This is a genomic window from Bacillus sp. 22-7, from assembly GCF_010628845.1.
GTDB lineage: Bacteria > Bacillota > Bacilli > Bacillales > Cytobacillaceae > Cytobacillus > Cytobacillus firmus_B.
Genome location: NZ_NJQY01000006.1, coordinates 115,344 through 230,686, shown reverse-complemented (window position 1 = coordinate 230,686; position 115,343 = coordinate 115,344). Strand labels below are relative to the sequence as shown.

Here is a 115,343-nt window from a genome sequence, read left to right as displayed (position 1 = left end):
GCCTGATCCCTATATGCTCACCATTGCCCTTATCATCAATGAACAAAGCTATTTAGAACAAAGGGTGATTCAAAATCCGCAATATAAGCTCGAGGTTTTTCAAAAGCTTGAATTTAAGCTTCAGGATCTGCTGTCCTTGAATCACATCCTCTTTCCTTATGAAAAGAAGGGTGTTCTTCATCTGAAAGGCCAGACATTGAATCATTTTGAATCGCTGCACGAGCGGATCACTCTAGGAAAAAGGCTGTACGATGTTCTGTTTAAGGACAAAGAGGTGCTTGCCTTAACAGAACACTGGGCAAATGCACACCCACATACCGGCTCAAGAAAGGATTATTGGCCGCATATTTTCAATGATGTTCACGAAGGGGTGCCAGGCGAGCAATATCAATTTCAGCTAAAGTCGTGCAAGCTCCGGCCGGGCGGTAGAAGAATTTATAGCCCAAGCCTTGAAAACGCCTGGGAAAATGTAAGCCAGCCTGAAGCGGAATTAGGAGATTGGTATAAAAGTGATCACGTATTGGAGTATTTTTCGGAGTCAGACGATATGATTAATGGAGAGATCAGGCATGCATACTGTCAAACACTTGAAAGGCTCGAGCTCGCAGCCCTTGCCAAAAAGGCCGTTTGGAATTAAAGGCTATACGCCGGCCATGCTGCTGGCATCGCTGTTAGGAACATATTTAGATTTGTATTTTACCGGGAAAGGGATGTACGATTTCCCAATGCGCCCATTCTCAGACATCTTTACGATCAATATTTTATTCACCCTGGCCGTCCTTCCGGTTTTAATGATTTCTTTATTAAAAATAATGGAAAGCTTAAGGGGCCGGTTCCGGTGGATGTTTGTATTGGCCATCAGTATAGCGATGGCAGCTGCAGAAAAAATGGCAGAGAGTATCGGAATATTTGTTCATGCCGAAAACTGGCATCATCTTTATACCTTCATAGGCTACTGCTTATTTATTGGATTGATCGCTGCCTTTCATGGATGGATGAATGGAAATCGCTAAAAAAAGCCTATTTCAATAGTGTAAAGGCTTCCGTTTTCGGTTGATTTATTGAAAACTGGGATAAAGAATGACGTGTGATTGGCACACGTCATTTTCTTTAAAAAAAACAAAAAAACTCGTCACGTAATGACCGGCGAGTTTTAAATGCATGCAGGAAATAATATATATCATTATTCAACAAAAGCATCTGATGTTGGAATTACGCCTGCTCTACATATTTTTGCTTTCCTGAAGAAGTTTGGATTTTCCTGTACGTTCCCATTCTTCTACTGTTTCATATGCTTTTTCAGGGGAATACCCCTTCCCTACAAGAACTCCCATTAGAATAAACTCTTGAAGAATGTGTGTCATATTAATTCCTCTTTTAACGTCCTCCAAGCCTTCTTTTACCAAAAACTCCGTATGTCTTACCCATTCATCTGGAGTCTTTCCGAAAGTTGCTGTTTTCCCATTTCCATTAGCCAAACCTTCTTCCATTGCCATTGCATCAGCCTTCGTGTTATGAACGGTACCAAATGGATGGTTTGGCGGGGCATATATGGAGTATAGTTTCAACGGAACATTTCCTGTGTTTGTGACATTGTGCCACATTCCAGCCGGAATCATAATAGCAGAGTCGTCAAAGATTCTCCATTGGAAACTTAAATTATCTTTGCTTTTGCCCATTTGAACAATCCCCTGGCCTTGTTCAATACGTAAGAATTGATCCACATCAGGGTGAATTTCCAATCCGATATCTTCACCAGCATTAAGACTCATTAATGTAACCTGCAAATGATTTCCTGTCCATAGTGCAGTACGATACGTGCTGTTTTGTTTGGCGGCCTCATTAATATTTATAACAAATGGGTTAGAACCATAATCTTTTAAGATTTCTCTGCTATCACCATAAAATGAACGATAAGAATTGAATACCAAATCATTAGGATAAGCCCAATAACCAGCAGCACTTCCGTAAGTATGCGCTGGTACATTTGCATAATAAGGATTTTGATGCGTATAGGGCGTATAATACATTTTCTTCAATCCCTTCATTAATTATTATCAATAAATTATCTTATGTACATATAAGAGGAAGGTACTTATTAATTTTGTATGACCAATTTTGCTGTTGGGAAATTCATTTCCTGTTTTGCAGTTATAAAACAAACATGTCCTTTATTAAAGAAAGTTAACACTCTATTTACAAATCGGTAAAGCTCCAATTGTTCGACATTTTTTTAATAATCACTTGATATAATGACATTATTTTAAGAGGAAGGGAGATGAATACAGGTCAGACCTTAGCAGCGAGTATAAACACATCTAAAAAATAAAACAAAATCATTGGGGGAGGAATCATGACGGAGGTTTTGCTTTATGTCGGTACATATATTTCTCTTACTTTTGCCCTTGGCTGGCTGATTACGGTTGCTTTTAATCTATTTTTAAAATGAAAACCTTTGTAAAAAAGCTATTAAAGTCCTTTTCCTCTACATGCACTCAGGACGCTGCGGCTCGTGCTCATCTTTAAGGGATCTTATATCCAGGGAGGAATTAGATATGTGGATTTTAACACTATTTTTACAGGACAGGATCCAAATGTTTGAGTATGAGAACAGGGAAGAAGCAAGAATTGAGCTAAAGAAAGCAAAAGGATGCAAAATTCTATCTGAGATCATTCACTTTAGGGATTTTGAAAATAAATAAAATTCTCTTGGACAGCCGGAATACTAATCTGGGAAAAGACCTTCTTCCATTGAAGGTCTTTATTTTTTTAGTAGATAAACAGCTGCCTATTTTGTTTAGAAATAAGAAAACAAATATAAAATTCGTTTAAGAATCATTGACTAATATCAAAGATTTGTTTAATATGTTTATTATAAAACAAACAAATTTTGATTTTGTTTACCAAGAATAGGGTGTGTTTAACCGATGGAATTTTCAAATCAATTCTGGGACGCTTCTTTAGAGGAGCTTAAACAGGGTTACATGGAAGAAAAAGAGACATACACTTGCCTGTTATGCGGGGAAAAGACGGAAAAAGGGATTGTCTACCCATATAAAGATCGATTTTACGAAGCGGAACGGTATATGCGCATTCATATTGAAACGGAGCATATCTCGGTTTTTAACTATTTGCTTTCGATGGATAAGAAGCTGACAGGGCTTACGGATCATCAGAAAAGTCTTCTGCAGCTTTTTTATCAGGGGAAAAGCGATAAGGATATTCAGAAGGAGCTGGACATGGGGAGTACCTCGACCATTCGCCATCACCGTTTTGCCTTAAAAGAAAAGGAACGTCAGGCGAAGACCTTTCTGGCGATCATGGAATTGCTGAAGGAAAAGGATGAGCACGCACCAGCATTCCTGCCTGTCCATAAAACAGCCACGATGGTGGATGACCGCTACAACATTACAGAGGGGGAACAGGAGAAAATCCTAAAGAAATACTTTCCCGAGGGTGCCGATAAACCCCTTGCAAAGTTTCCGCCTAGAGAGAAGCAAAGGCTGATTGTGCTGCGGGAGATTGCCGGTGGGCTGAAGGCCGAACACAAATACGGCGAGAAAGAGTTAAACGACACACTAAAGGCCATTTATGAGGATTATGCGTTGATCAGAAGGTATTTAATCGATTATGGATTCCTGGACAGAAAGCCCGATGGCAGCGAGTATTGGCTTAAAAAATAGAAAAACGGGGGATTAACATGGAACGAAAAAGAGAATTAAAGCAGCAGTTTAAAGAAACGCCCATTGAAGCTGGGGTTTATCAAATTAAAAATACAGTGAACAATAAAATCTTCATTGGCAGCACAAATAATTTAAAAAGCCTGAACGGAGTCAGATTTTCACTCGAAACAAACGGCTACATGCCTAATCGGGGGCTGCAGGAGGAATGGAATCAGTTTGGGAAAGAGGCTTTTGAAATCAGCGTTTTGGAGAAGCTGAAGAAGAAGGATGATCCGTATTTCAACGAGAAGGAAGCCCTGGGGAAGCTGGAGGAAAAGTGGCTGGAGGAGCTGCAGCCATTTGGCGATAAAGGTTATAACTAGGAATAATAACAACAATAAGAAACAGTTTAAGTCTGGTTCCCTTGAATCGGACTTTTTTTGTGATGCATTCTACTTTTGAAAGAATAGTAGAAATCTGTGTCAATCTGGGATTTTTATGAAAATTGCTGGATATCTTTGTTAAAATAAGGATGGGCAAATTAACTTAATTTAAGATATTTTATGAAAGGAATTTATTAACGAATGAAAAAGCCAAAAAAGGTTCTTTATTTTTATGCAATAGTAATGGTGATGGCAGGAATGCTTGCGGGTTGCGGAGGCAAAACAAATGAGGGGGCCAATGATGACGATTTGAAAAACAATTCATCGTTAGAATCTGCTGCTGAAGAGACAGCAGGTGAGTCAGAGGCTAATGATGGAAAAGACTCTTCAACAGAAGGATCTGCTCATAGTGAACCAGATAGTACGGCTTCGGAAAATAGTGCAGGGGATAAGGAAGACAATAAAACATTATCCCAGTATTCCAGTCAGCAAATCGAATACGCAAGAGTTTGGCTGCAGCTTGGACCGAATCAGGATCTCGATGAATTGTATGTTCAGTACATCCCTGCCGGTACACCACTTAATCCGGAAGATGAGACAAGTGCAGGCTATCCGGAAGATGTAATCCAGTTAGCAGGTTCCCGCCTTGCAGATGGTTCCGTTACTTATAGTGGAAATGGGGATGGTACGGTCAATGTTTACAATGTTCCTTTGCGCTGGGATGGCCAGTACCCAGCAGGAGAAAAATTTTACAGTGATATAATTGAAAATACAAAGCAAGTGTCCATTGAACCAGGCGAGGATGAAAAGGTTATTGAATTAATAGAAAAGCAAATCGAAGAATAAATAGTATCGATGGAAAAAGAGCTGGACTGACAAAGTCAATTCCAGCTCTTTACACATGGTCTTATTTTAAAGCAAATGATTCCTTCAGCCAATTCTTCCCTTCAACAATCCGGCTGACCATCATGGCCGATACCGTGTTGCCGGCTGAATTCAGGAGGGTAGCCGGTGCATCAATGACCGTAGATATAACAGCGATAACCGGCAGCACCTCAGGTGGGAAGCCGAATACACTCAGGATCAGCATTTCGCCTATCATCCCGCCGCCAGGAATGGCACCCATCACGGCTCCAACCAGGAACGAAATAACAAGGATAGTAAGGATGCTTGTCATGCTCGACATGTCTTTTCCAAACAAGCTGAACAGGAAGACGATCTTAAATACTCCGCCAATAACAGAACCATCTTTATGCGTGTTCGCGCCAAGCGGTATCATCGTCTCCGCAATGTCCTGGGGAACACCCATTTTTCGGACAGCGGCCAGGTTAATTGGGATACATGCTGCACTCGAGCATGTAGCAATCGCACTGACAGAAGGAGTGATCGCATTTTTCCAGAACACCCTGACGCCATCTTTACCGCCAGCCGCAAAGGCATACAGCGTAAAGAAACCAAAGAAGTAAATAAGAGTCAATATCAGATAAAGTACAAACACACGGACATATCCGCCCAGAATCTGCGGGCCAAGCTCACCAATGATTGTCGCGAAATAACAGCCAAGACCGATTGGCGCATAGTACATGACAAATCCAACAAACTTCATCATCACGACTGAACCGGATGAAAGGAGATTGGCAATCGGTTTGCCTTTTTCACCTGACATCGCTGTTGCCAGTCCGAACAAAATCGAGAACACAATCAGCTGCAGCATGTTGCTCTTTGAGAACAGCATCTGGAAATCAGGAACCGTGAATGCCTGAACCAGCTGGCCCAGGAATGTGATTTCTTCCGCTTCTGGATCGATAGAAGGTTCCGTCATAATGCTCTTAATTGCAGAGACATCTGTATTCTTCAGCGGATCCACAATGGAAATCCCGATGAAGCCCAGGATGGCAGAAATGACAGCCGTAATAAAAAACACGGTGAAAATCCCGGCCATAATCTTCCCAAGTCTTTTCATTCCGCCCATATTCGCAAGACTTGAAGCGATGCTAAAAAAGACGAGCGGCACAATGATCATAAATAATAAATTCAAGAATAAATCCCCAAATGGCTTCACAACCGCAGTCTTCGGGCCAAAAACCACTCCGGCAACTCCGCCGATGAGGATGGAGAGGAGCAGGAAGATGGTTAATTTGTAATTGGCAAAAACCTTTTTCATGATGTCTCAACCTTTCTGTGTAATTCAACACTCTATTATATAATTAAATCGTGGCTTAAAAGAAGGCTGATGGAATAATTCTTTATATTCTGTCTGATTTGCCTCTATTGGCCAAGCACCATTTGACATCAACCAGTAAATATCTTACAGTGATATTATCCAAAAGTCGAAAGGGTGAAGAAAAGCACATGATCTTTTAATTCTGCCTTGAGAGAAAATCGATATTGCAGCCTCAGGTTCAGTTCCAAAACCGTGTTGGAATGGGCTTTTTTATCGATTATTTTTCTGAGACAGGATTAATATGTGTGCTTTTTGACTTGAAAACAGGATGTAAATAGCCTATTTAAGTCTTTATTTGTGCCGCACTGCCTCTTGTCTCGGAAAAAACGAGATAGGAGGCTTTTTGTTTTGGAAAAAAATTTGGTGTTCGGAGGGAGCAGAATGGAATTTAAATTACAGGAAATAAATCTTGCAGTTAGCGATACAGGCCCATACGGAATTGCTGTTTCAGATAAGGGGGAGGTCTGGTTTACACAGCATAAAGCCAATATGATCAGCTGCATCGGATTGAATGGGGAAATGACAGAATACCCGCTGCCGACACCGGATGCAAAAGTCATGTGTGTAATGGTGTCATCAAAAGGTGAGGTCTGGTTTACCGAGAATGGGGCAAACAACATCGGGAGAATAACGAAAGAAGGCACTATTCAAGAATATCCCTTGCCCAATCCAGATTCAGCACCCTATGGGATTACAGAAGGGCCGAGCGGAGATATCTGGTTTACCGAAATGAATGGAAATAGTATTGGGCGGATTAGGAGTGATGGTTCTATCCATGAATATGCTCTTCCGGTTCAAGGTTCGTACCCGGCATTTATCACGCTGGGGTCTGATGGTGCTCTATGGTTCACAGAAAACCAAAATAATGCCATCGGAAGAATTACGGAAAATGGAGAAGTGACAGAGTTTAAAGTTCCTACACCTGCTTCTGGGCCGGTTGGAATTACGAAAGGAAACGATGGTGCCCTTTGGTTTGTGGAGATTATCGGCAATAAAATAGGACGTATCAGCACTTCTGGAGATATCACAGAATTTGAAATTCCAACTGCAAACGCCCGCCCGCATGCCATCACAGCAGGGGCAGGCAATGATTTATGGTTCACGGAGTGGGGAGCAAATAGGATTGGAAGAATTACAGACAACGGGATGATTGAGGAGTATCCGCTTGAACCCCCAAATGCTGAACCGCATGGCATTTCAAGCAGCGATGGGAAGACCATCTGGTTTGCATTGGAGTGTGATAGGATTGGGAAAATCATTAAAATCGATTAATAGGCAATTTTGATGAGAGCTTAATAGATTATTTAGCCCCGCCGTTAAGTCTGGACGGGGTTATTTTAATTCAGTTCTAATGGAATTATATATTTGCATGTAAATTTATAAAATTATTATTGTAATTTTAAGAATATTATTTATAATAAAGTTGAGAGGTGATTCAGGTGTCAGTTAAAAACTTTAGCGAGGAAAAAGCACTAACGCCAAGAGGGATTGAAACGCGTGAAAAATTATTAAAAGCTGCTGAAGAGGTCTTTGGGCAGAAGGGATATTTTGAAACTTCCATCGTCAATATTTCGCAGGAAGCCAAAGTCGCCCAGGGAACCTTTTATAATTACTTTCCTTCAAAGAAAGATATTTATGATGAGCTGATCCGCAGCTACAGCCGGGATCTGCGCATTGCGATTAAAGAAGGAATGGCAGGAAGCTCATCATTTGAGGAAGCACAGAGAAATGGCTTCTTCGCTTTCTTCAGCTGGGTCAAAAATCATCCGAATTTATACAGCATTGTCCAGCAGGCTGTTGTGGTGGATCAGGAGCTGTTCCGCTGGTATTACGGGAAGCTGGCAAACGGATTTTTAAAGAGTCTTGCTCAAGGGGTTGAAGCGGGAGAGTTTAAGGACCTGGACCAGGAGACAGTTGCATATTGTTTAATGTCGATTGGACAGTTCCTCGGCATGAGATGGGTGTATTGGGAAAAGAAAGAAGTTCCTGAAGAAGCATTTGATGCGGCGATGACACTTATATTCCAGGGGTTAAAAAAGTAAAGAGGGGGAGTTCGATGAAAGGGATTGCCTATTGGATCCAAAAATGGGCATTTACACATCCAGATCGAACAGCAGTCATAACAGATAACGAAAAGGTGTCCTACAGGAAGCTGGATAAAATGATCGATTCAGCTGCTGTGAAAATTTATGAAAAGCTGCAGGGAAAAAAAGGAGAACGCATCGCCATTCTGTCGCACAATCGGATTGAATACATAGTCCTTCTATTTGCCATTGCAAAGGCAGAATGTGTGGCCGTCCCGCTCAATATTCGGCTAAGTGCAAAGGAACTGGTTTTCCAGCTCAACGACAGCGGCTCAAAGCTGATTTTTGCCGAAAAAGAAAATGCAGAGTTTGCGTCTTCTCTTGTTGAACAAAGCGAACTTCAAAGCTTCGAGTTTATGGAGGATTTATGCGAGGGTACTCAAACGAGCTTTGCTAATGAGAATCCAATTGACGAGGAAGCTCCATACATTATCTGCTACACCTCCGGTACCACTGGCAAACCGAAAGGGGCCGTGCTGACACAGAGCAATATGTTCTGGAATGCGGTGAATAATAAGCTTGCGATCGATTTAACATCAGAGGATCGCTGTATCGTGCTTCTTCCGCTGTTTCATATAGGGGGAATCGGGCTCTTTGCATTTCCGTCCTTGTTTTCAGGCGGAACCATTGTCATCCCTGGCAAGTTTGATCCTGAAAAAACGCTCACGATGATTGAAAAGCATAAGGTGACCATTGTGATGGGAGTTCCGACCATTCATCAGGCGCTGCTGACAAGCCCTTCATTCAAAGAGGCTGATTTGAGCACAGTAAGGTGGTTCTATAATGGAGGAGCCCCATGTCCGCGTGAATTAATAGATGCCTATTTTGATAGAGGATTCCTCTTCGGACAGGGCTTTGGAATGACGGAGACGTCTCCTACTCTATTTATGCTCACAAAAGAAGACGCACCGAGGAAGAGAGGATCCATCGGCAAGCCGGTGTTATTTTCTGAATATAAGCTGATCGATTCAAAGGGCAAAGCTGCTGACAAAGGTGAAGTTGGCGAGCTTGCAGTGAGAGGGCCAAATATCATGAAGGAATATTGGAACAGGCCAGATGCCACTAAGGATGCACTGAAAGATGGATGGCTCCTGACGGGGGATTTAGCCAAAACAGATGAAGAAGGGTTCCTGTTCATAGTAGGACGGAAGAAAGAAATGATTATTTCCGGCGGGGAAAATATCTATCCGCTTGAAGTGGAGCAAGTGATCAGTCAATTAAGAGATGTAGCCGAGGTCGCGGTGGTTGGCAATGCTGATCCACTTTGGGGTGAAGTGCCTGAAGCGTTCATTGTAAAAGAAAATGGAAGCGCTTTAACTGAAGGTGATGTTGTCCAACACTGTCACGGGAATCTTGCAAAATATAAGATTCCAAAGAAAGTAACATTTTTAAACGAGCTCCCGAAAAATGCCACGGGAAAAATACAGAAAACACAACTTTTAGTTAGAGGGTGAAAAGGTGATCAGTTATAGTGTCGGCCAGCAGGCCTCCTGCAGCAAAACCATTACAGAAACAGATTTTGTGATGTTTGCAGGGTTGAGCGGCGATTTCAACCCGGTCCACATAGACGGGGAATACGCCAAAAAAACGAGATTTAAAAAGCGCATAGCCCATGGCCTCTTAACATCCAGTCTATTATCTCAGCTATTGGGTGTGCATTTGCCCGGAAAAGGATCCATTTATATTGAACAGACTATCCGGTTTAAGGCACCCGTTTTCATAGGCGATACGATTACCGCACAAGGAACGGTTCAGGAGATTGACAGCGAAAGGCGAATACTGACACTGCTGACAGAGTGCTTCAATCAGGATGGAACAAAAGTTTTGACAGGCACAGCCAAGATGATGGTGCCTGAAGATGGAGGGGTAATCTGATGGGAATTGGAATTCATGCAACAGGAGTATTTTTCCCCCCTGGAATCGAAACGGCAGCCGACCTGGCTGTGAAGACGGGAATACCCGAACAAGTGATTATTGAAAAGTTCGGTTTGGTCCAAAAGCATGTTGCAGATGATAGTCTCCATGCCTCCGACTTGGCCATTGCAGCGGGAAGGAAGGCGATCGAAGGGATTGACCCGTTGTCCATCGATGTTGTGATTTATTTTGGCAGTCCTCATAAGGACTATTACGTCTGGTCAAGCGCTCCGAAAATACAGCATGAATTAGGGGCGAAAAATGCCTATGCGTTTGAAATAATGAATGTCAGCTCCTGCTTTCCGATTGCATTGAAGGTAGCAAAAGACATGATTGCTTCAGACCATTCGATCCAAAACATCCTGCTGGTTGGGGGATGTAAAGAATCGCAGATCGTAGATTATGAGAATCCCCGGTCACGATTCATGTTCAACTTTGCCGATGGAGGTACTGCTGCACTGGTCACCAGAGATTCCTCGCAGAGTGAAATACTGGGGAGTGCCATCCTGACAGACGGCTCCTTCCATGATGATGTCCGAACGCCTGCAGGAGGATCCAGACATTTTGCCAGCCGAGAAACAGTTGAAAAAAACCTTCATTATATTGATGTGAAGGATCCGCAATCCATGAAAGAAAGACTTGATCCTGTATCGATTGCAAATTTTGATCATGTAGTTCGCGAAGCACTCCATAGAAGCGGTTATTCTCCTCAAGATATGAAACTCCTATTGCCATTGCACACCAAACGTTCCATGTTCAAAGAACTCTTACAATCACTCGAACTTCCAGAAGAAAAAGCAATTTACTTAAGTCACCATGGCCACATGTCTTCACTTGACCCATGCATTGGGCTGCATTTTGCCAAGGAACGCAGACTTTTGAATCCAGGGGACATTGCGGTTGCCGTCAGTGCGGGAACTGGGTATACGTGGGCTGCGACTGTAGTTCATTGGAAAGGAGAGAAGAGATGAAAAGGATAAAGGGAATAGTCCTGTTCCTTCTTCTTTTTTCCCTTTGGAGCACTGGTGGCGGGAATGCAGAAGCGTCCTATGACTTTCAGTATGCCTGGGGAAATGAGGCCGATCCCGCCAACAAGTTCCGGACGCCGGTAGCCCTGGCCAAAGATAGCTCCGGAAATCTTTACATGGCAGATATGGGAAACCACCGGATTGTGAAAATGGATTCTTCCGGAAAAATACTAGGGACATTTGGGTCACTCGGTCATTCACCAGGACAATTTAACATGCCTTTTGGCATTGCCATTGATCGAGAAGGGAACATTCTGGTGGCGGATACAGGCAACTACCGAATTCAGAAGTTCGATTCCCAATTCAAATTTATAAAAAGCTGGGGAACTAAAGGGGAAGGGAATAATCAATTTGGCTTTCCTAGAGAAATTGCGATAGATCAGCAGAACAACTATTACATTACAGATGAATTTAACCACCGGATTCAAAAGTATAATTCCGAAGGGCAGTATCTCTTAACAATTGGTTCGTATGGAAAAGCCAATGGCCAGATGGCTCTGCCGCAAGGCATTGCCATTAACAATAGTGGTGAAGTTTATGTAGCGGATACGTACAACAATCGAATACAGGTATTTGATCAGAATGGAAGCTTCAAGCGAAAAATAGGTGGGCTTGAACCTGGATTAGGATCTTATCAGTTTTACCATCCAAGGGGAATTAACTTTGAGCCTAGCTCTGGGGCATTGTATGTAGCAGACACTTATAACAACCGAATCATGAAATTCGACTCTTCTGACCGGTTTCTCTATACAACAGGAATTTTCCCTAATTTAGTGTATCCGAACCAGGTGCTTCCGGATGGAGATGGAGATTTATTTATTACCGATACAGGTAATAACCGAATTGAAGTCTACAAAGAAATAGGATTGAGCATCTCGTATAAGATGACAATCGGATTAGGCCGGTATGGTGACAAACAATATGCAGGGCCTTACGATGTTCAAAGCGATTCAAAGGGAAATGTGTTTGTTTCTGATTCCTTTAATCATAGAATCCTGAAGTATAATGCAAGCGGAAGTCTGGTTAGCAAATGGGGAAGCATGTACGGGACAGGCGGACCTTTTGGATACGGCAGTTATGCAGGTCAATTTTTTGTGCCGAGACAAATATCAGTTGACCGGTATGACAATGTATATGTGGCAGACTCAGTGAATCACCGCATTCAAAAGTTCTCTAATTCTGGAACCTTTCTCACAGCCTATGGATCTTTAGGAACATTAAGCGGCTTTTTCCAATTCCCAAGCGGTGTGGCAGTTGACAGCAAAGGCAATATCTTTGTGTCAGACTCTGAAAACAATCGGATCCAAAAGTTTAATTCCTTTTTCGTGTATATGAAGGAATGGGGCAGAAAAGGAACTGGCAATGGTGAATTCTTTCAGCCGATGCAGCTGGCGATCGATTCTAAAGACAATGTGTACGCAGTTGACCGAATCAACAATCGTGTTCAGAAATTTGATAACAATGGCCAGTTTATTACGAAATGGGGAACAAACGGAGGAGCCGGCCACCTGGATCCATTAGAGAATTGGGGCGAAGAACCGGGTGATTTGTTTCTGCCCACAGGCATTGCCATTGATGAACAGGATCGTGTATATGTTACAGATACTTCCAACAACCGCATGAATGTCTATGATGAAAATGGCAGATTCATAGAGCAGTTTGGATCTTTCAGCGGCGAAGACGGACATTTCTTTTCACCTCAGGGTCTTGATATAGACAGCAGCGGGAATATCATTGTTGAGACGGGCTGCTTCATAAAATTCAGTTCTTTAGAAAAGAAAATTAAAAAAGGGGGAATGGGAAGTGAAGTGTAAGGTGAAAGGCATTAAGTCTGTTTTTACTCTCTTAATCGTACTCACTCTTTTATTCATTACTGGATGTTCCGGAGACACAGCAAGTTCAGAAGAAGAAACGGTTAAAATTGGTGTTCTAGCCTCCTTAACCGGTCCACTCGAGACGTACGGAAAGCAGACGGTTGCCGGATTTGAACTGGGGCTCGATTATGCAACCGAGGGATCCAATGAAGTAGCGGGCAAAAAGGTCGAGTTCATTGTGGAAGATACGGAAACAAAGCCTGATGTGGCCGTAAGAAAAGCAACCAAGCTTCTGGAAGAGGATGAAGTGGATTTTTTAGTGGGTTCATCAAGCTCAGGTGACACACTGGCCGTTTTGCCGCTCGCTGAAGAATACGAAAAAATCATGGTGGTGGAGCCTGCGGTTGCTGATAGCATCACCGGCCAGAACTGGAACAAGTATATCTTCAGGACTGGAAGAAATTCGTCTCAGGATGCCGTTGCCGGTGCAGCTGCAATCGCTGAAAAAGATGTCAAAATCGCGACCTTCGCACAGGATAATGCTTATGGACGGGAAGGAATCGCTGCTTTTAAAGAAGGAGCGGAGAAGCTTGGTGCCACCATTGTGAATGAACAGTATGCAGACCCGAATTCCACTGATTTCACAGCGAATATTCAAAGCATCATAAATGAAAAGCCTGATTACCTTTATATCGTCTGGGCAGGATCCAATGCCCCATGGAAACAGTTAAAGGATATGCAGCTGGAGGAGCAGGGAATTAAAATTTCCACTGCGGCGCAGGATATTGCTTCCTTAAAGACGATGGATTCTCTAATTGGCATGAGCGGCTTTTCCATTTACTATCACACCCTGCCGGATAATGAAGTGAACGACTGGCTGGTGGAAGAGCATAAGAAAAAATTTGACGGTGAGATTCCTGACCTGTTTACAGCCGGCGGAATGACAGCTGCCATCTCCATTGTGGAGGCCCTGAAGGAAACAGAAGGTGATAAAGATGTGGACGGCCTGATCACCACAATGGAAAACATGGAGTTTGAGACACCGAAAGGAACGATGAAGTTCCGGGCTGAGGATCATCAGGCATTGCAGTCCCTGTACGCTGTAACCCTGGAGGAACAGGATGGTGTGGATCATCCGGTGCCGGTCCTGATCAGGGAATTGAATATGGAAGAAACCGAGCCGCCAATCCGAAATGACAAATAAAAATTCAGAATAGTTAGATATATAGGAGGTGAGCCAAGTTGGAAAATATTCTGGAAACCAAAAGCCTATCTGTTTCCTTTGGCGAGCATGATGTCATAAAAGATGTGAACATGGAAATAGAGCGAGGGAAGCTGACTTCGATTATCGGTCCAAATGGGGCCGGCAAGACCACTCTCTTTAACCTGCTGAGCGGCCAGATTGCTCCAACAAAGGGAGAGATTTATTTTAAGAAAGACAATATAACTAAGCTCTCTGTACCCTTACGGGCGAGAAGAGGCATTGGACGTTCCTTCCAGCTCACCAATATTTTTCCGGAACTGACGGTGCTCGAAAATATCAGACTGGCCATCCAATCATCAAGTAAAGATTACTACTCAATCTTTCCAAGGCTTTCGTACATGAACCGCCAGCAGGATGAAGCAAAAGCGGCAATGGAGAGGTGCATGCTAAGCGGCAAAGAAGATGTGCTGGCACAGGATCTGGCACACGGGGAAAAAAGAAAACTGGAGCTGGCCATGCTGCTGGCTCTAAAAACAGAACTGCTTCTTCTCGATGAACCGACAGCAGGCATATCTATTGAAGAGATCCCTGCCATTCTGGAAGTGATTGAGAACATTAAGAAGGAAGGCATGTACACGATTGTCTTAATCGAACACAAAATGGAAATGGTCATGCATCTGTCCGATACCCTTGTGGTGCTATTCAATGGAGAGCTCCTGGCGAGCGGCAACCCGAAGGAAATTATTAAGGATCAAAGAGTTCAGACGGCATATTTAGGAGGCTTGCACCGTGAGTCTATTAAAATTGGATAATCTGGAGACCTATTTGGGTCAATATCACATTCTTCAGGGTGTGTCCATGTCTGTGGAAGAGGGAAGCATCACCGTTCTCTTCGGGAGAAATGGTGCAGGCAAAACGACAACACTGCGCACCGTCATGGGCTTTAACCCATCCACCACGGGTTCCGTGCATTATCACGATCAGAAGATCAGCGGAATCCCTACCCACCTGATCTCCAGAAAAGGAATCGGCTATGTGCCGGAAAATCAGGGGATGTTCAGTGCGCTGACAGTAGAAGAAACCCTGAATCTGGCCAAGGCAAAGAGCACAGGTGAGACAGAGGAAAAAATGGAGTGGATGCTGGAGCTCTTCCCGGATTTGAAAAAATTTTGGCGGAAGAAAAGCGGATTGCTATCCGGCGGTCAAAAGCAGATGCTGGCTATTGCCAGGGCGTATATCAATGGAGATGGACTGCTTCTGATTGATGAGCCAAGTAAAGGACTGTCACCCATTATGGTTGAAAAACTCATGGAATCAATTTTGAAAATGAAAGAAAAAACGACGATTCTGCTTGTGGAGCAGAACTTCTTGATGGCAAGCGAGATTGGCGATTACTTTTACATTATGGACGACGGAAAAATAGTCCATGATGGCTGGATGCAGGATCTGAAGGAAGACAAGGATACCTGCCAGAAATACTTAGGCATCGCGTAAGCAGTGAAGGGGGGCTGGAAATGGAAGTCTTTATTAATTTATTGGTCAATGGGGTTTCAACAGGGCTTTTGATATTCCTTCTGGCTGCTGGACTTACCTTAATCTTTGGACTGATGAGTGTATTGAACTTCGCCCATGGCGGGTTATTCGTCTGGGGCGCTTTTTCAGGAGCGTGGATCTTTAAAGAAACAAACAGTTTTCTAATAGCGATAGCGGGTGCAGTTGCTGTTGGAATGGTCTTGGGCTGGGTTTTGGAGAGATTCCTGATCCGACCTGTCTATGGGAATCATGTCCGGCAGCTGCTGATTACATTAGGCGGGATGCTGGTATTATCGGAAAGCATCAAAATCTTCTGGGGGCCAAACCCGATAAGGGTAAACCTGCCAGCGTGGCTTGAAGGGAGCTATCAGTTTGATGGAATCATCATCATTAAATACCGTGTATTTGTAATCGTTGTTGGACTGCTGCTGTATCTGGCATTATGGCTTTTGCTCAGCCGTACGCAGATTGGACTTATGATCAGGGCTGGAGTGCTGGATAAGGAAATGGTTCAGGCGCTCGGAATCAATGTAAAGGGACTTTTTACATTCGTTTTCCTGCTCGGTGCTGGATTGGCTGCTTTAGGCGGAGCGCTATTGGCTCCTTATTCTGGTGTGGTTTTTGCGGAAATGGGCATGCAGTACGCCATACTTGCTTTCATTGTGGTCATCATTGGCGGGATGGGCAGCCTGCAGGGATCGGCACTGGCTTCCCTGATCGTAGGAGTAGCGGGTGCGTTTATGGCTTATTATATTCCTGATTTGTCATTGGCATTGAATATGCTCCTATTGGCCATCGTTTTATTAGTAAAACCAACAGGGCTGCTGGGAGAAAAGGGGAGTGCCGTATGAGAGGGGTATTTCATAAAGTGCCGCTGTATTGGGGGCTAGCGATTCTGCTGTTCATGCTTCTGTTTCCCTTTGTAAACGACTCTCGGAGCACTCTGATTTTACTGACGCAAATCTTCATTTTTGCTATTTTTGCGATGAGCTTCGATATTCTATTAGGTTATACCGGCATTGTTTCCTTTGGTCATTGTATGTTCTTTGGGATTGGCGCTTACAGCACGGCCCTTATTTTTAATAAGCTGGATGCAACTCTGCCAAACTTTTTAATAGGATTAGTTATCGGCATCCTCCTGTCCGCTTTGGTTAGCTATATCATTGGTTTACTATCACTAAGGCTCAAAAGCCACTTTTATGCCATGCTGACACTGGCTGTATCACAGCTGTTTCTTGTACTGGCAGAGAAGTGGAGGGGGCTGACGCATGGTGGAGACGGTTTTACCTTCAGTGTGCCTGACGTATTCAAAGACCGTACTTCTTTCTATTACATTACACTTATTAGTGTAGCCATTGTTTTTATTTTGCTGAAGCTTTTTACAGAATCGTCCACTGGCAAAGTGTTAAAAGCCATTTCCCAGAATGAAGATCGGGCAGAAGCACTGGGGTATCAAATACTTCATTATAAACTGATTGCCAGCGTAACGGCCGGAGTGGCAGCTTCCTTAAGCGGCGCACTTTATGCAGTGTCACTACGGTTCATTAATACCAATGTCTTTTCTATTGAAGTTACCCTTGATGCTCTCTTAATGACGATGATCGGGGGAATGGGAACCCTGGCTGGTGCCATAGCAGGAGCAGGGATCATCGAGTTTTTAAGACATTATCTTTCTGAGCTTGCGATGACTTTCCCCATCTTTGAACGATGGACGATTATCCTCGGATTCTTATATATAGTGGTGCTCCTTGGGTTCCCTTCCGGCTTGGCAGGAGTTATTAAAAAGTTCACGTTGAAAAAGGGGAGGAGGGAGAAGAAGAAAAGGGAAATAGAGAGGGCTGCATAGTGTGGGATAAGAAGATTCTGGAAACCTTGCCATCATGGGTAAGGTTTTTTATTAATTGCAAAAACACCTATTTTTTTCGGGATATTGACGGGGGGTTAATATCAAACCATGATCTTTAATGTTGTGAAAAAACGTTCTTAAGCTGGTGTGAGAGCTGATAAATCCAATGCGGATCAGGCTATGGAAGCGGTCATAGTTATCAATAGAACATAGAAAAAGAATAAACCTCTCCATCAAAATCAAGGAATTTCAGGAGAGGCTGGTACTATAGGCTGTTCTTGGAAAAGTATTTCCGGGTTTCTTCACGTGTTTGATTTGGCAAGACACGATCCAGCTCTTCATTTAACCATGAAAGTGTTTTACTGCGCAGGAAATCACGCATTTTTTCTTCGGCTGAGAGCATAACTAAATTGATGGTACAGGAGGAGGTACCTGAAGAGCAGATATTTTCTCTATACAAATAACCATTATCTTTAATGTTTTTACATTGAAAAATTGGCTTGGGACCTTCAACTGCTTCAATTACATCCCAAAAAGATATTTCTTCTGGAGATTTAGCGAGTTTATAACCACCCTTAACTCCAGGAACTGAACTAACAATTTCGTTCTTAGATAATTTACTGAATATCTTTAGTTTGAGAAGTGTGCTTACATACTAATAAGTGTGGTGCTGAGTTATAGTGAATGTTAACTTCAGTCAATAAATAGATGGATGCTCTTTAAATGGACACATATAAGAGACATGGCAAGGAGCTTGAATAGAATGGAGACATCTATAGAAAGACTATTATGGAGTATTGCACTTCCTGGTTTTGGGCAATTTTTAAATGGAAAATTGATAAAGGGAATGGTTATTGTATTTTTAGAGTTCCTTATAAATGTACAAGCGAATTTCAACGGGGTCATTATTTCTAGTTTTCATGGAGATATTGAGAAGGCAATAGCAGAAACTGATTATTTGTGGCTCATGTTTTACCCTTGTTTGTATTTCTTTGCGATGTGGGATTCTTTTAAAGATGCAGGAGGAGGGAAAAACAGTTATTCTTTTCTACCGTTTGTGTCTTCAGCTTACTTTGTTACAGTGGGGTGTATGTATTCCTCTACCTTTAAGCTTTTTGGAGTACTATTAGGACCTATTTGGCTTCCGATATTGTGCGTTATACCAGGTGTCAGTGTGGGCGTTATTTTAATGAAGATAATAAGAAAAAAACACTTCGAACCATTTTAACCAGGGCAGCCATCTTATTGTTAAGCACTTTAAGTAAGCTGTTTAGTCACTGTATAATGAATAATTACCATGTTCAATTACAAACTAAGAAAAGAAATAATTTTCAATATACAGACTTAACCGTCCCAAATACTCGATAAGTTAATTCAAATTGATATTTCTATTTTAAATTTGCTGGAGCAAAAAAGTTTACTGCAAAACAGGTTTTTTTATACAAAAATGCTGAAGACAGAGAGAGCAAGTTATTCAAAGTGGCATCAACCCAGCAGAGGCCGCTTAATGCTGTTGAATTAGAAAGTATGTTTGGTTCCTTTCAATGTAATAATGTTGGTTTAGCTTTATGTACTGCTTTTTCGGATGTCGCAATGGATGAAGATACAAAGAGTTTTTTAGAGGATGGAACCAAATTGTCATACCATCAAGTTGATGTTTTATCAAAAATATACAGAGAAAACGGAGTGCCGACAACCACTGGACTGGAGGCTCACGTATATAAGGTGAATAAATCCCCATTTTCAGATAAACTAATGGCTAACTTAATCATGTTTTTGAACCCTATCGGAATAGGCAATCTGCAAACTGCTGTGGTTTCAAGTTATAAAAAAAGTCATGTGAAAAGTCTAAAGGAATTAATTGATCAGGTAGAAAGCTATTCAGAGCAAGGGTTTAAGTTATTGGTGCGGAAAAACTGGCTTAATGAACCGCCGGTAGCCAATAGGTCAATTGATAGTTAATCATTTGAGTCAAACAGCCTGAAACATTCCCGAAAAATTGTGAGAGTGAACAAAAAGCCGATTTCATGATTATAGGAAAATCGGCTTCTTGACATTCATCATTTTGTTGATGGGAATTACAAGTTCTTATTGAATGAATTCAGTTAACTTTCTATAAGAAAGAACATTGCCATTTGTCATTTGATGAAAGGTCTGGTTGTTTACAATCTCTTCACCGATAGACCGTAAATAGGTTAAGGTCGCTCTAAATGGTCCGGATCCACAGCTTAGCCTTTCGATTCCGATCTCAGATAGCTCTGATAAAGAAGGCATCTCTGGGTCAACCAATAAGTTGATAGGACAAGAAATTTCCTCTCTTATTTTTTTAATACTCTTCCTATCAGCTAAGCCAGGAATGAAAATGCAATCTGCCCCTGCATCCTGATAGGCTTTTGCCCGTTTTACAGCTTCTTGTAAACGCGTTGAAGAATCCCCAATTTTTAACCAAAATAGATCTGTTCGTGCATTAATAAATAACCGCATATTGCTGGATTCCGAAAGTTCTTTGATAGCTGCTATTTTTTCCTCTTGAGATGAAATATCAAATATTGGACTGTTAGGATCACCTGTACCGTCCTCCAGATTTATCCCGATAGCTCCAGCAGCAGCTACTGCTTTTACGGTCTCTAAAACTTCTTCAACAGTCACTCCATAACCTGCCTCAATGTCTGCGCTTACAGGAACATTTACTGATTTGGCGATATTTTCAATCGTTTCAACCATTTTGTTAAGAGGCATACTTTGCCCATCCAAGTACCCCAAAGAAGCAGCAATACCGGCACTTGTTGTTCCAATCGCTTTAAAGCCGCATTCTTCAAACATCTTTGCACTGATTACATCCCATGCGTTTGGCAAAACAAGGGTGGATGATTGCTGATGTAAGCGGTGAAAAGTATTTGCCTTTAATGATTGTTCTTTGCTACTCATAGAATTAAGCTCCTTTTCCTATTTTGGTTAAAGTATCTTATTGCTTCATTTTCTATTGTAAAGGCTAAATAATTCATTATAGAAATATGGAGTGCATATTGATTTCTCAACTGAAGCCGCTGTGGATGCCCTCTTAAGTAGATGTTCGGAGGGCTTGAAAACTCTGGATGATCCCTAAGATCTCACTTTGAAAAAAGGGAAGTGGAGAGCGCTGCTTAGATAGCCATTTATCCAGAAACCAAGAAAAACGCTCGGCAATCTCGAGCGTATTACTGCGGCGGATTTGTAACGCCTAAATTAACCCAATCCTCTTTTGACGGACCATAAACCCCAAAAGGCTTTAATCCTGCCTGGCGGATGAGAATGGTTAATTGGCCGCGATGATGCACAATGTGTTTAATTAAGCCCATCAAAATTTGAGCATTGGTTTCCTCTCTTCCAAATGCCTTCTGTGTCTGGCTCAATGAGTCATCTGACCATTGCTGTTCGATCGCCAGTGCCGCTTCCTCACTCAGCTTTTTAAATGTATCCGCAATTTCTTTGGCAGAAGAGGGGCTATTTTCTTCATTTTCAGCTCTCTGCATTTTTACTCCGAAATGAGATAAATAATCAGGAATATTCGTGGTGAAATGCCAGGCAATTCGCCCTAAGGTGCGTCCTTCAGGATAGACCTGCTGCTTTAAAGAGTTATCTGTTAAACTGTCCAGTACTTTTTGCGTCAGCATTGCTTCTCTATTCCATTCTTTAATAAAATCTGTGACTGTAACGTACATAGAGTATCCCTCCGTTCATGGGATAAATTATAAAACGTTTGTTCGTATTTTTCAAGGGTCCATCTTATGATTATGGTTATAAATGTTACATAATTTTCACAATTCATTCGACAATCTTCGCGCGAAACTGGCCGCTGATTTCTATATAGTGAAAAGTGTCAGGTTTTAAAGAATGGGGTGTAAAGATGAGAACTTTAAAGATAAAAGACTTAACCCTGGACGCGCTGGAAGAGCTGGAACATGATCTTCATGAAAATGGGGAAAAAAGCGATTACGGCTATTACATGCAGCTGGTGACCCTCTATGAAACGATGTATAAAAAGCTTACAAATCTCGCCAGAAATAATGGCCCCTATTATGACAACGCCCTTCAGCAAACGAAAAAACTGCTGCTATCCCATCTTATTAAATATGGAACCTACTTAAAAATGAATCACTTCAGAGATGACGGGGATGCGGTAGAGTCACTCCTCAAGGCAATTCGAGTGGAACAAAAGCTTCCAATAGCGTATTACCGTCTTGGCTGCCTCGCCTATAAACATGGCAAATACGGTTCAGCTGTCCGCTATTTTCAGCAGTCCCTAAGTCAGCAGCTCTCAGGTGATCCAAGCTACAGCCTCAATCAGCAGCAGGAGCTCCACGCCCATATGTATTTGGCCAACAGCGGGCTGCATATTGCGGGCGAGACCTATGAAACGATGGGAAAACTCCCATATCCGGATCAGCTCCCGAACGCAGAGCTGTCCCCATTATTTGAAGCATTATCAGCCAATGAAACCTACCTGCATAACCACGCCTTCTACAAAATGACCAAAAATAAAACGGAAACCTGTTCAAAGGATGCTTGCGAACACCTCTTTGAAAACAATGAAGCAGGTGAGCTGGTCCTGTACTTTAACGACCGTGAAAATATACTATTATTTAATGGTCAGGATGCCATCATCACTCCAACCGATGCCAATATGATCAGACATTTCATGCTGTGCTCAAGCAAAGAAAAACCAAGTACGAGAATCACCATGCGCGACTTCTTCGGAAGAACGGGGCGTGAAGGGGAGGTAAAAAAGAGCACCTTTATCAAATCCATAGAAAGACTCAGGGTAAAATTACGGGATATGCCTGAGATGATTGATGTAACGGAACACAGGGGAGAGACTGCTTATTATTTTAATGACACCCATCCATATACCGTCCTATTCAGGGTGGATGATGCTTTTGCGAATGAGTATGTGAACTGAAAATACATGAATGAGGAGCCTAATGAGCGGTAATTTAATACTGCTCATTAGGCTTTTTTTAAGGACTGTCACATCTCGGTGTTAAGATGATGTGTCCTTCTAAGTGCCTGTTTTAGTCTTGGAACAAGGAAAAAGGACAAAGCTGTTACAGCAAGGTCGAGAGGAAAATAGGCAAGCATCCAGCCCCAGGCCATACCGTAGCTAAATCCTGCCGGTGCATCTGCCCAAAGCAGAAGAGCAAAATACATCCAGTTGGTTCCAATTATGTAGTTGCAAAAAAGGCTTAAAGTTCCTGCCATAAAATATTGCTTTGGATTAATCAGTTGAGAATCCCCAACCCATTTTCCAGCAACATAAGCAACAGCCACAAAAGACAGCACAAAGCCAAAGGTCGGGCTTAATAACTGGGCAGGCCCTCCTTTAAACTGTGCAAAAACAGGTGCACCTATTAAACCGACAAACACATAGACCAGCATAGCAATGGATCCTTTTCTGCTTCCTAACACTGCCCCGGCTAAAATAGCAATGAGAAGCTGCAAAGTAATAGGAACACTCCCGATCATGAGAAATGGGGATAGATTTGCGCCCACGCCCATCAAAGCCGCAAAAAGACCGCAAAGAACCAAATCTTGAGTCTTTAAATCTTTCATATGAACCTCCTCTTGCGTTAACCAAAAATATTTTAGGTTAACAATAAGTTGAATATAATATTCTCATATGTTAACTTATTTGTAAATATGGTTAACATATAAAAGGAGGAATAGTTATTAGAAGTCTCTTTATTACAGGCACAGATACTGATGCAGGAAAAACGACAGCTGCCGCTCTTCTTTTAGCGTATTTAAAAAAGAAAGGCATCCAGACGGCTGCATATAAGCCTGTGCAAAGTGGTGCTGAAATCATTGATGGCGTGCTTTGCGCACCTGATGTCGAGTTTTATAAATTGGCCAATCCGGAATTAGCTGCTTCCACTACATATCTTTTAAAAAAACCATGTTCCCCGCATCTGGCCGCAAGGGAAGAGGAAATAGAAATCGAGATTGATAAGATCATTGAGCATTATCAGCGGCTGTCAAGGGAGAATGAATTTGTATTAATAGAAGGTGCTGGCGGAGTCTTCGTTCCTTTAAGGGACGATGGATACAGCATGGTTGATTTAATGAGAGAACTGTCCGCCCCAGTTGTGATGGTGGCAAGGACCGGGGTAGGCACAATCAACCACACCGTTCTGACCGCTGAAAGGTTAAAACAAGAAGGAATAAATGTGATCGGCGTTATCATGAATCAGATGACAAAAGAGGATACAAAGGTTGAGCAGGACAACATACGAATGATTGAGCTTATGACCAGGGTTCCTGTTTTAGGGATGATCCCCTATTTAGAAAATCCATTATCCGCCTTTGGTGATTCAGACATGCTTGACCATCTATTTTCAAAGCTGATGGAGGTGGACAGTAATGAGTGAGCAGGCAAATCTGTTAGAAAGCAGCAGGAAGCATTTATGGCTTCCGTTTACACAAATGACAGACTATGAGAGAGATCCGCTGATCATTGAGAGCGGAGAAGGGATCATTCTGAAGGATATGAATGGGAAGGAATATCTGGATGGATACTCCTCACTTTGGCTAAATGTGCACGGCCACCGGAAAAAGGAATTGAATGAGGCGATAATGGAGCAGCTTGATTTAATCGCACATTCCACACTTTTAGGAGCAGCGAATGTACCTGCTATCCGGCTTGCTGAGAAGCTTATCGAGATTACACCGGAAAATCTGCAGCGGGTATTCTATTCTGATTCCGGGGCAACATCCGTAGAAATCGCCATCAAAATGGCCTATCAATATTGGCAAAATAAAGGAAAACATAAGAAAAAGAAATTCGTCACGCTCACGAACAATTATCATGGAGATACAATTGGAGCCATTAGTATCGGGAATGTTGATTTATTCCACCGCGTGTATGGATCCTTAATGTTTCAAACCTTAAAAGCTCCTTTTCCTCTCCAATACCGGAGTCCCTATTCAGGTGAAGCAGAGGTTAAAGAAAGGGCATTAACAGAGCTGAAAGCCATTTTCCGGGAATATCATGAAGAAATTGCAGCCATAACACTCGAACCGCTTATCCAGGGAGCAGGCGGCATGAATGTCATGCCTGCTGGCTATCTTAAAGGGGTGGAAGAGCTTTGCCGTGAATTTAACATCCTTCTAATTGCGGATGAGGTAGCGACAGGCTTTGGCCGAACAGGAAAGATGTTTGCAGTCGAGCATGAAGGCGTTCAGCCGGATATCATGACCGTTGCGAAAGGGATCACAGGCGGTTATCTTCCGCTTGCTGCCACACTTACGACAGAGGAAATTTATCAGGAGTTTTATGGGGAATATGAAGAAATGAAAACCTTCTTCCATGGGCATTCCTACACAGGCAATCAGCTCGGATGTGCAGTCGCCTTGGCTAACTTGAAAATCTATGAAAAAGAAAACCTTGTCGAACAGGCAGCCAAAAAAGCAGAAGTCATTCAATCTGAATTAGCTGCATTAGAAAGCCTCAAACATATAGGAGACATCCGCCAAGTGGGACTGATGTGCGGCATTGAGCTGGTTCAGGATAAAGAAACAGGGAAGCCTTTCCCATGGGAAAGCCGAATGGGGTACCATTCAACACTGGAAATGAGAAAAAAGGGCATGCTGACTAGACCGCTTGGGGATGTAATTGTCTTTTTGCCGCCTCTGGCAAGTACTGATGATCAGATCAGGAAAATGATTCAAATCATGAAAGATTCAATTGTAGCTGTGACTGAAAAAGAAAATTCGTTTGTTTGATTAGAAACAGCCCCCTTATTCATTTAATATAGGGGGCTGTAAGTGTTGAGGGTTATTTAGTAAATCCTCCAGTGCCAGATCCAGGGTGGAATGATTCTCAGATTCCAGCCAGTTTTCTGGAATGAGGAGATAAGAGCAGCTGCCGCTGTGTAAATAACGGTAAATAATATGTGCTGCATCGATTTCATGTTTGCTAATGTCTCCGGCCGCATTTGCTTCTTCATTTTTAAAATAAGCTAAAATGTCCGCTTTTATTTTTTCCTCCATGCTGTGTGCTGCTGCAAAACTGTAGCTGAACAGAATCTCCGTCCTTTTTATAAGGAAAAGTTTAATCGCTAAATCTGCTAATCTTTCGATAGCAACGATATTATGATTTCCTTCAGTGAATTCAATCACTTTTTCTTTTCTTAACAGGGAGCTTACTGCCTGTATATGATCCCGGTAGGCGGAGGCCGATTCAAAATCAAATGCTTCAGAGGCGTTCAGCATCATCTGATTAAGATCCTCCAGAATACTCATGTCAGTGCCTTTCAGAAAACCGATAAACCTGTCCAGGATGTCATTGTACTTTTGTTCCGCAGGCCCGCCAAGACACCGGCCAAGGCATGAGCCTAAGGAATAATTCAGGCAGGCGGAGTTCGTTCCATTGGTATTGCTGCAGTTCAGCTTAAAGCAGTCCTTTAACCCCCGAAGAGCTCTTTCTACATTTCTTCGGCTGGTAAAAGGGCCAAAATAAACCTTGCCGTCATTTTCAATAGGATTAAAGGCAATATCAATTTTACGGTGATTGCCGGTAAGGCTGATCGAAATATAAATGAATGACTGCGGACTCTTCATCATTCGATTATAGAGCGGCTTAATGCTTTTTATTAATTGGCATTCAAGCATAAAAGCCTCGAATTCAGTATCTTTCAGGATATAGTCAAAATCTCTTAAGTGTTTGACCAGCTTTTTAATCTTTGGTGAATGATTTGTGGAGTCTCGAAAATAAGACTGAACCCGATTCTTTAGATTTTTCGCCTTCCCCACATACAGAATTTGACCCAGCGAATCCTTCATCAGATATACGCCGGGAGTTAAGGGCAGGTTTTTCACCTTGTCAGGGAGATTAATAGGGATTCATTCCTTTACTGGGATATTTATTTAGTATTTTATCATGGAATGGGATTTGGGGGCGCTATTTCTCTGATTTGGGTGTTGGCATGGATATGTACTGCTTGTGAAGGCATGAATTTGAAACTTAGTTAGTCAATTGCAACCGGCGGCCGTCAGGCAGGAGAATGGCATACCGGAAAGCGGTATGGCCGAAACATCAATGGTGACTTGAACAATCATCTTGAAGCATGGATTGACTGGAATCTCGTGCTGAATGAAGAAGGCGGACCGAACCATGTGTGGAATTATTGTGATGCGCCAGTGATTGTGGATACGAAGAAGGATGAGGTTCACTATAACAGCTCCTACTATTATATTGGGCATTTCAGCAAGTTCATTAAGCCTGGAGCCAGGCGAATTGGCAGCCAGACATTGAGTAACCGCATATTTGCCACCGCCTTTGAGAATATCAATGGTGAAACGGTGGCGGTTTTGATGAATGGGAATGACAGAGAAGAAGAAGTATCTATATCCCTTGGGGGTAAAAGTATGATGCTGGTGCTTCCGCAGCATTCTATTGCGACGGTTATTATTCATTGATTGAATGGAAGGGCATGACCCCGGCTATTTAAATAAGTTGCAGGTTGGATTTCTATTTTTTCGGGGACCCTTAAGACAATAAACGTTAAAAGCACCCTTTTGCAGGGTGTCAGACTGTCGACAAACTCGGTGAAAATCGTGCTTGTCTGCAGTCTTTTTTGTTTTAAAATAGAAGTAATACAATGCTTGAGGTGATTTAAATGCTTTCAAAACATAATCCAATTCAACGGGATCAAATTGAAATGGTTGCTTTAGACGAACTTGTACCAGCGGACCATTTGGTTCGCAAAATTGAAGCAGCGATTAATTTCTCATTCATCTATGACTTGGTAAAAGATAAGTATTCAGAAAAAGGGCGCCCAAGTATTGACCCTGTAATATTAATTAAACTCACATTCATTCAGTATACCTTCGGTATTCGCTCCATGCGTCAAACAATTGAAGAATTGAAAACGAATATGGCTTATCGATGGTTTTTAGGTTATGGCTTTCACGATAAAGTTCCTCACTTCTCAACTTTCGGTAAAAATTATGAGCGTCGATTTAAAGACACCGATCTCTTTGAACAAATATTTTATCGAATCTTAAAAACCGCAGCTGAAAAGAATTTAATTAGTGTCGAACACGTTTTTGTAGATTCTACGCATGTAAAAGCGAGTGCAAATAAACGCAAATTTGAAAAGAAAGTGGTTCGAAAAGAAACCCGTGCCTATCAAGAACGCCTTCAAGAGGAGATTAACCAAGACCGTGAGGATCATGGAAAAAAGCCGTTTCCACCAGATAAGTTTGATAAGGAAGAATACAAAGAAATCAAGGAAAGTACAACGGACCCAGAGAGTGGTTACTATGTAAAAGATGAGCGTACCAAACAGTTCGCCTATTCTTTCCATGCGGCCGCAGACCGCAACGGCTTTGTTCTTGGGACAATTGTAACTCCTGGTAACACGCATGATAGTCATATTCTAGAGCCATTAGTAGAACAGGTCATTGATAAAGTTAGTAAACCAAAAGCTGTTGCGGCAGATGCAGCCTATAAAACACCTGCCATCACGAGCTACTTATTGAAAAACGACATCACTCCTGCCTTACCTTACACACGACCTCGCACAAAAGAGGGTTTCTTCAGAAAACATGAGTATGTTTATGATGAGCATTTTGACTGTTACATTTGCCCGGATGGTGAGATATTAAAATATACAACAACTACAAAGGAAGGGTATCGCCAATATAAATCAGATCCTCGAATTTGTGCTGGATGCTCTTTCTTGTCTCAATGCACACAGAGTCAAGCACATCAAAAACTGATTCAACGTCATGTGTGGGAGGAGCATGTGGAAGAAGCAGATCATCTTCGCCATCATCGAGACGTCAAATCGATCTATGAAAAACGCAAAGAAACAATTGAACGAGTATTCGCAGATGCAAAAGAAAAGCATGGCATGCGTTGGACAACCCTCAGGGGACTTAAAAAATTGTCGATGCAGGCGATGCTTACTTTCGCTGCCATGAATTTGAAGAAAATGGCCAACTGGACTTGGCAAGGTCCAGAAATGGCCTAAATGATAACCTCGGAGAGGTCTGTAATTGCTTAAAAAACCATAAAAAATCAAAAAAGGGTCCGGAATGAGACTAATCCGAACCCTTTTTGTCTACAAACTGGCACCCTTTTGCAGGGTGTTTTTAATTATGGGTTATTCCTAAGAGTAAGGGCCTGATCTCGGCTGTTTAAAAGCAGACAGGCCCCCCTTTTCTTTATAGCAAAAAAATAAATTCCTTTTTAGTAGATCTGGTAATTCACACTTTAAACAGCTAGTAAAGTAGGGGTGCTAGTGAATACAAGTTGAGTAAGCTAAAAAAGCAAAAGATAGTTTGGTAAAAAATGTGCCTTCAGCTAGGAAAATGACTTAAACAAAACATAGATATTTATATAACAAAAATTAAATTGTTATGTTTTCAGTTCACCTATACTTGTTTAATTATATTTGGTTTTCCCCCATAATACTAGGTGGTCTCCCATATCTGCAAATTGAATAAACATTATTGTTATTTTGGTAAATGATGTCTTTTGTTGTATAAAAAGGATTGATGTATACAGGTGATCATCCTGTTCATTTATCCTTTTTCTTTTACACCTATAAAATGCGTGACTTTCTAATCAAGTATTTAGTTCTAAGGTATCCTAGAGATTTAATATAAGCAGATGATTTAGCTGCCTATTTTGTAGGCCATTGAACGACCATTTGCCAACAAAATTCTATACAGTATAATATGAGGATAGAAAAATACAGCAAAAGGAAGAACTCTTGATTATTTTTAAACAAAAGTCACCAGTCTCTTTTATAGTTGAAAAAGATTAAGTTAAATAGTAAGTCGAACTTCTTAACAGGAGGGAAAGATGAAAATTTATGTGGATGCAGATGCTTGTCCGGTGAAAGATATTATTATTGCAGAAGCAAGGGATTTTGAAATTCCGGTTATTCTTGTTACAAGCTTTTCTCATTTTTCTAATGCAGAACAGCCATCAGGAGTGAAAACCATTTATGTTGATTCTGGAGCAGATGCTGCAGATTATCGGATTGTGAAGTTAGTGGAAAAAGGAGATATTATCGTGACGCAAGATTATGGTCTTGCGTCACTAGGTTTAGCAAAAGGAATTATCGTCCTCCACCATAAAGGATTTAGATATACAAATGAAAATATTGACCAATTATTACAAACACGTTATTTAAGTGCAATGGCTAGAAAAAGCGGACAGCGAACAAAGGGACCAAAGCCTTTTACAGCAGAAGACCGGGAGCAATTTAGGGATCTTTTTAAAAAGGTTATTTCACGTAAAATTTAAGCTAAACTTAGAGATTCAGAAAGGAGCTAAATATTTTGAAGTATTTAAAATCGCAAATGCAACAACTAATTAAGGAAAATAAAGAACTCCATACACGCTTTAAAGAACTGAAGGCTGAGCATGGTCTTGAGAAAAACAATGCCCTCAAGGCCTTGTACCATTCAGAAGTTGCGGATGGAGGAAAGTATCAGGTAGCTTACCAAGCACTTGATCAGCCCAAAAAGTAGACTCTTATATCTAATTATACTTACTAAAAATTCTGTTATAAATGCTAGATGGTTATAAGTGGATTAAGTTAGTGACCAAATTATGAAGTGGGTTGCTACGCAGTACAACGATACTGCGTATTCGAACGACATATATTTGTTCTCTTTGTAGAAGAATGTACTTATTAACGAGGGCTTGAGTTTAATAAATAGTAATCTTGAATCACAGAGGGACGGTATTATTCGAAGTACATAGCGGCGATGGAAGAGGAAGGGGTGCTCATCTGGGGAATCACCATTTAGAACGAACCGGAAGCAAAGCAGGTCTGGGACTCCTGCCTCTATACAGGTGAAGAAGAGCGGGATTTCATCAAAAACCATCTTGGTCCATCCCTTGAGAAAAATGGCCATGGTGATGTGAAGATTATCATCTGGGATCATAACCGCGATGTCATTGTCGAGAGAGCCCAAGCCGTTCTGTCCGAACCAGAAGCAGCTAAATATGTGTGGGGAACTGGAGTCCATTGGTATGTATCTGAGGAATTTGAGAATCTTTCCAGGGTTCACGATGCCTTCCCTGACAAGCACTTAATTTTCACAGAAGGGTGCATAGAAGGCGGCCCTCAAGTAGACAAATGGCATACTGGAGAGCGGTATGGCCGAAACATCATCGGCGACTTGAACAATCATCTTGAAGCATGGATTGACTGGAATCTCGTGCTGAATGAAGAAGGCGGACCGAACCATGTGGGCAACTATTGCGATGCGCCAGTGATAGTGGATACGAAGAAGGATGAGGTGCACTATAACAGCTCCTACTATTATATTGGGCATTTCAGCAAGTTCATTAAGCCTGGAGCGAGGAGAATTGGCAGCCAGGCATCGAATAATCGCCTATTGGCCACCGCCTTTGAGAATATCAATGGTGAAACGGTGGCGGTTTTGATGAATGAGAATGACAGTAAAGAAGAAGTATCTTTATCCTTTGGAGGAAAAAGCATGATGCTTGTTCTTCCGGAGCATTCTATAGCGACGATTATTATTCATTGATAAGAGGACAGCCCTAATTGGGGCTGTTTTTTTATATGGAAATATGTCTTTGGTTCTAAAATACCAGAATATATTGGTATGAACAAAATTTTATGTTACTGCTGTAGTTGAAGAACACAATAAAACTTCTGGAATTTCATACACTGAAATAAGATAAAGCTCATGGGACCGCTAGTAGTAACTAACGGTTATTTTGAATTGTAGAATGATATAATTTAAGAAAAGAATCTACTTTTTGGAGGTAAACTATGAATGATATTGTTAATTCTCAAAAAGAAAAATATAAAGTTTGGGTCACTGAAAATCTGGGTGAAAAAACTGGAATATGGTATTCACCCTATCTTGAACAACTTGGTTATCTTCTAGATAAGTTCGAGCTTGGTACTGGATATAAGCAAAATTTCTTTGATTACAAGTTGTATTCAGAATTTAAAAATGTATATCAACAGATGACAAAACAAAGTGATGAAGATATAGAAAAATTAGTGATTGGTAAGGGAATACCTCGATATCCAGAAGAATTTGGAACTAGAAGAATACAATTCAGACAGAAATATGCCGAGGACGAATTTAATCGTGGCGTAAGAAGTAAGCCTGACAATTTAGGTGGGATACCCGACTGGGGTGTTTTACTTAGATCCTACCTAATATTTTTATACTATAATGAAAATCCTGCTTTAATTTACCCTAAAAAGGAAAAGAAAATTGCAAATCAAGAAGGTGAAATTGATAATAGCGTAAACTATTGGGTTATTTCGCCTGGAGAACATTCAAGATTATGGGATAATTTTCATTCTGAAAGTGTGATTGGGCTTGGTTGGGATTATCTAGGTGATTTAAATAACTACGATTCTAAGGAAGCGGTTGAACGAGAAATATCAGAGCAGAGAGCTGATGGAAAGCGTCCCATCAACGATACAAAAGCTGTGTGGGATTTTTATAATGAAATGCAGATAGGCGACGTTATTTACGCTAAAGAGGGAATTAAAAAAATCATCGCTCGTGGAGTCGTTTCTGGAGATTATTACTTCGATAGTGGAACAACTGAGTACAAACATAGAAGAAAAGTGGAGTGGTTGCAAGTTGGTAAGTGGGAACTGCGTCAGACTTTTGCGCAAAAGACTATGACATATCTGACTCCTTACCCAGATCTGATTCAAGAAATTGAGCAGGTGATAAATGACGACATAATTGATCTAACAATTGCGGAAGTAAATGAATTTCGTACTTGGTTATCAAATCAAGTCACAGACAATGGAACCAGTTTGACCGATAAAACGGTTACTCAAAAGGTGAACGCATTAAAGGATATAGAGAGCTACTTTGGTACTTCAATATTTGGAGAAACAGATACTGAGCAATTAAAGCAATTGAAAGATGTAGTTGTATCAGATGAATCCTACAGAAAATATAAAGGAGTATCTGGGAGTTCTATTGAATATTACATTCGTTTTATTGAATCAAAACCTACTGTTCAAGAAAATGAACCTTTTTCTACTAATGACTTTCTTTCCGATGTTTTTATCGAAAAAAAGGAGCTGATCCGGCTAATTTCTGTACTTGAAAATAAGAAGAATCTCATCATGAAAGGTGCCCCAGGAGTAGGAAAAACGTATATTGCAAAACGTCTGGCTTATGTGATGATGGAAGAAAAGGATGAGACTCGTATCCAAATGGTTCAGTTCCACCAAAGTTACAGTTATGAAGATTTTATTGAAGGTTACCGTCCGAAAGCTGAAGGTGATGGTTTTGAACTTAAGCAAGGTCCATTTGTGAAGTTTGCAAGAAAAGCAGCACGCGATCCTGAGCGTGATTATTTCTTCATTATTGATGAAATTAATCGAGGAAATATGAGTAAAATATTTGGTGAATTGATGATGCTTATTGAAACAGATAAGCGAGGAGAACAAATCAATCTCCTATACTCTAACGATAAATTTTCAGTTCCATCCAACTTATATATCATAGGCATGATGAATACAGCCGATAGAAGTTTAGCGCTGTTAGACTATGCTCTTAGAAGAAGGTTCTCATTCGTCGAAATTAAACCGGCATTTGAAAATGATACCTTTAAGTCGTATGTTGATAAATTAAATAATCCAGAAGTTTTGCTTCGTGTAATCGATGAGGTCAAGAATTTAAATAACCAAATTGTTGAAGAACTCGGTACGGGCTTTCAAATTGGTCATAGTTATTTTGTAGGGAGTGCTTATAAAGTTGATTCTGTAAGTCGGGTAGAAGAAGTTGTTGAATTTGAAATTATTCCTCAACTATTCGAGTATTGGTTTGATGATGAACAGAAGGCTAAGAATTGGGCAGAACGACTAAGGGGTTGTTGTGATGGAGAGAAATAGCAATATTCCAATTCGTAATATCTATTATATGCTTTCATATGCATATCAAACCTTGAATCTTTCAGAATATAAACATATTGGAACGGAAAAGTTTGAAAACGTAAAAGACCTTTATGCAGAAATTTTATCTATTGGAATACCTGTATTAATTCGTGGGGGATTAATTAAGGATTACGTATGTATTGAGGAGAGTTCAACTGTTATAAAAGGAAAAATTGATATAAATTCTTCAATAAAGAAAAATGCGTTGGTAGATAAGAAGCTCGTGATCATATACGATGAGTTTTCTGAAGATATATTGTTGAATCAAATTATTAAAGCTACTCTTGTTTTCTTATCTCATTCAACAAAAATAAAACAAAAAACTCGAAGATTATTTTATGGTTTTCTCCCTTATTTTGCTGAGGTATCAGACATAGAGATGAACCTGAAGCTTTGGAAAAAAGTCAAGTATAATCGTCAAAGTATTCGCTATCAATTTATAATTGATATATGCAGATATCTTTTTGAAGAGCTACTACTTGATGAAAATTCTAAATATCAAGTTATAAAGCAAGTACAGGATGAACAAAGGCTTTCAGCTTTATACGAAAAATTCATCTATTCATTTTTCAAACGTGAAACGGATTATTTTGTATCACGTCCTCAAATTCAGTGGAACGTTGATGATGGATTTATCGAAGCATTGCCAATCATGCAAACTGATATAGTGCTTCAAAAAGGTAATAAAACACTGATCGTGGACACGAAGTTCTATTCAGAGAATATGGTCGCAAGATTTGAAGGAGGGGCGTCAAAACAAAAATCAGGTAATCTCTATCAAATTTTTACTTATATTAATAATTGGAAGAATAAATCTACTGAAATAGTAGGTGGTATGTTACTTTATGCTACAACAACAGCATTAAACCAACCAAACCATACGTACAACATTAAGGGAAATAAAATTTCTGTATTATCTCTCGATTTGAATCAAGACTTTCATGGTATTAAAGCAGATTTATTTGCATATGCTATCCAATTCTTCAAATAATACTATAAGAGGATAGGTATATTATATGCATATTGGGGTAGGTTAATTTTAAATTTAGCAATATGGAAGAAGAGGAATAATTGATAGGGAGGTACTTGTAAGGGAATTAGAATGGTTATTATCAGAAAATGGTAGTCTGGTGAAAATTTTACTAATTCCACCCATTACTAGATAATTGTATTTAAGAAAAAATAAAAGTTCTGTTGGAGGTATTTAAATGAGCCAGAATATAGAGGGTTCCCAAGAAAAGGAATTATCCTTGATAGAAGAAGCAATCGAATTATTGCAAGATGCAGATATTGAAGTTTCACTGGATGATGTAAAAAACCTTTTGCAATTCTCCCCTCATGTCAAGGAGTTATTTGTAAAGGCAACAGAATTATCGCATGATTCTGGACAAAATGTATTTGGCGTTATAAAAAAAGCTATATCCATTTATGAAGAAGAGTTAAAGAGAGATGACCTTACGTTTGAACAAAGGACAGCCATTTATGACCGTGTGGATAAACATGCTATGAATGCAATGCAACAAGACGATAGTAATAAAAAGTTTATTGGAGGAGCAATTGGTGTTGTAATTGCAGCATTAGTGGGCGGTGCAGTAAAATTTGGACCTAATATAGTTAAAGCTATGGTCAAAAAGTAATACATGGGATAATATATGTGCTATTAAATTCTAACGGTTATCAAGTTGAAGACTTCTATGACAAAAATACAAAGATACTTCGGCTGAAATAAACTTATCAGTTTACTAGAAGGATTGTTTGCTATTACTATTTTAAAAGTCCATTAAAAAGGCCATGAGAAAGGCTATGTCTTTGATTTTCTACAATAATATATTTAATCAAGTCTCACATATATAGAAATGAAAAAAGAAAGGTCGTGTTTTTCTTGTTATTTGAATTAGATGTCATTGATGCCGTATGTGAAGATTTAGAAGAAAGGGGTTATGTGATCATACAACGAAAGGCTGAAATGAAGCATTCAGGAAAGGATGTTATAGCAAAGAAAACTAACTCTAACAAGGACATAAGACTTTTTATAGAGGCTATAGGAGAAACCAGTGCCGATTCTTCTTCAAATAGATATGGTAAACCATTTGATAAAAGTCAAATAAAGGTTCATATATCAGAACTCCTTTTTGTCACAGCCGAAACACTCTCTATGACCAAGTTAGATGAATACATATATAAGACTGCCATTGCAATTCCAGATAATAAAGATCATAGAGAATTTCTAAACAAAATTAAACCTTTTCTTGGTTCTATAGACATTGCAGTATTTTTTGTAAAAGGAAGTAAGGTATCTGAAATTATTAGTAATTGGGAAGTGTAATTTCAACACTCAAGTATAATTTTATTACAGCTAAACATCCATAAGCTATACTTAATAAACTATAAACAACTCACCCTGCATGAAAAGTAGTGTGAGTTAATTTTTATTTTACTCGTATTTAATTAACAACCATACTCCGCAAATAACTAAGATTGATGCAAGTGTTTGGCACCAACATCTTTTATATATTATAAACCACATTATCAATTTCGATTTTAATTATGCTTACATATTCTAAAAAGTTTTTATCGTCTATTTCTCCTCTTACTCCCCTAGTTCCTTAATCACGGGAAATAGTGTTTGTAAAGCCGTTTCGATATTGCTATGTCCGAAACGCTCACTAAAGTAATTAATGTCAACTCCCCTATGGAATAGAACACTTGCATTAGTGTGTCTTAAGCAATGTATCGTAATTGGATTGATACCAAGTTCTTGTAAGGTTTCATGTAAAGTGTTTGTTGGCATTGGTGTTGCTAATTACTTCTTTATTTGGACTCTTGTCTTTAAAAGACTAATCTATAAAGTAAGAAGAAATAAGATTGTCCTTATAAGCTAATGTATTTAATATATTTATTCCGATAGTCAGTATAATGAATAGAATTGACAGAGTAGTAGGCTATGATGAATTTGAGTACTTAGTTAATCAATTGTTATAAGGTACTAGTTGGTCAATTAAATGGTCGTAGATATTTGGAGGATGCCACAATTTAGTGGACCTATAGGGGACTTTTAGCAGTGCTGATGATGTAAGAGTTTTAAAGGGAGCTATGGAGTTACTTTCTGATCCTGTTATATTTACGGTTGCACTTATCTAATTATTTTGGAAGTAATTTGTTTGAACGTATCAATCTCCATAATTATAAGGTTAATAGAATGGAATAGGCTAGTCGAATTCGGCTTCGGTACATATTGAAAGAGAATAATAAGTCATACACCTTACATATAATGCTATTTAAAGTTTATATGTTATAATTCTTAAAATAATGTAATAGGGAGTGTGAACTTTGGAACAGTATATTGAACAATTAAGATCTACAAATATAGGAATTAGAAAAAAAGCTGTTGAAAGTATTATTGAAGAAAAAGTAGTGAGTTTGGTACCAGATCTTTATAATATTTCTAAAAATGGCCCTACTTATGCAAAAGTTGATGCATTAAATGCCTTAGGAAATATTTTATCAGAAGATGAAGTTAATATGCTTGATGAATTTCTTAAAGACAAAGACTGGCATATGAGGTTGCAAGCAATAACTTGTATATATAATTTATTGGGAAAAAAATCATATGAAATTCTTACACCGTTTCTTAAAGATAAAGCATATGGTGTAAGAAGTGAAGTAGAAAAACTATTGCATGTAAATCAAGAGTAGTATTTCACATTTTGAAATATCTAAGAAAGATTTTGTCAACTAATCATTTCTGAAGAAATAGAACATAAGGGCTTGTAGAAAAATAACAATTTAAAAAAGTATACTTAACAAACGATTATTCTTCAATAAATGTGGGGGCATCCAAAAAGTGTAATGAAAACCGATGGTCATATTACGTGACCATCGGTTTATTTAATTCTACCTCATTATTAATAGAATTTTCACTACCTACTTTTATAAAACTGACATTATTAGTTTATTTAAATATGGCTTACGTTTAACACGTATTATTTTTTTAGGGGTAGCAAGTAACAACTGCCCACAAGTTTTTGTCAAACAACTAATGTTATTAATAACTGGCTTCGATATACAGGAGTATTAAACAAATTCACAGAAATAGCTTTGCTGTATTAGGTATTCCAAATTGGTGAAAAAGAAGATTTTATTCTAAATATGACTTCTATTGTGATTATTAAGCGATAATCGGAAAAAGTAAGATGGTTAACGTCAATTGGATATTTGTCAAAACAACAGATGAGGTTTATTTCAAAAACAATTGTAAGGGTTACCAGAATAGTATGAAGTCTCAAGCGATAATCGAATGAAATTATGAATAATCGAGCATAATTTACCGGGCTTGATAGAATGGATTAATATAATAAGGTAACACTTACATAATTTATTACATAAATAGATTATTTTGGATGTTGTAGTGAGAATACCAATAGGGTCTTTAACTAAAGTTCTTCGGGACTGCTCTGTCATTAGAGCTGCCATTCTGTTATTCTGGAAACAAAAAGGGATCAGTTTGATTTTTTATCAATAACTATTTTTAAAATAATATCCAAAATATGCTAATATAATGAGAAAGACATAATGCTTAAATTTATGTCAGTCAATGTTACCTAAACAGTAAGGATATTTGTAATATTTACTCGGAGTAATGCGCATAAATGGAAAAGTTATTTGAAATGAAAGTTGATTATTTAAAAGGTAAATGTAATTAACAGATTATAATAACCAAAAGTAGTGGCAAAGAAAGGAGGACACTAAGTTTGGAAGAAGCGATAATTAAATCTAAGCTTCGTGTTCAAAAGCATGGAGAAGTATTTACCCCCAAAAAAATAGTAAATAAAATGCTAAATGTACCAGAAATAAAAGAGGCTTGTGAAAATTTAACAGCTGCGTTCCTAGAGCCGTCTGCTGGGGAAGGAGCTTTTCTTGTAGAAATTCTTGTGAGAAAACTAAAAATGGTAACTGAAAAATATAATAATGATTTAACTACATATGAAAGTTATTCCTTACTTGCCTTAACGACACTTTATGGAATTGAATTATTAGAAGATAATGCTCAAACTTGTGTTATGAATATGTTTCAACTGTATTATGATAACTATCAAAAACAAGTTCAACGTCATAATGGAACAGTAAAGAAAAAGGTGTTAGATAGTGCTAAAAAAATTATTTCATCAAATATCAGCCAAGGGAACTTCTTAACGAGGAAAGCAGTAGATGGTAAACCTTTAGTGTTCAGTGAATGGTCTCCACTTAATATGAGGAAAACAACTAAAAACATTAAAATACAACGAACAGAATATACCTTAGACGAGATATATGAAAACGTAGAAAAAGAACCTGGAATGACTATTAATAGCGCAGAACACCGCCACCTGCAATTAGATATATTTGATTTATTAGAAGCAGATGAAATTGATGATGAAATTCAGAAAGAAATGCGCTATGTACCAGTTAATATAATTGATGTTTATAAAGAGGAAATGGAGGAAGTATGATGGATAAAACTATTATTAAACCTTTTTTTGAAATTCAATATAAAGTGTATGGTTATACATTACCTGAAGTTCCCAACCATGACGGCTATGTAAAAATAGGCGATACTACACGTGAAGCTGTAACAAGAATCTTCGAACAAGTTGGTACAGCGGGTTTAAACCCTGCAATATTATTTGAAAAAATAGCTCGGAAATCTGATGGTGAATGGTTTCGTGATAAAGACCTACATAGATTCCTGATATTAAACGGGATCAAGAAGAAAGATTTTAATGGCCGTGCTGATGAGTGGTTTTATTTTAATGGAACAATAGAAAAGGCTGAAGAGCTAACAGATAAGTTTATTAATCTTGATTATGACGAGAGTCAAATTGATGATAAGCGTTCAAGCTATGTTTTACGGAATGAACAACAACAAGCCGTGGAGAAAACCTATGAGTATTATCAAAGCAAACAAGAACCAAGAGAGTTCTTATGGAATGCAAAACCACGTTTTGGAAAAACGTTAACTACCTATGATTTTATAAGAAAATTAAAAGCAAAAAATGTTTTAATCATAACTAATAGACCAGCTATTGCAAATTCATGGTTTGATGATTTCCATAAATTTATCGCATGGCAAGAGTCGCATATGAAGTTCGTCTCAGAAACAGATGCATTGAATGGAAAAGCTATGAACAGAGCACAGTATTTAGAATATCTAGATAATACATCCTATCCTGATCCTTCACATATTTCTTTTATTTCCTTGCAAGACTTAAAAGGAGCAAAGTTTGCAGGGGGTAAGTATGAAAAATTAGAATGGGTAGCTGGCTTAAAGTGGGATTTGTTAGTTATTGATGAAGCCCATGAAGGTATTGATACACGCAAAACTGATATAGCATTTAGCCAAATAAAAAGAGACTTTACACTTCATTTATCTGGTACTCCATTTAAAGCATTGGCAAATAACAAATTTTCGGAAGACCAAATATATAATTGGTCTTATGTAGATGAACAACAAGCTAAACAAAACTGGGATTCAACGATTAGTAGCAACCCTTACGAAAGTTTGCCAACTTTAAATCTTTTTACTTATCAAATGAGTAAAATGATAGAGGCAGAAGTGTCTAAAGGGATAACATTAGAAGATGAAAAAAACGTTGATTATGCATTTGATTTAAATGAATTTTTTAGAGTGAAGGAAAATGGAATGTTTGAATACGAAGAAAGTGTAGTACGTTTTTTAGACAATCTTTCAACAGGGAAATTTCCATTTTCTAAAAATCAATATCGTAATGAACTAAATCATACTTTTTGGCTACTTCCACGTGTAAATGCAGCGAAGGCACTTGAAAAATTATTAAATGTTCATCCCACTTTTAAAGATTATAAGGTGATATTAGCAGCAGGAGATGGGGTTAGTTTCCATGATGGTGTATTAGCTGAAGCTCTTGACTTCAAAGAGAACATCAAGAGTTTTGACAAAGTAAGAAATGCCATTGAAAAATATGATAAAACGATAACATTATCAGTTGGGCAATTGACAACAGGTGTAACGATTCCTGAATGGACAGCTGTATTAATGTTAAATAATATTGAGTCTCCTAGTTTATACTTTCAAGCTGCTTTCAGGTCACAAAATCCTTACGAATACGAAAAGGATGATAAATTATATAGAAAAGAGAATGCTTATATATTTGACTTTTCACCTGATAGAACTTTAAGGCTTTATGATGATTTTGCTAATAATTTATCTGGAAGCGGTTATAAAACAACCGAAGAAAGAAAGAACAAGATTAAAAAGTTATTAAATTTCTTCCCAGTTATTGCCGAAGATGAAGATGGTACAATGCATGAAATTAATGCTTCTGAAGTTTTAACAATACCTACTCGAATCACATCGAAAGAAGTAGTAAAAAGAGGATTTATGAGCAATTTATTATTTGCTAATATATCAGGTATTTTTTCAGGGGATTCACCATTTAAAGAGATATTAGATAAAATACCACCTGAGAAAAATAAAAGGTTGGATAAACCGAGAAAAATATCTGTTACAGATCCTCATTTAAATGAAGATGGGGAAGTAGAAATACCAAAGGAAGTAGTGATAGGTAAATCGAAGGAACTCTTTGGAGATAAGATATATACAACAGTAGAATTTGTTGATAATATGCTATCTTCTTTAGAAGAAGCTGAAGAAAAGCAAATAGATTCTATTAAAAATTTAGCAAAAGAAATAACAGAATCATTTTCAGATGGCTTTACAAACTTGAAGGATTCATTTAATTTAAACAAAGGACAAACAGATAAATTAAAGGACTCAGTTAATATTGCTCTCGAAGATATTATAACTGAAAAGAGTTTAACATTAAGTAATCAAGTAAGAGAATTAGAAAAAGAATATGAAAGAAAAAAACAAGAAGTAAAAACAGCAAAAGATAAGAGTGTATTAAATGCAGTAACTCAACAATATGAGAAAGAGAAAAAGGAAATTGAAGAATCTTTTGCAGAAGAACTTAACAAAGAAGTAGAAAATACAATCAATACTGTTGTGGAAGAACAAATAGAAAAAGTAGAAGAAAAGAAAAAGAAAACAACTGAAGATGATGTTCGAGATCATTTAAGAGGTTTTGCACGTACAATACCTGCGTTCTTAATGGCATACGGTGATGATAATACAAAATTAACAAATTTTGAAGAGAATATTGATGGCGAGACGTTTGAAGATTTAACGAGTATAACTATTGATGAATTTAAGCAGCTCCGTGATGGCTTTGAGTATGTTGATGATTTCGGGGAAACAAAGGTGATTCCTGGATTATTCAACGAGGTCATTTTTAATGCCAGTATCCAAGAGTTTTTAGATACAAAAAAACGTTTAGCAAATTATTTCGACGATAGTTTACAAGAAGATATATTCGATTACATTCCACCACAAAAAACAAATCAAATTTTTACGCCAAAAAGAGTAGTTAAAAAAATGATCAGTTTTTTAGAGGAAGAAAATCCCGAAATTTTTTCTGTCAAAACAATAAAGTTTGCTGACTTATATGTGAAAAGTGGTTTGTTTATGACAGAAATAGTCAAGAAATTAAACGATGGATTAAAAGAACAAATTCCGAATCAACAAGAACGTATTAAATGGATACTTGAAAATCAAGTATACGCATGTGCACCTAGTAACATAATATATAATATTGTTAAGAATTTCATATATAGTGATGTAGTGGATGTTTCCACAAAAAACCTAATAGTAGTCGATACCATGGTTTTAGCTAGTGAAGAAGAATTAGGAACAAATATCTACAAAGCATTTGGAGATGATAAATTGAAATTCGATGTAATAATAGGAAATCCACCTTACCAAGATGAAACAATAGGAGAAAATAAAACTTATGCTCCACCAATTTACCATAAGTTTTTGGAAGAGTCTTATAAACTAGCTGATAAAGTAGAAATGATTCACCCTGCTCGATTTTTATTTAATGCAGGAAGCACACCTAAAGCATGGAATAAGAAAATGTTATCTGATGATCATCTCAAAGTTGTAAATTATTTCGAAGATAGCTCAAAAGTGTTTCCAAATACTGATATTAAAGGCGGAATTGCTATAACGTATAGGGATAGGGAAAAAGTCTTTGGAGAGATTGGGACTTTTACAGTTTATAATGAATTAAACTCAATACTGAGTAAAGTCTCTTCTAATACTGTAGAAACATTGGATCGTTTCATTTCTGGTCGAGGAGTTTATAAATTAACAACAGTCGCTCATGAGGATTATCCAGTAATTGAGGGCATACAGTCAAAGGGACATAAGAATGATATCGGTTCGGGAGCATTTAAACTGTTAAAAGATATTATATTTTACAAAGATAAGCCTAAGCATGATGGGGAATTTATTAAAATTTTAGGCCTTGAGAATAGCCAGCGTACGTATTATTGGATGGATAAAAAGTATCTGAATGCTCCAAGTAGTTTTGCAGAGTATAAAGTGATTATACCCCAAGCTAATGGAAATGGGACATTCGGTGAAGTGATAAGTTCACCATTAATTTTAGAACCAAATGTTGGTGCTACAGAAACATTTCTTTCTATTGGTGGGTTTTCAACTAAATACGAAGCAGAGTCAGTTTTAAAATATATTAAAAGTAAATTTGCAAGAGCGATGTTAGGTGTTTTAAAAATAACTCAAGCTAATACTCGGGATAAGTGGTCGAAAGTCCCGGTTCAGGATTTTACCGAGAAATCAGATATTGATTGGTTAACATCAATATCTGAAATTGATAAACAGCTATATAAAAAGTATAATTTGAGCCAGAATGAAATTCAGTTTATTGAAGATAAGGTAAGGCATATGGAATAAAAGTAAGAAAGAAATTGATTATTGTTGTTTTCAACATCTACGATATTATTTCAAATTGGATCAAGTGTACTTATATGAGCATTTTAAAATCTAAAATTAACATTCCTCATTTAATATCCCACCTACTATATTAATAGTGGGTGTATTTTTTTGATGGGAAGAAAGGGCCTGACCCCGACTGCGTTAAAACGTTATTTAGTGAGGGAACAGGCCCCTTTTCTTAGAAGTTATTAGTTCGAAAGCCAGGTGGAGATCGTACAATTGTGCTCATCGACCGAAAAGACTTGAACAATCAAACTACTACTGATTTCACCAAATTTGCGTCAGAGTTTAATACCGGTATTTCCTCGGGTAATGCCAAGTCTAATAGCTTGATTGGCGGAACTGGAAGTTGGAAAGAGTTAACCCAAACCCGTACAAAGTACGCAAACAACCCGTAAACTATCATTTTGCTTCTGATATTGCGGTGATATAATAATTTAAAAGGATAATATTGTAAAAGAGGGGGTGTTTGAACGCAATAGAGCACAGTCTGATAGTATTGAGGTTTCTAACTTAGTAAATAAAGAATTTGATACAAATAAGCTGGTGTAGACGTCAAGTCGAATTTTACACTTTTTGCTCGTTTCCTTTTGACACTTCTGCTGAAAAAATGCTTTTTCGGTTTTTCATCCGATGACTTTCCTCATCCTCTCCACCATGTATGACTTCCACACGATGAAGTAAACGGTCCAAAATAGCTGTCGTAATGCCTTGATCTCCAATTAAATTACCCCATTCATCTGGACTTTTATTTGAGGTAAGGATGATCGAACTTCGTTCGTATAAATGATTAATTAAATGAAAAAATAAGTTTGCTTCTCTCTGATCCATCGCCATGTACATCAAATCATCAATAATCACAAGATCGGCATTTCTAATTCGTTTGAGTTGGACTTTAGATTTATTCAGATATTCTTCTGTCTTTAAAAGCTGCACAAGCTCACCCATTGTAGTGAAGTAAACATTGAATCCTCTGTAAACGGCTTCGAGTCCCAGCCCAATTGCGATATACGTTTTCCCAATGCCAGGGGGACCTAGGAGAATTAAATTATACTGTTGCTCTAACCAGCTTAATTCTCTAAGTTGAGAAAGCTGGCGGGCTGTTAGAACGTTTTGACCTTTAAGTTCAAACTCATCTAATGACTTCAAGAAAGGGAATCGTGCCCATTTCATTCTTTTTTCAAGGCTCTTCGCTTCACGTTTTGCTAATTCATACCGTGTGATAGATTCTAAGAATTCCAAGTAGGTCCATGATGCTTTTTCAGCTTCGCGAAGAAGCTGTGGCAGCTCCTCCGCAGTCTCTGATAAACGTAACTGACGAAATTGATCTTGTAATTCATGCACCGTCTTGTTCATTATGCTCGACCTCCTAAAATGCTAGTATACACATTTAAAGAACGGGTAGAGGCCTTAATATGAGGATGTTTTGCTGGATTGGCATAAAAGGATTGTACCTCTTTAACTGGTTCATCACGCAATGTATCAAGATGATGAGCGATATCACGAAATTCATTCGCATTGTATAGTTTCTCTGTCATGCACTTGGTCATCACAGTATCAATTAATGCTGGATACTGTTGAATCACCTTGTAGATGATCGCAAACTGGTCTCGACGATACCTCGGGTATTTTTGGCTGATCTCATCAAAATAAGCAGCTGCCTGAGTCTGATCTTCAAAGTAAGAGATGAGACGTTGCTTAAGCTCTTCAACCCCTTTTGAGCGATCACGAGTATGATGACGGTTTTGAATGAGTTTTCCTTTTTCTAAGCTAACAAAGTGTTCGGTAATTATTTCACCATTTGCTTCTTTACGTATCACAAGCGTTTGTTGTTCGTCGTCTGTCACTTCAATCCATACAAGATTTTCAGACATTGTTTGATAAGTCCCTAGTGGAACAGAATAACGGTTTGACTTATAACGGATCGTGTTGTCCTTGCTTACACTTCTTGTTATACTTTGGTTATTGGTACTTTCATATGAAAGTAACGAAGAGACTGGCTGTAAGTGTTGCTTTTCGAGGAGAAACACTTCTGCTGGTCTTTTTTTCGTTGTCTGGTGAACCTGATGGTTCCCCGTACGTTGAAGCCACTGTAGTGCTCGATCATTCCAATCTTCTATGTCTCTAAACACTCGACTGTCTGCGAAATTGCCTTTTATGTATTTCACTACATTTTCAATCATGCCTTTAGATTCCGGATCAGCTCTTCTACACAAGTGAACTTTGAATTTACGCTCATTCACATAGCTTTGAAATTCTGCTGTTAAAAGCAGCTGACCTGCATTTTCACTCACTGTGATTAAGTGGTCCTGATCATAGACGATTTCTTCTGTTCGTCCTCCGTAGAATTGAAATGCATTTTCATGACACCTGATCGCATCTCTTGTAGTAAATGGACGTGCCTGCCATTCCATATACTTATGTCTGGAGTGAGCGAGTACAAAGGCAATAAAGTACAGTTTGATTTCTTTATTGTCCGTCGTCTTCTGTTTTGTTTCACCCCAGTCTACCTGAAGTTGTTTACCCATTGGTCGTTCAGGAACAGCTTCGTATTGACGGACATTGACCTTTTTCTCAATCTGATAGACTTCACGAATATCTTTCACATAAGATCTCACAGTACTTGCACCGACCAATAGGTCGGGATATCTCTCCAAAAGCCAATCATGAATTTGAGCACTACTCAGGTGAGGATACTCTTCTAGCCAGGCAAGTATCCAGTCTTTATAGTGATCTAATTTTTTCTTCTTCCCCAAAGGCTGTTCGGTGTATGCTCTTGCTTCATCAAATGTCATTTCCAAATACTTATAGACAGTTGGTCTTGAGATCTTAAGCTCCTTAGCGATTTGTGCTACTTTAAATTTTCTTTTATGAAGTTCATGAATCATTACATATAACACTAACTTCTCCTCCAAAAACCCTAACCTCCAGTAAAATAACGTCACTATCTATTTTACTAAAGCAGTAGGGTGATTGAGCAAAAGTGTAAAATCTTATCAAGCAAAAACTGTCAACTTTATTCTAGCGTTTACAGCTGGTTCTGATTAATGATGGAATTGGCAGAAACCGAACCTTTTTAAATACCAATTATTTCCATTTTTTTACATGTGAATGGAATCAATAACTTTGAAGTTATTAACTACAAATAAAAAAGACGGGCTTGCGTAATTGCTTGCCCGTTTCTTTGACGACTATAGCATTATTTTAAATCGCCAATCTTTATGTAAATGATTAGGATCAAGTGGTGAGTTGCCATTTCCAAAACTTGAAAAAACAACTGAGCCGTTCTTTCTGATAATAACGTAGTCATCCTTGCTATTCTTATCAATAGCCACTGCTCTTTGACCTTCCTCTAATATAGATTGTATTTCACTAGCACTATATTCTTTTTCAAGTTTAATTTTTAATTTCTCAAATTTTTCAGTTTTATCAGCTGTATATAATTTATAAATTATTACTAGTACTACAGAAAGAATGGTTAAAAAATCACTAAAATTTTTCATAAATGTAATAAACCCAATTATATATGGATAAGATGAATTTTCTTTAGGAATATCATTTTTAAAGAAAACTAATATTGCAATTCCTAAAACAATCGTAGCTAATATGTTTACGCTATTTTTTAAATTAGGCTTCTCCTTTAAAAAATCCTCAATAACATAAAGAAAACCTGCAAAAGTAATTATAGGGGTTATAACATTTACATCAAACCAAAATAAATCTGCAATTGCTATAACAAAAAAAATGCCTGGGATAAAAAACTTATCACCTTTCATTAATCAAAAACACTCCATTTCATTAACTTACATCATAAGCCATGTTAATAAGGCGTTTAGCCCTTTCTATATCTTCTCCGTTAGAAATCGTTACTTCCAAGTCACCCGTGCCAAAATGCCCAATGTTTGATACATCACGGGTAAAGCCATTTTCTAACGTAATACTACCTGGCTTAACCTTTACAAAAAGTAAAATCTTACCCGTTCCTGGATGTACTTCAACGCAAGCAAAATTTTTAATGCGTTTAAACGCTATATAATGTTTGAGTATTTTCATTTGGACGTCATCACCTAACGCCATCATATAGGCTTTTAACGTTTCAAATCTATCAGTTAGTTCTGTATTAGCCTGATTTAAATAATCAGATACAGTTTTTACCTTAGTATTACGGTTAGTTGCCGTAGTTGGTGCGGTAGATTCATCACTAATATGTACGGTTTGTGCCGTTGTAGCGTTAACTAAATCTAGTAATAATAGACCGTCACGATAATGTTTGTACTGATAAAGCTCTATATTACGGTTTATTTGTTGTACGGCGTGTTCGTCATACTTAGTAAAACCTCCCGCAATACATAGTAAACGTGGGCTGCTCCAATCAATAGTGTCTGAAACGTTTGCACCGTACCTACGCATTACCATCAATTCGAATTCCGCTTTATGGTCTAGTAGCCAATCCAAGTAAAACAAGCCTTGATTGATAACATTTTCGTTCATAGATCGCTTATATTCAATTATTACGGGTGAATTGTTTTCATCAATGCCCAACGTATCAATACGCCCTGCATGACGTTTACCCGTACCATGTTCAGAGGCCAAAAATCGTACACCTAAAAAGGTTTCTAAATGGCGTTCTATTATATGTTGTAACGATTTTTCAACCGCAACTGATTGCCCTTCTAGTTCATTAACGCTATCCCCGTTTAACCTAAATAATTTAATATCACCCATAGTACGTTACCTCCTTACCGTAAAAATAATTATAACATTTCGTATTTGTAAAATCTTCCTGAAATTTATTTTTGCACTTTATAATTCGGCTAAAAACCAATAAGCCTTTAGCGTTAAATTTGGGAACTCTTCGATGCAGTAAATCAAATATATCTAGGCATATGTCGAACGGAAAAGTAAAAGAAATCATTACGAATAAGGTTGCAAAGGTTATTTTTTTAAGGTGTTCTATCTGATAGATCCAACTTAAACCTGCCGGAACAAATAGCTCTGGAAATCGAAAGATTAATAACCATCAATTAAAAGAAGAAAGGGCCTGACCCCGGCTGCGTTAATACGTTATTTAGTGAGGGGACAGGCCCTCCTATTCTTCAGAATTCACTGTTTTAGGTTCAGATCCTGATATAAAGTCATTACTACAAGATGAGATAAACTCAATATTGCTAAAGACTTAGCAAAGACGATTAAAGAACATCGCTCTCATGAATGGAATAAGAAAGAAAGTGCTCAAGCAAGAATGAGGTTATACATTAAAAAGGTATTACGTAAATGGGATTATCCACCTAACAAAGAACCTATAGCTGTTGAGGATTTATTAGAGCAAGCTAAGTTGCAGGCTGTTAATATGTAGACTTTTTTTGGCTAACTAATATTTCATTAGTTAGCCTTTTAATTTACGCACAAATTGCAGTTTCGATATGTATTTATTTTTAATTTAGTAATATTCAGTGTTTAAAGGTTACAATTTTCGATGAATTTTTAAAGAATCTTACACTTTTTGGCATTTTGTATTAGAATTGTGTAGAGGTGATATTCTTGTTTAATGGGATGAAATGGTTAAAATGTGATTTACAAATGCAAACACCAGGAGACCCGCATAATTGGGTAAGAAATTGTGATGCATACATTGGTAGTACGTATACTGAGGAACAACTAAATCAATCGGTTGATTTATATTTAAAAAGATGTCATGAGGTAGGATTAAAGGTTATAGGTGTTACTGATCATAATTTTATTGGTAAAGATTATCTAAAACGATTAATTGAGAGAAATCAAGAAGTGGCAAGGACCTTGGATAGTGAACCTTTAGTCATCTTCCCAGGTTTTGAAGTGGAGATTTCACAAGGTTTAGGGGTGCATGTCTTATGCTTATTCGAATTCAATACCCCTTTAGATGTAATAGATGAAATGGTTACAGAACTTGGCTTACCAAGTAGAAGAAGAGTAATTAATGGTTCTATAACTCCTTTAAATAAAGATTTTAATAGCATTCTTACATTTATACAAGAGCATAAGGACTATCCTGGAATTGTAGTTGCTGCTCATCCGCTTGCTGAAAGTGGAATGTTGAATGACAGCTTTATGACGGATCACTTCCAAAGAGAAATGTTTAAAGACCCAAGATTATTAGTAATGGAAATCCCTAGAGTAATAGAAAGCTTACCGAGAGGTATAAAAAAAATAATCCTATCTAGTGATGATTGCCATGAACACTGGAAACGTGATAGAGCTATTGCGACCGTAATGTCTTCAGATTGCTATAGTTTAAACGAAAGTGACAAAGGTTTCATAGGAAAGAGACACAGTTGGATTCAATTTTCAAAACCTTCAATCGATTCATTAAGGCAGGCATTTATTGATCATAGCTCTAGGATTAAATTGCAGGTCTCTTCTCCGAATGAAGGTAATAATTATGGAAAGATAACCTCGCTAGAAATTAGAGATGTATCTTTCTTAGATAATCAAACTATTAATTTTTCACAAAATTTAAACTGCATAATTGGGGGAAGGGGTTCTGGTAAGTCTTCAATATTAGAGTATATAAGACTTTGTACAAATTCCTTATCTAAATTCAATGAACAGTTATCTAGAATACAAAACACACTTCAACAAGATACTATATTAAAATTGACTTGGCAGGACCCTAACGGTCTCACAGATGTCCTTCATTTTTCAAATGGACAAGTTACAATACCTTCTAGAACAGAAGTAAAAGATATAGATGTGATATTTAAAAGCTTAGGTATAAATATTTATAGTCAGCGCGAAATTACACAAATGGGCCAAGACTCGCCCTCACTAATGCCGTTAATCGATAGAATTTCTGAAAATGAGTTGAAAGAGGAAAATAATCAAGAAAAAGAAGTAGCTGAAAAACTTATTTCTCTAATTCAAAGTGAGCTGAAATTTTTGCGTCTGAAGGAAGAAAAAATTGAATTGGAACAAGAGTTTGAAGAATTAAAAAGAAAGTGGGATACATTTACTTCGGTTAAGGAGTTTAGTGAAAAGAAGAAAAAAGTAACACTAACTAGAGATTTTGTATCTAAAGTTAGAAGTGATAAAACTGAGATTGATGGCAGTTTAGAACAACTTGTAGAAACATTAACAACCATAAATGAACAATATGAAAATATGGTAATAGATAGTGAAAACCTAATTAAATCTGAATATATTAATTATATTAAGGAACAATTTGTTCAAGCTATTAAGTCAATAAAAAGTGAAATTCAAAAAACGAAAGAGGATTTAAATAATAGTTTACTAAGTGCAATTGACAACCATGACTCATGGGATAGTTTAAAAAATGAATTTGATATAAATGAAAAAGAATTCGAAGATGCGTGTAAGGCGAAAGGTATTACAGAAGAGGAATTTGAATTACTAAAAGATACAGAGCAAAAGTTGAACAGAAAAGACCAGGAAATAGTAAAAAAGGAGGAGGAACTTACTCGAACTTTAGAATTAATAGCGGAAAAAGGAAATTTACATGATAGATTAAATGAGATCTGGAAAAAGCAGCATGAAATTAGGCAAACAAAGGTAAATAACTTGATTAGCATTGACACAATTCCAAAGGTTACTGTTGATGGAAACGATGTTCCATTTTTAAAAATAGATATAATTTACATGGGTGATTTCAATCACTATATGAAATTGTGGATGGAATTCCCTATTGATGGTCGGTCTAAATTGGGACGGAACTGGGAGTTCATTGGAGAACTTGCGTACTCACAGTTTCAACAACATACTACAACACCTTCGCCATGGGTTATTATACAAGAATGGTTAGAGAGTGAAGCTAAAATACCAAGTGAATTAAATCCTTTTTATGAAGAATTAAAATCTCATTTGAATGATCATTTTGAACAATGGGAAAAATTCCGAAACAAAAGAATTCAAGATGCAATTGATATTACATTATATAGAGCAGATGGAACAAGAGCTGGATCACTTTTAGACAATGGCCTATCAGATGGACAAAAAAATACAGCGATACTGACTTTGTTATTTACAGAGGGCACAGGGCCGATAATCATTGATCAGCCAGAGGATGAGCTTGATTCTGATTTTATTTATAATGAATTGGTTCCAATCATCAGAAAGATGAAAAATAAGCGTCAAATAATTCTTGTTTCACATAATGCTAATTTGCCAGTGAATGGAGATGCCGAATTAATCTATGCATTAAAAACTGATGAAGGAAAAGGGAAACTTAGAAAAGAAGGTGGATTAGATAATCCAGATGTGAAGCGAGCAATTTTAGATATTATGGAAGGTTCAGAAGAGGCATTTAAAAAAAGAAGCGAAAAATATAATAGTTATTGATAATTGAATATATAGTTATACTTTTTATCACGGAGTGAAATTAGCTCTAGTGAAAGAACTGAAGGATTTTAAGGAGACGGTTTATGCCAAGAGTATCAGAAAAAACTGCTGAACTAAATATAACTTCAGAGCTGCATTATGAAGCTGTTACTAGTGGATATGATGTTTGGACTTATGGACCGACACAACGGCGTGAAGCTATATATGGTTTTGATACTCAACTAAAACAGTATGCTTTTCCCTTGTACTTGCAATATAAAGCTCCAGACACTTTTAATAAGGGTTCAAATACTTATAAATTCAAAATTGATAACAAAGCTAAAATTAGATATTTAAAAATTAAGAAGAAGTTGAAACATATTGGCACTTTTGGTCAAGTGGATCTATTACAAAGGTGGGCTTCGGGAAGGTCGCATGTAGGGTTGGTATTTCCGTGTTTCGAAAATTATGGTGTTATTAGGCGTAGAAATAACTGGTTAGACTGGACATGCTTTTTAGATGTTACAAAGTTAAAAAGACTGAGTGCAGGAAATCATGTAGCAAATGTATCTCCAATATTGGGGAGTGTTGGAATTCCTACAGGCTTAAAAGTTGTTGTAAATTCAGAGGTACAGGAATTTGATTCTGTGCCTACTTTAAGGGAAGTAATTAATCAGGTCACAGCAATTAATTTTTTCAATGAAAATAAAGGTAAGGATCCTGATGGCTTCTTAAATGATGCAGATTTTGAGATTTTTGACAGAGATATTGATCTAGAAGATTTAAAGAAATTAAAATTAGGTTTACATATGTATTTAATCGGAGATGATTACTGACAAATAAGTTTTTTTGATACAAAAAATACTCACCAGCACCCATGTGTTGCTACATACACTCTGGACATGTCGAGTGAGGGAACAAAAGAGCAGTTGAATCTAGCTACTTTCTTTAAGATTAATTACAATTACTAACACCCACTATATACATAGTGGGTGTTTTTTGCTGGAGCTTTCTCAATTATATTGTCTATCCCTCCTACTCATCATCAACTAAATGCTTTACAATAATGGTAATGATATACAGGAGGAATAACTAACATGTCAACTTTCATTCAAAGTTTAGAAGATTCCTTGTATAAAGGATTTATTAACTCAGATAGGATTGATAAAGGAAATTACCCGCCTAAATTACTGTTGAATAATAGTGATCATAATGAGTATGTATTAAATTCGTTACAGGAAGAACTAGAGCAATGTGAATCATTTATTTTTTCAGTTGCTTTCATCACTGAAAGTGGGTTAGCAACTTTAAAGTCCTATTTATGGGATCTTAGGCAAAAAGGGATTAAAGGGCGTATTTTGACATCTACTTTTTTAAGCTTTAATCATCCTAAAGTTTTTAGAGAGTTAATGAAGATTGAAAATGTAGAGGTTAGATTAACGGATATTAAGGGTTTTCATTCAAAGGGCTATATATTTAAACAAAGAACTCACTTTTCTTTGATAGTAGGAAGCTCTAACTTAACCGCTAATGCAATAAAAATGAATTACGAATGGAATGTAAAGCTTACCTCACATGAAAATGGAGAATTCATTCACCATTTTAAGCAGCAATTTGAGGATATATGGGAAAAGGCAGCACCGCTTACTGAGGATTGGATTAATCGCTATGAGGAACAGTATACGCCTTTGGTAAACAGTAAGGTTATTGACCGAATTGGAGAAGCTTCTTCTCAATATGCTGGCAATGCTATAGAGGATTCACTTAAAATCGTTCCAAATAAAATGCAGCAGGCTGCCTTAGAACAGATTCAGGCTTTAAGAAATGAAGGCAAGCAAAAAGCATTAATTATATCTGCAACTGGTACAGGTAAAACATATTTGTCTGCATTTGATGTACGAAGGTTCGCTCCTAAACGAATGCTTTTTATCGTCCATCGTGAACAAATATTAAATAAAGCAAAGGAAGATTTTAGAAGAATTCTGGGCGGTCTCGAAGAAGATTTTGGTATTCTTTCCGGTTCAACTCGTCAAAAGAATGCTAGATATTTATTTGCTACAATACAATCTATTTCTAAAGAAGAGCACTTGTCTTCGTTTGCTAAAGATGACTTTGATTATATTTTAATAGATGAGGTACATAAAGCGGGAGCAAGCTCTTACCATAAAGTTATGGAGTACTTTACTCCACAATTTATGATGGGAATGACTGCTACTCCGGAACGAACAGATCATTTTAACATATTTGAGCTATTTGATTATAACATCGCATATGAGATTCGTTTACAGGAAGCACTTGAGGAAGATATGCTCTGTCCCTTCCATTACTTTGGAGTAACTGACTTTGAGTATGATGGGAAATTAATTGATGATGCTTCAAAGTTGAGTGACCTGGTAACAGAAGAGCGAGTTAAGCATATTATTGAAAAAATCATTTATTATGGGGCTTCTGGAGAAAAGGTCAGAGGGCTTATGTTTTGTAGTCGTAAGGATGAAGCAAAAGAGTTATCGCGCTTGCTCAATGAAAAAGGCTTCAATACCGTTGTATTGACAGGAGAGGATTCCCAGGAAGAGAGAGAAAGAAGGGTAAATCAATTAGAGGCTGGTATAATCGATTATATTCTCACTGTGGATATATTTAACGAGGGAATTGATATTCCGAGTATAAATCAAGTCGTGATGCTAAGACAAACCAAATCAAGTATTATTTTTATTCAGCAATTAGGTAGGGGTTTACGCAAACACGATTCTAAAGAATTTGTCACTATCATTGATTTTATTGGTAACTATAAAAATAACTTTTTAATTCCGATTGCTCTCTCAGGTGATAAATCTGTAAATGAAGATACAACACGCAGATATACTAAAAATACCAGTTTTATTAAGGGAGTTTCAACGGTTAACTTTGAAGAGGTAGCTAGGAAAAGAATTTTTGATGCAATTAATGATATGGGATCCCAGACAAAAAAGTTATTAAAGGATGCTTATTTAGAATTAAAGAATAAAATTGGCCGCGTTCCAAGATTAGTTGATTATACAACCTATAACTCAATCGATCCAAATGTCATTATTAATGAATATACAACCTACCCAAAATTTTTAAAGGTAGTAGATAAGATTTCTACAAGTCTTTCTGAGTACGAATTAAAAGTGATTAGTATGCTGTCAATTGAAGTGATGAATGGAAAAAGACTGCATGAGGTTATCTTGTTAAATGAATTATTAATAAATGGTGAAATAATCGTTCAAGATTACCTGAATATCTTAAAAGAGAATAACTGCTATGTTGACGAAAATACATTAAAATCAATTGAGCGTATATTTAACTTATCCTTTTTTACAAAAACGGACCAAGCTAAATATGGTGGAGAAGAAATCATTGTATTGGAGAATGGAAGCTATAAATTCGGAGAAAAGATAAATAATTATTTTATTAAAAATAAGGAATTAGAATTACATTTGCGTGATATATGTGAGACTGCTTTCGAAATCAGTAAAAAATACATGAGTAACGAACCCTTAAAGCTGTACGAAAAATACTCGAAAAAAGACGTGTGTAGGCTATTAAATTGGGAGAATGACGAAAAAGGAACTATGTATGGGTATAAAACGAAGCATGGTACTTGCCCTATCTTTATCACGTATCATAAAGATGAATCAGTTGAAGCGAGTATTGCCTACGAGGATGCTCTCATTAATCAAGAAACATTATTGTGGTTTTCTAGAAATAGCCGCGTGATTGAATCGAAAGAACTGCAGCCGATTATTCATGCTGAGGAACGAGGTATTGAAATTCATATCTTTATAAAAAAAGACGATGATGAAGGTACAGATTCCTATTATCTTGGAAAAGCTTCACCTATTATTGACACTGTCACACAAACTACTATTCATACTGATAAAGGGGAAAAGCCAATTGTCAATATGAATATGATCATGGAAACCCCAGTGGAATATGATATGTATAAATATCTTACTGCTGAATAGGGTGAAAATAGTCTTCTTAGATAAGAAGACTATTTTTTTCTTGAATCAGTTGTTCAACCGCGGGTATGTCTGCTGGTGCCCAAACTAGAGATTTAAGATTTTCTCGTTTAAACCAGACAAGCTTAGAATGCTCAGTTGCAGTTGGTGTTCCTTCAATTAATTTTGCCTTTATTGCAATTAAATTAATTGTGAAATTATCGTATTCATGTGTATGATCATTAAATATTCCTTCTGTATGTATGACACAATTCATTTCTTCTTTGATTTCTCTTTTCAACGCTTCGTAAAGGTCTTCACCTTTCTCTACCTTACCGCCTGGAAACTCCCACATATTTGGAATACTCATTTCCGGGGACCTTAAGGCACATAAAATTTCATTTTCATCATTTTCAATGATCGCTGCTACTACCTTGATTGCTTTTTTCACTATTGTCCTCCAATTTATATTTTCTTTTTTACTTGCTTTAAGTTTAATGAAATATAAATTAGTTGTAAACCTAATGATGGATCCGGCATTTTTATCTAGTCGTTATATAGAAGTGACTTCAGCGAATTGGTTATCACCCTATCAATTATTTGCGACAGAGATTTGAAGGGGAAGAAGTTAGCCAATCAACATTTGACAGAATTAAAGTATTCGAAGATGAAATAGTAAAAGGATTTGGCAGTGGGGCAGCAATTTCATATAGCACCATATAAAGTTTTCTTTTTGTCGAGTTTTGCTAGCTTTACTGTAATATGAAGCAGGCAATTTTTATTGAATATATTAAAATGTGAAGAAGAAAGAACCGACCAATATGATCGGTTCTTTCTTTTACCCCTGATAACTAGTAAACCAGGCAGGCCTTTTATTGGTTGATTTACTCCCATTATATGCAAAGGTGAAGGTTATTTTTTGATTTCTCAGCTCTTCTATCAAGTCAGTTAACTCTTGATCGCCGATTAGCCATAGTGCTCCGCCTTTTTCTCTTTTATCAACCACTTCGTACCCTAGATTTTCAAGGTATTGTTTAAGACCTGTTCTGGATGTTGCTGTTTTATCAATTACAGCTGTGCTGTTTTTTGATTCCCTAGATGAATTATCTAATTCCGTTTGGGTTATTACTGTCTTTTCATCATCGTATTGTTCACGTAGTAATTCGTTATTGGAAATATTCTTTTCCGTTTGTGGTGAGATGACTAGTTCTAATCCAGCAGCAATCTCGCCGCTTGCAGTTAATGTTGGCTCCGTCTGATGAGATGAACTTTCCTTCATATTTGATTCACCATTTTCTTTAGCATGCATAGGTTCAATATCATAATATTTTAATGTATCCCACAAAGAGGAAAGAGCTTTTTCAGGGTTAAAGTAATAATCACTGCCTCTGACTCTCCAGAATGTCCATCCGCAGCGTTCAAGGATACGCTGGCGGTTCATATCATAATCGTACCGGTCAGGACCATGCCATTGGTCTCCGTCACATTCAACTGCTATTCTGCCTTTTTGCCCTTCAATGACCATGTCAATTCGGTAGCCAGCTACTTCATGTTGAGGGATGACTTTGTATCCTCTCGCAGTGATTTGATCAAAGACTGATCTTTCAAAGTCACTTTCACAAAGGGAACGGTTTGCTTCCAATATTTCAATGGCTGGGTCTTCACAATAGGAGATTAACTGATAACGGAAACATTCTTTATTTCGGAAATCATTAACTGTCGGTGAATGGAAGAGCCATAACTGGTCTTTTGCACGGCTGACCGCAACATTGAATCTTCTTTTATCTTTTTCAGTCGCTAGTGCTCTCATCGTTGTTTGACCAGTGGCGGCTACCATGCTGATGAACATAATGTCCCGCTCATCCCCCTGGAAAGCATAGGCATCTCCGCAGATAATATTTCTTTTTTCAATTTCTTCCGTTCCGATTTCTTCAACCAGAAGCCTTTCGATTAACTGTGCCTGCCCTTCATTTTGGAGCGAAATAACACCCATGGATTTATCTTTGTAAATATGGTTATTTATACACTCCTTCATTTGGCTCACTAATGCTTCTGCTTCAGGCTGGTTAACCACTTTTGAACCAGATCCTTCCCGATAGCCGGACGGAACATGAACAGATTTAATTGGTTCTAACCTGTTAGGCGGGTATTGTCTTAACGGAATTAATGGTGTATTTGAATAGCTGATCCTGTTGGAGAATTCGATAATCTCCGGCATACACCTGAAATGTTCTCTTAACGTAATTCTTCCGCCAAATAACACGTTTGCCAAATCAAAGAAAGAATTTTCAATATCTAGCATGTCAGCAAGTTTGAAGTCACTAAGATACTGGTTGCGCAGATATTGAACATCTTCACGTTTAATCCCTACATATTCAGGACTGATCTGTTTGTCATCCCCAACGACTATCAGCTTCTTTGCAATATATTGCAGAATAACTGCATCTGGACCGGATTGGCTGGCCTCATCAATGATGACAACATCAAAGAGGTTAGGTTTTACATCAAACGTTTCAAACACTCGATATAACGGCATGATCCAAGCTGGAATGGCATCCCGGCATTCAGACATATGTTTTTGGGCATCTTTGAGATGGATGTGAGCATTTTTCCCGGTTCCTTTCCCGACCTTTCTCATCGAGGTAGTCCAGGCAAGCAAGTGCTGCCTCTGTCCTTCAGTCATGGAACCTAATGTAGAATACCAGGCTTTTTTAGCTCCTAACCTGCTTATTGTCGATTTTATTCGTTTGTCTAAATCATTCAGTTCTTTTGTAAGTGACTTTTCATCTGTATTTGAGAAATCAATCAGCCAACTTTTTGCTTTTGCCCATTTCATGGCATTTGGCAAATGTATAAACCGTTCCTTCCAAACAGGTTCCTCATAAGAAACAAGAAGATCTGAATATAGCTTAGGAAGCGAAATCTTAAGCTTCTGTAATAATGCTTCACACTTGCTGCTTTTTCTTCCATACTCATCTAGTTCATGGATGAGTTTAATATTTTTTGTGTATTTTTCAGAATCTCTGTTCCGAATTGAATCAATTAAATCACCAACAACCTGATGTTGTTCGTTTGTACCTACCGACTGCTGAATGTTTCCGATAAGAGAGTTCATTTTCAATTGGATTTCGTTTAATTCTTCTTTTAGATTCAACAATTCAAGCTGAGTTAGTAGAGAAGCAATTTCTTCATTGGTAATAGCGAGTTCCTCAAATAAATGAATATGCCCGAAATCGTTTGTTATTTTTTCCATTAATTGTTTATAATCCAATAATAGGTTGAATGGCTCGATTAAATCTTCTATATTCGCTGCATTTAGTGATCTGGACTGTCCAAAGTTCTGTTCAATCTTTATTTGATCCTGGACCACTTTACCAATCCGATTTAAAGTATGATCTACTGTTACTGCTTCTTCTAAAAAAGCTACCGTTTCGACGGAATCGCATTTTCGGCCATCAACTCGGACATCTTTCACGATATACCAGGCATCTTTCACGACTTTAGGTCTCATTAAAGGGACGCCGAGTCCTTTTCCTTCTTTCAAGTGAGCATGAAGTAAGGATACGTCCGACAGAAGCTGAGATAATGGAACTTGGTCAGTACCATGAATTTCAGTTAAACTATGCTTTGATGCAAGACCCTTGATCTTACTAAGTGATTCGATGACCTGTGTATAAAACTCTTCCCAGGGTCTGAACCTATTCCCTATAAGATCCTGGAAAGCTGAAGATAGCCACTGCTGCTTTTTCATTGCAATCTGGTTGGATAGGGAAGACATCTCATTAAGTAATTTATTGAGCAAAGCTTGCTGGTCTTTACTTAAGCTTGAAAGTATCTCAAGTTTATCTTGATTTGCGATTTCGTAGTTTTTAATTTCTTCATTTAAGGAAGATTCACGCTTCACATTTCTTGTGAATGTTTCTTCATCATCTAATAGATCATGAGGTGGAAATGATAATTGAATTTCCTCCTGAATATTCTCATTTAGAAGAGATAATAATTCCAGGAGTTCTGCTGCCTCAGAGCTGGTAATAGGGCATTCGGCATCCATTTTAACCTGGTCTTTGAGCCAGGAGTAGTAGTCTTGTTCTTCGTTAATAGTCATAGCAATCTTTTGGGCTGTTCCCTGGTATTTTCCATCTAGCAGATTATGCTGAAATGTTTCTTTCTCCCTGATTGATCGCATTTTGTTTTGCAGGATTGCTTTCTCTTTACGCATTTCTTTAAGTTGAGTTGTCAGTTCAGCAATCTCATTGGACATCAGTTCTGAATTCCAGGTATCACGCTTGTTTGAAATCGTTTGAACGACCTTTTCTAAATCTTTGAAGGATTTGGAATCGGCGCCAAGTAAGCTAACACATAGACTTTGCAGTTCTTCTGGAATTTTTCCTTTTAATACTTTAAGAGCTCTTGCCGTTTCACTGGTTATGAGCACTCTTTTCCCTGTAGAAAGCAAATGAGAAATCAGATTGGCAATTGTATGGCTTTTTCCTGTACCAGGAGGTCCCTGGACTAAAACTCCATTTCTGGTTTCCAAATTCTTGATTATCTTTTGTTGATCTTCATTTGCTTCAAGAGGGAAGTAAATAGTCGAATCAACTGGCAGGGTACCGGCTGATTGGTTATCCTGGGTGCCGGCAGACTGATGGAAATCATCAATTTCTTCAAAAATCCTCTTTATACCTTGAGGAACTTCTTCTCCTGACTCCTTCACATTTTCTACAATTGTATTACAAGCCTGCTGAAATCCTTTTTCAGTCCGCTTCCTTAAAATAAGGGCAGGACTGTAAAAAATGCTAGGTTCTTTATATGTTTCCCTGGTATTGGCCAACTCATTTTCATGGAATGTTCCATTTGACGATAATGAAAAAGCAAAGGACCTGCAAATTGAATTTAATAAATTTTGATTCCAGAAAGACTCCTGTAATTCTTCTAATTTTTCCGCAATAGGCAATAAAGATTTGTTATCTAATCTGCTGCTTAATTCGAGCATATCCTGCTCTAATTCAGGCTTAATTCCTTCTGATGATGGCATTACTCGTATAATTCCATTATTGGCATCAAATTGAAACGCACATGAAGCGGTTACTATATGCCTGTGGATGACTTGGCCATTAGGATCTTTCCAATTCAATAGCCCAACAGCGGCTATAAGTTCATACTGATCCCCGAGCTTTTTCTGTTTTTGATAAATGGAGAATAACTTTGTGTAAATATCCTGGACTTTTTCATAGCGTTCGAATTCCTCTTTCCACACATTCCATTTACCTGCTAAGTAGAAATCAAACGTACGCTGTATATCTGAATGATCTTCCAGGTATAAATATTTTTGCTCAGCCTCAGAATCAGCTTCAACCTGTTCTTCATCCTCCTGAAAATCAGGATTCGGGATTTTCTCCAGAAGGGCAGGTTCAGTAATGTCTTCCGGTTTGTAAGAAGAGCTTAACCAGTCCATTAAAGCTTTAGGCGGATGAGGAAAAACTGGCTTCATTGGTTTTTTGATTTCCACCCAAGTATCTTTTACTTTTGAAATAAGCGGTGAAATACAACCATTTTCATCTGGGATTTCATTTAAAAATACGTAGTTCTCGTAGTTTTGTAGATCTCTAACCAGTGGGGCTTTTAATAAAGAAAGTTCCTTTAGATATGTAAATAACCTGACTGTTTTATCTATATGTAAATCAGTGTTAATCAAAATAATCATCCTTTCAGCAAAAACTACATTTTTTTACAAAAAATGCATAATACAACTGTATATTATACCATGGGAAAAAAGATATGGATTATGGGAGTTTTTTCTTTAAAAAATATCCTTAGCCAATTAAAAGTATATGAAGAGGGCTTAATTATATATTACTAATTGACCGTATTGAAAAATTGTACACGTTGGTTAGTAAAATGGCAGAAGAGATGGTTGTTAAGCAGAGTTAATGGTGGACTTTAGCATAGGTGCGAAATTAAAAAAACCAAATTTCTCTGTTGAACGGATTTCCTTTTTGCGCAATAAATTTCATTGAGATTGTATAATGGGTTTTGTATACAACCTCAGAGTAATCATAGCGCTTAAGAAATTTTCTGAAAGGAATTACCCACTATTGAAATAAAGAAAAACATCATAGAGAAGTATGTCATTTAATATAGCATGCTATTAAGTGAGTATTAAAAGCCTGTTTCCAGAAAAAATATCTTCAGGGAGCAGGCTTTTTTATTTTTAGGCTTTTAGATTTAATAAAAGATATTTGATTTGGGAATTTCTTTATCACAAATGGAGTGAACAATAAAGTTAAATCTAGCTGACCACCGAACACTTTATAGAATGTAGATATAATCAAAAGATAATTGTTTCTTGTTTCTTAATTTAAAATTTTCTTTCAATTCAAAAATTAATATGCTATCATACTCTTAATTACAGTAATACTTAAATCGTTTACACTAACACTATAATTTTACAGTTTTGCTTCAAAGGAGTTCATTATGGATGAAATTTACAAGAAAATTAAAGATTTAAGGCTTCAGAATGGCTATACCTTAAAAGAATTAAGTGAACGCACTGATTTATCAATCAGCTTTCTTTCCCAAGTTGAGAGAGGAACAACTTCCCTAGCTATTACTTCATTGAAAAAAATTGCGGATGCACTGAATGTAAAAATTTCTGAGTTTTTCGAAGACGAGAAACCGAATCAGAATTTCATGGTGAAGTCCAGCGAGCATAAGCCATTTAATATCAAGGGGTCGGAATTTACTTATGTCCGAGTGAATGGTGATTTTCCAGGCAGAAGCCTTGAGCCGCTTTTGGTTACATTAGCACCCAACCAAAAACAGACACAGCAATTTGGCCACGCAGGCGAGGAATATTATTACGTATTAAAGGGCCTTGTTATTTTTCACGTAGATGGAAAGGAATACATTATCCGAGAAGGTGATTCCATTCATTTCCCATCTACTTACCCGCATACAGTTGAAAATCCGATAAGCGAAGAATCAAAATTACTTTGTGTTTTAACGCCAGTTATTTTTTAATTGGCCTTTATAAATAAATCTATAAATACAGAAAGGTGGAGTATCATGCGTGTAGCTACTGATATTGGCGGAACTTTTACTGACCTTGTTTATGTCAATGAAGAAGGTGAGATTGGGGTTGCCAAAAGCCATACCACACCTCCTAATTTTGAAAAGGGAGTTATCGATGTTATTGAGAAAAGCGGGATAGATCAAACAGCTATCCAGACTTTTATTCATGGCACCACTGTTATTATTAATGCCCTTACTGAACGAAAAGGTGTAAAGACAGGTCTAATTACAACTAAAGGCTTCAGGGATGTACTAGAAATTGCCCGTGGAAATCGTCCGGATTTATTTAACGTCAGGTATCAAAAGCCGGTTCCATTTGTTGAGCGGTATTTACGTCAGGAAGTAGAAGAGCGCTTAAATTATAAGGGAGAAGTGCTGTCTTCGTTAAATAAAGATCAATTAAAAGAAATTATTCACTATTTCAAGGAACAAGAAGTAGAAGCGATAGCTGTTGCCTATTTGCATTCCTATGTAAATCCAGTTCATGAGATTGAGACTGTAAATTTGGTAAAAGAGCTGTTGCCAGAAGTGGCTGTCACGGCATCACATGAGGTAACAAAAGAATGGCGGGAATATGAGCGAACTAGTACGACTGTTCTTAATTCATATGTAAAGCCAATTGCTGCATCCTATGTGAACCGGTTACATAATAAATTAATAGAAAACGAGACTGATAGCCAAAATTACATTATGCAGTCAAATGGCGGTACAACTACCTTCAATAGTGCAAAGCAAACGCCTATTAATATGGTAGAGTCTGGACCTGTTGCCGGGATATATGGTGCAGCTGTACTTGGTGAAATCCTGGATGAAAAGAATATTATTGCCTTTGATATCGGCGGGACTACAGCAAAGTGCTCCCTGATTAATCAGGGAGAGGTAAAAGTTTCTACTGATTATTTCATTGAAAAAAATGAGCGCAGTGCTGGGTATCCAATAAAAGTGCCGGTTGTTGATATCGTGGAGATTGGAAATGGCGGCGGTTCGATTGCATGGATAGATGGAGCGGGTTCTTTAAAGGTTGGTCCTCAATCTGCAGGTGCTTTGCCTGGACCAGTTGCCTATGGTCAAGGTGGTACGGAGCCAACAACCACTGACGCTAACCTGATTACGGGAAGACTTTCACCAGAAAACTTTGATTATGAAGTAAATTTGGATAAAGTGAAGGCTGCCATTAAAGAGAAGGTTGCCGATCATTTTGGAATGTCTGTTGAGGATGCTGCATTAGGCATTATTCGAATTGCAAACTCCAATATGCTGAATGCATTAAAGCTTATTTCTGTTCGAAAGGGCCATAACCCTCGTGAATTCTCGCTGGTAGCTTTTGGCGGCGGAGGATCGATGCATGCACCTGCACTGGCTAAAGAGCTGGGTGTTAAGAAGGTTATTGTTCCTGTTGCTTCCTCGGTATTTTCGGCATGGGGCATGCTCATGACTGACCTAAGACATGATTATATCCAGACATATATAAGAAGATTAAATCAATTAGATCCTAGTGAGCTAAATAAAGAATGGAATTCAATTGAAACTCAAGCACTTAAGCAATATCAAGAAGAGGGAGTTTCAGAAGAAGATGTGTTATTTACAAGATTTGCAGATATCCGCTATCTAGGTCAAGAACATACTGTAAAGGTTCCTGTTCCGAATGGGGAATGGTCTGAAGAAACCATTTCAGAAGTAGTTGAACGCTTTGGAGATCTGCACGAACAGCATTACACCTTTAAGCTTGAAGGGACTCCGACAGAGATTGTCAACCTGCACCTAACAGCATTCGGGAAGGTATTAAAGCCTGAACTAAAAAGATTAACCTCTACAAGCAGAGATGAGCAAGAGGCTTACAAAGAAACTCGTCCAGTATATTTCGAGAACAGCGGATGGGTTGAAACGAAGGTTTACTACCGCAGTTTATTTGGTAAAGGCATGAAAATTTCTGGACCTGCCATTGTAGAGGAACCGTCTGCTTCTACAGTTATCTATCCTGATCAATCCTTAACTGTAGATGAGTATGGGAATTTAATCATTGAAACAGGGGTGGAATAAATGACACAGATTGTTCGGAGTAAAGTAGATCCATTTACACTTGAGATTGTGAAAGACTCACTGGTTGCTATTGGAGATGAGATGTTTATTGCCCTTGCTAAAACCTCAATGAGCCCGATTATTTACGAAGTATTGGATTACGCCAGCGGCCTGACCGATGCGAAGGGACAGCTTTTGACACAGGGAAATGGTGTAACCGGATTTATCGGGATGCTTTCTGACATGGTTAAGCAAACACTCAAGAAGTTTGGTGATGGAAAGTTAAAAGAGGGCGATATCATTATCATTAATGACTCTTACGGTGGTGGCGGTTCACACCTTTCGGATGTTGGATTGGTCATGCCAATATTCTTTGATGGGGAAATTGTTGCTTTTTCGGCCAATAAAGCACATTGGACAGAAGTTGGCGGAAAAGATCCAGGTTCCTTCAGTAACGATGCTACAGATATTTTTCAGGAAGGCTTACAATTTCCGAGTGTAAAACTTTTTAATGAAGGTGAAATAAATCAGGCGATTGTCGATATCATTGAAGCCAATGTGCGTTTTCCTGAATTATCTTTAGGGGATATGTGGGCACAGGTTGCAGCACTGAAAACAGGTGAAAAACGAGTCAAGGAATTATGTGAAAAACATGGGAAAGAATTATTTTTATCTTCAGTAGATTATCTGCTTGATCACGGCGAACAGCTTGCACGTCAGGAACTAAGTAAATTGCCAAAAGGTACTTTTAACGCAGAAGGGTTTATTGATGATGATGGTTTTGGAAATGGCCCTTTCAAGATAAAAGTGAAAGTAACCATAACAGATGATAAATTCGTTGCAGATTTTAGAGGCAGTCATCCTCAGGTTCCAGGACCTGTTAACTGTTCTTATACAGCACTGGTTTCTGCTGTACGAACGATTTTCCTTGCGATTACAAATCCTTCGCAGGATGCAAATGATGGAGTTTTCCGCCCATTAGAAGTTATTACGGATAAGGGATCTGTTCTTTCCGCCGAACGTCCTGCGCCTGTTTCAATCTATTGGGAGAGTATGCTAGCGGGAGCAGATCTGATATGGAAAGCTCTTGCACCGGTTGTTCCTCATAGGCTTAATGCGGGACATTTATTATCTGTTTGTTCAGTTGTTTTATCAGGGCAGCATCAGGATACAAATGAACCTTTCTTAATTGTTGAACCATCTGTTGGAGGCTGGGGTGCTTCTGAAGGTCAGGATGGAGCCAGAGGACAATTCTGTATTGGGGATGGAGAAACCTATAATGTCCCGGTGGAAGTTGCAGAAACAAGGTATGGTGTAATGGTTGACGAGTACAGCCTTCATACAGATGGTGCCGGAGCAGGGGAATATTTAGGCGGTTCTGGTGTCATTCGTTCCTATAAAGCATTAAGTGACAACCAAATGGTTTCCGTAACATTTGGACGAAATAAGTTTGTTCCTTGGGGAATGAAGGATGGCCAAGAAGGTTCAGCGAATGAGGTGTATATTGAAAAAGCCAACGGGGATGTAGATGGTCCTTTTGGAATTTATCCGAGGTATCCGCTGAATAAAGGTGATGTCGTTAAACTGGTAACTGCTACAGGCGGCGGCTATGGAGACCCATATAAACGCCCTGCAGATCAAGTAGCCCAGGATGTGAAAAATGGCTATATTACTGCTGCACAGGCAAATGAAAGCTTTGGGGTAATAGTAAATGAGAAAACATATGAAGTTGAAGGTTTAACAGAAGATCGTCTGCAGAGGGGGAAATAAAGTGGAGGTATTAAATATAGAGAAAATTAACCCGGACCCAAATGCGGCTGTTCCACTTAAAACGGTATTTTCACAAAAAGCTCTGGCTGGAGACTTGAAAGTGGGTACAGTTGTTATTCCACCGGGGAAGCGAGTTCCGCTGACTGGAGTTTCTAATCATAGTGAGAACGAATATTCCATTATCGTTAAAGGTTCTATAGTAACAGAAACCAATGGAAAAACGTATCGGGTGTCAAGTGGGGAAGCAACTTATATTCCTGCAGGGCAAGAGCATATTGCCTATAATGACAGTGAAGAGGATTGTGAAATTGTTTGGGTGCTGGTTGGTTAGCATCATTCACCATAAAGACCTTGCTTGGGCAAGGTCTTTATTATAAAAGAATTTTACAGAATATTCCGATATAAATTTGAAGGAGTTGAATAGAAATGGAAGATGTGTCTTTAAGGAAAAGCAGTGGAAAAGATGAAGCTCTTGCTTCCGTTCCAATGAATGAGAGGCAGCACTGGATTTCACCCGCTGTTATATTTGGGGGACTGGAATTTACAATTCCGGTATTAATGGTAGGTGCCACGTTAACAGCCAGTTTTGGACTCGGAAAGCTATTTTGGATTTTGGCAGCAGCTCTCTTTGTCTTCCAATGGATCGGTAATGCCCTCGCAGGCTATATTGGGGCTAAAACTGGCCGTTCCTCTTCCGTAATTGCCAGAACCAGCTTTGGTTCAACCCAGGCACGGTTTATCGTAGGATTGACTATCTTTATCGTTTCAATGGGCTGGTGGGCTTTGCAGACGGCAGTTGCCGGAAATGCCATTTCAGCAATGTTTGGAATTGACTATAAGACGCAGTGGTTCCTTTGGGCACTCGTAACAATCATAGCTGGTCTGCTATTTGCACTTCCGTCCATTATTGGCTACTCATCTATGAAATGGACTGATTACTTAGCTGTCCCAGCTGGCCTTCTTTTAATTGCGGGCGGTATCTTCTATGCTTTAAAAAATATCGGCTGGGAAAAGATCTCATCCTGGAGCCCTGAACCGCAAATGACTTTTCTTGCTGCCGTTAGTTTAGTCATCGGTATTAACGTTTCTCAATGGGTTATTGCCTCCGATTATACTCGCTATGCAAAACCGAAAGTAAAAGACAACGTACTCATTCCATTAGGAATCATTGCAGTAGGTTTCCCGCTATTCTATGTTGGTGCCATTATGTCCATAGGAGTAGGCGATGCAGATATTGTCAATGTCATGATGAATTTAGGATTCCCGATCTGGGGCTTCCTCATCTTATGGTTAGCAACCTGGACGAGTCAATTAGTAAATAATTATAGTATGGGCTTGGCTTTAGCTAACATGCTAAATGTGAACTCTAATAAGGGAAGAGCACTTCTTACATTAGCTGGTACTATTGTTTCTATAGGAGTTGCTTTGGCGGGGATCCTTGATTATTTTATGGACTTCTTATATATGACTGCTTTAATCTATCCAGCCATAGCTGGTGTTATGATGGCTGACTTCTTCTTTATAAGAAAACAGCAGTGGGTCGACAACAAAGGATGGAACTGGATGGCAACCATCGCATTAGTAGTAGGAACTCTGGTTGGATACTTCACACAATACGTGTATTCATTTGGATTGCCTGCCGTTCAATCCATTGTTGCTGCAGGAATTGTGTATATGATTGCTATGAAAGTTAAAGCAAGAATTGCACCTGATCACTTTACAGAGATTAATAACCAATCAGAACTTATAACTTCAGATAATTTAAAAGCTCAATAAATGAAGAAGCTTGAAAAATGTTTTTTGAGAAACAATAATAGATACAGCGTCGGACCTAAGTAGGGTCCGACGCTTTTTTTGAGTTGTTTTAGAATCAAAAGGATGTGGAAGAGTTATAAAAACCAAAAAAGGAAGTATGATACTAGTGTCTAGAAAGAGAACACTTTCAGATGAAACTAAGATATGCGGAACTGATAAAACGTTAAACGATTTCTGGAACTGGGGTTTTTCTGATTTGCTAAGCAACTCATTAAGAGGAGTATTTGCGGAGTTTTTAGTAGGAAGTGCTCTAGACTGTCTAAATCAGTCAAGAATCGAGTGGGATGCTTATGATTTAATTTATCGAGGGAAAAAGATTGAAGTAAAATCTGCAGCATATGTACAGACCTGGCATACTGACACATTTTCAAAAATCGGCTTTAACATAGGAGCAAAAAGGGAATATAGTTATACAACCAGGAAGTATAGTACAGAGATTAAAAGACACGCTGACATTTACATCTTTTGTTTATTGAAAGAAAAAGATGTAGATACTCTTGATCCATTGAATGTGAGTCATTGGGAGTTTTATATTGTCCCGACTAAAATCTTGGATGAACGTTTTCCTGCTCAAAAAACAATTAGTCTATCTGCTTTGAGTAAAATAGCGAAGCCGGTTAGATATTGTGAAATAAAGCCAAAGATAGATGAGATTATTTAAATATTCAATAGTGTAATGAAAATAAACATAGGGGCGGTTCTGGCGATTACTTAGATACGCCGGAACCGTCCCAGTTGTTTTTTACAAGCTTAAATATTGGCGAGTCTTTTTTGTATTTTAAAGCCTGCTTCAAACTGAGTGCCTGTCCCCATGTTCAGTAAAGCTTTACCATGCTAGGGGACAGGCACTTTTTATCTGTATCTTTTTTTTAAAAAAAATAAGGTTGGTTGATTGGAGCGTAAGGTGCGAGATTCCAGCCGGAGGCTCACCGCCCGCCCCGCGGTTCGCTGAGCAACCTGCAGCGGAAATCAACCTCTCCTCATTCTTTGTTTTTTAATTACAAAATCATAAAAAAACAACAATATTTTAGAAAAGAGCTGCAGCTTATTCGGGTAGCTCTTTCTCGTATACATTCCACTTGAAGAAGTGTCTGTCTGGCCATTCCATTGAAAGGGCTGGCACTAAGATTTCAGCATTACTCCATGTTTAACTATCCCATAAACCAAAATAAATAACTTTATAAAAAATATGCTTTTAAATCCAGAACAATAAGTCTATTATAGTTATTAAAATTAAAAAAGGAGATTCATATGAATTCATCTATTCAAGATCAACTTCAATTATTTAGAGAAAGTCAAAAAAACAGGGGGCGGCTGCTTATCAATTGTCCCGATCAACCGGGAATTGTGGCTGCTGTATCCCAGTTTCTGTTCCAGCATGATGCTAATATTATCGAATCGAGTCAATATTCGACAAATCCAGAGGGTGGCACCTTTTTTATTCGAATCGAGTTTGAATGTCCTGGTTTACAGTCGAAGGAAGAAGAGTTGAAGAGTAAATTTAAGGAAATCGCAGAAACATTTTCAATGGAATGGAAATTAGCATTTGTTTATGAATTGAAGAAGACAGCTATTTTCGTATCAAAAGAACTTCATTGTTTACGTGAGCTGTTATGGGAATGGCAAAGTGGTGATTTGCTTACCGACATCGCTCTCATTGTGAGCAATCACGAGGAAGCAAGACAAATTGCAGAATCCTTGCATATTCCATTCTTTTACATACCAGCAAGCAAAGAAAATAGAGAGGAAGTGGAAGAAAGACAGCTGCAGCTTTTAAAAGAATTTGATATTGACTTAATCATCTTAGCAAGATATATGCAAATTTTGACGCCAGCCTTTGTTGAGGCTCATCCATTCAAGATCATTAATATTCATCACTCTTTCCTTCCTGCATTTGTTGGTGCGAGGCCATATGATCGAGCCCATCAGCGCGGAGTAAAAATAATTGGGGCAACGTCTCATTATGTTACAAACGATCTTGACGAAGGACCAATCATTGAACAAGATATCAAGCGTGTTGACCACCGGGATCATATAGATGATCTAAAAAAGAGTGGACGTTCTATTGAACGAAGTGTTCTTGCCAGAGCGGTTAAATGGCATTTAGAAGACCGGATTATTGTTCATGAAAACAAAACAATTGTTTTTTAAGGAAAAGGAGCGGTAATGAGTGCCTGTCCCTCAGTTTAGTAATGCATTTTCATGTGATCTGCCCCCTGTCAAGCAGACAGTGGAAATAATAAAAAAGCTTTAGGCAGCTTTAGCTCTATATCCATAGGGCTAAGGTCGTTTAAGTGTTTTTGGTTTTTTGCTGAAAATTTTACCGAAATGTAATGGGAAGAACTTGTACGACGATTAGAATAGGGATTAGCTTAGTGGCAAAATGAGATTGAGGCAGCCACGGAATCAAAATTGCATGAACAAATCCCCCATTTTCCTTTAGATGCGCTTTGGTGGGGGGAGTTATCAAATTTGAGCAGACATAACACTTATCAAATTGGACAGATCTTCTATATTCGAAAAGTCCAGGGTTCCAGGCAAAGTAAAGAGTAGAAAGAAAAGAGGACGGATACAGTGGAGCGGAAGGAATACGAATGGGTCAAAGAGAATCGGGAAGTGCTTTTGGACTTTTGCAGTAAAATGGATCCAAAAGATTTTACGAGTGAAATGGGATTCGGCTGGCAGAGTGTGCGTGACACACTTGTTCATGTAGCGAATTGTTATCATGGCTGGCTAGGATCATTTGTTTTATTAAAAACGAAGAAGCCTATCACACCTAGAGAAAACATTCCGACAATCGGCATCGAGGAAATCAGGACACTTTTTGAACAAGCAGATGCTTATGTGTATGAAGTTTTTGAGTCATTTTCTCAAAAAATGGATGAGTCAATCGTGCAGCCTATTCCTTGGAGAGAATCAACTGAGGAGATTTCAATGACTCCTCGAAAACTGTTCATGCATACTGTCACTCACGAATACCATCACAAAGGAGATTATGGCGATGGCCCGCCAGTTGGGGTATGAACCGCCAAATACAGATGTTCTGGGGACGAGAGACTAGATATAGATAAGAAAGGATGCCCTATGGTGCTGTTCGTAATATCAATGGGCACCCTTTGTAACTTTTAAGATTAAAATTAAAATAATCTTCCTATTTTAGTTCTTTACTCCTGTATGCTGAATAACCCGTTCCATCGCTTGAATATGCCCCAAATGGTTTGCCTCATGAAACAACGCAAATTCAGCTAATTCACCAAAGGTTTCAAGCCCCAAAAATGGTTTAGCCAGCTTTTCATTTAACCGTTCAGCTGGAATTTGCTGGATTCGGCCCAATTGATCCTTCAGCTGTATAATGAGCTCATCTGTTTCAGGTATATCACCTTTCCAATCAGCCGGCTTTGTACCGTTCCCAAATAATTCAATATAGTTTACAGGGATATGGGTCGTTTTGCGGGGAAAGCCGAACATAAACTGTTCACAGACCGTTAATACATGGCCTATATGCCAATGGATCGTGTTGTTAAAACCGTCTGGCTGTATACTTGCTACATCCTTTGAAACTGACTCGATCTTTTTAATAAAATAACCTCTTGTCTTCTCAAACTGTTTAAACACTAGTTCATTCATTCTTTTCTCCCCTTCCAAATATTCTCATCTGTTAATATACCAAAAATCAGGAAAGATTAGGAGAGTCAATGGACTGAAAAATTGATTATTGTTTTCTTTTATATTCGGCGAAGGTTTAGTTTGAAATTAATAAATTTACATTTTGTAGATGGCAGGACTTTACATCCAACCAATTATTAATGTCACTTACACAACGTTAAGCAAACCGTAAGCTTTTCTTTATCAAACCGGTTGATGATATGCTGTGGGGAACATTAACCGAGGAAAGCAGCCCCGGGAGGCTGCTTTTTGTGCGGAAGGGTTTGTCAATTTAAGATTTCAGTTAAATTTACGCCAATCATAGAAATGCTTTTATTCTGCCGGATAAAATAAAATCATACTGACACGTGCCAATGATTTCCCTGAATTATGATAGGTATGGGGCCGATCCGCTTTGAATCTGATGGAGTCACCGCTTTCTAATGTATATTCATCGTTATTAACCCGTATGGTTATTTCCCCATCAAAGACAACGATCAACTCTTCGGTTCCCTCGATATGTGGTTCAGCACTCAGGTATCCACCTTTGTCAATTTCGACGGTATATACTTCAAATCGTTTATCGTTTTCGAAAGGAAAGTAAGGGTATACCCGATACCTGCCTTGATCCTCTGATAATGTCTGAATTTCCTTCTTTAAAACAAGCTGAGTATCCGGCTGAGGATGATTAATCAATGAGGTAAAAGAGATCTTTAGACCATTTGCAATCTTCCAAATGGTTGTGATGGTCGGGCTTGATTCGCCCCGTTCAATTTGGCCGATCATCGTTTTGCTTACTCCCGTTAATTCAGCCACCTTCTCTAAACTTAATTTTTTGTTTTCTCGAAATGCTTTTAAATTTTTAGCAAGAATTAAATGAATTTCCTCCATACTTGCAGTCCTTTCGTATGTACAATATAACGTCCGTAATATACAATATGTAGTAAATCGTTATATTGTCGTTTCTGTACATTATAACATACATGCAAAGGAGGAAAGCAGCTGTGTCTTTATTATCTTTTTTCTTATATGTTTTTGTTACCAGCTTTACGCCAGGTCCAAACAATATTATGGCGATGGTATTCGCTAACCGGTTCGGTTTAAGAAATACGATTCGATTTTGTTTGGGGGTAAGCGCAGGATTTTTTGTCATTATGATCCTTTGCATTTATTTTAATCTATTGCTTCATCATTTCATTCCAAGGGTTGAATTGATCATGACAATCATTGGGGTCATTTATATGCTGTTTTTGGCCCTTAAAATCATGACCAGTAAACCGGATGACCAAAACAATAATGATGCTAAGCATAACGGATTTTTAATCGGAATGCTTTTGCAATTTATTAATCCAAAGGGGATTTTATATGGGGTTACCGTTATATCAACCTTTATCTTTCCATACCATACCTCACATACGAGTCTGATATTCTTTTCCATTTTCCTTGCCTTTGTTGGTTTTCTGAGTACCTTTTGCTGGAGTGTCTTTGGATCCATTTTTCAATCCTTCCTGGCGAAGTATAGAAGTCAGTTTAATGTGATAATGGCTTTGATGCTGGTGTATAGTGCCGGGTCTATTCTTGTGGGGTACTTCATTCGGTGAATGATTGAGTGGTCATAATGATGAGGTAAAGCCAAATGCTGTACCCCATACATGTTTAAATCACCAATAGGTTTTATCCATTTTATTTATCATAAGTTGCCTTTATAATATTAACAAACTATTGAAAAAATAAGAATTTCATAGAAAAGTTTTATTGTTTCCTATCAAAAGGGGGGATTATTATGATTACAGTCAAAGACTTTGCTGATGTGTTAGAAAGGGATCATATTTTGCTGGTGAGCGGCGGCAGGCAAAATATGAATAAAGAGATTGCCTACCTAACAAGCATGGAGCTTACGGAAAAAACATCCCGTATGAAAGAAAAAGGGTTTGTTATGACTACGTTTCATGCATTTAAAGATGTGAAGCAAATGATTAGCCATTTAGAATGGATGCAGGAAATCGGAATTAGTGCTATTGGTTTTCATACAGCAGCATTGAAAACAATTCCGAGGGAAGTTATCGACTACTCCAATACCCATTCTTTCCCGCTTTTTGAAATCCCCCAAGAGGTCCCATACTATAGCATCCACGAGAAATATAATCAGCTGGTAAATAAGAAGGAAAATGAACAGGCTTCGAAAATACATAGATTAAATGAAAAACTGATGGAAATTGTTCTCCTGGAGAAGGATTTGAATTCAATTGTAAAAGTAATAGGAGAATATATTAACAATGTTGTGTGCGTGCTAGATCCGTATTTTGATTTGATTGCGTATTGGAAAACGAAAGAGCAAACCAGAGATGAGATTAAGCACCTGATTAATTTGATCATAAACCAGCATAAAGAGAACGTGTTAAAAGTGCGCTTCACCAATCGTGAGACGAATATAGCTGTTAAAATGGATTCTCTCTCTGATCAGAATTTCAAGGTAGCGCCGCTGTTTTCTAAGATGAACTTTCTTGGCTATCTGATCATTTGTCAAAATGGAACACCGGATAAGTTTTCAGAAGAGGTTATTAAGAATGGTATACGTGCCTTAAGCTTAGCAGCCTATAATAAAAATACATTGCTTCACTATCAAAAGAGCAAAGATATCGAAATGCTTGAAGGTATTTTTCAAGGTGAGTCCGATGATAAGAGCCTATCTGATTTTTATATGGACCTTAAGAAAGTAAGATGCATTTTCCAGGTGCAGTCCTCCACTCCGGAAACACTTCAGTCAAAACTTCAAATGTTTTCTGAGCTTTTAATAGAAAATGAAACAAATTCGCGATTATGGATTTATAACAGAAAAATCGTCGGGGTGATCGATTCGATAATAGACAGAGAGAGGGTAGCGGCCATTCTGACAGACTACCCTGGAATCCGTATAGGTGTAAGTGCGATAGAGGAGGTTAACACTTGCAGTAAAATTAAAGCTATGTATGACCAGTCATCTATGGGACTGCTGCATGGTCACGTTCATGATGTACAATTGGTGTTTTGGGATGAAATGGGGATTGAGAAAGTCGCCTACAATTTACAATCCCATCATTTGTTTCAAAACTTCGATGAAGAATTACTGGGTCCATTGATTGCCTATGATCTGGAAAAGAATGCTTCCTTAACCGAGACACTATATACATACTTGAAACACTTTTTTAATCTTCAAAAGTCGAGCAGTGAATTATTTGTGCATCCTAACACGGTAAAATACCGATTGCAGAAAATAAACGAATTGATGCAGGTGGATATTCAAAATCCATCCCATTATTCAATGCTCATGCTGGCCTTTTCCATATACAGATCTAAACAAAAAGCAGATCAATTCCAATAGAATTGTTTAAAAGGGACAAAATACTGTCTCTTTTTTGTTTGTAGTATACAATGATAAATAATCTTTCTATTGTTATGATTTTGAATAATCACACAATAGGAGGGCTTCAAAATGCCAACAGACACGAAATGGATACTAAAGGGCGGCAGCATTATTGACGGACTAAATGATGAGGTGGTGGAGGATTCGTACATCAAGGTTGAAAACGGAAGAATAACGGAGGTTAAGGAAGGGGAGCCGGGTGAAACAGAAGGGTTTGAAATCATTGATTGTACCGGAAAATATATACTTCCCGGACTGATTGACTGCCATGTACATCTCGTTTGGAATGGGAGTGCAGATCCGCAATCCGTCATCAAAAATGAAGAGAATGACAGAATCGCTTTGGAAGCCTATAAGCATGCATTGGATACACTGAAATTAGGCGTCACTACAGTCAGAGATTTGGGTGCACCGGATCGAACCGTATTACATGTAAGAAATGTCATTGATTCCGGCTTGCTTTCAGGGCCTACCATTATCGCTGCTGGTGCCCCTATTTGCATGACAGGCGGACATGTCTATTATTTAGGCTATGAATCTGACGGGCCGGATGAAGTCCGCAAGAATACTAGAAGGGTGCTCAAGGAAGGAGCAGACCTGGTGAAGGTGATGGCAACGGGCGGTATTTATACCAAAGGGGAAGAGCCCGGTTCCGTTCAGTTAACAATAGAGGAACTGAGTGCTGCAAAAGAAGAGGCTCTAAAGAAAAATAAGAAGGTCTCTGCTCATGCAGATGGAATTGAAGGGATCATGAATTGTTTAGAGGTCGGGATTGACACAATCGAGCATGGAATTTACGCAGATCGTCAGGCTCTTGAAATCATGAAAAATCAGGGAACCTTTTTGGTGCCGACAATGGCCGTCATGAGACAGCTTATAAGCAGCCCGGACATTCCGGCATATGCTCTGGAAAAAGCTAAGCAAGTTGTGGGACCGCATTTCTCCATGCTGCAGGAAGCTGTTCAAATCGGAGTGAAGATTGCAACAGGAACTGATTGTGGCTCTCCATTAACCCCGCCCCGCTATTATTTTGATGAATTAAAGATTATGCATGAAGCGGGAATGTCAGAAATGGAAGTCATTAAAGCATCAACGAGTGTTGCAGCTGAATGTCTCGGAATTGAAGATCAGCGCGGCAGTATTTCTCCAGGAAAGTTCGCAGATTTGCTAATTGCAGACAGCAATCCTCTAAATGATTTAAATAGTTTGCGGGGAGACAAGCTTGTGATGAAAAATGGTGTTTTGGTCAGCTGACCTGCACTGTTCAAGCTAGCTGTAACGGGGCTCTGCGATTGCGGAGTCTCCCTTGGATAAATTCCAAAGAAAATTTAATAGGAAACATGGATCACTGTTCCAAGATTAAATCTGCATTAAGCTTCCACACAGCCTTATACAAAAAATAATTAAAGGGAGTGAGCTTATTGAACATTTATTTAGTTGCAGTTGTTCTTTACCTGGTTTTCATGGCGTTGATTGGTGTGTATTTCGCAAAAAAATCGGTGAAAAATAGCGACGACTTTATGGTTGCGGGCCGAAGCCTGCCACTATTCGTCGTTATGGGTACTCTTCTTGCAACGTTTGTTGGATCTGGAACTGTTGTCGGCGGAGCGAGCTTTATTTACCAATACGGACCGTTTGCCGCTATTTTCAATCTGTCAGGCGGAATTGTTGGAGCTATTATTTTGTATTTTATCGCTTCTAAAATCCGCCAGATTGAAATCTATACAGTACCAGATCTTTTGGAACGGCGCTTTGGAAAAGCAGCTCTTTATATATCATCCGTTATTATCATCTTTGCCTTTGTCGGAATCACAGCCTACCAGTTTACAGGCGGAGCCTATGTGCTGCAATTAACCACAGGCATTCCACTGGAAATAGGAGCCATCATAATGTGTGCACTGGTTATCTTCTTAACGGTAAGCGGCGGGCTCTTTTCGGTTGCGTATACGGATGCACTTAGTGCCATTTTAATTATTATTGGCTTTCTTTTCGGGGTTCCCTTTGCACTGAATGCTGTTGGGGGATTTGAAGGATTATCTCTATCTTTGCCTGAAATGAATAAGACCTGGAATGGCGGATTATCATTTCCTCAGCTTCTCGGCTTCTTCCTGCCATTGTTTTTACTCGTTCTGGGTGATCAAAACATGTATCAGCGATTTTCCGCTGCGAAAGATCCGGACGTAGCCCGGAAATCCACTATCGGTTTTTTTGTTGGCAGTGTGTTTGTCATTAGTTTAACCATCATCTTAGCAACTACCTCTATTGTGCTTTTTCCAGAAATCAAGCCTGATACAGCCATATTATCACTTGCGATTGATGGGGTACCCCTTGTAATCGGATTGCTTATTCTCTGTTCAGCCGTTGCCTTTATTATCACAACAGCTACCTCTTATCTTCTATCTGCATCAGGAAATATTGTCAGTGACTTAATCCAGCGCTCAAGTAAAAGCAAGCTATCAGAAAGCAAACTTCTATGGTACAACCGTGTGATTGTCGTGGTATTAGGAGTCCTTGCATATGTGTTAGGGCAATTCTTCCCAAGCGTCCTGGCCATCCAAATGTATTCCTATACAATGTATGGCGCGTCCTTAACTCCTGCAATTCTTGCAACCGTATTATGGAAGAATGCAACAAAAGCAGGCGTCATCAGCTCCATGATTGTGGGTGGTTCTGCAACTATGATTTGGGAAATCGGTCTTGACCGTCCCTTAGATTGGAATAGTGTCCTGTTTGCCCTTCCATTATCAGTTTTAACACTCATCATTGTCAGTTTGGCAACGAGAAATAAAAACGTCACAACAGACCTCACTACTGATCATACAAGCTAATACGACTTTATAAGGAGTTGGAAAGCGTGAATTCAACGAAACGAATCAATCGATTAAAAGAGTATATGAAAGAACAAGCAATATCTGCCGTTTTTGTATTCAATCCTGACCATCAATTTTATTTAACAAATTTTAAAGCTTTAATTTATTCACGGCCAATCATCTTTCATTTACAGGAAAAGACAGCCATGATTGTTCCTGGCCTTGAAGAAACCCATGCACTGGAACATTCACACGCAGATGATGTCCTGGTCTATTATGAACATCCTGGTGCCGGCAGGGATGAGACTTCGCATATGGAGCATATAAGTAAGTTGGTAAAACAAAGTCCAGACTCATCAAAAATTGGTGTAGATTTAGCCTTTATTCCGGGTGAGGTTCTTCTTTATCTACAGCAATCAGGCTATCAGGTGGTGGACATCGGGCAATTCATTTATCAAATGCGATTTATCAAAGATGAAGAAGAAATTCACATGCTGGAGCAGGCCGGACAATTAGTGAATCTGGCAGTAAGCAAGTCATTAGCGCAAATTCAAGCGGGAACTACAGAAATGGAAATTGATGCAGCGGGAAATGCAGCACTGTTTGAAGCAACTGCTGCCCAATATCCGGATTCGGTTATTGATATTGTGGTTATGTCGCCTTCCGGGTTAAAAAGAAGCATTATGCCGCACGTATTCTCTAACACTAGAAAAATCGAAGCGGGAGATGTCATTATTCACAGCAGGCAGGTCGGTCTAAATGGGTATCGTGCTGAATTAGAGAGAACCGTCATTGTCGGGAAGCCAACACCCCAACAGGAAAAGGCATTTCAGGCAGCTATAGAAGCGCACCAGCGTGCGATTGATTTTATTAAGCCAGGTGTGAAATTTTCAGAAGTAGATGGTGTTGCCCGTGAAGTGTTTGAAAGGGCGGGACTTGAAAAATATGCGATTCACCGCACCGGACATGGAATAGGTGTATCAGCACATGAGCAGCCATTTTTGCGTTATGACCATCATGATGTGGTAGAAGAAGGAATGGCATTTTCGATTGAACCTGGGATTTATATACCTGAGGTTGGCGGTTTCAGACACTCTGATACTGTTCTTATTACATCTGATGGATGCCGATTAATCACAGAATATCCGCGTGATATGGAGTCCCTGCTTTATTAAGTTAAATATCAAACTTGAAAGGGAGAAGTATCACACTTCTTCCTTTTAAAATGTTAGGAGGAACATGTGATGGAGTTTGTGATTTCGAATGTGCAGCTATTGTATGGGGAAGAATTGGATTGTAAGAAGGGGTTAGCTGTTTGGATAAAAGATGGTTTGATCAAGGAAATGATCCCTGAATCCAAACTGCCAGCCGGCGTAAAGGTCATCGATGGAAATGGAGGATTTCTCGCTCCAGGCTTAATAGATTTACATATTCATATGATGTGGGACGGTTCATTAAATCCAGTTCAAACCTCTGAAACAGAAGGCTATGAACAGATGCTGATACGAGCAGTTGCCAATTGTCAAACTTATCTCCAGAGTGGAATAACGACTGTCAGGGACATTGGCTCCATTGATGATATTGCTCTGCATGTAGCAAAAGGGATCAAAAGGGGGCTTATTCCAGGGCCTGATGTGATTGCCAGCGGAAAAACCTTAACCATGACAGGGGGGCACGATCCGTTCTGGGCAAGATTTGTCGATGGGAAGGATGAGGCGTTAAAGGGTGTACGCGAACAAATTTTTAAGGGTGCTGAAGTCATTAAAGTAAGTGCAACTGGCGGGGTCTATGGAAGAATAGAAGGGGAACAGGTCGGCCATGCAGAGCTTAGCCTGGAAGAGCAGGAAGTCATCTGTAAAGAGGCACACCGTTTTGGACTCAAAGTGGCGTCCCATGCGATTGGCCGTGAGGGAATACTTAATTCGATTCTTGCGGGTGTGGATACAATTGAGCATGGTCATTTTCTGGATGATGAATTGGCTGCCTTAATGGAAGAACGGAATACCGCCTGGATTCCGACATTGTTCGTCTACAAGCAAATTGCCACACAGGATGGGATTCCTTCTTATGCAAGAGACAAAGCTGAGGAAATTGTCAGCATTCACCGGAATGCATTTGAAACCTATTTTAACCGGAATATTTTAATTGGGGCCGGTTCAGATGCGGGTTCACCATGCACTTCTCACAGGGCGCTGCTGGATGAATTGTATACCATGAATGAGATTGTTCCTGATGCGAAAAAAGTGCTTAAAACAGCTACAGTTAATGCCGGGAAAATTTTAGGACGAGACGTTGGGCAAATTAAAGAGGGATACAGGGCAAATCTGATTTTGCTTAAAGAAAACCCGCTTGAGTGCCTGAGTAATTTAGAAAATATAAAGATGGTTGTAATCAGGGGAAAGGCTGCTTATGAAGCTAAGAACCTTGATAAGCAGGCGAAATAAGCAGTGTCCAGGTGACTAATGTGCCGGACCCCTGAAGGTTGATATTATCTAGCAAAATATATTTTTAATATAAACACTTTACAGATACTATTAACTATGATAAATTCTATTTATCAAATCATTCTGAAATTTCAAAAAGATGGTGTGAGTGAATGAGTTGGACTGCTGGCCCATTTAAACAGGAACTGATCAAGGATTATAACAATATTAATCTTCTTTTGTTTGATATTGGTGTCAAAAGTCAAAGAGTCGATTTTTTGGGGGATAAGATATTAATCTTCGCCAACCATAAGAGAATTCCATCTCTTAAACATTTGGACGAGATTAATCGCTTTGTAACCCGAATGACTGACATTGCCATCATAGATAGTTATAAGGAACATTTAAGAAATGTCCTGGAAGAAAAATATGGGATGAAGGTACTTTCTATTTTAAAGGACTATGATCCCGTTACTGAACTTTCAGGAACGATCATTACCCTGGATCGTGATACAAGTGCCTATATTTCCAGGTAATTAAATAAATTGTGACTGGTCCATTGAACTCTTAAGAGTGCATAAAAACCGTCAGTACAAGCTTTCAGACTAGCGTCTGTTTGTTTTGTGCTGACGGTTTTTTTTATAAAAAAATAGAGGAGGCAACAACATTATGAAAACAGTTGAAGATGTATTGATTGCGCTGGATGAACTGACAGGAGGCAGAGTGATTAAATCGCTAAACGATATTACGAGAGGTGAGCATCCCTTTGTCATCATGAAATCTTCCAACATTCCCGGCAAAGAGATCATTGAAACGCCTGGTCTTGTCTATGGCGATATGAAAAAAGAAGTAAAAAAAGTAGCAGTTTCTATGACAATGACAGAAGGAAGTATCGAACTTGCCGGCGCTACTGGTGTCGATGCCATTGTTGCTCATCATCCGATAGCTGAAGCGGCTAATTCAGGTGGAGTAATCTTGAAAAACTATCTGGATTTGTATAATGTAGCTGCATTTGAATTGCATGAAGCTTTCCATGGATTGCATCCTGGCATTCCTTTTTTGCACGGCCATCAGGTATACCGTACAGAGGTTTCTTATGGAGGAGTGCACGGAAATATTTTATATGCAGGGAAAGTACTCCCTGAGGTGAAAACGCTGGGAGATATTTTAACACGGCTGGACAATTATATGGGTCTGAGAGATGAAGAGGAACTGTTACATACTGAAAAGGAAATACGCAATAGTTCATCTCTGTCTGAAACGAGTATAGTGACTCGCGGGAGAATTGTTCATGGAGAAGAGACCAGCCCCGTGAACAATATTGTGCACATTTTCCCGCATACGGGATTTTCTCCTGAACATTTGCGTCAAGCCATCCAGGAACACCCGGAAGCTGACACAGTTCTCGCTAGCATTAGCCGGGTTTATGTTGGACATCCGCTTATTGAAACAGCTAAGGAGTTAGGCCTTAATTTTATTATTGGAAACTGCCATGTGTTAGAAATACTCGAAAATGGTTTGCCTTTAGCTTATGCCTTAGACAGACTGCTGCCTGATGTTGAAGTCGTTGTTTTTCGAGAACGTGTGACAAGCATATCCCTAAATGAAATGGGATCTCCTCAGTTAAAGAAATATGCAGAAGAAATGGCTGAGGGTTATCTATTGAAAAAAACGGCTGTCCATACACTATAAAAAAAGGAGTGCAGGTAGATGAGCGAGGTTAAATCTTTAGTACAAGAAAATCTAGAAATAGAAGAGAATAGTGTCCCGATTCCGTTAACGAGAAAATGGACACGAATTGAAGCAGTCGGTCTTGGTTTAGTCATCATCTCACTGCTGGTATTGTTAATCACGCCAGGTACATTAGCCGGGTTATTTACTTCCATTGTCGATCAGGTTTTCCCGGTTATCGTAGAGATATTTTTAACCGGCACGGTAGGGGTTTCCATTATTGTTAGTGTCATTATAGGCCGGGTACTGGAAAGGCTGGGATTTACGGATGCGTTAATCCGGATATTCATTCCTGTTACAAAGCTGATGAAAGTGAATTCGGCGGTAATCATTCCAAGTATATATAATATTCTTGGTGACATTAATGCTGCCGGGAAAATTGCCGGACCGATCTTAATCCGTTCGGGAGCAACAAAAGCAGAGCAGAAAATAGCGGTAGCCACCATGGTTCAATCCCAGCAGTCCTTTGCTACCTTTATGTTGGGCATGGTTGCTTTAACGGCTGTAGGGGCCAATGCCTTTGTAGTGGTCGTGCTGGCTGTCTTCATGCCTGTCATTGTTGTTCCGTTCCTGCTTTCTAAAACCATTTACCGGGATACGAAAGCTGTCCAAATTGCAAAGCTGCCTCAATTTACGCCGAAGACTGGGTTTTTACCCACTTTGTTTAATGGAGCCAGGGAGGGAGCAGAGCTATTATTCCTTCTCATTATACCGGCTGCCGCCGTCGTGTTTGCTGCTATTGGCGTTTTGGATTACATCGGCATATGGTCAAAATTTGAATCCGGCCTATCAGCCGTTTTGTTAGCTCTAAATATTCATCCTGAGACCGGAATTCTCTCCATATTAGCAAGCCCGGCGCTGGCCATGGCCCAGTTATCAGAAGTTGCGGGTTCTTTGGATCCGCGTTTGGTCATTGGATCATTTGTATTAGCTTCATCCGGCTTGCCTTTGTCTACTATCTTTGGTCAAATTCCGGTTATATGGGCAGCTAATTCTGATCTTAGTGAAAAGGATGCAATGGGAGCGGCTGTATTAGGAATCGTCATGCGTATTTTGACAGCCTTTTTGATTGTTTATTTCTTAACGCCGATATTAGTCTAATGCTCTGAGCAAAGGTAAAGAAAGCAGTTTTTTCTTGGGATAAGGTCTAAATTTTACCCAGTAAAAAAGAAAGATCGATAAAATATTTATTTGGTGGGATCCTGTCAATTGAATGGGGATCCAGGTGGAGCTCTGTTTTTCTTAAAAGATTGTTTTCCTCGCTCCACAAGAAAAGATTGGCCGTTTGATGAAAGGGTTCCATAATCCCTTTCATCGGCGCAAGAAGTTCAATCTTAAGATCATCCAGGGGAAAGTCAGGCCGGCAAATAAGCTTACAAGGTGCTGTTTGTAAGGATTCATAGGGATTTATTGTATGATCAGACAGATGATGAATCCTCCCGGTAGCTGCAATTCTTTTATCAGGGAGGATCAGTCCAGATTCATGATAGATATCTCTTCCGATGGAGGAAGGGATCTTTTTTTTGTTCCATAAAATGGACATCGAAAAAGTGTGGCCAGGCAAAATCGTCCATGCTCTTTTGGCTATCAGTTCAAATCCGATAAAGGACATGGCTATCCCTCTTTCCTGCTGCTCGATACTGATGTTTATGCTCAAGGAAGAAAAAATATCTGCTATGTATCCATCAATTCATTATGATAGCTGTTACTCACGAACCCTCTTTTTGTTGAGAACTGGCCTGTTAAGAGTTGCCAACTAATCAAAAGCACCAATCCGTTAAAAAACATTAAAAATAGGTTTAACCATGAAGCTAGCTATAATCAGTTAAAGCCAAACGGATATATGATTTTTACTGCGGTTTCAAAAGAAGCCCCCATGTATGGAAAGGGTAAACAATTGGGCAAAGACTATTTTGAGATCATGGAAGGAGTAAAAATGTTTTTCTATGATTCCGACTCAATCAAACCTTATCCCTTAAATGAATAATTACATTCTAAATGTAAAAAATATATTTGTTAAAAATAAATAACTAAGGAGATGATACAAATGGCATTGATACCTTATGATCCATTTAGACAATTAACTAACATTAGGAGAGATTTTGACAGATTATTCAATGATTTCCCTTTTCATTTAGACAATGAAATGAATCAATTGGGGAATATAAGAGTGGATGTTCATGAAACAGATAAAGAGGTAGTAGCAACTTGTGACATTCCAGGCTTGCGGAGTAAAGAAGATGTAAACATTGATATTGAAAATAATGTATTGAGAATTAGTGGCTCAATTAACAGAACTAATGAGATTAAAGAAGAGAATTTGCATAGGAGAGAAAGATACACAGGTAGCTTTCAGAGAGCTATTACACTACCAACTCCTGTTTCTGAGGAAGGTATAAAGGCTTCTTATAAGAATGGTGTACTAGAAGTTATCATGCCTAAACAAACTCAAACAAATAAAAAGAAAATTGATGTGGATTTCCATTAAAAATGAACAGTTTGCTACCTGTTATGAAAGAGTTTGGCAGGGATTACTTGCAGGAAATTGCTGAGGAGCAACCTGACCTAGTTGATTTGCTAATTTTAAGCTGCCATTTACCTCAGGCAAAGAAAAAAATTATTTTAAATGAGCTGACTAATAATATTAAGAATTCCTACCAGCATTACTTCCTTTGAGGTAATGCTTTTCTTTTGTAAGGATACTGATGTTTATGCACGAGGAGGAAAAAATATCTGCTATGTATCCATCAATTCATTATGATAGCTGTTACTCACTAACCCTCTTTTTGTTGAGAACTGGCCTGTTAAGATGTTGTTTGCCAAATAATCAAAAGCACTAATCCCTCAGAAAACAGTCTTCATAAAATATAATTTAGCTTTCTGCAGTATGCAATAAGTATGCGCATGCTGCTTTTTTTTCCTACCCACTCGATTATTTGTGCGCCCTCCTTGTTTTGATTGATATGTGCCAGATAAAATTCGGGACTGTTTCCCTTGGATTCAGTCCCGAATTTTTTCTATTCATCGCTAAACCGAAATGCTAGAAAAACCTAGGGCTGTAAAATTAATTCTGAAAATTTATAAAAATATAAATTTATGTATTGAATAGGTAACAAATTAGTAATATAATTACAAACAATAAAACGTTTACTTCATTTTTAAAACAAATTAAAGTATCTACTTCAAAAAAAGGCGGGATAACAATGAGAATCTTGATAGGTGGAATTGCACACGAGACCAACACATTTTCCAATGTGAAAACAACAGTTGAATCGTTTAAGCAATGGGAATGGATACACGGAGATACAATCATACAGAAACATCGAAAAGTAAGAAATTACTTAGGTGGTATGATTGATCGTGCTGAAGAAATTGGGGTGGAAATTATTCCGAGTTTTTCAGCTTTTGCCATGCCCTCAGGGTTAATAACGAAGGAAACCTACGAGAGGCTGATTTATGAATTAACGGATTCTATTAAAGCAGCGGGTGAATTTGAGGCTGTTTGTCTGGCACTTCATGGTGCTGGAGTTGCGGAGGATGCTGATGATCTTGAAGGGGGTATATTATCTGCTGTTAGAGAAATTATCGGATATAAAATCCCTGTTGTTGTCACACTGGATCTTCATGGCAATATAACTGACCAGATGGTTAAAGAAGCTGATGTCCTGTTAGGTGTTAATTTCTACCCTCATGTCGATTGTTATGAAAGAGGAAAAGAAGCCATTGATATTACGAAGCAAATTCTTTTAGAAGAAATACATCCAAAGATGAGCCTCAAAAAACTGCCACTTATGATTCCCACTTCCACCACGAATTTACCTCCTGCGAAGCACATTAATGAATTATGCTGGACACGCGAAAAAAACGAAAAAATTATTGATTGTACATTCTTTCATGGATTTCCTTACACCAATATTCCTGAAGTCGGTGTAACGGTTGTAGCTATTACTAATAATGACCAGGAGCTGGCAGATCAAACAGCAGAAGAAATTGCAATAGAAATTTGGAATACTAGAGAGGACTTTTTTCCAGATATCGATACTCCTGAGGAAGGTATAAATAAAGCGTTGAGGATGGAAGGCAAGCCAATCATAATTAACGAAACCTCCGATAATCCTGGGGGCGGTACACCAGGTGATGGAACTCACTTGCTCTCAGCTATGTTAAAAGCAAAGCTTGAAAATGCTTGTTTCGGCTTTATATATGATCCAGAAGTAGTGGATATTGCACATGAAAGTGGAGTGGGGACGGTAATCGAAGTACTGCTCGGCGGAAAAACGGACGATATGCATGGGGAGCCTATACATGTTAAAGCATACGTAAAAACTCTCACTGATGGGCAGTTTATCCAATCTTCGCCGATGGGAAGAGGTGCAAGCATCAATTATGGCAAGTCTGCGAGAGTCATAGTTGATGGGATCGATATTATAATTTGTTCTAAAAGGTCACAGACACTGGATGAACAAATCTTTTTGCTGCATGGGATTGATATAAAATCCTATAAAATCGTGGCCTTAAAATCAAGCCAGCATTTCAGGGCAGGTTTTGAACCGCTTGCAAAGGAAATCATTTCAGTTGACTCTCCAGGATTAAGCAGCTTTAATCTAATATCCTTTAATCATACAAGACTCAGAAAAAAAGTATATCCATTTTATAAGGAAATAACGCTGTTTCAAAAAGAAAAATTCAAGTGAAAAATGGGGGAAAGAAAGTGAAAAAGAAAGTATTAAACATGTTATCCATCACTTTGATAAGTTTCGCAGTCATTTTAACAGGCTGTAATCCAGCTTCCGAAAAAACTGCTGGATCTGACACAACGGGTTCTGCACCACGGGACACGCTGGTAATATCCTCTGTTCGTGAGCCTGACAGCATTGATGTTCATAAAACAACATGGGTTGATGATACCAATGCCCATATATATGACACTTTACTCAAAAGGGATTTAGATGGAAATTTGGTTCCTGGACTTGCTGAAAAGTATGAGGTTTCAGATGACGGGAAAGTTTGGACAATCGTATTAAATAAAACGGCCAAATTCCATTCCGGAGAACCGGTTACTGCTGAAGCAGTTAAGAAAACATTTGAAAGATTTCTGCAGCATTCTGCAGTTAAATTCATAGCAGGGCCACTGGACAAAATTGACGCTGTGGACGAACAAACATTAAAAGTTTATTTCACTGAGCCTTTTGCCCCTTTTGCCAGTGGATTAACTACTGCCTATTTAGCACCGATGGATCCTAAAGCACTTGATGAGTATGGAGATGATTTTGGAGAACAGCCGGCTGCTGCGGGATTATTTAAATTTGGAGAACATAAACGAGGATCCTCCATTACTTACATGAAAAATGGCGATTATAGCTGGGGCCCTTCTTTTGTGGACAACAAGGGTGAACCGGCTTATGACAAATTTGAGTTCCGCTTTATTACTGATGATGATACTAGGGTGCTTGAATTTAAGAAAGGTACCACACAAATAATGACAAAGGTACCGCCAAACTATATTCAAGATCTTAAAGAAACAGAAGGTGTAGAGCTTAATAGCATGTACGAACAAGGCATAACATACTTAGGCTTCAATAATAAGAAACCAATATTCCAGGACAAACGTGTCAGACAAGCAATTGCACTTGGGATTGATAGGGAGCCAATTGTTGAGTTTGCTTTGGAAGGATATGCCAAGCCGCTCTTTGGTCCGCTTCCTCATACAATACCTGGTTATAGTGAAAAAGTTGAAGCAGAAGCAAAACAAAAATATAGCCAGAATATTGATAAGGCTAAGTCGCTGCTGGCAGAAGCCGGGTGGAATGATACAGATGGTGATGGAATTGTAGATAAGGACGGAAAGCCTTTCTCCTTTGAATTATGGTTATCGGATGAACCTGTTATGCAAAGAGTTGTCCAAATTATTCAAGGCCAGTTAAAGGAAATCGGAATTGATGTAAAAATTTCAGTTCAAGAAGCAGCGTCCATTGCTGCAAATACACCAAAAGGCCTGCATGATGCCATCCTTAACATGTACGGATGGTCTGATCCAGATATCTTATACATGCTTATGACCAAAGGAAATTCAACCAGATTGCATTACGAATCTGACCAATTACAAGAGATGCTTACTAAAGGCCGACAAACGATGAATCCTGAAGAGCGCATGAAAATCTATGAAGAAGCACAGCAATTTATTGTGGAAGAATCTCCGTGGGTTCCACTATTTGTTCGTGAGAGTATAACGGCTTACCGTGATATTGATGGATTCAAACAAAATCCATATTCACAAAACATTATATTTAATGATATCACTCCGAAATAAAACCACAGAGAAAGTTAGGGATGTTCAGTCATCCCTAACAATCCTATTAATAAAAGGAGGGATCTGAAATATGTCTAAATATATTGTGAAACGTATCCTATCAATGATTGTTACTCTTATTGGGGTGTCTTTTTTAGTCTTTTTGATGATGCATCTTATCCCTGGTGATCCAGTAACCTATATTCTGGGGGATTTTGCCTCAGAAGAATCAATAGCTGAACTGAGAAGTACTCTAGGACTGGATCAGCCGCTGTATATTCAATATTTCGATTATATAAGGAATGTGCTGCAAGGGGACCTGGGAACCTCGTATATAACAGGACTGACAGTAGGAGAAGAAATTTATGCCCGATTTCCCATAACATTTCAATTAGCGGTCTATAGTTTGATTATTGGATCTTTATTTGGAATCTTAATGGGGATTTTAGCTGCTGTTAAACAAAATACAATTTTTGACCAATTAGCCATGGTCATTTCTTTAATAGGAATCTCTGCACCAGGATTTTGGATTGCCCTATTCTTGATTTGGATTTTTTCCTATCAGCTTAACCTTTTTCCTATTTCAGGATACGAAGGCTTTCATTCATTAATTCTGCCTTCCATTACGCTGGGTTTAGGATCAGCCGGAAATATAGCCAGAATGACAAGGTCAAGTATGCTTGAAGTCATTAAACAGGATTTTATGAGAACAGCTCAAGCTAAAGGGCTTGCCCTGATAAATATGATTTTTCAGCATGCTCTCCAAAATGCCATGATACCGGTTATTACTTTAATTGGTCTGCAGTTTGGTTTTTTATTAGCAGGTGCCGTGGTCATTGAAACCGTATTTTCACTCCCGGGATTAGGCAGTTTTTCAATAGAAGCCATTTCGAAGAGGGATTTGCCAACCGTACAAGGGCTGGTTCTATTTATGGCATTTCTTTTTATCATAACTAACCTAATAGTGGATCTTGTTTATAGTATGGTGGATCCACGTATTAAATATTAGAAAGGGGTGCAGGCTTTTTGAATAGTACAGCACCTAAACTTACAAATTCCGAAACTAATTTAACTCCTCCTCAGAATAATAGAAAGGAAGAAGTAAAATCCAAATCGTACTGGTCTTTAGTTGGGAAAAGGATCATCACGAACAAGAGTGCAGTTATCGGCGCGTCCATTTTATTGTTTTTCGTTTCGGTATCTTTGCTTGCCCCGCTCATTGCCCCACACCCAGTAGATGTAATGAAATTCGAACAGCGGTTCCTGCCTCCAGGGGGAGAAAATTTATTAGGAACAGATGAATTCGGGAGAGATATTTTTTCAAGAATGTTATATGGAGGCCGGGTCTCCTTAATGATGGGGCTTGTTGCAGTACTAATTGCAGGAACAATCGGGGTTATTTTAGGCATCATTTCGGGCTATTACCGACGAATTGATATTTATATTATGCAAGTTATGGATATCTTATTGGCGTTTCCTTCCCTTCTTCTTGCTATTGCCATTATAGCAGTGCTTGGGGTCGGTTTAACTAATGCCATGATTGCGGTTGCAATCTCTGTTATTCCTTCCTATGTAAGGGTGGTCCGGGGAACTGTCTTGTCCATAAGGGAGAAAGAATATATTGAGGCAGTAAAGGCACTGGGAGTATCGGATTTTAAAATCATTGTAAAGCATGTTTTTCCTAATATATTATCACCAGTTATTGTTCTATCCAGTTTACAATTTGGGACTAGTATTCTTGTTGCAGCAGCCTTAAGCTTCTTAGGGCTCGGAGCTCAGCCGCCAACTCCTGAGTGGGGGGCTATGGCGTACGTAGGAAAAGGTTTTTTAGGGCAAGCGTGGTGGATGTCACTTTTCCCTGGTCTGGCCATTATGTTAGTCGTACTTGGATTTAATTTATTAGGTGACGGACTGCGTGATGCTCTGGATCCACGACAAAAATAACTGCTTGGGAGTGAATGGGATGGTGACAGAGTTTGCAGAAAAAGAAGCACTTTTAAAAGTGGACAGCCTTTCTATTAAGTTTAAAACAGGGAAAAAAGATTATGTGAATGCAGTTAGTAAGGTGAATTTTACAATTAATAAAGGTGAAACTCTTGCTTTGGTGGGCGAATCAGGGTGCGGTAAAAGTGTTACTTCCCTTTCCATCATGAGACTAATTTCGAATAGTGTTGGGAAAATTGATGGGAAAATCATATTTAAAGACACAGATTTGAATCAATTGTCAGAAAGAAAAATGCGTTCAATTCGCGGGAAAGATATTTCTATGATTTTCCAGGAGCCGATGACCTCCTTAAATCCTGTCCATAGAATTGAAAGACAGATTAGTGAAGTTCTAAAGCTTCATACAGATCTCACAGGGGAAGAACTACATCAGCAGACTGTTGATATGTTAAAAAAGGTCGGGATTCCACGTCCGGAAAAAATTGTAAACGAATTCCCCCACCAACTTTCTGGAGGAATGAGACAGCGGGTGATGATTGCAATGGCTATGGCTTGTAATCCTAGCCTATTAATTGCGGATGAGCCGACAACTGCATTAGATGTGACCATTCAGGCGCAAATTTTGGATTTAATGAATGACCTCAAAACTAATTATGATACAGCCATATTATTAATAACTCATGATTTAGGTGTAGTGGCAGAAATGGCCGATCGGGTTATGGTTATGTATTATGGACAAATCGTTGAAGAAGCTGATGTAAAAACGATATACAAAAATCCAAAACACCCTTATACAATTGGTCTATTAAACTCGATTCCCAGTCTGGAAGAGGATCATGATACCCTTCAGCCAATTGAAGGCAATGTACCTAATTTAGGAGAAGTAACGAAAGGGTGTCCGTTTTATTCCAGATGCACTCATGCTCATGCTAAATGTTCTATAGAAAACCCGCCTTTAATAAAAGCGAATAATGAGCAGGCAGTCAGATGTTGGCTATATATTAAAGAGGAGGCATTAGCATGAGTGAAATACTGCTTGAGGTACATGACCTAAAAACATATTTTCCTATAAGCAAGGGCTTTATTTCTAATAAAAAGGACTATGTTAAAGCAGTTGATGGTGTAACATTCAACTTGTTTAAAGGAGAAACATTAGGAATTGTTGGGGAAAGCGGATGCGGCAAATCCACAACTGGAAGAAGCATCCTAAGATTAATTGAACCAACTAGCGGCAAAATTAAATTTGAAGGCAGAGATACACTAAGCTTGAAAAAGAATGAGATGAGAAAGCTGCGAAAACAAATGCAAATTGTTTTCCAAGATCCTTTCGCTTCTTTAAATCCCCGTCTCCGAATCTCTTCCATTTTAGAAGAAGCATTGTCAACACATAATATAGGAAAGAACAAGAAAGAACGAAGCGAAAAAGCGATAGAGATATTGGAAATGGTAGGGTTAAACGCTTATCATGCCGATCGCTATCCTCATGAATTTAGCGGTGGACAAAGACAAAGGATTGGAATTGCCCGCGCAATCGCGGTGAACCCGTCACTTATAATAGCTGATGAGCCAGTTTCTGCTTTGGATGTATCAGTACAAGCACAAATACTTAATCTGTTTCAGAGTCTTCAGAAACAGTTGGGCTTAACATATATTTTTATTGCCCATGATTTGAGTGTTGTTAAACACATAAGTGACAGAATAGGAGTAATGTATCTAGGGAGAATGGTAGAGTTTGCAGATAAGAACCAATTGTTTTCAGAACCGCTGCATCCTTATACTAAATCGCTTATGTCATCTGTTCCCGTTCCGAATCCTGAAGTTGAAAAGAAAGACCGGATTATCTTAACTGGTGATGTTCCAAATCCAGCAAGTCCTCCCCAGGGCTGTTCATTCCACCCGCGTTGTTTCGCATGTATGGAAACATGTAAATCCAAAAAACCTCGTAACATTGAGGTTAATCCAGGCCATTTTGTAGCATGTCACCTGTATGATCCTCAAATAATGGGTAAAGAAAACAATTTTTAATAAAAAGGAAGATACTGAATGGATATAAATCAGATTGCATTACAACGAATAAAATTACCATTAAAATCTCCGTTTGAAACTAGTTTCGGTAAAGTTACTGAAAAAGATATTATTATTGTTAAGGCATATAGCGGCGATAAAGTGGGTTTTGCTGAAAGTGTCGCTATGCCCTATCCAATATATAACGAAGAGACTACAGGTACTGTATGGCACATGCTTGAAAAATACCTAATCCCTCAACTGTTGGATAAAGGAATTCAAGAGCCAAAAGATGTGTCAGAAATGTTTTCATATATACGCAGAAATAATATGGCAAAAGCTGCTCTTGAAATGGCTGTATGGGATTTGTATAGCAAGCTAAAAGGACAGCCGCTTTCTGCTGTATTGGGAGGTAAGCGTTCAGAGATTGAAGTGGGTGTCAGCATTGGAATAGAAGACAGTATAGAGACTCTTTTAAACAGGGTGGAAGGCTTTTTAGAGAATGGATATAAAAAGATAAAGGTGAAAATTAAGCCAGGCTGGGACCTTGAACCAGTGGAGGCTATTCGCAAAAAATTTGGAGATCAAATTCCGCTGATGGCTGATGCTAATTCTGCTTATAGCCTAAATGATAAACAGCTATTAAAGGAGCTGGATCAGTTTAATTTAATGATGGTTGAGCAGCCATTAGCTCATGATGACATTATCGACCATGCCAAACTGCAGGCAGAAATGAAAACACCTATCTGTTTAGATGAAAGCATTCATTCTGCAGAAGACGCAAGAAAGGCAATCGAAATTAATGCATGTAAAATTATCAATATAAAGGTTGGGCGTGTCGGAGGACTAACGGAAGCAATTAAAATGCACGATCTCTGTCAGGAGAATAATATTCCTGTATGGTGCGGCGGTATGCTTGAAGCAGGAATTGGCAGGGCTCATAACATTGCTATTGCTTCATTAAGTAACTTCAGTATTCCAGGTGATACATCCGCTTCCAGCCGTTATTTCGATGAAGATATCATTTTACCGGAAGTGACTCTATCAAAACCAGGCATTATCACTGTTCCAGAACAACCTGGCATTGGTTTTGACATTAATCAGGAACTTATAGATAAACTTACAGTTAATGAACAGGTCTATAAACGGGACACTGTGACCTTTTATTAATTATTTAATATAGCGGCTATTGAAAATTATAGGTGGGGGAGGGGGTGATATACCAGTGGTTTTAACAGAACCAATTGTATATAAAAATATCGAAGGTTTAAAGGAAATACAAGACGTAGTTAGTTTTCAAGAAGAGATTTGGGGGAAAGACGCTGTCACACCCCTTCCACAGCTTATTGCTGCTGCTCACCATGGCGGAATCTTAATCGGAGCTTTTAATAAAGGGGAGTTACTCGGCTTTTCATACGGTTTTTCGGGTTATAAAAATGGAGAGGCGTATTTGATTTCTCATATGACTGGCGTCTGCAGCAAGTATCAAAACTATGGCATTGGATTACAGCTAAAACTGAAGCAAAGGAATTGGGCCGTTAATTACGGCTATTCTAAAATTGTATGGACCTTTGATCCTTTAGAAGCTAGAAATGCATATTTTAACCTAAATAAGTTAGGAGCATATGCAAAAACCTACTATCCTTCTTATTACGGAGAAATGACTGATAAACTGAACATAGGTCTCCCTTCTGATCGTTTTTTAGCAGAATGGGATATTTGTTCCAACAGGGTGAAGAACACATTGGCAGGTGTAATTCAAAATGATATATCAGTTAAAAATTATCGTCACCTTCTTGCATGGCGCAATCTTAGAAATGTACCATATCCCCTTGATGAAGAACCAGTAAAGGGTGAAAAAGGATACCTGATACCTGTCCCAGTGAACTTCCAAAGTTTAAAACAAGAAAATGATGAGGCTGCGAAGGCTTGGAGATATAAGCTGAGAAATGCGGTACGTAATGCTTTATCTGAAGGTTATACAGTAACTGGAGTGCTGAAAAATAGTAACACCCATGTCCATTTTTATATTCTTGAAAATGAGAACCTTTCAACCCATTAAATAAGATAAGGGAGAGTTGAAATGAGTTTCCGAACTACAGTACCTGAAGATATTTATAAATTTGAATGGCCAAGTAATCCCACTATATCGCCTGATGGAAAACAGGTTGTATATGAAAGAACCGTCACATGTGTGAAAGAAAATATTTATGAAACACACCTGTATTTAAGCGATGTGCACGGTAAATCGAGAAAAATTTTGACGTCCTCCGGCACAAGTAATACCAATCCAGTCTGGTCACCAGATGGAAAAACAATTGCATTTATCTCAAACCGTGCTTATGGACGGCAGGTATGGCTACTATCTCTTGACGGCGGAGAGGCCCGGTGTCTGACGAGATTTCTGCGGGGAATCAGTTCGATTGTATGGTCGCCTGACGGCAGTACGATTTACGGGTTGGTTCCCGTAGCAGGAAATTCAAAACTCGAAACTTTTCATGACCAAAAAACGATGAGTGAAGCCGAAAGCGATATAGAGAAAGGAAACATGTCATGGGGAAATGGACCTAAACATTACACTAATCTTTATTATAAATCTGATGGGATTGGTTTCCACAAACCGCAAAAGCGTCAACTTGTGGCAATTAATATAGAAACCTGTTCGTTTACACAGTTAACACGAGGAACAACTGACGTCCATGAGCCTGTTGTTTCCCCTGACGGTAAGTATATTGCTTTCAGCACAAGCAGTGAGGATGAAAACTTTCTTTTTGGAGGACAGATTTATCGTGTGCCGGCTTCCGGAGGGGAAGTGGAATTGCTCTATAGTAATAAGAAAGCAAGCTTGCCATCTTACTCACCAGATGGAAAATGGATAGCTTTTTTTGGAATCCATGCAGACCAAAAACAATTGTTTGTTATGCCTGCAGCTGGTGGGAAACCAAGGTGTCTAAGCAAACAATACCCTGATACACTCGCTGATATGACTTTTACAGATATGCGATACCTTAGATATTCATTGCGCCCTCAGTGGTCAAATAATAGCAGCTATGTATATGGTCTCGGAACACGGGAAGGACGGAATGAAATTGTAAGATTCCCGATTGATGAAAACGATGATCGAGCAGAAATCATTATAGGTGGGGACCGGACGATATTTCATTATTCCTACGACGGAGTTGAAACGATTACTATAGCCTATTCGACAGTTAATCACCCTGGAAAAGCAGCAGTAATTAGGATTGATGAAGCTAGTACAGTCGATTGTAAGTATCGGCAGCCAAAGGAAGCTTTTTCTCAAATCCGCATGCCACTCTTTCCTGAAACTGAGATTCGTCTGGATGACTGCAACGACGAGTTGTTATCCGAACTAAAAGTGGTAGAACCGGAGGTCTTTACGTATAGATCTGAAGACAATTGGCATATACAGGGATTTTTACTAAAGCCGGCTAATTTTGATCCTAAGAAGAAATATCCAGTTATACTTGACATTCATGGAGGGCCGCATTCTGCATATGGTTTCTCCTATTTCCACCAATTGCAGCTATTTGCTGCGCAGGGGTACGCCGTTATCTATACAAATCCACGAGGCAGCTCAGGATTTAGTGAAGAATTTACCAATGCAGTACATGGGGATTATGGCGGCAAAGATATGAAGGACATCTTGAATGGTTTAGATTATGCCTTACAAAACTATCACTTTCTTGACGAGAATCGGGTAGCTGTTAATGGTATTAGCTACGGCGGATTTATGGTGAATTGGCTTATCACTCGTACAGATCGATTTTTTGCAGCCGTATCTGAAGGATGTATTTCCAATTGGATTTCTATGTATGGTACAAGCGATATATCCCCCTATTTCGTTGAACAGGAGTTTCTGGGAAAAACAGACCCTGAAACACTTTGGAGGTTTTCGCCACTTGCTTATGCAGATCATGTAAAGACACCGCTTTTGCTGCTGCATAATGAAAGTGATTTGCGATGTCCCATTGAGCAGGCCGAGCAGTTTTATTCCCATATTAAGCGTCATGGAGGTGAGGTTGAATTTGTTCGTATCCCCCATTCCAGCCATGGCCTCCTTCAATATGGAAAACCTGAATTAAGAATAGCTAGGCTGAATGCAATGCTCGATTTTGTCAATGCACATCTGCCTATAAAAAATCTTCAAACCTCAGCTAAATAAATACTGAAAACGGACTGCAAGTCCTTTATAAAAACAATATAGGAGGAAAAGAAATGAAAAAAGCAGAAAATTTTAAAGCATTTGAAGAGACTGTGCAAAAGTTAACGGAAAAACACATGATTCCTGGTACCTCAGTAGCAATTGCCCAAGAAGGAGAAATCGTTTACCATAAAGGATTTGGGTTCCGTAACGTGGAGGATGCATTGCCTGTAACAGAAGATACTGTTTTCGGGATTGGGTCCATCACAAAATCATATTCTTGTGTGGCTATTATGCAGCTGCAGGAAGCAGGAAAATTAAATGTTCATGATCCGGTAATCAAATACCTGCCGGAATTCAACGTTAATAATAAAGAGGCGCTAAAACAAATCACCATTCACCACTTCATGACACACTCATCTGGTTTACCTCCAATGTCCTCTCTAGTTTATGCAATGAAACGATCGATGGATATTGACCCATCTGCACAAAATTATCCAGGTTTAAAGATCGAGCAGGAAAATTACGAACCAATCGACACATATGAACAACTTATGCAGTTTATTGCAGACCAGGATTTTGAATTATTAGGGGACCCTGGTACACAGTTTAGTTATTCAAATGATGCATATGCTTTATTAGGAACCATCATCGAACGTGTTAGCGGGAAAAGCTACGAACAATATGTATATGATCATATCCTTTCTCCTTGTGGTATGAAATACAGCTGCTTCATGATCGAGGAATATGGTGACTATGAAAATATCACCACTTGTTATGCAGAGGACAGTAGTGAAGGAACGAAGCGTATTATTCCTGCTCCGATTTGGTGGGACGCTCCATCTATGCGAGCTGCAGGCTTTCTAAAATCGACTGCTGGGGACATGTTAAGGTACGCCGAAATTTTCCGTAATGCTGGTGTAGTAAACGGTAAGCGAATCTTATCTGAGGAAAGTGTAAAAGAAATGGTTAAACCTCATATTCAAACACAGCCAGGAAGGTTTTATGGCTATGGGTTAATGATTACCCCTGACTATTTTGGTACTACTCTGGTTGAACATGGTGGAGGGTTAAAGGCAATTTCTGCACAATTAAGTATTTTACCTGAAAAAGGAGTTTCAGGTGTGGTCCTGACAAATTTGGCAGGTGTTCCTGCTGCACGTGTTATGCAGCTTGCATTTAATGCCTATGCAGGAAGGGAAGTAGAGGCATCTCACATTTCCTTTGAAGAATACGAGATTGGTGAAGAGCGGCTGGAACAGTACCAAGGAGAATATGAGTCAAATGAAGGAATGAAAGTATCGATTGTAATAAAAGATGGAAAGCCGGTTCTTATTTCACAAAAAGCTGAGATACCTATCATGTTTGTAAAAGAAAATGCTTTTATTGCATATGTTAACGACTCTACAGAAATAGCTGAAATTTTAGTAGATGATAACAATGAACCATGGGGTATTTCTTATCACTTTAGACAATTCCCTAAAGTTTCAACAAAACAAGTTGTTAAATAAATGAAACCGTATATACAAAAGATGGAGGGGTGTTTGCTATGAGTTTAAAGGATCGTCTAGAAGAAGTTTTACGGGATGCCAGTGGTACTTTTGGTGTATATGTTAAACATTTGGAAACCGGAGAGACTGCTGCAATCAATGAGAACCGTTTTTTCCAGGCTGCCAGTGTCTTTAAGATTCCCATTTTGGCCGCTTTATACCGTGATGTTCATTTAGGGAAGGTCAATTTGCAAGAGCGTATCCGGCTTGAAGAAGCAGACTTAGTAAATGGATCCGGTATATTTAAAGAGTTAATTCCAGGAATCGATGTTACCATAAAAAATTTAGCAACAATGATGATCATTGTAAGTGATAATGTTGGAACAGATAAGATATTGCGTATTATAGGTAAAGAAAATGTAAATCAATATATGAAAGAAGTCGGGCTAAACAATACTTACATTCGTTTTAGCTGCTGGGAACTTCTTTGTTCATGTGTTGGACTTCCGCCACAAGGATTTTCACTTGAACTTTATCATGAAATAAACCGTCGATTTAAAAATGGTGAAATTGATTATAATTCGATTGTGTTCCAAGAAAGTATAGATAATAATGTAACAACTGCATTTGATATGGCGTTGTTATTAGAAAAGATTGCAAATAAACAATTAATTTCGGAAAAAGCTTGTGATGATATGTTTGAAATTCTTGAAAAGCAGCAATTCCGTAATAGGATACCTTACTTATTACCTGCGACTACAGTTGTCGCTCATAAAACAGGCACCGTTGCAAGTGTTGTAAATGACGCAGGAATCGTGGAGCTGCCAGATAACAAAGGAAGGTTTATCATTTCCGCATTTTCAATTGGCAACAAATCAGAAGCTGAGGGTGCAAGAAAAATTGCTGAATTATCCAGAGCAGCTTATGGTTATTTTCGAACCGAAGTAACCGTGTAAATGCTTTACTCTTAGAAAAGATGTAAGATTATAAAATTTCTTTATTTTGATAATAAAACCATATATGATAAGAAGGTACCTTTATATTTTTTAATATATTGTCTGAGGGCGTTACAGCGTGTAACGTTCTTTTTTCTCAAAGGTGACTAAGGCAATTCAGATGTAACTTACCAAGATTAACTCATCAGGAAGGGTTCACTTTATGGATAATTATAATGAGAGAATAAGGAAACAATTTAATAAATTAACAAAAAGACAGAAATTAGTAGCAAAATATATTGTTGACTTCCCTAAAGAAGTTGCATTTCAAACAGCAAAAGAGGTAGGTATCGCTAGTCAAACAAGCGATACAACCTTGATTAGATTATCATATGCACTTGGATATTCAGGATATAGCGAACTGCAAAAAGAAATTCAATCTTCCCTAATAGAAGATTCATTACATAAGACAGATCCTATAGAAGATTTTCGATCTACATCCAAGTCTCTAAAAGATATTAACTTAATTCAGCACGTTATTGAGCAGGATAGCGCTTATGTTCGATCAACTTTAGAGCAATTAGATTACAACCAGTATAAAAAAGCTGTAGATTTATTGATAAACTCAGAAATGCGGATAGTTATCGGCTTCCGTTCATCATATGGTCCTGCAAACTGGCTGACATTCAGCCTGAATATTGTAGTTGGAAATACACTTTTATATCGGGGAGAAATAGAGGATGCTAATTATTTCTTATCATTAATCGATGAGAGAACATTAGTGGTTGCCATCTCTTTTCCTCGATATACTAAAGAAACCAATTCGTTTGTTAAAGCAGCAAAGAAAAAAGGAGCAAAGGTACTTGCAATAACAGATGATGAGCTGTCCCCTTTAGGACTGCTTTCCGATATTCTGTTCAAGGTTGTTGCACCTTCTCCGATTCCTTTAAAAGGGATTACCCCCACCTTTGCTTTACTTAATTTACTTGTTACAAGTATAGCCGCTTCACAGGAAACTAAAGTCCAAAAGCGGTTGGAAGAATACGACCAGACAAGTGATGAATTTTCTCCATTTACAAAAAAGTAATTTGAGAGGGTAATTATATATTTGAAGTATTGAAGGAACTGGGAACCCATGGACCTCATTAGATATAGGTATCAAAAATGGTGAAAGTGAAGAAATAGGCCTTCTAAGAGAATCTGATGAAGTAACCGTAATGACATTGAGGGGCTTGTAGCTGCCCCAGGGATTTTAGACGTAAATTATGGGATGCAGCACCCATTTCTACTTACAGTATCTTCGGAGTAAAGCCGCTCCTCGTCACTATGGGACTTATCCATGAGTTTTAGGAAGGTTTGTTCGTTAAAAAAGGCTTTATAACTTTAGAAGAAGCAATACTCAAATTGACGGGAGCTCCTGCACAATTATTACGATTAATGGATAGGGGGTTAATCCAAGAGGGATATTGGGCAGACATAGCTATCTTCGATCCAAATACGATTGAGATAAGGCTACATACCAAAACCCTCCAGACTGCCCGTTGGAGTTCGTCACGTTTTAGTGTTCGGAGAAATAACGCTAAAAGATAACCATTTTTTTGAAACGCACCTGTGGAATGGTTATTCGCCGAAACAAATCCTTTTTACTATAAATTGAAGTTTAATCTTGTTTCTTGAGGCTGACTCATTAAATTTGAGTTCAGCTCTTTTATATTTTTATCTGTAAAAAAAGCGAGCTTAGAATACTCTAAGCTCAAAATATAGGGGGTCAACTGTTTGAATAGTTCGACCAATATTATTATAACGGATTCAAAATATAATTTAAATACAAAAATGCATAAATATTTAATTATTTTTTATAATTATACACACCCTTCATAGGTACGTTACTTTTTGGAATAAGTCTTTGAAAATTTCTTTAACCGCACACTTTCCTCGTTTAGAATCTCATAACTCATGAGTAAAAGTCTGCCTGACCAATTCCTCCATATTCCATACGTATACTTACTGCATGGTTTGTACATGTTAATGGAAAAACTAAGGAGGAATTTTAGTTGGAATGGATTTACTTTCTATACCTGTTAAATACGGTCTTTATCTTATTCATAGCCATTTGGGAAGTTCGGCGGCCTTCCAAAGCTTTGAATTGGATAGTAATCGCCCTTGTTTTGCCTGTCATTGGTTTCTTATTATATCTTAGCATATCAAATCCCAATCTTATTCATCGTAAAAGATTGACCTTTTCTGATAATAAGTCTGATAAGTTGCCTGAGACATATAGTGATTCTGCATCGATCATCGCCAATGCTTTAAGGTATTTTTCTGTAGGCGGGCTTCGAATCGGCAAAGTCCAAGTACTAAACAATGGAATCGCAAAATATGATCAGCTTATCGAATCCCTGCAAAAAGCCCAAAAAACCATTGATCTGGAATATTTCATCTATCGTAACGACCAAATTGGTAATCGTATTACAGAACTGCTGATAGAAAAAGCAGTAAATGGAGTGCGGGTTCGTTTTATTAGAGATGCTTGGGGGAGTAAAAAATTTCCGCGACAAAAAATTCTTCAGATGGTGGAAGCAGGGATCGAATGCCGGACAATTTTCCCTTTAAAATTTCCCTGGGTTTTGTCCAATTGGAATTATCGGGATCATTGTAAGATTGTCACTATTGACAGTAAGGAATCCTTTGCTGGTGGTATGAACATTGGGTATGAATATACAGGATTAAGGCCGGACGTTGGATTCTGGAGGGACACTCATTTGCAAATTAAAGGCGAAGCAGCTGGAGACTTGCAGGCTATCTTCGACGTTCATTGGAATATCGCTGTACCAGAACGGATAAAGTCAAAAGCGAAATCTGATGCAACGAAAAAGAGTACCAAAACCCAAAAATATAAATCAAAGGAAATCAATCCAGCCAGCAGCATAGATCTTTCAAGATGGTCTGCCGAATTAGGATCTGAGTTATGGCCTATAGAAGGTAAAACAGACAATACCCAATCAAAGACAGGAGAATTGCATAAGGCATACATCCATACGCTGGAAGGAAACCCTGGAATTCCCACACCAGTTATTCGCCAAGCTTACTTTATATTGATAACACAAGCGAGCAAAACCATTGATATATCAACGCCTTACTTTATACCAGAAACAGATATTATTATGGCATTAAAGACAGCTGTGGCTCGTGGTGTACGCGTAAGATTACTGGTTCCCCGCCATATTGATAAAAAAATCGTGGGTTTTGCAAGTCAAACCTATTACGGAGAGCTTATAGAAGCTGGGGTCCAAATCTATCAGTACGATAAAGGAATGTTACATGCAAAACTGATGATCATTGATGGAGAAATTGCAGAAGTAGGCGCAGCAAACTATGATATGAGAAGCTTTCGCCTGAATTATGAAGTGTGTCAAGTCGTGTACAGTGCTGATGTGGCAAGGGAACTTGCAGAGCAGTTCGAGAGGGATCTTTCTGATTCTATACCATTAAGAATTGAAGACTTAATGCAGCGATCCCTGACCAAGCGGTTTGTTGAACAGGGTGCCCGCCTGCTTTCTCCATTATTATAAGTTGATGTATCCTGTTTTTTGTTCTTTGAAAAATCGAAAACCCATGTTTAAGAACTCTGAACACGGGTTTCGATGGTTTATTTACTAAAAACGGTAATACAAAACAGGTAGTTCAAAGAGTTTGAATTGCTTTTTAAATAAATATAAATGACAAATGTATATCATAAGGAAATACGTTTATTAGAACTGCATACCTGCCTTTAGATCCTCGGACCTTTCCGTATGATATTCAGCGGTATCGGCAGCCAGTTCTCTAGCCTCTTTATCGAAACCTCAAGATACAGCTAAGTAAAATATAAACTGGAGGAAAAACTTTGGAAGAAGTTCAAATTGGTTTACTGACGATTAAAGTCATCGTTGGTTTTGCAACTTTATTTTTTATCATTATCATAACAGGCAGAACATCCATCAATCAGTTAACCCCGTTTCACTTAGTTTTTGTGTTAGTACTTGGAGATTTATTAGGAAATACCATTTATCAAGATCAGGTAGGGGTCTTTCATTTTTTATATGCAATTGGATTGTGGACGTTTCTTATGCTGGGAATAGAGTTTATGACTCTAAAAAGTAAATCGGCACGTTCTCTCTTATTAGGCAATCCTAACATCATCATTCGAGATGGTGTTATGGACAGAAAGTTACTTAAAAAGAACAAACTGGATGTAAATCAAGTATTGAGTATACTTCGACAAAATCATGTCTTTTCAGTTCGTGAAGTCAAATACGGTATATTGGAAGCTAATGGACAAATAAGTTTATTATTAAAATCCAAGTATCAAAAACCAGAAAAACAAGATTTCAATCTTCCTGAAAGTCCAGCAGAACTCCCTACATCGTTAATTATAGATGGGGAAATTCTATGGGATAATTTACATGAACTCGGGTTTGATCAACAGTGGTTAGCTAACCAATTAACTGCCAATGGATATGATAGTATAAAGCGTATCCTGTATGCAGATTGGCGAGAGAGTGAAGGGATACATATAAGTCCTAAATAAATTTTGTTAGGATAAAGCAGGGACTTAAATTGAAAAAAGAAATGGCCAGCTAAGACCAAGACAAGGGAGAGAATTTATATTCTCTCCCTTGTCTATTTTTCAAGAGGAATAGGAAGAATGAATGGCATTGGTTTACAAATAAAGAATTGACATAAATTCTCGCTTGGTTAGCCAAAGTAGGTTCTATCCGGAAAATTTCAAGCATAAAAATCGTTTTTTAAAGCATTCTAAAAAGGTCCTAAAAAAACAAAGGAGGTGCCATTCATGACAGTCATCAATGACGTTAAAACAGCTCTGGCAGGACTAAAAAGTACTCAGGCGAGCTTTGAAACATTTGCTCTTAGTACAGATAATGAACAAGCGAAGCAGCTGTATCAAGATGCCGCTAAACAAACTCAAGCCGTAGTGGACAGTATTTCACCGCGTGTTCAGCAAATTGAACAAGAAGAACCTCAATACAAACAATAATCATTAACACGATACAAAAGGTTGGTTGGATATCGGCCAACCTTTTTCCCGATTTTGAATGGATAAAATGAGGTGATTTTCATGAAAGTCAACATAGCTAATTTTAAAATTCTTATATTATTGCTAATCATTATCGGACTAAGCTCTGGATGTAATGAAAATCAATTGGATAATAACAATAAAAAGTCTAGTGTTTCGCAAGTACATACAGGGAAGCCATTCGATCAATCTATCGCTAACCACGCTAAAGAAAAGATTAAAACTAAGGACGAAATTACGGATGTTAGGGCTGTGAATACAGATAAGGAGCTTCTAGCGGCGATAAAGGTAGAAAATTTCGACCGTTTTCGCTTAAAAAGTATCGAGAAGACCGTAACATCCGACTTGGAAAAAATGTATCCCAATCACATGGTTGTCGTTTCGTCCGATAAAAAAATGTTATGGGAACTCCAAAAAATTGAAGAAAGACTGCAAAAAAACAAAACGAATAAGAAAAACTTAAAAAAGGATTTGAAAAAACTTAAAAATCTTATTAAGGAACAGACGTAAAGTGGGGGATGAAGCCATGTCAAATAATCAAAAGAAACAGCTTTCACCAGTCCAGCAGGAATACCAGGAACTGCAAAAACAGCGCGAAATCAAAAGGCCGGTTGTGAAAAATTGTATAAAAGCCTTTCTAATAGGCGGTCTCATCTGTCTTATTGGCCAGTTTATTCAGGATTTTTACATTTATTATTTTGATTTTACAGAGCAAACGGCCGGCAACCCGACGGTTGGAACGTTAATTTTTATTACAATGCTTTTTACTGGTTTTGGTGTATATGACCGAATTGCCCAATTTGGGGGGGCTGGGACAGCGGTACCCGTAACTGGTTTTGGCAATGCAGTCATATCACCTGCCATGGAACATCGAACCGAAGGATTTGTCTTGGGCGTAGGCGGTAATATATTTAAATTGGCGGGTTCGGTTATTTTATTCGGTGTTTTTTCTGCCTTTGTCATTGCCTTAATTAAGACAATTTTAATCAGATGGGGTGGTTTATAATGCTTGCAGGCCATCGTACATGGATATTCGAACAAAAGCCCGTCATTATTTCGACTGGAACTATTGGGGGACCCTTTGAAGCCAATGGAGCTATACCGGATGACTTTGATACTCTTCATGCTGATTTATGGCTTGGACAAGATTCCTATGAAAAAGCACATAAAGTCCTTTTTGAAGAAGCTTGTCAGAAAGCGATGGAAAAAGGCGGAATCCAAAAGGATCAAGTACAATTTATCTTTGCCGGTGATTTAATTAATCAAATAACGCCAACCAGTTTCGCTAGCCGGACAATTGGAGCACCGTATTTTGGTTTGTTTGGTGCCTGTTCTACTTCAATGGAGGGGCTTGCATTAGCTGCTTATATCGTTAATACCAATGGAGCTAAATATATACTGACTGGAGCCTCCAGTCATGATACAGCAGTTGAAAAGCAATTTCGTTATCCAACTGAATATGGCGGACAAAAGCCTCCTACTGCCCAATGGACAGTCACAGGTGCTGGCGCGGCCCTTTTAAGTGATTCTGGTGAAGGACCAAGTGTTACATCTGCAACAATTGGCCGTGTAATTGATATGGGCTTAACAGATCCATTTAATATGGGAGGGGCCATGGCTCCTGCTGCGGTAGATACCATTGAGGCGCATTTAACGGAAAGAAACATTGATCCATCTTATTATGATTTAATCGTCACCGGGGATCTTGGCCAAATAGGGCGTGAAGTTTCCCTTGATTTATTTAAAAAGCATGGAATTTCCATCAGTGAAGAGCGATACCAGGATTGCGGTCTTATGATTTATCGGGAGGGTCAGCCAGTCCTGGCAGGTGCAAGTGGTCCAGGTTGTTCAGCAACCGTCGTTTATGGGCATTTATTAAATCGCATGAAGAAAGGAGAATTTAAAAGAATGTTAGTCGTGGCCACAGGTGCCTTATTATCTCCACTTTCTTTTCAGCAAAGCGAATCGATCCCTTGTATCGCCCATGCAGTATCCATTGAATATGGGGGGCAATCATCCATATGACCTATTTTTGGGCTTTTACCGTAGGCGGTTTGATTTGTGTCATTGGGCAGATTATGTTTGATGTGTTTAAATTGACACCCGGACATACATTAAGTTCTCTTGTCGTAGCAGGGGCTATTTTAGATGGATTTGGATTATATGAACCCTTGATTGATTTTGCTGGTGCAGGCGCTACTGTACCTATTACAAGCTTTGGCAATTCCCTTGTGCATGGGGCTATGCAGGAAGCAGAAAAACACGGGATAGTTGGTGTACTCACGGGAATGTTTGAAGTAACCAGTTCAGGTATTTCAGCTGCCATTATTTTTGGAATGCTGGGAGCCCTTATTTTTAAGCCAAAAGGATAAGGAGGATGTTAAATGACGATTGCATCAAATGTAAAACAGACTCTTGCCAGCCTTAAAGGTGCAGAAGCCGATTTATCCAGTTTAGCACTTAGGACTCAAGACTTTGAATCAAAGCGTACACTTCATGAAACCATGATGAGTGTCCATGAGGTAGTAACGGATTTAAAAAAGCGAATAGGTGAAATGGAACGGGAAGAATTTCAGTATAAAGGTTTTTAAGAGATATTATTTTTGCTGGGGGTGTTAATCAGTGCCTGCATGGTTAGATATTGCCGTACGGTCAATTTTATTTGTTGTAATTTTATTCTTTATTACGAAATGGTTAGGAAAGAAACAAATATCAGAGTTATCTTTCTTTGAATATGTCACTGGTATTTCTATTGGGAGTATAGGTGCTGAGGTTGCTATGGGGCTTGAACGGAGCATTTTTCACGGGATCATCGGAGTTATTATCTTTGCAGCGATACCCTTTATCTCTGGTGTACTTTCCTTAAAAAGTAAAAAGTTTCGTGATTTTGTAGAAGGTACAGGAACTATCTTTATAAAAGACGGAAAAATCATGGAAGATAACATGAAAAAGGAAAGATACACGACAGATGAGTTACTGGAGCTGCTTCGCAGGAAGGATGTTTATCAAGTGGCGGATGTAGAATTCGCCGTATTAGAGCCGACTGGAGATTTGTCCGTCATGCTAAAGAAAGAAAATCAGCCATTAACACCAAAGGATCTAAACTTGGCGATTGCTCCAATCAAAGAGCCTCAGACTGTCATTATGGATGGTGTTATAATGGATGAACCGCTTGCCACGATCGGACGAAGCCGGGCCTGGTTATACACTGAATTAGATAAGCTTGGTGTAACGGTCGAAAATGTGTTTCTGGGACAAGTTAACTCCTATGGAGAGTTAACAGTAGACCTGTTTGACGATCAATTACAAGTCCCATCACCTCAGGATCGAGCCCTAATTCTTTCGACCCTGAAAAAATGCCAAGCAGACTTAGAGCTGTTTGCTCTTGGAACCGAAGTAAAAGAAGCTAAGCAGATGTATAGTGAAAATAGTGAAAAACTGCAAAAAGCAATTGATAAAGTGATGCCTATTTTAAAAGGATGATGATGCATTAACAGTAAAGCAGGACCTTTTTATTTTAAAACTAATTAGTTAACCCCTTAGCTTGATTACAGACTAAGGGGTGTTTTCCTATATTATAGTCAAGTTATCTGCTTCTATTTCCCGATGCTAATTCCAGCCCTTTTTGATAATATTGTGCCATCATTTTTTCAGGAACCATGCTTCCGCCTGTCGCCCACACAATATGTGTACCCTTATTCATTGCTTCCGTTAAACCGTGCATGTGTAAATAATCTTTACCTTCACTGCATAATTTACTTGGTCCAATCAGTCCTGCTAATGCAGAAGGTTCTAACTGGATGCCCTCTGTATCAACTAGTTCCTTTAATAACTTATAAAGCAGTTCATCGCTGACAGTATAAGTTCCACCTAGAAACGGCTCTATAGTTTTACCAACAAATCCCGATGGCCTCCCTACAGCAAGCCCATCAGCGTCTGTAAGATTATCAATGCCAATATCTTGTACAGAAATTTTATCATGAAGGCCAGTCATTAAGCCGAGCAGCATACATGGCGAGTGGGTGGGTTCTGCAAAAAAACAGTGAACATTGTCTTGAAACAATAATTTTAAACCAAAGGCTACGCCTCCAGGACCGCCGCCTACTCCGCATGGAAGGTAAACAAATAAAGGGTGATTTTTATCTATTATGATCCCTGACTCTTCCAATTGCTGCTTCAATCGAGATGCAGCCACTGCATAACCTAAAAATAGGTCTTGAGAATTTTCATCATCCACAAAATAACATGCTGGGTCACTATATGCCTGGGATCGGCCTTCTTCTACCGCTTTACTGTAGTCATCTTCATATTCAATAACTTTGACATTTTTGCTTCTGAGCAATTCTTTTTTCCACTGTTTTGCATCAGCTGACATATGAACAGAAACATTAAAACCTAATTTTACACTTATGATGCCAATACTAAGTCCTAAGTTTCCAGTCGAGCCTACTGCGACTGAGTATTGTGAAAAAAATGTTCGAAATTTTTCACTATCTAAAATCGAATAATCATCTTGAATGGTTAACAATTGATGTTGAAACGCTAATTTTTCTGCATGCTTGAGAATTTCATAAATCCCGCCTCTTGCTTTAATAGATCCGGATATAGGAAGGTGACTATCGCATTTTAATAATAATTCTCCTGGAATAGGCTGCTGATAATTCTGCTCTAAGGATTTTTTCATTGAAGGTATTCTCACTAAAGGAGATTCTATGATACCATTGGATTCTTTTGTTTCAGGAAAAGCTTTAGAGATAAATGGTGCAAAACGTTGCAGCCTTTCCTCTGCATCTTTTACATCTTCTAGAGTAAGGGGAGATTTTTTAATTCCAGTTTGAAACGTTTCCAGATTAGGATTGATCCAAAAAACCTCTTCTGTCGATATGAGCTTATTCAGTAAAGGATATTTGTCTTTCCATGCTTTTATTTCTATTCTTTCAATGTCTTTCATCTTTTTTATCCTCCTGATTTTTTGTGCGAAATATATTTCTGAATTTTTATAAATTTTATCATGCTTTCAATTTTTTCTTTTTATTTTACATTATTTTAATGGAGCAAATAGCTGTTAAATTAGCGAGAACATATCTGTATTTGAAGGTTTTATTGATAAGAATGTCTTTCGTAACACTCCGATTGTGATGAGTGCTAATGAGGAGGGCAAAAGAACACTGTGATTAAAGTTTATACCCTTGGATTGGTGGAAATCGTCAAGCAAAAATCAGCAACAAAAGTTTTTTATTGCCTACTTTACAGTTGAAAAAATGAGATTCATGGAAATATTTCTTAACAATCAATTTATTAATAATAATCAAAAAATTAAGATTATTATGTTGACTAATGATATATTGAGTATTTATACTGATAAATGAAGTTGTAACGTCAATTTTTATATTGAAATGAAGTAAAAACATCAAAAGGAGGTATTGTTTAGTGAGTGATCAAGATGATTTTATTGAGGACAGCAGGTATTCCCAATGTACGAGAGAAATGTGGGCTACGGTAGGCTTATTTGTAATAAACATTCTTCTGGTCGGGGGTGTATCGTTATGGCTTGGGCTTAACAAAACCGCAGATTCAATGACTTATATTCTTGGTTTTCCTGCTTGGTTCTTTTGGGGAGGGATTATGGGCACAGCGATTTTTTGTATCCTTCCTTATTTCATGATTAAGTTCTTTTATAAGGATATGTCGATTGAAGCTGAGGATGAAAGGTAGGTGCTCACTCAATGAAATGGGATGTTCTTATACCGATATTTCTTACTTTAATTGCTACGTTTGCAATCGGGATTGTTCTTCACAAGAAAATGAAGGTTAAAAATGCAAACTTTCAGGAGGATTATTTTATTGGAGGCCGATCTCTTGGACCATTTGTATTGACCTTCACTATTTTAGCTTCGGCAGCAAGCGCCGGCACTTTTATCGGTTCTCCAGGGGTGGCATATACATCAGGATTTAGCTGGGTGCTTATTCTCCTTACACAAGTTGGAATGGGTGTATATATATTAGGGATTCTTGGGAAAAAGTTTGCGATAGTGGCAAGGAAAATTAATGCTGTCACTTTAACGGATTTTTTCAAGGAAAGATATGAAAGTAAAGCGGTAGTGCTGGGAAGTTCTATCGGGGTTATCCTTTTTATCAGTGCCTATATGGTAGCTCAATTTGTAGGAGGAGCCCGCATTTTAGAATCAATAACGGGTTTACCCTATAAAACTGGATTACTTATTTTTGGGCTAGCTGTTGTTCTGTATACTGTATACGGTGGTTTTAGAGCAGTTGCATTAACAGATGCTATTCAGGGCATCATTATGATTTTTGGTGGAGTGCTGCTTTGGATTTTCTTTTTAATTAAAACGGACGGATTTAGTGGCCTAATAGGAAAGCTAGTTGCTGAACACCCGGAAATGGTAGAATTACCAGGACCGTCAGGAGCAACACCATTAATGCTTTTTTCCTACTTTATGCTTTTTGGCATCGCAGCCATTGGTTTACCACATGCTTCAGTTAGGGGAATGACCTTCAAAAATACTGATTCAATGCATAAGTCCATAATCTATAGTGGAATGATTATGGCGTTGTTTTCCATATTTTTTGCAACTCTTGGTCCGTTTGTAAGGGTTTTATATCCGGATTTATCAGCACCAGATATGGCATTGCCGACATTAATATTAGATATAATGCCGGGATGGGTTGCTGGACTCGTACTTTCGGCTCCGCTAGCAGCTATTATGTCAACGGTCAACTCAATGCTACTTGTGACGAGTGCTTCTGTTGTAAAAGATATATATTTAAATTACATCAATCCTAAAGCAAGTGAAAGAAAAGTAGCTAAGTTATCTTATTTCTCTACCCTGATTATTGGACTAGGAGTGGTATTGTTTGCTCTAACACCACCAGACTATCTGCAATTTTTAGTAATTTATGCGATAGGTGGACTGGAAGCTACCTTTTTTGCACCCATTGTATTCGGTCTTTATTGGAAAAGAGCTAATGCATGGGGAGCTATTGTCTCAATGTATACAGGGTTAATCAGCTATATCATTCTTGGTGAGCTTTTTCCGAATCCCTTTGGAATGCAAACCATTGTAACTGCAACAGCTCTATCCGTAATTTTGATGATCGCTGTCAGCTGTTTAACTCCTCGGCCATCTGAACAAATTATCATCAAAATGTGGGGAAACAAAAAAGTTGAAAACCCTCACATTAAGAAAACTTCTATAGGGTAAGCATTTATTCCATCCATATAAGAAAAATCAATCTATTATTTTAGGAGGAAAATTATGTTTGATTTAATCATTAAAAATGGACGTATTTATGACGGAACAGAAAATCCTTGGACAAAATCTGATATTGGGATTAAAGATGGTATTATCCGTAAAATTGGCGATTTGAAGAATGAAAGTGCAAATCGAGTTATCGATGCAGAAAAAATGGCTGTCACTCCAGGGTTTATCGATACACATGTACACTCGGACCTTCTATGTACCAAACCAGAGATTCATAAAATTAAGGTTTTGCAAGGGGTAACAACAGAATTATTTGGGCAGGACGGGATATCTGTAGCGCCTGTATCTGAACAAACAAAACCCCTTTGGCAAAAGCAATTAAAGGGGCTAAACGGCGATATTGGAGATTGGCCATGGAATACGATTGAAGAGTACCTTGAATTTTTGGATCAATCTAAAATTTCCGGCAATGCAGCTTATCTAGTTCCTCATGGAGCTGTACGTACATTGGTAATGGGATTTGATGGCCGGCAAGCTACTAAAGAAGAAATGGAGAAAATGAGGGATCTTGTCGAGGAAGGCATGAAACAGGGAGCTGTGGGGTTGTCTTCAGGCCTGGTTTATCCTCCTAATGTATTTTCCTGCAAAGACGAATTAATTGAAATTTGCAAAGGTGCAGCGAAGTACGATGGTTGCTTTGTGGTTCATATTCGCAATGAAAGCAACAAATCACTAGAGGCGCTAGATGAAGTTATTGATGTAGCAAGACAATCGGGGGTACGGCTGCATGTTTCCCACTTTAAGGTTGCTGGGAAAATTAATCGATCAAAGTATGAACAGGCTCTAGTAAGAATGGATGAAGCGAGGTCAGAAGGGATAGAAGTAACATTTGATCAATATCCATATACAGCAGGGTCTACTGTTTTTCATGCTATATTACCACCTTGGATGCATTCTGGCGGTACAGCAGAATTGTTGGAAAAGCTAAAGGAATCTAGCGTACAAGCCCGCATAAAAGAGGACTTAAAACATAATTCCGATTATGAAAATTGGGTATTGAATTGCGGGTGGGAGAATATCACGCTTACATCCGTCTCAACGGATAAAAATCGGTGGGCTGAAGGAAAGAATATGGTGGAAATTGCCAATCTCTTAAATGTTGAACCTGCCGATGCAGCATTCAAACTTCTTCTTGAAGAAAGTGCGGGAATTACTATGCTTGTACACTGGGGTGATGAAGAAGTAATTACTGGTGGAATACAGCATCCATTACAAATTGTAGGATCTGATGGCATTTTTGGAGGAAAACCTCATCCTCGCTTATATGGTACGTATCCGAGAGTATTGGGGCACTTTGTAAGAGACAATAATGCCCTTACGCTTGAACAGGCAATACGTAAAATGACCGGTGCTCCTGCTCAATTGTTACGTCTAAAGAAAAGAGGGTTATTAAAAGAAGGATTTGCGGCTGATATTGTTATTTTTGATCCACTAACCATTCGTGACAATGCTACTTACGAGGATCCGTTACAAGAGCCCTCAGGTATTAACTATGTAATTGTTAACGGACAGCTGGCTGCAGAAAAAGGGAAGTACTTAGGGGTAACCGCTGGTCAAGTGTTAAGGCGGGAACCTGTATATGCCGAGAATGTTTCTGTATAAAGATTTACAGAATTTAGCCACTTACCGGAAATCTGCAAATTGAAGAATTCTTGACGATAATGATGTCTTTTTCCCTTTCAATTAAAGTTATTCAAAATGAAATCCTCTGAGATCAGAGCAGAATGAAGAGTGAAGGTAATTGGGAAAAAGACTATTAATATATCCATTAGAAGAAATAGCTGAAGCCGAAATTGTATTTGAAAAAAATTTATGGGAAAATGGTATTAAGAATAAGTTAATAAATAAAAAGGCTAGAAAAGACTAACGTCAATTTTCTAGCCTTTTAAAAAGCAGGGCAGATTACATCCAGGATCTAGTTAGAAAGAACTACTGAGATTTACGTGGAATCCCGGTAGAGCGTCCACTGCATTAGCCAGACGGGTATAAGGATCCTTCAGAAATCTACTAGGTGCAGCAATATTGCAATGTCAATATCTTGTCCTTTTTCTTGTATGTGTCTTTAGAGGCTTCCTTTAGATTTAGGATTGGGGGTAATCATATAGCTCCTTACTTGCAAGATGGCTGGTTTTCAAACGGAAAATTATGCTGTAGTGGATGGTTATTTTATACTTTAAGTAAGTTATCATTTAGTTAAGTAAAATAACGATCCAGAAGTAAGAAGAGGTGTGCTGAATGAAAGTGATGTTAGGTTTAGTGGTATTGATCTTAATTCTTGCTGTTGTTTCTACGTTGGTGCTGACAGGCAAATCAGACGAGGACTACGGAAATTCGGCTAAGAAAAATACAGCAAATTTAACTTTAATATATGTGGTGGTTATATTTATTGCTCTCACTTCACTTGGAATCTATATTTGGCGGGCTTAATTAGCTAAGGGAGATGATGAGAAGTGACATGGGCTGTTTTAATTCCAATTATACTTGTTAGTTTATTAAAAATTGTCATAACCTGCCTGCCAACGGGTACTGTCAATTGGCTCCTCAGCAAATTTGAAACACATTCCAAGCTTAAAGAGGAGGACGTTACCGTTACCTTTGGAGATAAGATTCTCGAAAGCGAGGAAAAAATTAAATTTATAAATCAATTTAACGAAGAATTTTTATCAAGAAGCACTATATCCATCCTGGGAACGAACAGAATTTTTTATCGCCATCGAAAGCCGGCACGCCCGTAATAATGGATGTAAAGCGGGGGGAAACAAACCCCAGGATTATTGTCTACAGTTATAGTGATCGAATTGATGTGGTAAAACAATACAGAAAAAAAGTTGTTGTCTATAGCCTGATTTCCGAGGAACTCCAGCATAGCCGTTTGGCTGTGCAGGGCAGATAGTTTAGAGACAACACTGAATAAAAAATAATACAACCGAATATTGGCCAGATAGAATCACGCATGGGTAAAAGAATCCATGCGTGATTTACCTTTAACTCCAATAAACTAAACGCCATCCTTAAAATTGATTGCTGCTATATGAATGCAAGGGCTTCAGCAAATCGTTTAATACCTTCATGAATGTTTTCTTCTTTTTCCCTTGCAAATGTAAAACGGATAAATCCTTTCTCAGTTCCCATTGAGCTGCCAGGAACGTAGATGACGCCTCTCTTAATAGGATTCTTCGAGTAATTGAATCCATTAAAATCCTTCTTGATTCTGAAGCATAGATGTATACCGCCTTCAGGGACGTTATATTCAACTTGATCATGAAAAAAGGTCTGCAGACTTGTATCAATCTGCTTGCTTCGATGATCTAATTGCTTCACTAAATGCTTAATATGGGATTCAAATTTGCTGAATTCAATAAAATCATTGGCAATCCATTGAGAATAGCTTCCATGTCCAAAATCGTCCTGCTGTTTTGCATCTGACAATCTTTCAATTACCGGTTTCGGTCCGATAATCCAGCCTATTCTTAGGCCAGAAGCAACAATTTTTGTCAGAGAGCTAATATATAGAACATTTCCATTTTGATCAAGGGATTTAAGAGTTTTCATTTTTTCACCTGTGAAAGAGGTTAAGCTATATGGATCATCCTCCACAATGGGAATGCCATATTTAGAAGATAGTTCCAGGATTTTTCTTCGTTGGTTTTCAGGTAATAATGTACCCGTTGGATTTTGGTATATAGG

General features: G+C 38.4%; 101 protein-coding genes and 5 pseudogenes (2 of these 106 cut by a window edge). 87 read left to right on the top strand and 19 right to left on the bottom strand.

Features of this window, described 5'->3' with window-relative positions:
• Together CE058_RS04995 and CE058_RS04990 are read left to right on the top strand one after the other, a co-directional pair.
• Positions 1-637: the 3' portion of a DUF2515 family protein gene (locus CE058_RS04995; RefSeq protein WP_163140685.1), read on the top strand. Its footprint begins 446 nt before the window's first position; 637 of the gene's 1,083 nt are visible here — the last part of the coding sequence; the start codon falls outside the window, past its left edge; the stop codon is at positions 635-637.
• Positions 570-1,013, top strand: coding sequence for a CBO0543 family protein (locus CE058_RS04990; RefSeq protein ID WP_163140683.1), 444 nt, complete (start codon positions 570-572; stop codon positions 1,011-1,013). Before CE058_RS04995 ends, CE058_RS04990 begins: the two co-directional genes overlap by 68 nt.
• Positions 1,014-1,223: 210 nt before the next feature.
• Here the strand turns inward: CE058_RS04990 and CE058_RS04985 are convergent, their stop codons facing one another.
• Positions 1,224-2,030, bottom strand: a complete 807-nt coding sequence (locus CE058_RS04985) for a cupin domain-containing protein (RefSeq protein WP_163140681.1) — start codon at positions 2,028-2,030, stop codon at positions 1,224-1,226.
• A 525-nt stretch (positions 2,031-2,555) separates the two neighbouring features.
• Here CE058_RS04985 and CE058_RS24695 point away from each other — a divergent pair.
• The 4 genes from CE058_RS24695 to CE058_RS04970 all read left to right on the top strand — a co-directional run bounded on the left by CE058_RS24695 (position 2,556) and on the right by CE058_RS04970 (position 4,891).
• Positions 2,556-2,702: a hypothetical protein gene (locus tag CE058_RS24695; protein ID WP_204260516.1), complete on the top strand. Its 147-nt coding sequence runs from the start codon at positions 2,556-2,558 to the stop codon at positions 2,700-2,702.
• A gap of 225 nt (positions 2,703-2,927) precedes the next feature.
• Positions 2,928-3,683, top strand: coding sequence for a DUF2087 domain-containing protein (locus tag CE058_RS04980; RefSeq protein ID WP_163140679.1), 756 nt, complete (start codon positions 2,928-2,930; stop codon positions 3,681-3,683).
• A 17-nt stretch (positions 3,684-3,700) separates the two neighbouring features.
• Entirely contained in the window at positions 3,701-4,045 is a 345-nt protein-coding gene (locus tag CE058_RS04975; protein ID WP_163140677.1) for a GIY-YIG nuclease family protein, read from the top strand.
• Between the two features lie 201 nt (positions 4,046-4,246).
• On the top strand, positions 4,247-4,891 hold the full coding sequence (locus tag CE058_RS04970; protein ID WP_163140675.1) for a hypothetical protein: 645 nt from the start codon (positions 4,247-4,249) through the stop codon (positions 4,889-4,891).
• Positions 4,892-4,952: 61 nt separating this feature from the next.
• Here CE058_RS04970 and CE058_RS04965 read toward each other — a convergent pair whose 3' ends face one another.
• Entirely contained in the window at positions 4,953-6,209 is a 1,257-nt protein-coding gene (locus tag CE058_RS04965) for a dicarboxylate/amino acid:cation symporter (RefSeq protein ID WP_163140673.1), read from the bottom strand.
• A 441-nt stretch (positions 6,210-6,650) separates the two neighbouring features.
• Between CE058_RS04965 and CE058_RS04960 the strand changes: the two genes are divergently transcribed.
• From CE058_RS04960 to CE058_RS04910, 11 genes and pseudogenes are all read left to right on the top strand, one after another.
• A complete protein-coding gene (locus tag CE058_RS04960) occupies positions 6,651-7,541 on the top strand; it encodes a Vgb family protein (protein ID WP_163140671.1) in 891 nt (296 codons plus the stop codon).
• Between the two features lie 167 nt (positions 7,542-7,708).
• Positions 7,709-8,311 carry a TetR/AcrR family transcriptional regulator gene (locus CE058_RS04955; protein ID WP_163140669.1) on the top strand — a complete coding sequence of 201 codons (603 nt, stop codon included), beginning with the start codon at positions 7,709-7,711 and terminating at the stop codon, positions 8,309-8,311.
• A 14-nt stretch (positions 8,312-8,325) separates the two neighbouring features.
• Entirely contained in the window at positions 8,326-9,807 is a 1,482-nt protein-coding gene (locus CE058_RS04950) for an o-succinylbenzoate--CoA ligase (protein WP_163140667.1), read from the top strand.
• 4 nt (positions 9,808-9,811) lie between these two features.
• The gene (locus tag CE058_RS04945; RefSeq protein WP_163140665.1) at positions 9,812-10,228 is read left to right on the top strand and encodes a MaoC family dehydratase; all 417 of its coding nucleotides are present in this window, start codon (positions 9,812-9,814) and stop codon (positions 10,226-10,228) included.
• Positions 10,228-11,238: a 3-oxoacyl-ACP synthase gene (locus CE058_RS04940; RefSeq protein WP_163140663.1), complete on the top strand. Its 1,011-nt coding sequence runs from the start codon at positions 10,228-10,230 to the stop codon at positions 11,236-11,238. The genes CE058_RS04945 and CE058_RS04940 overlap by 1 nt, the downstream gene beginning before the upstream one ends.
• Positions 11,235-13,081 (top strand): annotated as a pseudogene (locus CE058_RS04935) (6-bladed beta-propeller). Before CE058_RS04940 ends, CE058_RS04935 begins: the two are co-directional and overlap by 4 nt.
• 29 nt (positions 13,082-13,110) lie before the next feature.
• Positions 13,111-14,313 carry a substrate-binding domain-containing protein gene (locus CE058_RS04930; RefSeq protein WP_483297532.1) on the top strand — a complete coding sequence of 401 codons (1,203 nt, stop codon included), beginning with the start codon at positions 13,111-13,113 and terminating at the stop codon, positions 14,311-14,313.
• A gap of 38 nt (positions 14,314-14,351) precedes the next feature.
• Positions 14,352-15,125, top strand: a complete 774-nt coding sequence (locus CE058_RS04925) for an ABC transporter ATP-binding protein (RefSeq protein ID WP_163140660.1) — start codon at positions 14,352-14,354, stop codon at positions 15,123-15,125.
• On the top strand, positions 15,103-15,807 hold the full coding sequence (locus CE058_RS04920) for an ABC transporter ATP-binding protein (RefSeq protein ID WP_163140658.1): 705 nt from the start codon (positions 15,103-15,105) through the stop codon (positions 15,805-15,807). Before CE058_RS04925 ends, CE058_RS04920 begins: the two co-directional genes overlap by 23 nt.
• 20 nt (positions 15,808-15,827) lie before the next feature.
• Positions 15,828-16,697 carry a branched-chain amino acid ABC transporter permease gene (locus tag CE058_RS04915; RefSeq protein ID WP_163140656.1) on the top strand — a complete coding sequence of 290 codons (870 nt, stop codon included), beginning with the start codon at positions 15,828-15,830 and terminating at the stop codon, positions 16,695-16,697.
• A gap of 41 nt (positions 16,698-16,738) precedes the next feature.
• Positions 16,739-17,692, top strand: coding sequence for a branched-chain amino acid ABC transporter permease (locus CE058_RS04910; protein WP_163141137.1), 954 nt, complete (start codon positions 16,739-16,741; stop codon positions 17,690-17,692).
• Positions 17,693-17,957: 265 nt separating this feature from the next.
• Here CE058_RS04910 and CE058_RS04905 read toward each other — a convergent pair.
• Positions 17,958-18,323 (bottom strand): annotated as a pseudogene (locus CE058_RS04905) (Rrf2 family transcriptional regulator); the annotation flags it as partial.
• Positions 18,324-18,455: 132 nt separating this feature from the next.
• Here CE058_RS04905 and CE058_RS04900 point away from each other — a divergent pair.
• Together CE058_RS04900 and CE058_RS04895 are read left to right on the top strand one after the other, a co-directional pair.
• Entirely contained in the window at positions 18,456-18,920 is a 465-nt protein-coding gene (locus CE058_RS04900) for a hypothetical protein (protein WP_048008518.1), read from the top strand.
• A gap of 251 nt (positions 18,921-19,171) precedes the next feature.
• On the top strand, positions 19,172-19,654 hold the full coding sequence (locus CE058_RS04895) for a DUF3231 family protein (protein ID WP_286167881.1): 483 nt from the start codon (positions 19,172-19,174) through the stop codon (positions 19,652-19,654).
• A gap of 126 nt (positions 19,655-19,780) precedes the next feature.
• On the opposite strand, the gene CE058_RS04890 is transcribed toward CE058_RS04895, so the two are convergent.
• Together CE058_RS04890 and CE058_RS04885 are read right to left on the bottom strand one after the other, a co-directional pair.
• Positions 19,781-20,620, bottom strand: coding sequence for an isocitrate lyase/PEP mutase family protein (locus tag CE058_RS04890; protein ID WP_163140654.1), 840 nt, complete (start codon positions 20,618-20,620; stop codon positions 19,781-19,783).
• Between the two features lie 269 nt (positions 20,621-20,889).
• Positions 20,890-21,393 (bottom strand): DinB family protein, encoded by a 504-nt coding sequence (locus CE058_RS04885; protein WP_163140652.1) that lies wholly within the window; start codon positions 21,391-21,393, stop codon positions 20,890-20,892.
• A 185-nt stretch (positions 21,394-21,578) separates the two neighbouring features.
• On the opposite strand from CE058_RS04885, the gene CE058_RS04880 reads away from it, so the two are divergent.
• Positions 21,579-22,631, top strand: coding sequence for a tetratricopeptide repeat protein (locus tag CE058_RS04880; RefSeq protein ID WP_163140650.1), 1,053 nt, complete (start codon positions 21,579-21,581; stop codon positions 22,629-22,631).
• Positions 22,632-22,699: 68 nt separating this feature from the next.
• Here the strand turns inward: CE058_RS04880 and CE058_RS04875 are convergent, their stop codons facing one another.
• Positions 22,700-23,281 carry a biotin transporter BioY gene (locus tag CE058_RS04875; RefSeq protein ID WP_163140648.1) on the bottom strand — a complete coding sequence of 194 codons (582 nt, stop codon included), beginning with the start codon at positions 23,279-23,281 and terminating at the stop codon, positions 22,700-22,702.
• 98 nt (positions 23,282-23,379) lie between these two features.
• Here CE058_RS04875 and bioD point away from each other — a divergent pair, with 98 nt between their 5' ends.
• Complete coding sequence (bioD, locus tag CE058_RS04870; protein ID WP_353618129.1) at positions 23,380-24,096, top strand: dethiobiotin synthase; 717 nt, start codon at positions 23,380-23,382, stop codon at positions 24,094-24,096.
• Positions 24,089-25,450, top strand: coding sequence for an adenosylmethionine--8-amino-7-oxononanoate transaminase (gene bioA / locus CE058_RS04865; RefSeq protein ID WP_163140646.1), 1,362 nt, complete (start codon positions 24,089-24,091; stop codon positions 25,448-25,450). Before bioD ends, bioA begins: the two co-directional genes overlap by 8 nt.
• 15 nt (positions 25,451-25,465) lie before the next feature.
• Here the strand turns inward: bioA and CE058_RS04860 are convergent, their stop codons facing one another.
• A complete protein-coding gene (locus tag CE058_RS04860) occupies positions 25,466-26,509 on the bottom strand; it encodes a UvrB/UvrC motif-containing protein (RefSeq protein WP_286167879.1) in 1,044 nt (347 codons plus the stop codon).
• A gap of 264 nt (positions 26,510-26,773) precedes the next feature.
• Between CE058_RS04860 and CE058_RS04855 the strand changes: the two genes are divergently transcribed.
• The 9 genes from CE058_RS04855 to CE058_RS04815 all read left to right on the top strand — a co-directional run bounded on the left by CE058_RS04855 (position 26,774) and on the right by CE058_RS04815 (position 35,965).
• Complete coding sequence (locus tag CE058_RS04855) at positions 26,774-27,145, top strand: glycoside hydrolase family 30 beta sandwich domain-containing protein (RefSeq protein WP_483297530.1); 372 nt, start codon at positions 26,774-26,776, stop codon at positions 27,143-27,145.
• A 200-nt stretch (positions 27,146-27,345) separates the two neighbouring features.
• A complete protein-coding gene (locus CE058_RS04850) occupies positions 27,346-28,704 on the top strand; it encodes an IS1182 family transposase (protein ID WP_163140644.1) in 1,359 nt (452 codons plus the stop codon).
• An 836-nt stretch (positions 28,705-29,540) separates the two neighbouring features.
• Positions 29,541-29,987, top strand: a complete 447-nt coding sequence (locus CE058_RS04845) for a YaiI/YqxD family protein (protein ID WP_163140642.1) — start codon at positions 29,541-29,543, stop codon at positions 29,985-29,987.
• Between the two features lie 35 nt (positions 29,988-30,022).
• On the top strand, positions 30,023-30,214 hold the full coding sequence (locus CE058_RS04840) for a hypothetical protein (protein ID WP_048008527.1): 192 nt from the start codon (positions 30,023-30,025) through the stop codon (positions 30,212-30,214).
• Positions 30,215-30,562: 348 nt separating this feature from the next.
• Positions 30,563-31,243, top strand: a complete 681-nt coding sequence (locus CE058_RS04835; RefSeq protein ID WP_483297531.1) for a glycoside hydrolase family 30 protein — start codon at positions 30,563-30,565, stop codon at positions 31,241-31,243.
• Positions 31,244-31,491: 248 nt separating this feature from the next.
• Positions 31,492-33,597 carry an AAA family ATPase gene (locus CE058_RS24690; protein WP_204260515.1) on the top strand — a complete coding sequence of 702 codons (2,106 nt, stop codon included), beginning with the start codon at positions 31,492-31,494 and terminating at the stop codon, positions 33,595-33,597.
• Positions 33,584-34,630, top strand: coding sequence for a 5-methylcytosine restriction system specificity protein McrC (locus tag CE058_RS04825; RefSeq protein WP_163140640.1), 1,047 nt, complete (start codon positions 33,584-33,586; stop codon positions 34,628-34,630). The genes CE058_RS24690 and CE058_RS04825 overlap by 14 nt, the downstream gene beginning before the upstream one ends.
• A 217-nt stretch (positions 34,631-34,847) precedes the next feature.
• Entirely contained in the window at positions 34,848-35,276 is a 429-nt protein-coding gene (locus tag CE058_RS04820) for a hypothetical protein (protein ID WP_163140638.1), read from the top strand.
• Between the two features lie 245 nt (positions 35,277-35,521).
• Positions 35,522-35,965, top strand: a complete 444-nt coding sequence (locus CE058_RS04815; protein ID WP_163140636.1) for a hypothetical protein — start codon at positions 35,522-35,524, stop codon at positions 35,963-35,965.
• A 264-nt stretch (positions 35,966-36,229) separates the two neighbouring features.
• Here CE058_RS04815 and CE058_RS25245 read toward each other — a convergent pair whose 3' ends face one another.
• Positions 36,230-36,430, bottom strand: coding sequence for a tyrosine-type recombinase/integrase (locus CE058_RS25245; RefSeq protein ID WP_163140634.1), 201 nt, complete (start codon positions 36,428-36,430; stop codon positions 36,230-36,232).
• A gap of 539 nt (positions 36,431-36,969) precedes the next feature.
• On the opposite strand from CE058_RS25245, the gene CE058_RS04805 reads away from it, so the two are divergent.
• From CE058_RS04805 to CE058_RS25010, 4 genes and pseudogenes are all read left to right on the top strand, one after another.
• Positions 36,970-37,335 (top strand): HEAT repeat domain-containing protein, encoded by a 366-nt coding sequence (locus CE058_RS04805; RefSeq protein WP_163140632.1) that lies wholly within the window; start codon positions 36,970-36,972, stop codon positions 37,333-37,335.
• 1,055 nt (positions 37,336-38,390) lie between these two features.
• Positions 38,391-39,128, top strand: a complete 738-nt coding sequence (locus tag CE058_RS04800) for an N-6 DNA methylase (protein ID WP_163140630.1) — start codon at positions 38,391-38,393, stop codon at positions 39,126-39,128.
• On the top strand, positions 39,128-43,471 hold the full coding sequence (locus CE058_RS04795; RefSeq protein WP_163140628.1) for an Eco57I restriction-modification methylase domain-containing protein: 4,344 nt from the start codon (positions 39,128-39,130) through the stop codon (positions 43,469-43,471). The genes CE058_RS04800 and CE058_RS04795 overlap by 1 nt, the downstream gene beginning before the upstream one ends.
• 224 nt (positions 43,472-43,695) lie before the next feature.
• Positions 43,696-43,905: pseudogene (locus tag CE058_RS25010) on the top strand (hypothetical protein); the annotation flags it as partial.
• A 175-nt stretch (positions 43,906-44,080) separates the two neighbouring features.
• Here CE058_RS25010 and istB read toward each other — a convergent pair.
• From istB to CE058_RS04775, 4 genes are all read right to left on the bottom strand, one after another.
• Complete coding sequence (gene istB, locus CE058_RS04790; protein ID WP_035332672.1) at positions 44,081-44,869, bottom strand: IS21-like element IS643 family helper ATPase IstB; 789 nt, start codon at positions 44,867-44,869, stop codon at positions 44,081-44,083.
• Complete coding sequence (gene istA / locus CE058_RS04785) at positions 44,869-46,413, bottom strand: IS21 family transposase (protein ID WP_163141123.1); 1,545 nt, start codon at positions 46,411-46,413, stop codon at positions 44,869-44,871. Before istA ends, istB begins: the two co-directional genes overlap by 1 nt.
• 291 nt (positions 46,414-46,704) lie before the next feature.
• Positions 46,705-47,289: a hypothetical protein gene (locus CE058_RS04780; RefSeq protein WP_163140626.1), complete on the bottom strand. Its 585-nt coding sequence runs from the start codon at positions 47,287-47,289 to the stop codon at positions 46,705-46,707.
• 22 nt (positions 47,290-47,311) lie between these two features.
• Positions 47,312-48,238 (bottom strand): DUF5655 domain-containing protein, encoded by a 927-nt coding sequence (locus tag CE058_RS04775; RefSeq protein WP_163140624.1) that lies wholly within the window; start codon positions 48,236-48,238, stop codon positions 47,312-47,314.
• Positions 48,239-48,677: 439 nt separating this feature from the next.
• Here CE058_RS04775 and CE058_RS04770 point away from each other — a divergent pair, with 439 nt between their 5' ends.
• The 4 genes from CE058_RS04770 to CE058_RS04755 all read left to right on the top strand — a co-directional run bounded on the left by CE058_RS04770 (position 48,678) and on the right by CE058_RS04755 (position 55,809).
• Positions 48,678-48,869 (top strand): type I restriction enzyme endonuclease domain-containing protein, encoded by a 192-nt coding sequence (locus tag CE058_RS04770; protein ID WP_353618128.1) that lies wholly within the window; start codon positions 48,678-48,680, stop codon positions 48,867-48,869.
• 185 nt (positions 48,870-49,054) lie between these two features.
• Positions 49,055-51,844 carry a TrlF family AAA-like ATPase gene (locus CE058_RS04765; RefSeq protein WP_163140622.1) on the top strand — a complete coding sequence of 930 codons (2,790 nt, stop codon included), beginning with the start codon at positions 49,055-49,057 and terminating at the stop codon, positions 51,842-51,844.
• A gap of 83 nt (positions 51,845-51,927) precedes the next feature.
• Complete coding sequence (locus CE058_RS04760) at positions 51,928-52,659, top strand: hypothetical protein (protein ID WP_163140620.1); 732 nt, start codon at positions 51,928-51,930, stop codon at positions 52,657-52,659.
• A gap of 261 nt (positions 52,660-52,920) precedes the next feature.
• A complete protein-coding gene (locus CE058_RS04755) occupies positions 52,921-55,809 on the top strand; it encodes a DEAD/DEAH box helicase (RefSeq protein WP_163140618.1) in 2,889 nt (962 codons plus the stop codon).
• Between the two features lie 16 nt (positions 55,810-55,825).
• Here CE058_RS04755 and CE058_RS04750 read toward each other — a convergent pair whose 3' ends face one another.
• Together CE058_RS04750 and CE058_RS04745 are read right to left on the bottom strand one after the other, a co-directional pair.
• Positions 55,826-56,236 carry a (deoxy)nucleoside triphosphate pyrophosphohydrolase gene (locus CE058_RS04750; RefSeq protein ID WP_113881642.1) on the bottom strand — a complete coding sequence of 137 codons (411 nt, stop codon included), beginning with the start codon at positions 56,234-56,236 and terminating at the stop codon, positions 55,826-55,828.
• Between the two features lie 387 nt (positions 56,237-56,623).
• The gene (locus CE058_RS04745) at positions 56,624-61,480 is read right to left on the bottom strand and encodes an AAA domain-containing protein (protein WP_163140616.1); all 4,857 of its coding nucleotides are present in this window, start codon (positions 61,478-61,480) and stop codon (positions 56,624-56,626) included.
• Positions 61,481-62,259: 779 nt separating this feature from the next.
• On the opposite strand from CE058_RS04745, the gene CE058_RS04740 reads away from it, so the two are divergent.
• The 8 genes from CE058_RS04740 to CE058_RS04705 all read left to right on the top strand — a co-directional run bounded on the left by CE058_RS04740 (position 62,260) and on the right by CE058_RS04705 (position 71,484).
• Positions 62,260-62,805 (top strand): helix-turn-helix domain-containing protein, encoded by a 546-nt coding sequence (locus CE058_RS04740; protein WP_163140614.1) that lies wholly within the window; start codon positions 62,260-62,262, stop codon positions 62,803-62,805.
• 45 nt (positions 62,806-62,850) lie between these two features.
• Entirely contained in the window at positions 62,851-64,896 is a 2,046-nt protein-coding gene (locus CE058_RS04735; RefSeq protein ID WP_163140612.1) for a hydantoinase/oxoprolinase family protein, read from the top strand.
• Entirely contained in the window at positions 64,897-66,645 is a 1,749-nt protein-coding gene (locus CE058_RS04730) for a hydantoinase B/oxoprolinase family protein (protein WP_163140610.1), read from the top strand.
• A 1-nt stretch (position 66,646) separates the two neighbouring features.
• Positions 66,647-66,976, top strand: coding sequence for a cupin domain-containing protein (locus tag CE058_RS04725; RefSeq protein WP_163140608.1), 330 nt, complete (start codon positions 66,647-66,649; stop codon positions 66,974-66,976).
• A 95-nt stretch (positions 66,977-67,071) separates the two neighbouring features.
• Complete coding sequence (locus CE058_RS04720; protein WP_163140606.1) at positions 67,072-68,421, top strand: purine-cytosine permease family protein; 1,350 nt, start codon at positions 67,072-67,074, stop codon at positions 68,419-68,421.
• Between the two features lie 145 nt (positions 68,422-68,566).
• A complete protein-coding gene (locus CE058_RS04715) occupies positions 68,567-69,121 on the top strand; it encodes a hypothetical protein (RefSeq protein WP_286167878.1) in 555 nt (184 codons plus the stop codon).
• Positions 69,122-69,711: 590 nt separating this feature from the next.
• The gene (gene purU / locus CE058_RS04710) at positions 69,712-70,611 is read left to right on the top strand and encodes a formyltetrahydrofolate deformylase (protein WP_163140602.1); all 900 of its coding nucleotides are present in this window, start codon (positions 69,712-69,714) and stop codon (positions 70,609-70,611) included.
• 423 nt (positions 70,612-71,034) lie between these two features.
• Complete coding sequence (locus CE058_RS04705; protein ID WP_286167877.1) at positions 71,035-71,484, top strand: DinB family protein; 450 nt, start codon at positions 71,035-71,037, stop codon at positions 71,482-71,484.
• A gap of 132 nt (positions 71,485-71,616) precedes the next feature.
• On the opposite strand, the gene CE058_RS04700 is transcribed toward CE058_RS04705, so the two are convergent.
• Complete coding sequence (locus CE058_RS04700) at positions 71,617-72,087, bottom strand: DinB family protein (RefSeq protein WP_163140600.1); 471 nt, start codon at positions 72,085-72,087, stop codon at positions 71,617-71,619.
• 351 nt (positions 72,088-72,438) lie between these two features.
• Positions 72,439-72,996, bottom strand: a complete 558-nt coding sequence (locus CE058_RS04695) for a helix-turn-helix domain-containing protein (RefSeq protein WP_163140598.1) — start codon at positions 72,994-72,996, stop codon at positions 72,439-72,441.
• A 113-nt stretch (positions 72,997-73,109) separates the two neighbouring features.
• On the opposite strand from CE058_RS04695, the gene CE058_RS04690 reads away from it, so the two are divergent.
• The 9 genes from CE058_RS04690 (at position 73,110) to CE058_RS04650 (ending at position 83,573) form a co-directional block, all read left to right on the top strand.
• On the top strand, positions 73,110-73,706 hold the full coding sequence (locus CE058_RS04690) for a LysE family transporter (protein ID WP_163140596.1): 597 nt from the start codon (positions 73,110-73,112) through the stop codon (positions 73,704-73,706).
• A 182-nt stretch (positions 73,707-73,888) separates the two neighbouring features.
• Positions 73,889-75,466: a PucR family transcriptional regulator gene (locus CE058_RS04685; RefSeq protein ID WP_163140594.1), complete on the top strand. Its 1,578-nt coding sequence runs from the start codon at positions 73,889-73,891 to the stop codon at positions 75,464-75,466.
• A 111-nt stretch (positions 75,467-75,577) separates the two neighbouring features.
• Positions 75,578-76,762 carry a metal-dependent hydrolase family protein gene (locus tag CE058_RS04680; RefSeq protein ID WP_163140592.1) on the top strand — a complete coding sequence of 395 codons (1,185 nt, stop codon included), beginning with the start codon at positions 75,578-75,580 and terminating at the stop codon, positions 76,760-76,762.
• A 167-nt stretch (positions 76,763-76,929) separates the two neighbouring features.
• A complete protein-coding gene (locus CE058_RS04675) occupies positions 76,930-78,336 on the top strand; it encodes a sodium:solute symporter family protein (protein WP_163140590.1) in 1,407 nt (468 codons plus the stop codon).
• A 26-nt stretch (positions 78,337-78,362) separates the two neighbouring features.
• Positions 78,363-79,493, top strand: a complete 1,131-nt coding sequence (locus tag CE058_RS04670; RefSeq protein ID WP_163140588.1) for a M24 family metallopeptidase — start codon at positions 78,363-78,365, stop codon at positions 79,491-79,493.
• Positions 79,494-79,562: 69 nt separating this feature from the next.
• Complete coding sequence (locus CE058_RS04665) at positions 79,563-80,762, top strand: metal-dependent hydrolase family protein (protein WP_163140586.1); 1,200 nt, start codon at positions 79,563-79,565, stop codon at positions 80,760-80,762.
• A gap of 152 nt (positions 80,763-80,914) precedes the next feature.
• Positions 80,915-81,277: a Na-translocating system protein MpsC family protein gene (locus tag CE058_RS04660; protein ID WP_163140584.1), complete on the top strand. Its 363-nt coding sequence runs from the start codon at positions 80,915-80,917 to the stop codon at positions 81,275-81,277.
• A gap of 133 nt (positions 81,278-81,410) precedes the next feature.
• Complete coding sequence (locus CE058_RS04655) at positions 81,411-82,433, top strand: Nif3-like dinuclear metal center hexameric protein (protein ID WP_163140582.1); 1,023 nt, start codon at positions 81,411-81,413, stop codon at positions 82,431-82,433.
• Positions 82,434-82,451: 18 nt separating this feature from the next.
• Complete coding sequence (locus CE058_RS04650; protein ID WP_163140580.1) at positions 82,452-83,573, top strand: hypothetical protein; 1,122 nt, start codon at positions 82,452-82,454, stop codon at positions 83,571-83,573.
• A 46-nt stretch (positions 83,574-83,619) separates the two neighbouring features.
• Here the strand turns inward: CE058_RS04650 and CE058_RS04645 are convergent, their stop codons facing one another.
• The gene (locus CE058_RS04645; protein ID WP_163140578.1) at positions 83,620-84,084 is read right to left on the bottom strand and encodes a hypothetical protein; all 465 of its coding nucleotides are present in this window, start codon (positions 84,082-84,084) and stop codon (positions 83,620-83,622) included.
• Positions 84,085-84,288: 204 nt separating this feature from the next.
• On the opposite strand from CE058_RS04645, the pseudogene CE058_RS04640 reads away from it, so the two are divergent.
• The 24 genes and pseudogenes from CE058_RS04640 to CE058_RS04525 form a co-directional block, all read left to right on the top strand.
• A pseudogene (locus CE058_RS04640) lies at positions 84,289-84,438 on the top strand (SAM-dependent methyltransferase); the annotation flags it as partial.
• Positions 84,439-84,519: 81 nt separating this feature from the next.
• A complete protein-coding gene (locus tag CE058_RS04635) occupies positions 84,520-84,960 on the top strand; it encodes an Hsp20/alpha crystallin family protein (RefSeq protein ID WP_163140576.1) in 441 nt (146 codons plus the stop codon).
• A gap of 715 nt (positions 84,961-85,675) precedes the next feature.
• A complete protein-coding gene (locus CE058_RS04630) occupies positions 85,676-87,166 on the top strand; it encodes a M81 family metallopeptidase (RefSeq protein ID WP_019382228.1) in 1,491 nt (496 codons plus the stop codon).
• A gap of 17 nt (positions 87,167-87,183) precedes the next feature.
• A complete protein-coding gene (locus tag CE058_RS04625; protein ID WP_163140574.1) occupies positions 87,184-88,782 on the top strand; it encodes an ABC transporter substrate-binding protein in 1,599 nt (532 codons plus the stop codon).
• 70 nt (positions 88,783-88,852) lie between these two features.
• Positions 88,853-89,770 carry an ABC transporter permease gene (locus CE058_RS04620; protein ID WP_163140572.1) on the top strand — a complete coding sequence of 306 codons (918 nt, stop codon included), beginning with the start codon at positions 88,853-88,855 and terminating at the stop codon, positions 89,768-89,770.
• Between the two features lie 17 nt (positions 89,771-89,787).
• Positions 89,788-90,705 carry an ABC transporter permease gene (locus tag CE058_RS04615; protein WP_019382225.1) on the top strand — a complete coding sequence of 306 codons (918 nt, stop codon included), beginning with the start codon at positions 89,788-89,790 and terminating at the stop codon, positions 90,703-90,705.
• A 19-nt stretch (positions 90,706-90,724) separates the two neighbouring features.
• Positions 90,725-91,729, top strand: coding sequence for an ABC transporter ATP-binding protein (locus tag CE058_RS04610; RefSeq protein WP_163140570.1), 1,005 nt, complete (start codon positions 90,725-90,727; stop codon positions 91,727-91,729).
• Positions 91,726-92,730 (top strand): ABC transporter ATP-binding protein, encoded by a 1,005-nt coding sequence (locus tag CE058_RS04605; protein WP_163140568.1) that lies wholly within the window; start codon positions 91,726-91,728, stop codon positions 92,728-92,730. Before CE058_RS04610 ends, CE058_RS04605 begins: the two co-directional genes overlap by 4 nt.
• 18 nt (positions 92,731-92,748) lie before the next feature.
• Positions 92,749-93,879, top strand: a complete 1,131-nt coding sequence (gene menC / locus CE058_RS04600; protein ID WP_163140566.1) for an o-succinylbenzoate synthase — start codon at positions 92,749-92,751, stop codon at positions 93,877-93,879.
• A gap of 55 nt (positions 93,880-93,934) precedes the next feature.
• A complete protein-coding gene (locus tag CE058_RS04595; protein WP_163140564.1) occupies positions 93,935-94,771 on the top strand; it encodes a hypothetical protein in 837 nt (278 codons plus the stop codon).
• Positions 94,772-94,792: 21 nt separating this feature from the next.
• On the top strand, positions 94,793-96,892 hold the full coding sequence (locus CE058_RS04590) for a S9 family peptidase (protein ID WP_163140562.1): 2,100 nt from the start codon (positions 94,793-94,795) through the stop codon (positions 96,890-96,892).
• A gap of 53 nt (positions 96,893-96,945) precedes the next feature.
• Complete coding sequence (locus tag CE058_RS04585) at positions 96,946-98,382, top strand: serine hydrolase domain-containing protein (protein WP_163140560.1); 1,437 nt, start codon at positions 96,946-96,948, stop codon at positions 98,380-98,382.
• A 38-nt stretch (positions 98,383-98,420) separates the two neighbouring features.
• Complete coding sequence (locus tag CE058_RS04580; protein WP_163140559.1) at positions 98,421-99,317, top strand: serine hydrolase; 897 nt, start codon at positions 98,421-98,423, stop codon at positions 99,315-99,317.
• Between the two features lie 202 nt (positions 99,318-99,519).
• Complete coding sequence (locus CE058_RS04575; RefSeq protein WP_163140557.1) at positions 99,520-100,383, top strand: MurR/RpiR family transcriptional regulator; 864 nt, start codon at positions 99,520-99,522, stop codon at positions 100,381-100,383.
• Positions 100,384-100,733: 350 nt separating this feature from the next.
• Positions 100,734-100,886, top strand: a complete 153-nt coding sequence (locus tag CE058_RS25005) for a hypothetical protein (RefSeq protein WP_261391757.1) — start codon at positions 100,734-100,736, stop codon at positions 100,884-100,886.
• A 464-nt stretch (positions 100,887-101,350) separates the two neighbouring features.
• Positions 101,351-102,868: a phospholipase D-like domain-containing protein gene (locus tag CE058_RS04565; protein ID WP_163140555.1), complete on the top strand. Its 1,518-nt coding sequence runs from the start codon at positions 101,351-101,353 to the stop codon at positions 102,866-102,868.
• Between the two features lie 314 nt (positions 102,869-103,182).
• Positions 103,183-103,866 carry a DUF421 domain-containing protein gene (locus tag CE058_RS04560; protein ID WP_163140553.1) on the top strand — a complete coding sequence of 228 codons (684 nt, stop codon included), beginning with the start codon at positions 103,183-103,185 and terminating at the stop codon, positions 103,864-103,866.
• A 264-nt stretch (positions 103,867-104,130) separates the two neighbouring features.
• Positions 104,131-104,334, top strand: coding sequence for a DUF1657 domain-containing protein (locus tag CE058_RS04555; protein WP_019382215.1), 204 nt, complete (start codon positions 104,131-104,133; stop codon positions 104,332-104,334).
• 81 nt (positions 104,335-104,415) lie between these two features.
• Entirely contained in the window at positions 104,416-104,883 is a 468-nt protein-coding gene (locus tag CE058_RS04550) for a YhcN/YlaJ family sporulation lipoprotein (protein ID WP_019382214.1), read from the top strand.
• A gap of 16 nt (positions 104,884-104,899) precedes the next feature.
• The gene (spoVAC, locus tag CE058_RS04545; protein WP_019382213.1) at positions 104,900-105,379 is read left to right on the top strand and encodes a stage V sporulation protein AC; all 480 of its coding nucleotides are present in this window, start codon (positions 104,900-104,902) and stop codon (positions 105,377-105,379) included.
• The gene (gene spoVAD, locus CE058_RS04540; RefSeq protein WP_019382212.1) at positions 105,379-106,398 is read left to right on the top strand and encodes a stage V sporulation protein AD; all 1,020 of its coding nucleotides are present in this window, start codon (positions 105,379-105,381) and stop codon (positions 106,396-106,398) included. Before spoVAC ends, spoVAD begins: the two co-directional genes overlap by 1 nt.
• Positions 106,395-106,745, top strand: coding sequence for a stage V sporulation protein AE (spoVAE, locus tag CE058_RS04535; protein ID WP_019382211.1), 351 nt, complete (start codon positions 106,395-106,397; stop codon positions 106,743-106,745). Before spoVAD ends, spoVAE begins: the two co-directional genes overlap by 4 nt.
• Before the next feature lie 12 nt (positions 106,746-106,757).
• Entirely contained in the window at positions 106,758-106,964 is a 207-nt protein-coding gene (locus CE058_RS04530; protein ID WP_061791255.1) for a DUF1657 domain-containing protein, read from the top strand.
• Between the two features lie 31 nt (positions 106,965-106,995).
• Complete coding sequence (locus CE058_RS04525) at positions 106,996-107,856, top strand: DUF421 domain-containing protein (RefSeq protein ID WP_019382209.1); 861 nt, start codon at positions 106,996-106,998, stop codon at positions 107,854-107,856.
• A 103-nt stretch (positions 107,857-107,959) separates the two neighbouring features.
• Here CE058_RS04525 and CE058_RS04520 read toward each other — a convergent pair whose 3' ends face one another.
• Positions 107,960-109,324, bottom strand: a complete 1,365-nt coding sequence (locus CE058_RS04520; protein WP_019382208.1) for a D-serine ammonia-lyase — start codon at positions 109,322-109,324, stop codon at positions 107,960-107,962.
• 479 nt (positions 109,325-109,803) lie between these two features.
• Between CE058_RS04520 and CE058_RS04515 the strand changes: the two genes are divergently transcribed.
• From CE058_RS04515 to CE058_RS24990, 7 genes are all read left to right on the top strand, one after another.
• A complete protein-coding gene (locus tag CE058_RS04515; RefSeq protein ID WP_019382206.1) occupies positions 109,804-110,088 on the top strand; it encodes a DUF997 family protein in 285 nt (94 codons plus the stop codon).
• Positions 110,089-110,099: 11 nt separating this feature from the next.
• Positions 110,100-111,596, top strand: a complete 1,497-nt coding sequence (panF, locus tag CE058_RS04510; protein WP_019382205.1) for a sodium/pantothenate symporter — start codon at positions 110,100-110,102, stop codon at positions 111,594-111,596.
• 54 nt (positions 111,597-111,650) lie between these two features.
• Positions 111,651-113,258: an N-acyl-D-amino-acid deacylase family protein gene (locus tag CE058_RS04505; protein ID WP_019382204.1), complete on the top strand. Its 1,608-nt coding sequence runs from the start codon at positions 111,651-111,653 to the stop codon at positions 113,256-113,258.
• 139 nt (positions 113,259-113,397) lie between these two features.
• Positions 113,398-113,523, top strand: coding sequence for a hypothetical protein (locus CE058_RS25000; RefSeq protein ID WP_286167876.1), 126 nt, complete (start codon positions 113,398-113,400; stop codon positions 113,521-113,523).
• 368 nt (positions 113,524-113,891) lie between these two features.
• Positions 113,892-114,083 carry a hypothetical protein gene (locus CE058_RS04500; protein WP_163140551.1) on the top strand — a complete coding sequence of 64 codons (192 nt, stop codon included), beginning with the start codon at positions 113,892-113,894 and terminating at the stop codon, positions 114,081-114,083.
• A gap of 23 nt (positions 114,084-114,106) precedes the next feature.
• On the top strand, positions 114,107-114,391 hold the full coding sequence (locus CE058_RS24995) for a YfmQ family protein (RefSeq protein WP_286167871.1): 285 nt from the start codon (positions 114,107-114,109) through the stop codon (positions 114,389-114,391).
• Positions 114,313-114,549, top strand: a complete 237-nt coding sequence (locus CE058_RS24990) for a YfmQ family protein (protein WP_457990178.1) — start codon at positions 114,313-114,315, stop codon at positions 114,547-114,549. Before CE058_RS24995 ends, CE058_RS24990 begins: the two co-directional genes overlap by 79 nt.
• A gap of 134 nt (positions 114,550-114,683) precedes the next feature.
• Here the strand turns inward: CE058_RS24990 and CE058_RS04490 are convergent.
• Positions 114,684-115,343: pseudogene (locus CE058_RS04490) on the bottom strand (aminotransferase-like domain-containing protein); it runs 770 nt beyond the window's last position.

Coding starts and splice junctions, on each gene's coding strand:
- CE058_RS04850 (WP_163140644.1), top strand. CDS start 27,346: ATGCTTTCAAAACATAATCCAATTCAACGGGATCAAATTGAAATGGTT.
- CE058_RS04780 (WP_163140626.1), bottom strand. CDS start 47,289: ATGAAAGGTGATAAGTTTTTTATCCCAGGCATTTTTTTTGTTATAGCA.
- CE058_RS25245 (WP_163140634.1), bottom strand. CDS start 36,430: ATGCCAACAAACACTTTACATGAAACCTTACAAGAACTTGGTATCAAT.
- CE058_RS04760 (WP_163140620.1), top strand. CDS start 51,928: ATGCCAAGAGTATCAGAAAAAACTGCTGAACTAAATATAACTTCAGAG.
- bioA (WP_163140646.1), top strand. CDS start 24,089: ATGAGTGAGCAGGCAAATCTGTTAGAAAGCAGCAGGAAGCATTTATGG.
- spoVAD (WP_019382212.1), top strand. CDS start 105,379: ATGCTTGCAGGCCATCGTACATGGATATTCGAACAAAAGCCCGTCATT.
- CE058_RS04655 (WP_163140582.1), top strand. CDS start 81,411: ATGAAAACAGTTGAAGATGTATTGATTGCGCTGGATGAACTGACAGGA.
- CE058_RS04990 (WP_163140683.1), top strand. CDS start 570: ATGCATACTGTCAAACACTTGAAAGGCTCGAGCTCGCAGCCCTTGCCA.
- CE058_RS04970 (WP_163140675.1), top strand. CDS start 4,247: ATGAAAAAGCCAAAAAAGGTTCTTTATTTTTATGCAATAGTAATGGTG.
- purU (WP_163140602.1), top strand. CDS start 69,712: ATGAATTCATCTATTCAAGATCAACTTCAATTATTTAGAGAAAGTCAA.
- spoVAE (WP_019382211.1), top strand. CDS start 106,395: ATGACCTATTTTTGGGCTTTTACCGTAGGCGGTTTGATTTGTGTCATT.
- CE058_RS04720 (WP_163140606.1), top strand. CDS start 67,072: ATGGAAGATGTGTCTTTAAGGAAAAGCAGTGGAAAAGATGAAGCTCTT.
- CE058_RS04505 (WP_019382204.1), top strand. CDS start 111,651: ATGTTTGATTTAATCATTAAAAATGGACGTATTTATGACGGAACAGAA.
- CE058_RS04685 (WP_163140594.1), top strand. CDS start 73,889: ATGATTACAGTCAAAGACTTTGCTGATGTGTTAGAAAGGGATCATATT.
- CE058_RS04530 (WP_061791255.1), top strand. CDS start 106,758: ATGACGATTGCATCAAATGTAAAACAGACTCTTGCCAGCCTTAAAGGT.
- CE058_RS04915 (WP_163140656.1), top strand. CDS start 15,828: ATGGAAGTCTTTATTAATTTATTGGTCAATGGGGTTTCAACAGGGCTT.
- CE058_RS04555 (WP_019382215.1), top strand. CDS start 104,131: ATGACAGTCATCAATGACGTTAAAACAGCTCTGGCAGGACTAAAAAGT.
- CE058_RS04880 (WP_163140650.1), top strand. CDS start 21,579: ATGAGAACTTTAAAGATAAAAGACTTAACCCTGGACGCGCTGGAAGAG.
- CE058_RS24690 (WP_204260515.1), top strand. CDS start 31,492: ATGAATGATATTGTTAATTCTCAAAAAGAAAAATATAAAGTTTGGGTC.
- panF (WP_019382205.1), top strand. CDS start 110,100: ATGAAATGGGATGTTCTTATACCGATATTTCTTACTTTAATTGCTACG.
- CE058_RS04950 (WP_163140667.1), top strand. CDS start 8,326: ATGAAAGGGATTGCCTATTGGATCCAAAAATGGGCATTTACACATCCA.
- CE058_RS04885 (WP_163140652.1), bottom strand. CDS start 21,393: ATGTACGTTACAGTCACAGATTTTATTAAAGAATGGAATAGAGAAGCA.
- CE058_RS04605 (WP_163140568.1), top strand. CDS start 91,726: ATGAGTGAAATACTGCTTGAGGTACATGACCTAAAAACATATTTTCCT.
- istB (WP_035332672.1), bottom strand. CDS start 44,869: ATGAACAAGACGGTGCATGAATTACAAGATCAATTTCGTCAGTTACGT.
- CE058_RS04980 (WP_163140679.1), top strand. CDS start 2,928: ATGGAATTTTCAAATCAATTCTGGGACGCTTCTTTAGAGGAGCTTAAA.
- CE058_RS04875 (WP_163140648.1), bottom strand. CDS start 23,281: ATGAAAGATTTAAAGACTCAAGATTTGGTTCTTTGCGGTCTTTTTGCG.
- spoVAC (WP_019382213.1), top strand. CDS start 104,900: ATGTCAAATAATCAAAAGAAACAGCTTTCACCAGTCCAGCAGGAATAC.
- CE058_RS04735 (WP_163140612.1), top strand. CDS start 62,851: ATGCGTGTAGCTACTGATATTGGCGGAACTTTTACTGACCTTGTTTAT.
- CE058_RS04965 (WP_163140673.1), bottom strand. CDS start 6,209: ATGAAAAAGGTTTTTGCCAATTACAAATTAACCATCTTCCTGCTCCTC.
- CE058_RS04700 (WP_163140600.1), bottom strand. CDS start 72,087: ATGAATGAACTAGTGTTTAAACAGTTTGAGAAGACAAGAGGTTATTTT.
- CE058_RS04630 (WP_019382228.1), top strand. CDS start 85,676: ATGAGAATCTTGATAGGTGGAATTGCACACGAGACCAACACATTTTCC.
- CE058_RS04740 (WP_163140614.1), top strand. CDS start 62,260: ATGGATGAAATTTACAAGAAAATTAAAGATTTAAGGCTTCAGAATGGC.
- CE058_RS04590 (WP_163140562.1), top strand. CDS start 94,793: ATGAGTTTCCGAACTACAGTACCTGAAGATATTTATAAATTTGAATGG.
- CE058_RS04900 (WP_048008518.1), top strand. CDS start 18,456: ATGGAGACATCTATAGAAAGACTATTATGGAGTATTGCACTTCCTGGT.
- CE058_RS04960 (WP_163140671.1), top strand. CDS start 6,651: ATGGAATTTAAATTACAGGAAATAAATCTTGCAGTTAGCGATACAGGC.
- CE058_RS04680 (WP_163140592.1), top strand. CDS start 75,578: ATGCCAACAGACACGAAATGGATACTAAAGGGCGGCAGCATTATTGAC.
- CE058_RS04620 (WP_163140572.1), top strand. CDS start 88,853: ATGTCTAAATATATTGTGAAACGTATCCTATCAATGATTGTTACTCTT.
- CE058_RS04820 (WP_163140638.1), top strand. CDS start 34,848: ATGAGCCAGAATATAGAGGGTTCCCAAGAAAAGGAATTATCCTTGATA.
- CE058_RS04520 (WP_019382208.1), bottom strand. CDS start 109,324: ATGAAAGACATTGAAAGAATAGAAATAAAAGCATGGAAAGACAAATAT.
- CE058_RS04975 (WP_163140677.1), top strand. CDS start 3,701: ATGGAACGAAAAAGAGAATTAAAGCAGCAGTTTAAAGAAACGCCCATT.
- CE058_RS04585 (WP_163140560.1), top strand. CDS start 96,946: ATGAAAAAAGCAGAAAATTTTAAAGCATTTGAAGAGACTGTGCAAAAG.
- CE058_RS04660 (WP_163140584.1), top strand. CDS start 80,915: ATGAGTTGGACTGCTGGCCCATTTAAACAGGAACTGATCAAGGATTAT.
- CE058_RS04580 (WP_163140559.1), top strand. CDS start 98,421: ATGAGTTTAAAGGATCGTCTAGAAGAAGTTTTACGGGATGCCAGTGGT.
- CE058_RS04795 (WP_163140628.1), top strand. CDS start 39,128: ATGGATAAAACTATTATTAAACCTTTTTTTGAAATTCAATATAAAGTG.
- CE058_RS04755 (WP_163140618.1), top strand. CDS start 52,921: ATGTCAACTTTCATTCAAAGTTTAGAAGATTCCTTGTATAAAGGATTT.
- CE058_RS04500 (WP_163140551.1), top strand. CDS start 113,892: ATGAAAGTGATGTTAGGTTTAGTGGTATTGATCTTAATTCTTGCTGTT.
- CE058_RS04575 (WP_163140557.1), top strand. CDS start 99,520: ATGGATAATTATAATGAGAGAATAAGGAAACAATTTAATAAATTAACA.
- CE058_RS04730 (WP_163140610.1), top strand. CDS start 64,897: ATGACACAGATTGTTCGGAGTAAAGTAGATCCATTTACACTTGAGATT.
- CE058_RS04985 (WP_163140681.1), bottom strand. CDS start 2,030: ATGTATTATACGCCCTATACGCATCAAAATCCTTATTATGCAAATGTA.
- menC (WP_163140566.1), top strand. CDS start 92,749: ATGGATATAAATCAGATTGCATTACAACGAATAAAATTACCATTAAAA.
- CE058_RS25005 (WP_261391757.1), top strand. CDS start 100,734: ATGGATAGGGGGTTAATCCAAGAGGGATATTGGGCAGACATAGCTATC.
- CE058_RS04860 (WP_286167879.1), bottom strand. CDS start 26,509: ATGAAGGATTCGCTGGGTCAAATTCTGTATGTGGGGAAGGCGAAAAAT.
- CE058_RS04890 (WP_163140654.1), bottom strand. CDS start 20,620: ATGAGTAGCAAAGAACAATCATTAAAGGCAAATACTTTTCACCGCTTA.
- CE058_RS04665 (WP_163140586.1), top strand. CDS start 79,563: ATGGAGTTTGTGATTTCGAATGTGCAGCTATTGTATGGGGAAGAATTG.
- CE058_RS04635 (WP_163140576.1), top strand. CDS start 84,520: ATGGCATTGATACCTTATGATCCATTTAGACAATTAACTAACATTAGG.
- CE058_RS04845 (WP_163140642.1), top strand. CDS start 29,541: ATGAAAATTTATGTGGATGCAGATGCTTGTCCGGTGAAAGATATTATT.
- CE058_RS04695 (WP_163140598.1), bottom strand. CDS start 72,996: ATGGAGGAAATTCATTTAATTCTTGCTAAAAATTTAAAAGCATTTCGA.
- CE058_RS04550 (WP_019382214.1), top strand. CDS start 104,416: ATGAAAGTCAACATAGCTAATTTTAAAATTCTTATATTATTGCTAATC.
- CE058_RS04825 (WP_163140640.1), top strand. CDS start 33,584: ATGGAGAGAAATAGCAATATTCCAATTCGTAATATCTATTATATGCTT.
- CE058_RS24695 (WP_204260516.1), top strand. CDS start 2,556: ATGTGGATTTTAACACTATTTTTACAGGACAGGATCCAAATGTTTGAG.
- CE058_RS04610 (WP_163140570.1), top strand. CDS start 90,725: ATGGTGACAGAGTTTGCAGAAAAAGAAGCACTTTTAAAAGTGGACAGC.
- CE058_RS04645 (WP_163140578.1), bottom strand. CDS start 84,084: ATGTCCTTTATCGGATTTGAACTGATAGCCAAAAGAGCATGGACGATT.
- CE058_RS04940 (WP_163140663.1), top strand. CDS start 10,228: ATGGGAATTGGAATTCATGCAACAGGAGTATTTTTCCCCCCTGGAATC.
- CE058_RS04650 (WP_163140580.1), top strand. CDS start 82,452: ATGAGCGAGGTTAAATCTTTAGTACAAGAAAATCTAGAAATAGAAGAG.
- CE058_RS04775 (WP_163140624.1), bottom strand. CDS start 48,238: ATGGGTGATATTAAATTATTTAGGTTAAACGGGGATAGCGTTAATGAA.